The sequence below is a fragment of the Paenibacillus glycanilyticus genome, assembly GCF_051200795.1.
In the GTDB taxonomy this organism is placed as follows: domain Bacteria; phylum Bacillota; class Bacilli; order Paenibacillales; family Paenibacillaceae; genus Pristimantibacillus; species Pristimantibacillus glycanilyticus.
Window position 1 is genome coordinate 2,832,898 of the sequence record NZ_CP195155.1, and the last position, 109,603, is coordinate 2,942,500.

At 50.8% G+C, this 109,603-nt stretch carries 101 protein-coding genes and 1 riboswitch (2 of these 102 running past the window's edge); of the genes, 90 read left to right on the forward strand and 11 right to left on the reverse strand.

Annotated elements, in window-relative coordinates; all coding sequences use genetic code 11:
- Positions 1 to 320: the 5' portion of a transcriptional repressor LexA gene (gene lexA / locus ACR9FF_RS12970; protein ID WP_127491293.1), read on the reverse strand. The gene continues 301 nt to the left of window position 1, outside the view; only the first 320 of its 621 coding nucleotides appear in the window; the start codon lies at positions 318 to 320; its stop codon lies off the left edge, out of view.
- 317 nt (positions 321 to 637) lie between these two features.
- On the opposite strand from lexA, the gene ACR9FF_RS12975 reads away from it, so the two are divergent.
- The 4 genes from ACR9FF_RS12975 to ACR9FF_RS12990 all read left to right on the forward strand — a co-directional run bounded on the left by ACR9FF_RS12975 (position 638) and on the right by ACR9FF_RS12990 (position 2,597).
- Positions 638 to 853: a LysM peptidoglycan-binding domain-containing protein gene (locus ACR9FF_RS12975; protein ID WP_164775355.1), complete on the forward strand. Its 216-nt coding sequence runs from the start codon at positions 638 to 640 to the stop codon at positions 851 to 853.
- 151 nt (positions 854 to 1,004) lie between these two features.
- Positions 1,005 to 1,193, forward strand: coding sequence for a DUF896 domain-containing protein (locus ACR9FF_RS12980; RefSeq protein ID WP_015844221.1), 189 nt, complete (start codon positions 1,005 to 1,007; stop codon positions 1,191 to 1,193).
- A 78-nt stretch (positions 1,194 to 1,271) separates the two neighbouring features.
- Positions 1,272 to 1,781 (forward strand): hypothetical protein, encoded by a 510-nt coding sequence (locus tag ACR9FF_RS12985; RefSeq protein WP_127491289.1) that lies wholly within the window; start codon positions 1,272 to 1,274, stop codon positions 1,779 to 1,781.
- A gap of 27 nt (positions 1,782 to 1,808) precedes the next feature.
- Positions 1,809 to 2,597, forward strand: a complete 789-nt coding sequence (locus ACR9FF_RS12990) for an HAD family hydrolase (RefSeq protein ID WP_127491287.1) — start codon at positions 1,809 to 1,811, stop codon at positions 2,595 to 2,597.
- A gap of 175 nt (positions 2,598 to 2,772) precedes the next feature.
- On the opposite strand, the gene ACR9FF_RS12995 is transcribed toward ACR9FF_RS12990, so the two are convergent.
- Entirely contained in the window at positions 2,773 to 3,312 is a 540-nt protein-coding gene (locus ACR9FF_RS12995) for a 1,2-dihydroxy-3-keto-5-methylthiopentene dioxygenase (protein ID WP_127491285.1), read from the reverse strand.
- 146 nt (positions 3,313 to 3,458) lie between these two features.
- Between ACR9FF_RS12995 and metH the strand changes: the two genes are divergently transcribed.
- The 18 genes from metH (at position 3,459) to ACR9FF_RS13085 (ending at position 26,115) form a co-directional block, all read left to right on the forward strand.
- Positions 3,459 to 6,905: a methionine synthase gene (gene metH, locus ACR9FF_RS13000; protein WP_435171528.1), complete on the forward strand. Its 3,447-nt coding sequence runs from the start codon at positions 3,459 to 3,461 to the stop codon at positions 6,903 to 6,905.
- A gap of 101 nt (positions 6,906 to 7,006) precedes the next feature.
- Positions 7,007 to 7,936 carry a ribonuclease Z gene (gene rnz / locus ACR9FF_RS13005; protein ID WP_435171530.1) on the forward strand — a complete coding sequence of 310 codons (930 nt, stop codon included), beginning with the start codon at positions 7,007 to 7,009 and terminating at the stop codon, positions 7,934 to 7,936.
- Between the two features lie 99 nt (positions 7,937 to 8,035).
- Positions 8,036 to 9,007 (forward strand): metal-dependent hydrolase, encoded by a 972-nt coding sequence (locus ACR9FF_RS13010; protein WP_435171532.1) that lies wholly within the window; start codon positions 8,036 to 8,038, stop codon positions 9,005 to 9,007.
- A 131-nt stretch (positions 9,008 to 9,138) separates the two neighbouring features.
- On the forward strand, positions 9,139 to 11,388 hold the full coding sequence (locus ACR9FF_RS13015) for a DEAD/DEAH box helicase (RefSeq protein WP_127491277.1): 2,250 nt from the start codon (positions 9,139 to 9,141) through the stop codon (positions 11,386 to 11,388).
- Between the two features lie 39 nt (positions 11,389 to 11,427).
- The gene (locus tag ACR9FF_RS13020) at positions 11,428 to 12,732 is read left to right on the forward strand and encodes a ribonuclease H-like domain-containing protein (RefSeq protein WP_435171535.1); all 1,305 of its coding nucleotides are present in this window, start codon (positions 11,428 to 11,430) and stop codon (positions 12,730 to 12,732) included.
- A complete protein-coding gene (locus ACR9FF_RS13025) occupies positions 12,729 to 13,541 on the forward strand; it encodes a TIGR01457 family HAD-type hydrolase (RefSeq protein ID WP_435171537.1) in 813 nt (270 codons plus the stop codon). Before ACR9FF_RS13020 ends, ACR9FF_RS13025 begins: the two co-directional genes overlap by 4 nt.
- Before the next feature lie 39 nt (positions 13,542 to 13,580).
- Positions 13,581 to 14,396: a DNA-formamidopyrimidine glycosylase gene (gene mutM / locus ACR9FF_RS13030; protein ID WP_201003330.1), complete on the forward strand. Its 816-nt coding sequence runs from the start codon at positions 13,581 to 13,583 to the stop codon at positions 14,394 to 14,396.
- Positions 14,397 to 14,400: 4 nt separating this feature from the next.
- The gene (locus ACR9FF_RS13035) at positions 14,401 to 15,231 is read left to right on the forward strand and encodes a deoxyribonuclease IV (protein WP_435171539.1); all 831 of its coding nucleotides are present in this window, start codon (positions 14,401 to 14,403) and stop codon (positions 15,229 to 15,231) included.
- A 3-nt stretch (positions 15,232 to 15,234) separates the two neighbouring features.
- Positions 15,235 to 15,570 carry a cyclic-phosphate processing receiver domain-containing protein gene (locus ACR9FF_RS13040; RefSeq protein ID WP_127491266.1) on the forward strand — a complete coding sequence of 112 codons (336 nt, stop codon included), beginning with the start codon at positions 15,235 to 15,237 and terminating at the stop codon, positions 15,568 to 15,570.
- A gap of 54 nt (positions 15,571 to 15,624) precedes the next feature.
- A complete protein-coding gene (locus ACR9FF_RS13045) occupies positions 15,625 to 16,644 on the forward strand; it encodes an SAM-dependent methyltransferase (RefSeq protein ID WP_174806522.1) in 1,020 nt (339 codons plus the stop codon).
- A 124-nt stretch (positions 16,645 to 16,768) separates the two neighbouring features.
- Positions 16,769 to 18,376 (forward strand): serine/threonine-protein kinase, encoded by a 1,608-nt coding sequence (locus ACR9FF_RS13050; protein ID WP_435171542.1) that lies wholly within the window; start codon positions 16,769 to 16,771, stop codon positions 18,374 to 18,376.
- 78 nt (positions 18,377 to 18,454) lie between these two features.
- The gene (locus tag ACR9FF_RS13055; RefSeq protein WP_015844236.1) at positions 18,455 to 19,153 is read left to right on the forward strand and encodes a response regulator transcription factor; all 699 of its coding nucleotides are present in this window, start codon (positions 18,455 to 18,457) and stop codon (positions 19,151 to 19,153) included.
- Positions 19,150 to 20,505, forward strand: a complete 1,356-nt coding sequence (locus ACR9FF_RS13060; protein ID WP_127491260.1) for a HAMP domain-containing sensor histidine kinase — start codon at positions 19,150 to 19,152, stop codon at positions 20,503 to 20,505. Before ACR9FF_RS13055 ends, ACR9FF_RS13060 begins: the two co-directional genes overlap by 4 nt.
- A 22-nt stretch (positions 20,506 to 20,527) precedes the next feature.
- A complete protein-coding gene (locus tag ACR9FF_RS13065) occupies positions 20,528 to 21,388 on the forward strand; it encodes a carbon-nitrogen hydrolase family protein (protein WP_435171545.1) in 861 nt (286 codons plus the stop codon).
- Between the two features lie 27 nt (positions 21,389 to 21,415).
- Entirely contained in the window at positions 21,416 to 22,075 is a 660-nt protein-coding gene (locus ACR9FF_RS13070; protein ID WP_435171547.1) for a GNAT family N-acetyltransferase, read from the forward strand.
- Between the two features lie 213 nt (positions 22,076 to 22,288).
- A complete protein-coding gene (locus tag ACR9FF_RS13075; protein WP_435171549.1) occupies positions 22,289 to 22,960 on the forward strand; it encodes a GNAT family N-acetyltransferase in 672 nt (223 codons plus the stop codon).
- Entirely contained in the window at positions 22,957 to 23,739 is a 783-nt protein-coding gene (locus tag ACR9FF_RS13080; RefSeq protein ID WP_435171551.1) for an MBL fold metallo-hydrolase, read from the forward strand. Before ACR9FF_RS13075 ends, ACR9FF_RS13080 begins: the two co-directional genes overlap by 4 nt.
- Before the next feature lie 420 nt (positions 23,740 to 24,159).
- Positions 24,160 to 26,115: an endonuclease MutS2 gene (locus ACR9FF_RS13085; protein ID WP_435171553.1), complete on the forward strand. Its 1,956-nt coding sequence runs from the start codon at positions 24,160 to 24,162 to the stop codon at positions 26,113 to 26,115.
- Positions 26,116 to 26,129: 14 nt separating this feature from the next.
- Here the strand turns inward: ACR9FF_RS13085 and ACR9FF_RS13090 are convergent, their stop codons facing one another.
- Positions 26,130 to 26,771 (reverse strand): thiamine diphosphokinase, encoded by a 642-nt coding sequence (locus ACR9FF_RS13090; protein ID WP_435171555.1) that lies wholly within the window; start codon positions 26,769 to 26,771, stop codon positions 26,130 to 26,132.
- Positions 26,772 to 26,984: 213 nt separating this feature from the next.
- Between ACR9FF_RS13090 and ACR9FF_RS13095 the strand changes: the two genes are divergently transcribed.
- A complete protein-coding gene (locus ACR9FF_RS13095; RefSeq protein ID WP_127491246.1) occupies positions 26,985 to 27,608 on the forward strand; it encodes a trimeric intracellular cation channel family protein in 624 nt (207 codons plus the stop codon).
- Complete coding sequence (locus ACR9FF_RS13100) at positions 27,605 to 28,078, forward strand: low molecular weight protein-tyrosine-phosphatase (protein ID WP_127491244.1); 474 nt, start codon at positions 27,605 to 27,607, stop codon at positions 28,076 to 28,078. The genes ACR9FF_RS13095 and ACR9FF_RS13100 overlap by 4 nt, the downstream gene beginning before the upstream one ends.
- 66 nt (positions 28,079 to 28,144) lie before the next feature.
- On the opposite strand, the gene ACR9FF_RS13105 is transcribed toward ACR9FF_RS13100, so the two are convergent.
- The gene (locus ACR9FF_RS13105) at positions 28,145 to 28,882 is read right to left on the reverse strand and encodes an alpha/beta hydrolase (RefSeq protein ID WP_201003311.1); all 738 of its coding nucleotides are present in this window, start codon (positions 28,880 to 28,882) and stop codon (positions 28,145 to 28,147) included.
- Positions 28,883 to 29,174: 292 nt separating this feature from the next.
- Between ACR9FF_RS13105 and pdhA the strand changes: the two genes are divergently transcribed.
- From pdhA to ACR9FF_RS13160, 11 genes are all read left to right on the forward strand, one after another.
- On the forward strand, positions 29,175 to 30,254 hold the full coding sequence (gene pdhA, locus ACR9FF_RS13110) for a pyruvate dehydrogenase (acetyl-transferring) E1 component subunit alpha (protein WP_127491240.1): 1,080 nt from the start codon (positions 29,175 to 29,177) through the stop codon (positions 30,252 to 30,254).
- A 58-nt stretch (positions 30,255 to 30,312) separates the two neighbouring features.
- Positions 30,313 to 31,290, forward strand: coding sequence for an alpha-ketoacid dehydrogenase subunit beta (locus ACR9FF_RS13115; protein WP_127491238.1), 978 nt, complete (start codon positions 30,313 to 30,315; stop codon positions 31,288 to 31,290).
- Between the two features lie 193 nt (positions 31,291 to 31,483).
- Positions 31,484 to 32,785 carry a dihydrolipoamide acetyltransferase family protein gene (locus tag ACR9FF_RS13120; RefSeq protein WP_435171559.1) on the forward strand — a complete coding sequence of 434 codons (1,302 nt, stop codon included), beginning with the start codon at positions 31,484 to 31,486 and terminating at the stop codon, positions 32,783 to 32,785.
- A gap of 5 nt (positions 32,786 to 32,790) precedes the next feature.
- Positions 32,791 to 34,206, forward strand: a complete 1,416-nt coding sequence (gene lpdA / locus ACR9FF_RS13125; RefSeq protein WP_201003307.1) for a dihydrolipoyl dehydrogenase — start codon at positions 32,791 to 32,793, stop codon at positions 34,204 to 34,206.
- 110 nt (positions 34,207 to 34,316) lie between these two features.
- Positions 34,317 to 34,802 (forward strand): acyl-CoA thioesterase, encoded by a 486-nt coding sequence (locus ACR9FF_RS13130; RefSeq protein ID WP_127491232.1) that lies wholly within the window; start codon positions 34,317 to 34,319, stop codon positions 34,800 to 34,802.
- 157 nt (positions 34,803 to 34,959) lie between these two features.
- Entirely contained in the window at positions 34,960 to 35,922 is a 963-nt protein-coding gene (locus ACR9FF_RS13135) for a thymidylate synthase (protein ID WP_127491230.1), read from the forward strand.
- A 17-nt stretch (positions 35,923 to 35,939) separates the two neighbouring features.
- Positions 35,940 to 36,431: a dihydrofolate reductase gene (locus ACR9FF_RS13140; RefSeq protein ID WP_435171562.1), complete on the forward strand. Its 492-nt coding sequence runs from the start codon at positions 35,940 to 35,942 to the stop codon at positions 36,429 to 36,431.
- Between the two features lie 219 nt (positions 36,432 to 36,650).
- Entirely contained in the window at positions 36,651 to 38,141 is a 1,491-nt protein-coding gene (locus ACR9FF_RS13145; protein ID WP_127491226.1) for a glutamate synthase subunit beta, read from the forward strand.
- Between the two features lie 185 nt (positions 38,142 to 38,326).
- On the forward strand, positions 38,327 to 38,647 hold the full coding sequence (locus ACR9FF_RS13150) for a hypothetical protein (RefSeq protein ID WP_248762495.1): 321 nt from the start codon (positions 38,327 to 38,329) through the stop codon (positions 38,645 to 38,647).
- Positions 38,648 to 38,698: 51 nt separating this feature from the next.
- Complete coding sequence (locus tag ACR9FF_RS13155) at positions 38,699 to 39,820, forward strand: hypothetical protein (RefSeq protein WP_435171564.1); 1,122 nt, start codon at positions 38,699 to 38,701, stop codon at positions 39,818 to 39,820.
- Positions 39,821 to 39,837: 17 nt separating this feature from the next.
- On the forward strand, positions 39,838 to 42,162 hold the full coding sequence (locus ACR9FF_RS13160) for a DNA topoisomerase 3 (RefSeq protein WP_435171566.1): 2,325 nt from the start codon (positions 39,838 to 39,840) through the stop codon (positions 42,160 to 42,162).
- Between the two features lie 79 nt (positions 42,163 to 42,241).
- Here the strand turns inward: ACR9FF_RS13160 and ACR9FF_RS13165 are convergent, their stop codons facing one another.
- Positions 42,242 to 42,985, reverse strand: a complete 744-nt coding sequence (locus ACR9FF_RS13165; protein WP_201003293.1) for an HAD family hydrolase — start codon at positions 42,983 to 42,985, stop codon at positions 42,242 to 42,244.
- A gap of 140 nt (positions 42,986 to 43,125) precedes the next feature.
- On the opposite strand from ACR9FF_RS13165, the gene ACR9FF_RS13170 reads away from it, so the two are divergent.
- Complete coding sequence (locus ACR9FF_RS13170; RefSeq protein WP_015844260.1) at positions 43,126 to 43,263, forward strand: hypothetical protein; 138 nt, start codon at positions 43,126 to 43,128, stop codon at positions 43,261 to 43,263.
- A gap of 74 nt (positions 43,264 to 43,337) precedes the next feature.
- Here ACR9FF_RS13170 and ACR9FF_RS13175 read toward each other — a convergent pair whose 3' ends face one another.
- Positions 43,338 to 43,562 (reverse strand): hypothetical protein, encoded by a 225-nt coding sequence (locus ACR9FF_RS13175; protein WP_015844261.1) that lies wholly within the window; start codon positions 43,560 to 43,562, stop codon positions 43,338 to 43,340.
- A gap of 161 nt (positions 43,563 to 43,723) precedes the next feature.
- Between ACR9FF_RS13175 and ACR9FF_RS13180 the strand changes: the two genes are divergently transcribed.
- From ACR9FF_RS13180 to ACR9FF_RS13235, 12 genes are all read left to right on the forward strand, one after another.
- Complete coding sequence (locus ACR9FF_RS13180) at positions 43,724 to 44,449, forward strand: phosphonate ABC transporter ATP-binding protein (protein WP_127491216.1); 726 nt, start codon at positions 43,724 to 43,726, stop codon at positions 44,447 to 44,449.
- Positions 44,446 to 44,952: a GNAT family N-acetyltransferase gene (locus ACR9FF_RS13185; protein WP_435171570.1), complete on the forward strand. Its 507-nt coding sequence runs from the start codon at positions 44,446 to 44,448 to the stop codon at positions 44,950 to 44,952. The genes ACR9FF_RS13180 and ACR9FF_RS13185 overlap by 4 nt, the downstream gene beginning before the upstream one ends.
- A 16-nt stretch (positions 44,953 to 44,968) precedes the next feature.
- Positions 44,969 to 45,580, forward strand: a complete 612-nt coding sequence (locus tag ACR9FF_RS13190) for a DUF3298 and DUF4163 domain-containing protein (protein ID WP_435171572.1) — start codon at positions 44,969 to 44,971, stop codon at positions 45,578 to 45,580.
- A gap of 50 nt (positions 45,581 to 45,630) precedes the next feature.
- A complete protein-coding gene (locus tag ACR9FF_RS13195) occupies positions 45,631 to 45,927 on the forward strand; it encodes a hypothetical protein (RefSeq protein WP_248762489.1) in 297 nt (98 codons plus the stop codon).
- Between the two features lie 122 nt (positions 45,928 to 46,049).
- The gene (locus ACR9FF_RS13200; RefSeq protein WP_435171574.1) at positions 46,050 to 47,681 is read left to right on the forward strand and encodes an amino acid permease; all 1,632 of its coding nucleotides are present in this window, start codon (positions 46,050 to 46,052) and stop codon (positions 47,679 to 47,681) included.
- A 297-nt stretch (positions 47,682 to 47,978) separates the two neighbouring features.
- Complete coding sequence (locus ACR9FF_RS13205; protein ID WP_435171576.1) at positions 47,979 to 48,668, forward strand: MOSC domain-containing protein; 690 nt, start codon at positions 47,979 to 47,981, stop codon at positions 48,666 to 48,668.
- Positions 48,665 to 49,666 carry a phosphotransferase gene (locus ACR9FF_RS13210; RefSeq protein ID WP_435171578.1) on the forward strand — a complete coding sequence of 334 codons (1,002 nt, stop codon included), beginning with the start codon at positions 48,665 to 48,667 and terminating at the stop codon, positions 49,664 to 49,666. The genes ACR9FF_RS13205 and ACR9FF_RS13210 overlap by 4 nt, the downstream gene beginning before the upstream one ends.
- Before the next feature lie 52 nt (positions 49,667 to 49,718).
- Positions 49,719 to 50,639 carry a polysaccharide deacetylase family protein gene (locus ACR9FF_RS13215; protein WP_317980518.1) on the forward strand — a complete coding sequence of 307 codons (921 nt, stop codon included), beginning with the start codon at positions 49,719 to 49,721 and terminating at the stop codon, positions 50,637 to 50,639.
- Between the two features lie 36 nt (positions 50,640 to 50,675).
- Positions 50,676 to 51,173 carry a YcxB family protein gene (locus tag ACR9FF_RS13220; RefSeq protein ID WP_435171581.1) on the forward strand — a complete coding sequence of 166 codons (498 nt, stop codon included), beginning with the start codon at positions 50,676 to 50,678 and terminating at the stop codon, positions 51,171 to 51,173.
- A gap of 21 nt (positions 51,174 to 51,194) precedes the next feature.
- Complete coding sequence (locus ACR9FF_RS13225) at positions 51,195 to 52,154, forward strand: AAA family ATPase (RefSeq protein WP_435171583.1); 960 nt, start codon at positions 51,195 to 51,197, stop codon at positions 52,152 to 52,154.
- 11 nt (positions 52,155 to 52,165) lie between these two features.
- Positions 52,166 to 53,272, forward strand: coding sequence for a DUF58 domain-containing protein (locus tag ACR9FF_RS13230; RefSeq protein WP_435171585.1), 1,107 nt, complete (start codon positions 52,166 to 52,168; stop codon positions 53,270 to 53,272).
- The gene (locus ACR9FF_RS13235) at positions 53,269 to 54,600 is read left to right on the forward strand and encodes a DUF4129 domain-containing protein (protein WP_435171587.1); all 1,332 of its coding nucleotides are present in this window, start codon (positions 53,269 to 53,271) and stop codon (positions 54,598 to 54,600) included. The genes ACR9FF_RS13230 and ACR9FF_RS13235 overlap by 4 nt, the downstream gene beginning before the upstream one ends.
- On the opposite strand, the gene ACR9FF_RS13240 is transcribed toward ACR9FF_RS13235, so the two are convergent.
- A complete protein-coding gene (locus ACR9FF_RS13240) occupies positions 54,601 to 55,578 on the reverse strand; it encodes a YpdA family putative bacillithiol disulfide reductase (protein WP_435171589.1) in 978 nt (325 codons plus the stop codon).
- Between the two features lie 180 nt (positions 55,579 to 55,758).
- Here ACR9FF_RS13240 and ACR9FF_RS13245 point away from each other — a divergent pair, with 180 nt between their 5' ends.
- The 3 genes from ACR9FF_RS13245 (at position 55,759) to ACR9FF_RS13255 (ending at position 60,175) form a co-directional block, all read left to right on the forward strand.
- Positions 55,759 to 56,292 carry a hypothetical protein gene (locus ACR9FF_RS13245; protein ID WP_015844274.1) on the forward strand — a complete coding sequence of 178 codons (534 nt, stop codon included), beginning with the start codon at positions 55,759 to 55,761 and terminating at the stop codon, positions 56,290 to 56,292.
- A 310-nt stretch (positions 56,293 to 56,602) separates the two neighbouring features.
- Positions 56,603 to 58,348, forward strand: coding sequence for an ABC transporter ATP-binding protein (locus tag ACR9FF_RS13250; RefSeq protein ID WP_435171591.1), 1,746 nt, complete (start codon positions 56,603 to 56,605; stop codon positions 58,346 to 58,348).
- An 18-nt stretch (positions 58,349 to 58,366) separates the two neighbouring features.
- Complete coding sequence (locus ACR9FF_RS13255) at positions 58,367 to 60,175, forward strand: ABC transporter ATP-binding protein (protein WP_127491187.1); 1,809 nt, start codon at positions 58,367 to 58,369, stop codon at positions 60,173 to 60,175.
- A gap of 2 nt (positions 60,176 to 60,177) precedes the next feature.
- On the opposite strand, the gene xerS is transcribed toward ACR9FF_RS13255, so the two are convergent.
- Positions 60,178 to 61,275 (reverse strand): tyrosine recombinase XerS, encoded by a 1,098-nt coding sequence (xerS, locus tag ACR9FF_RS13260; RefSeq protein WP_127491185.1) that lies wholly within the window; start codon positions 61,273 to 61,275, stop codon positions 60,178 to 60,180.
- A 232-nt stretch (positions 61,276 to 61,507) separates the two neighbouring features.
- Between xerS and ACR9FF_RS13265 the strand changes: the two genes are divergently transcribed.
- The 15 genes from ACR9FF_RS13265 (at position 61,508) to ACR9FF_RS13335 (ending at position 79,189) form a co-directional block, all read left to right on the forward strand.
- Positions 61,508 to 62,173 carry a cell wall hydrolase gene (locus ACR9FF_RS13265; RefSeq protein ID WP_127491183.1) on the forward strand — a complete coding sequence of 222 codons (666 nt, stop codon included), beginning with the start codon at positions 61,508 to 61,510 and terminating at the stop codon, positions 62,171 to 62,173.
- A gap of 217 nt (positions 62,174 to 62,390) precedes the next feature.
- Positions 62,391 to 63,065 (forward strand): ribose-5-phosphate isomerase RpiA, encoded by a 675-nt coding sequence (gene rpiA / locus ACR9FF_RS13270; protein ID WP_435171594.1) that lies wholly within the window; start codon positions 62,391 to 62,393, stop codon positions 63,063 to 63,065.
- Positions 63,066 to 63,096: 31 nt separating this feature from the next.
- Positions 63,097 to 63,849: a metallophosphoesterase family protein gene (locus ACR9FF_RS13275; protein ID WP_435171596.1), complete on the forward strand. Its 753-nt coding sequence runs from the start codon at positions 63,097 to 63,099 to the stop codon at positions 63,847 to 63,849.
- A gap of 95 nt (positions 63,850 to 63,944) precedes the next feature.
- Positions 63,945 to 64,123, forward strand: a riboswitch (cobalamin riboswitch).
- A gap of 157 nt (positions 64,124 to 64,280) precedes the next feature.
- Positions 64,281 to 68,813, forward strand: coding sequence for an S-layer homology domain-containing protein (locus ACR9FF_RS13280; protein WP_435171598.1), 4,533 nt, complete (start codon positions 64,281 to 64,283; stop codon positions 68,811 to 68,813).
- Positions 68,814 to 68,882: 69 nt separating this feature from the next.
- Complete coding sequence (locus ACR9FF_RS13285; RefSeq protein ID WP_435171600.1) at positions 68,883 to 69,866, forward strand: DUF4430 domain-containing protein; 984 nt, start codon at positions 68,883 to 68,885, stop codon at positions 69,864 to 69,866.
- Positions 69,863 to 70,756: an energy-coupling factor transporter transmembrane component T gene (locus ACR9FF_RS13290; RefSeq protein WP_435171602.1), complete on the forward strand. Its 894-nt coding sequence runs from the start codon at positions 69,863 to 69,865 to the stop codon at positions 70,754 to 70,756. The genes ACR9FF_RS13285 and ACR9FF_RS13290 overlap by 4 nt, the downstream gene beginning before the upstream one ends.
- A complete protein-coding gene (locus ACR9FF_RS13295; RefSeq protein ID WP_435171604.1) occupies positions 70,729 to 72,420 on the forward strand; it encodes an ABC transporter ATP-binding protein in 1,692 nt (563 codons plus the stop codon). The genes ACR9FF_RS13290 and ACR9FF_RS13295 overlap by 28 nt, the downstream gene beginning before the upstream one ends.
- A complete protein-coding gene (locus ACR9FF_RS13300) occupies positions 72,402 to 73,133 on the forward strand; it encodes an ECF transporter S component (RefSeq protein ID WP_435171606.1) in 732 nt (243 codons plus the stop codon). The genes ACR9FF_RS13295 and ACR9FF_RS13300 overlap by 19 nt, the downstream gene beginning before the upstream one ends.
- Before the next feature lie 62 nt (positions 73,134 to 73,195).
- The gene (locus tag ACR9FF_RS13305; protein WP_435171608.1) at positions 73,196 to 73,669 is read left to right on the forward strand and encodes a GNAT family N-acetyltransferase; all 474 of its coding nucleotides are present in this window, start codon (positions 73,196 to 73,198) and stop codon (positions 73,667 to 73,669) included.
- A gap of 21 nt (positions 73,670 to 73,690) precedes the next feature.
- Complete coding sequence (locus ACR9FF_RS13310; protein WP_435171610.1) at positions 73,691 to 74,305, forward strand: LysE family translocator; 615 nt, start codon at positions 73,691 to 73,693, stop codon at positions 74,303 to 74,305.
- Positions 74,306 to 74,412: 107 nt separating this feature from the next.
- Positions 74,413 to 74,946 (forward strand): YceI family protein, encoded by a 534-nt coding sequence (locus tag ACR9FF_RS13315; RefSeq protein ID WP_127491163.1) that lies wholly within the window; start codon positions 74,413 to 74,415, stop codon positions 74,944 to 74,946.
- Positions 74,947 to 75,096: 150 nt separating this feature from the next.
- A complete protein-coding gene (locus tag ACR9FF_RS13320; protein WP_085982415.1) occupies positions 75,097 to 75,321 on the forward strand; it encodes a cold-inducible protein YdjO-related protein in 225 nt (74 codons plus the stop codon).
- Between the two features lie 79 nt (positions 75,322 to 75,400).
- On the forward strand, positions 75,401 to 77,356 hold the full coding sequence (locus ACR9FF_RS13325) for an ATP-dependent DNA helicase (RefSeq protein ID WP_435171612.1): 1,956 nt from the start codon (positions 75,401 to 75,403) through the stop codon (positions 77,354 to 77,356).
- 97 nt (positions 77,357 to 77,453) lie between these two features.
- On the forward strand, positions 77,454 to 77,909 hold the full coding sequence (locus ACR9FF_RS13330) for a GNAT family N-acetyltransferase (protein ID WP_317980505.1): 456 nt from the start codon (positions 77,454 to 77,456) through the stop codon (positions 77,907 to 77,909).
- Between the two features lie 118 nt (positions 77,910 to 78,027).
- Positions 78,028 to 79,189 (forward strand): IS3 family transposase gene (locus ACR9FF_RS13335; RefSeq protein ID WP_435171615.1). Its coding sequence is split into 2 segments (ribosomal slippage): positions 78,028 to 78,296 and positions 78,295 to 79,189, totalling 1,164 coding nucleotides; the frame shifts between segments, so codons are not numbered across the junction.
- A 61-nt stretch (positions 79,190 to 79,250) separates the two neighbouring features.
- Here the strand turns inward: ACR9FF_RS13335 and ACR9FF_RS13340 are convergent.
- Positions 79,251 to 80,129: a LysR family transcriptional regulator gene (locus ACR9FF_RS13340; RefSeq protein WP_127491154.1), complete on the reverse strand. Its 879-nt coding sequence runs from the start codon at positions 80,127 to 80,129 to the stop codon at positions 79,251 to 79,253.
- A gap of 124 nt (positions 80,130 to 80,253) precedes the next feature.
- Between ACR9FF_RS13340 and zwf the strand changes: the two genes are divergently transcribed.
- Genes zwf through fsa form a run of 3 tightly spaced genes read left to right on the forward strand, consistent with a single transcriptional unit; the run spans position 80,254 to position 84,428 of the window.
- Positions 80,254 to 81,765: a glucose-6-phosphate dehydrogenase gene (gene zwf / locus ACR9FF_RS13345; protein ID WP_435171617.1), complete on the forward strand. Its 1,512-nt coding sequence runs from the start codon at positions 80,254 to 80,256 to the stop codon at positions 81,763 to 81,765.
- Positions 81,743 to 83,734, forward strand: a complete 1,992-nt coding sequence (gene tkt / locus ACR9FF_RS13350; protein WP_435171619.1) for a transketolase — start codon at positions 81,743 to 81,745, stop codon at positions 83,732 to 83,734. Before zwf ends, tkt begins: the two co-directional genes overlap by 23 nt.
- Positions 83,735 to 83,759: 25 nt before the next feature.
- Complete coding sequence (gene fsa / locus ACR9FF_RS13355) at positions 83,760 to 84,428, forward strand: fructose-6-phosphate aldolase (protein WP_127491148.1); 669 nt, start codon at positions 83,760 to 83,762, stop codon at positions 84,426 to 84,428.
- A 68-nt stretch (positions 84,429 to 84,496) separates the two neighbouring features.
- Here fsa and ACR9FF_RS13360 read toward each other — a convergent pair whose 3' ends face one another.
- Entirely contained in the window at positions 84,497 to 85,114 is a 618-nt protein-coding gene (locus ACR9FF_RS13360; RefSeq protein ID WP_435171621.1) for an NUDIX hydrolase, read from the reverse strand.
- Between the two features lie 115 nt (positions 85,115 to 85,229).
- On the opposite strand from ACR9FF_RS13360, the gene chrA reads away from it, so the two are divergent.
- From chrA to ACR9FF_RS13415, 11 genes are all read left to right on the forward strand, one after another.
- Positions 85,230 to 86,402, forward strand: a complete 1,173-nt coding sequence (chrA, locus tag ACR9FF_RS13365) for a chromate efflux transporter (protein WP_435171623.1) — start codon at positions 85,230 to 85,232, stop codon at positions 86,400 to 86,402.
- A 29-nt stretch (positions 86,403 to 86,431) separates the two neighbouring features.
- The gene (locus tag ACR9FF_RS13370; protein ID WP_435171625.1) at positions 86,432 to 86,896 is read left to right on the forward strand and encodes a hypothetical protein; all 465 of its coding nucleotides are present in this window, start codon (positions 86,432 to 86,434) and stop codon (positions 86,894 to 86,896) included.
- Between the two features lie 127 nt (positions 86,897 to 87,023).
- Positions 87,024 to 87,449 (forward strand): GNAT family N-acetyltransferase, encoded by a 426-nt coding sequence (locus ACR9FF_RS13375; protein WP_127491142.1) that lies wholly within the window; start codon positions 87,024 to 87,026, stop codon positions 87,447 to 87,449.
- A gap of 15 nt (positions 87,450 to 87,464) precedes the next feature.
- Positions 87,465 to 88,586 carry a phosphotransferase gene (locus tag ACR9FF_RS13380; protein ID WP_435171627.1) on the forward strand — a complete coding sequence of 374 codons (1,122 nt, stop codon included), beginning with the start codon at positions 87,465 to 87,467 and terminating at the stop codon, positions 88,584 to 88,586.
- Positions 88,587 to 88,817: 231 nt separating this feature from the next.
- Positions 88,818 to 90,407, forward strand: coding sequence for an argininosuccinate lyase (argH, locus tag ACR9FF_RS13385; RefSeq protein WP_435171629.1), 1,590 nt, complete (start codon positions 88,818 to 88,820; stop codon positions 90,405 to 90,407).
- A complete protein-coding gene (locus ACR9FF_RS13390; protein ID WP_435171631.1) occupies positions 90,400 to 91,350 on the forward strand; it encodes an amidohydrolase family protein in 951 nt (316 codons plus the stop codon). The genes argH and ACR9FF_RS13390 overlap by 8 nt, the downstream gene beginning before the upstream one ends.
- Positions 91,347 to 92,720 carry an extracellular solute-binding protein gene (locus ACR9FF_RS13395; protein WP_248760489.1) on the forward strand — a complete coding sequence of 458 codons (1,374 nt, stop codon included), beginning with the start codon at positions 91,347 to 91,349 and terminating at the stop codon, positions 92,718 to 92,720. The genes ACR9FF_RS13390 and ACR9FF_RS13395 overlap by 4 nt, the downstream gene beginning before the upstream one ends.
- A 63-nt stretch (positions 92,721 to 92,783) precedes the next feature.
- A complete protein-coding gene (locus ACR9FF_RS13400) occupies positions 92,784 to 93,719 on the forward strand; it encodes a carbohydrate ABC transporter permease (protein ID WP_236013272.1) in 936 nt (311 codons plus the stop codon).
- Positions 93,720 to 93,739: 20 nt separating this feature from the next.
- Positions 93,740 to 94,615, forward strand: a complete 876-nt coding sequence (locus ACR9FF_RS13405) for a carbohydrate ABC transporter permease (protein WP_435171634.1) — start codon at positions 93,740 to 93,742, stop codon at positions 94,613 to 94,615.
- A 15-nt stretch (positions 94,616 to 94,630) separates the two neighbouring features.
- Entirely contained in the window at positions 94,631 to 95,776 is a 1,146-nt protein-coding gene (gene solA, locus ACR9FF_RS13410; protein ID WP_435171636.1) for an N-methyl-L-tryptophan oxidase, read from the forward strand.
- A gap of 41 nt (positions 95,777 to 95,817) precedes the next feature.
- The gene (locus ACR9FF_RS13415; protein WP_435171638.1) at positions 95,818 to 96,474 is read left to right on the forward strand and encodes an SDR family NAD(P)-dependent oxidoreductase; all 657 of its coding nucleotides are present in this window, start codon (positions 95,818 to 95,820) and stop codon (positions 96,472 to 96,474) included.
- Positions 96,475 to 96,638: 164 nt separating this feature from the next.
- Here ACR9FF_RS13415 and ACR9FF_RS13420 read toward each other — a convergent pair whose 3' ends face one another.
- Positions 96,639 to 97,700 carry a LacI family DNA-binding transcriptional regulator gene (locus ACR9FF_RS13420; protein ID WP_236013271.1) on the reverse strand — a complete coding sequence of 354 codons (1,062 nt, stop codon included), beginning with the start codon at positions 97,698 to 97,700 and terminating at the stop codon, positions 96,639 to 96,641.
- Between the two features lie 279 nt (positions 97,701 to 97,979).
- Between ACR9FF_RS13420 and ACR9FF_RS13425 the strand changes: the two genes are divergently transcribed.
- From ACR9FF_RS13425 to ACR9FF_RS13470, 10 genes are all read left to right on the forward strand, one after another.
- On the forward strand, positions 97,980 to 98,966 hold the full coding sequence (locus ACR9FF_RS13425; protein ID WP_435171641.1) for an ROK family protein: 987 nt from the start codon (positions 97,980 to 97,982) through the stop codon (positions 98,964 to 98,966).
- A complete protein-coding gene (locus ACR9FF_RS13430; RefSeq protein ID WP_435171643.1) occupies positions 98,963 to 101,386 on the forward strand; it encodes a glycoside hydrolase family 9 protein in 2,424 nt (807 codons plus the stop codon). The genes ACR9FF_RS13425 and ACR9FF_RS13430 overlap by 4 nt, the downstream gene beginning before the upstream one ends.
- A 6-nt stretch (positions 101,387 to 101,392) precedes the next feature.
- Entirely contained in the window at positions 101,393 to 102,991 is a 1,599-nt protein-coding gene (gene nagZ / locus ACR9FF_RS13435; protein ID WP_435171645.1) for a beta-N-acetylhexosaminidase, read from the forward strand.
- Between the two features lie 34 nt (positions 102,992 to 103,025).
- Complete coding sequence (locus ACR9FF_RS13440; protein WP_317980489.1) at positions 103,026 to 103,994, forward strand: ABC transporter permease; 969 nt, start codon at positions 103,026 to 103,028, stop codon at positions 103,992 to 103,994.
- Between the two features lie 19 nt (positions 103,995 to 104,013).
- Entirely contained in the window at positions 104,014 to 104,895 is an 882-nt protein-coding gene (locus ACR9FF_RS13445; protein ID WP_201003214.1) for a carbohydrate ABC transporter permease, read from the forward strand.
- An 80-nt stretch (positions 104,896 to 104,975) separates the two neighbouring features.
- On the forward strand, positions 104,976 to 106,613 hold the full coding sequence (locus tag ACR9FF_RS13450) for an extracellular solute-binding protein (RefSeq protein WP_435172098.1): 1,638 nt from the start codon (positions 104,976 to 104,978) through the stop codon (positions 106,611 to 106,613).
- A gap of 37 nt (positions 106,614 to 106,650) precedes the next feature.
- Positions 106,651 to 107,289, forward strand: coding sequence for a ThuA domain-containing protein (locus ACR9FF_RS13455; RefSeq protein ID WP_435171648.1), 639 nt, complete (start codon positions 106,651 to 106,653; stop codon positions 107,287 to 107,289).
- Positions 107,290 to 107,391: 102 nt separating this feature from the next.
- Complete coding sequence (locus ACR9FF_RS13460) at positions 107,392 to 108,378, forward strand: zinc-dependent alcohol dehydrogenase (RefSeq protein WP_127491113.1); 987 nt, start codon at positions 107,392 to 107,394, stop codon at positions 108,376 to 108,378.
- 36 nt (positions 108,379 to 108,414) lie between these two features.
- Positions 108,415 to 109,152 (forward strand): 6-phosphogluconolactonase, encoded by a 738-nt coding sequence (locus ACR9FF_RS13465; protein ID WP_201003208.1) that lies wholly within the window; start codon positions 108,415 to 108,417, stop codon positions 109,150 to 109,152.
- Positions 109,153 to 109,192: 40 nt separating this feature from the next.
- On the forward strand, positions 109,193 to 109,603 hold the 5' portion of the coding sequence (locus ACR9FF_RS13470; RefSeq protein WP_435171651.1) for a sugar phosphate isomerase/epimerase family protein. 375 nt of this gene lie beyond the right edge of the window; only the first 411 of its 786 coding nucleotides appear in the window; the start codon lies at positions 109,193 to 109,195; its stop codon lies off the right edge, out of view.

The window sequence follows — 109,603 nt, forward strand, 5'->3', positions numbered from 1 at the left end:
AAGTACTCTTCAATATTCTCAGTCGCCGTAATCGGCACGCCTGCCGTTACTTTGCCGACGATTGGCACTTGAGCCACAGCGGGGAGGATAATGCCGTCAACACCGTCTTGATCCAAAATTTCGATCGCCCGAGGTTTCGTTGGATCTCGTCTGATCAGGCCTTTCTTCTCTAGCCGATCCAGATGGCCGTGAACGGTGGAGCTTGACGCCAGGCCAACCGCTTCGCCGATTTCGCGAACAGAAGGCGGGTATCCTTTGTCCCGAACCTCATTCTTAATAAATTCAAGAATCGACTGTTGGCGGTTCGAAATCTTAGACACGTGAATCACTCCAATGTAATATTTGTAGAAAATTATAGCATAGAACCGGAGTTCGTACAAACATAAGTTCTTAAAAACAAAAGTTCGCATTTTTTTATTGACTGCAAACATTTGTTCGTGTTATTCTAAGAACACAAGAAAACAGAACAAACGTTCGGGGAGCGATAATAATGATCATGAATCCGTCTTTTTATAAAAGTATCCATAAGGAAAAAACCGCTAAATCGTTCAAATCGCGGGGTCATCACGTTCAACGTCATGCTTTTAAACTTATTGTGTGTGCTGCAGTGTTCGTTCTTCTTTTTACAAGCTTCCTTATGATGCGTACGAATGCATCGTCCGATCATATTCAAGAGGCTGCAGCGAATGAGCAAACGGTTATCGTAACGACGGGGGATACGCTGTGGGGGATTGCAGATCGTTTTTCCGAGGGCTCCAAGGACATAAGACAATACATATACAAGATTAAGGAACGCAACCAGTTAAGCTCGGTTGAGCTTCGGCCAGGACAGGTATTAATTATTCCTCAATAGGCCATATAATCGGAAGGACAGGCTATTCGGACACAGGATGTTCGAAATTGCCTGTCCTTTTGTTATTCTTCTATCATTGCCTTGACAATTGCTCGCGTTAAAAGTCAAAATAGGTAAGAAGGATGAGTAATAAGCAAATGAGGTGAAGGCAGTGGAAGAAGTCATCGCGCGTATTAACGAATTATCCCGTAAAAATAAAACGGTAGGTTTGACCGAAGAGGAAATTGCGGAACGTGCCGTATTGCGCCAGAAATATTTGGAGAATTTCAAAAGGAATTTCCGCCAGCAGTTGGATTCGATCGAGATTGTAGACGGCGATCCTAACGATGTTGCTCATTAATTAAGTCATACAACTATATAACTAGCGTTGGCGCCGTTCCATGAACGGCGTCTGCAATATACAATGGGAGGAATAAGCTTGTCACGCACGTGGGAGCGCAAAGTGCGCAAAAATACGAACCAAATCAACAAAGCGCGTAAAAAGCACGGAGCATCGCAGATTGGCACTTCATCGAAACCCAAGGTAGACCGGTTTACCGGCCGCAACTACATATTCCCGATTGTGCTCATTTTGTTGATCAGCATGTATACGGTATTCGTTACGACGGATCCTTCCTTTGAGCCTACGTCTATGTTCTGGGTAACGATCGGCTGCTACATTTTCCTGGCGCTTATTTTCTTCTTGCGCCGTCCTTACATTTCAATCGGCAAGGATTATATCCAGACCCGTAAAATGACGGGGGACAAGCAGCTGCACGTATCCAACATTAAAGGGATCAGCGTTCAAAACGGTGCGGTCGTGATCATGCAGCAAAAAGGCGCAAACTGGGTATTCTCGCGGCTGCTTAACCGTTACCCAACGGATGAGATCGGCAGCAGACTGCAGGATTTCGCCAAAACACACAATTTGCCTTTCGAACAAAAATAGAAAAAGAGTAGGAGAGTTATGCGAATTATGGGGAAGCAAGCGGTACTATTTGATCTTGACGATACGTTGTTGTGGGATGACCGCAGCGTAAAAGAAGCATTTGAAGCAACATGCCAAGCCGGTGCGGAAGCTGCTGGCGTTGATCCGGAGCAGCTTGAAGAAGCCGTACGCAAAGAAGCGCGAGCTCTTTATGAATCCTATGAGACGTTCCCGTTCACGAAGATGATCGGTATTAACCCGTTTGAAGGACTCTGGGCGAATTTCCGCGAAGGCGAGCAGGAAGAGTTCCGCAAGCTGGAGCAGCTTGCGCCGGGCTACCGCAAGGAAGCTTGGACTCGCGGCTTGCGCGCGCTTGGCGTTGATAACGAAGAGCTTGGCGCTAAGCTGGCAGAGCAGTTCCCAGCGGAACGCCGCAAACGTCCTTTTGTCTATGACGAAACGTTCCGCGTGCTGGATGCGCTTAAAGGAAAGTATAAGCTGCTCCTGCTGACAAACGGTTCTCCGGATCTGCAGCGCGAGAAGCTTGCCGGCGTTCCTGAGCTGACTCCTTACTTCGATCACATCATTATCTCGGGCGAGTACGGTGAAGGCAAGCCTGCCGCTTCCATCTTCCGTCATGCGATGGAACGGCTCGGAATCGAGCCGGATCATGGCATTATGGTTGGCGACAAGCTGACTACCGATATTCTCGGTGCGAATACGGTTGGCATGACATCCGTATGGGTGAACCGTCACGGTGCTGTGCGCAATGACGAAATCATTCCTTCGCATGAGATTGCTCATTTGGAAGAACTGCTGCTGCTTCTCGAGCAATAATGGACAAGACAAAGCCCCTCGCCATCGGAAGATGGAACGAGGGGCTTTTTTGTTTCCACAATAGAATTAAAATTTTCAAGACCATTTCAGTTGTTGAAACTAAAATTCTATTTAGCGATAATACCAACCTTTAACCGCGGTCACTCATCATCGAGTGACTACGAAAAAGGTTTTCTCACTTAACGAAAGCAGGATCTTCGAATGGATGCGCAATCCAGCCTTCTGTTTCAATGAACAGGCGTACGGCCACGATTTGGCGGTTATCCATCAACGTGAAGAAATGAGGGATTCTTTCCGGAACGGAGATCACGTCGCCGGCTTCGAGTTCAACGTCGAAGTAACCGACTTCTTCGGTGCCTTTGATAACGAAGATGCCTTTGCCGGCTGTAATCGCGCGAACTTCATCTTCTGTATGTGTATGAACGGATTCGAATTTCTTCAGCAGTTCATCAAGGTTTGGAGTTGCATCGGATAAAGTAATGATGTCCCAAGTTTTGTAACCGCGGCGAGCGGCAAGATCCGTAATTTCAGCATTGAAAGTGGACAGAACTTCTGCTTTCTCTTCATCGGAGAGAACAAATCTCTCTTTGAGGTGCGCAGGGAGTTTAGTTGCATCCCAATGTTCGTAAAGAACTTCTTGTTTGTCTAAAAATTCACGAACGTTCTGTTCACCAGAAATACGTTCATTAGTATTGCGAATGCGGATTTCAGCCATTCTCAATCCCTCTTTCCCTATAGAAATTAACTGATAAGTCCAATTATATAGCAAATGTAGTCAAATGTCGATGGACTGCCTTTTCAGAGTGCGGCTATTCTGTTACACTGTTTGTTAATGATTTTCGGAGGAAGGGTGTACGAAATTTGTTGAAACCGACCATACAAGAATTGATGCAGCAGCGGATACTCATCCTGGACGGAGCGATGGGAACAATGATTCAGCAGGCGGATTTGACTGCTGATGATTTTGGCGGAGAAGAGCTTGACGGCTGTAATGAAATGCTCGTATTAACGCGTCCGGATGTTATTTCGATGATCCATGAGAAGTATCTGGAAGCCGGCGCCGATATTTTGGAAACCAACACGTTTGGCGCGACTAGCGTCGTATTGGCGGAATATGACATTCCGGAAAAAGCCCGCGAAATTAACCTTGCTGCCGCCAAGCTGGCAAGAGACGCGGCGGATAAATTCTCGACACCTGACCGCCCTCGGTATGTAGCCGGCGCTTTGGGACCAACTACAAAAACTTTGTCCGTAACCGGCGGAGTTACCTTTGACGAGCTTGTAGACAGCTATTATGAACAAACGGTTGCCTTAATCGAAGGCGACGTAGACGCTATCCTTCTGGAGACATCGCAGGATACCTTGAACGTTAAAGCGGGAAGCATCGGGATCCGCAAGGCATTTGCGGCCATGAACCGCGAGCTTCCGATAATGATTTCGGGTACGATTGAGCCGATGGGCACGACGCTTGCCGGTCAATCCATTGAATCCTTCTACATTTCCCTGGAACATCTGAAACCGATTTCGATCGGACTGAACTGCGCAACGGGACCGGAATTCATGCGCGACCATATCCGCTCGCTGAGCGAAATTGCCGATGCGGCTGTCAGCTGTTATCCTAACGCGGGCCTGCCGGATGAGAACGGTCATTACCATGAATCACCCGAATCTCTTGCGCGAAAAATGTCGGCATTTGCCGAGCAGGGCTGGCTTAACATTGCGGGCGGCTGCTGCGGCACAACTCCGGCGCACATTAAAGCTTTGCATGATACGATGGCGAATTACGCGCCGCGTACGCAGTACGGTACTCATCCGGCGGCTGTGTCCGGTATCGATACGGTGTTTATCGAAGACGATAACCGTCCGATTATGATTGGCGAACGGACTAATATTTCCGGATCCCGGAAGTTCAAACGGTTGATTAAAGAAGGCAAGTTCGACGAGGCTTCGGAAATCGCGCGTTCCCAGGTTAAAGGCGGAGCTCATATTATCGATATCAACCTGCAGGATACGGACATTGACGAAGCCTATGCGGTACATGAGTTCCTGCCGCAGGTCGTAAAGAAGATTAAAGTGCCGTTAATGCTCGATTCGACGTATGACCATATCATCGAGCTTGGTCTGAAGTATTCGCAAGGCAAAGCCATCATCAACTCGATTAACCTGGAAGACGGCGAATCGAAGTTCGAGAAGATCCTGCCGCTCATTCATCAATACGGTGCCGCGGTTGTCATGATCCTGATCGATGAACGCGGACAGGCGGTCTCCCGCGAAGCGAAGATGGAAGTGGCTGAACGTTCTTATAATCTCCTTGTTAATAAATACGGCATGAATCCGGAAGATATCATTTTCGACCCGAACATGTTCCCGGTTGGCTCCGGCGACCCGCAATATATCGGATCCGCTGTTGAGACGATTGAAGGCATCCGGATGATTAAGGAGAAGTTCCCGAAAGCTAAGACGATTCTGGGTCTGAGCAACATCTCGTTTGGTCTGCCTGACGCGGGCCGCGAGGTACTGAACTCGGTCTACCTGTACCACTGTACGAAAGCCGGTCTTGATTATGCGATCGTAAATACGGAAAAACTGGAGCGGTATGCTTCCATTCCGGAGGAAGAGCGCAAGCTGGCGGAAGATCTGATCTATAACACGAACGACGATACGCTTGCTGCGTTCGTTGCGGCATTCCGCGAGAAGAAAGTCGTGAAGAAGGAGAAGGTATCGAATCTTTCTCTGGAGGAGCGTCTTGCTTCTTACATCGTGGAAGGCACGAAGGAAGGACTTATTCCCGACCTTGACGAAGCGCTCAAGAAATATACGGCGCTCGAAGTAATCAACGGTCCGTTGATGCGCGGGATGGAAGAAGTAGGGCGCCTGTTCAACAATAACGAGCTCATCGTAGCGGAGGTGCTGCAAAGCGCCGAGGTTATGAAGGCATCGGTAGCCCATCTGGAACAGTTCATGGAAAAGAATGAAACCTCCGTGAAGGGCAAAATCATTCTGGCTACGGTAAAAGGCGATGTGCATGACATCGGCAAAAACCTTGTCGAGATTATTTTGTCGAACAACGGTTACAAAATTATCAACCTGGGCATCAAAGTACCGCCTGAACAGCTGATTGAAGCGCAGCGCAAGGAAAATGCCGACATTATCGGTCTATCCGGTCTGCTCGTCAAATCCGCTCAACAGATGGTCGTAACCGCACAGGATATGCGTAACGCGGGTATTTCCGCTCCAATCATGGTTGGAGGCGCAGCACTTACGCGTAAATTCACGAAGACAAGAATCGGCCCCGAATACGACGGCTTGACGTTGTATGCGAAGGATGCGATGGACGGTCTGGATCTTGCGAACAAGCTGATGGATAAAGAGCATCGAGGCAAAATGGAAGAGGAATTGCGGATTTACAAGGAATCCGGCGGCGATGTGGAAGAGGAGAAAAAACCTCAGCCGCAGCTAACCCGGGTTGAACGCTCGAAAATCTCCGTGGATGCGCCGGTCTATATCCCGCCGGATACGGACAGACATATTTTGCGGGACGTTCCGATTCCGCATATCATTCCTTACGTGAACATGCAAATGCTGCTTGGTCATCACCTGGGGCTGAAGGGCAACGTGGATAACCTTCTCCAGGAAGGCAACGAGAAGGCCGTGCAATTGAAAGAAACCGTTGACGGGATTTTGCAGGAAGGCACAACAAACGGTATTATTAAGGCACATGGCATGTACCGTTTCTTCCCGGCGCAATCGTCCGGCAATGATATCATCATCTATGATCCTCAGGATCATACGAAGGAGATCAAGCGGTTTACGTTCCCGCGCCAGCAGGTAGAGCCATTCCTTTGCCTGGCGGATTATCTGAAGCCGGTGGATAGCGGCGTAATGGACTATGTCGGTTTCCTTGTCGTTACAGCCGGTCAAGGCGTACGCGAGCTGGCAAACGAGTGGAAGGAAAAAGGCGATTATCTTCGCTCGCATGCCTTGCAATCGGTAGCCCTGGAGGTAGCCGAGGCGATGGCGGAACGCGTCCATCATATGATGCGCGATATTTGGGGGTACCCGGATCCGGCGACAATGACGATGAAGCAGCGCTTTGGCGCCCGTTATCAAGGCATTCGCGTATCCTTCGGTTATCCGGCATGTCCGAACCTGGAAGATCAAGGACCGCTGTTCGAGCTGATGAAGCCGGAAGATATCGGCGTGGAATTGACGGAAGGCTTCATGATGGAGCCGGAAGCATCCGTATCCGCGATGGTATTCGCCCATCCGGAAGCGCAATATTTCAACGTTGAAAAAGTAGAACGATAGATGCAAGCTAAGCCTCCGTAAGCAATGGCTGGTTGACCAACCAGCCCCGGCTAGCGGGGGCTTTCATCCTATTCATATGGTGATCTGGAGGTGGCAGCACAATGGAAATATGGTTTCTTGGAACAGGCGCAGGCCGCCCGATGAAGCATCGGAACGTAACGTCCATCGCGCTCAGGCTGCCGGATCCGGACTGTTCGTTATGGATGTTTGACGCTGGCGAAGGGACTCAGCATCAGTTGATGCATACGCCGCTTAAGCTTAACAAGCTTGAGGCGCTGTTCGTTACCCATCTGCATGGCGATCATACATACGGGATTCCTGGGCTGCTCAGCACCCGGTCCTACGTTGGAGGCAACGGTCCGCTCCAGCTGTTCGGTCCTCCGGGTATCCGCGAGATGATTGAGACAGCGCTTACGCTTAGCAGTACCCGAATTGATTACGAAATTACCTACCATGAAGTGTCCGAAGGAATTGTCTATAAAACCGAGCGTTACACGGTTGAAGCACTGCCGCTGGAGCACCGCGTTCCTTGCTTTGGCTACCGCATTACCGAATGCGAAAGCCCGGGCAAGCTGAATGTCGAGCGGCTGCATCAGTTGGGCGTCCCGGCAGGTCCGTTGTTTGGGCGGATTAAAAAAGGGGAAGATATTACGCTGCCTGACGGAACGCTCGTCCGAGCGGCAGACGTAGCGGGAAAACCGCAATGCGGCCGGATTATTACCATTGCAGGCGATACTAAGCCTTGCGACAATGCTTTAAGACTGGCTCAAAATGCGGATCTGCTCGTGCATGAAGCCACCTTTGCGGCCGGTCAGGAAGAGAAAGCCCATTTGTACGGGCATTCTACAACCGTGGAAGCGGCAACTACCGCGCGTAACGCCAATGCCAAAAAGCTGATCATGACGCATTTCAGCACAAGGTTTGTCGATGAGGATCTTGCGGGCCTTGAAGAGGAAGCAAGGACGATTTTCCCGGAATCCTATGCCGCCCACGACCTGTATCACACCGAAATTCCCCGTCCCAAAGAGTAGCGAGCCAGCTCCTTACAAAATCAACACGGTTCGAAAATAATCCCGTAACGGTCCCGTATTATGCTGGTACTAAATCTGCGGCTAAGGAGATGAGGTCAGGTGGATACGGGAAGTCATTTGCTGTTTGGCGCAACACTTGGCGGTCTTGCCATGCTGGATCCGGTTATTTCGGTTCATCCGGAGATCGGGTATGCGGTTCTGGCCGGTACGGTGCTGGGCAGCCATGCGCCGGATTTTGACGTATTTGCAAGGTTGAAGGGGCAAGCCGCCTATATTAGGAATCATCGGGGGATTACGCATTCCGTGCCGGCTCCGCTTGTCTGGGCTGCCGGGATTGGCGGAGCATTCGCATGGCTGTTCGGCGTGCTGGATCATGTCCTTTTGGTCATGTTATGGACGCTTGCCGCGGTATGCTTCCATATTGCTCTAGATCTGTTCAACACGTATGGCGTCCAATGCCTGAGGCCGTTCTCCAGGAAATGGTGGCATTTGGATGCCCTTTGCCTGTTTGATCCGTATTTGTTCGGAGCTCATGCGATCGGATTGCTCTTCTGGATAGTTGGCATCTTCCCGCCGGGACCAATGTTTGCCGGTATTTACGCCGCAACCATTCTCTACATCGCCATACGTCTGCGGCTGCGCTGGCGGATCAAAAGAAGGCTTAAGCTCCAGCTTGGCAGGGTCACGGCCATCACGCTTGTACCAAGCATGTCGGGCAGGAGCTGGCAATTTACCGCCGACTGCGGGGATTGCTATCGCACGGGCACCGTAACCGGCAGCCGGATCCGTCTGGAATCCACGGTGGTCAAATATAAGCCAAGCGAGCATGTTCCGGCCGTAAAGGCCGCACTGGAGGCCGACGGGGTAAAAGCCTTTCTAGGTTTTGCCGACCAGGTTCATTTGCAGGTGGAGGAAAAACAGGACGGCTACGAGGTATCGTGGAAAGACGTACGGTTCTGGCGGGACAATCAAATGGCATTTGGCGTTGATGTTCAACTGGACCGGAATATGAAGGTGCTTGGCCATCATGTCGGCTGGAGCAAGCGTTCCTGGGAATCGCCTCATGTATAATCCATAATCATGACCCGCCTCTTACGGGAGGCGGGTTTTTTATTTGCCGCCAAAATATGTCTTCCTTGAATCCTCTAGCCAATCGAACAAATATTCGCTAAACTGTTGGTATCAAGGGGTGACGAACGTTTATGTTCAAGAAGAAAACTTTGCCTGAATTAATTGAGGAATTACGCTCAAATGAAAATATAGTGAATTGGCATGAAATGGAGCCGCAGGAGGCCAAAACAACGCCTTTCGACGACAGCGTGGATCCGCGAATCCGGGAGGCACTGCAAAAACGAGGCATCTCGGAGCTGTACACCCATCAGGGAACGGCTTTCCGGCTTGCATCCAAAGGAGAAAACATCGTTGCGGTTACGCCAACGGCATCCGGCAAGACGTTATGCTACAACCTGCCCGTTCTGCAGGCGATTGCCAAGGACGATACAAGCCGCGCGTTGTATTTGTTTCCGACCAAAGCGCTCGCGCAGGACCAGAAGAGCGAGCTGAACGAGATCATAAGCGAGATGGGCATCGACATCAAGAGCTATACCTACGACGGCGATACTTCGCCTACGATCCGCCAGATCGTCCGCAAGGCCGGCCATATCGTTATAACGAATCCCGACATGCTTCATTCCGCCATCCTGCCGCATCACACCAAATGGGTCAGTCTGTTCGAGAATTTGAAATATATCGTCATTGACGAGCTGCATACCTACCGCGGCGTATTTGGGAGCCATGTGGCCAATGTCATTCGCAGGCTGAAGCGTATCTGCAAGTTTTACGGGAGCAATCCGACCTTTATTTGCACATCCGCAACTATTGCGAACCCGAAAGAGTTGGCGGAGCAGTTAACCGGCAGCCCGATGCGGCTAATTGACGATAACGGAGCGCCGAGGGGCAGGAAGCATTTCGTTTTTTACAACCCTCCGATCGTTAACGTGCCTCTGAACATCCGGAAAAGCGCCACCGTTGAAGTGAATCATCTGGCGAGGGAATTCCTGAAGAACAAGATTCAGACGATCGTATTTGCGCGCAGCCGCGTAAGGGTGGAGATTATTCTCAGTCATATCCAAGAGCTGGTCAAAAATGAAATCGGCACGAAGTCGATCAGGGGATACCGGGGCGGCTACCTGCCGAAGCAGCGGAGGGAGATCGAGAAGGGTCTCAGGGAAGGTGAGATTCTGGGAGTCGTGAGCACCAATGCCCTGGAGCTTGGCGTGGATATCGGGCAGCTTCAAGTCTGCGTGATGACCGGATACCCGGGCAGCGTCGCGAGTACCTGGCAGCAGGCGGGACGGGCAGGAAGAAGGCATGGCGAAGCGCTTATTCTGATGGTGGCCAGCTCCACGCCAATCGATCAGTATATCGTCCAGAATCCGGAATACTTCTTCGACCGCAATCCGGAATCCGCGCGGATTAATCCGGAGAATTTGATTATTCTCGTCGATCATGTCCGCTGCGCGGCATACGAGCTACCATTCAAGAATACGGAGGAATTCGGTCCGCTTGAAATCAGCGAGATTCTCGAATACCTTCAAGAGGAACGCGTGCTGCACAGAAGCGGCGACACCTTTTATTGGGCTAACCAGGCTTTTCCCGCAAGCGAGATCAGCCTGCGTTCCGCATCTCAGGAAAATGTCGTGATCGTTGATCAGACGAGCGTGGCCGATGTCCGTATTATTGGCGAGATGGACCGGTTCAGCGCGATGACGCTTCTTCATGACGAAGCTATTTACCTGCACGAAGGAGTGCAATATCAGGTTGAGAAGCTGGACTGGGACCACAAGAAGGCCTACGTCCGCGAAGTGGATGTCGAGTACTATACGGACGCCAATCTTGCGGTGAATCTGAAGGTTCTGGAGATCGACAAGTCCAGAATCTCCGGCAGCGGCGCCGTTCATCAAGGGGATGTGGCGGTTACGATGATCCCGACGATTTTCAAGAAAATCAAGCTTACCACTTTCGAAAATATCGGATCCGGACCTATTCATCTGCCTGAGCAGGAGCTTCATACCCGAGCAACCTGGCTTGAACTGAAGGATACCGATCCGGAGCTCGGAACCAAGGTGTTGGAGCAGCTGCTGCTTGGCATCGCCAACGTCATTCAGCACATCGTGCCGGTAATGGTGATGTGCGACCGGAGCGACGTTCATGTTACTTCCCAGATCAAGGCCGCCCATACGGGTCTGCCGACGATCTTTATATACGACCATTATCCGGGCGGTATCGGGCTGGCCGACGACGTGTACAAACGGTTTGACGATGTGAAGCAGGCCGCCGCCAATCTAATCAAAAAATGCTCATGCAAGGATGGATGTCCATCATGTATCGGAAACGAAATCGAAGGAATCAACGGGAAGCAGAAAAGCGTTCAGCTATTATCCCTGTTATAAATCTGCATGTTGATCTAGTAAAAGGAGGAGGAACGGGAAATGAGCAGTCTTCGCGATAAAATGAACCGGCTTCGCGGAAGCAGCAGCCCGGCTTCTTCTTCCGAAGAAGCCGCAGCGGCCGTGCAAGCACCGGAGCCGCCGCCTGCGGCGGATACGGATCATCTGGAAACCTTGTCGGAAGAATGGTCATCCATGGGAGTGAAGCTGCTTCATAATGAAGCGGGCAGTTTTCTGATGAGAAGGCTTGTATACCCTGCCGGTCACCAGCATGGCATTCATTGCTTGGGCGAGCTGCCCTCCGCTTCTGCCGGATTGAGGGCATTCCATGAGGTCCCGATTGACGCCGAACAGCTATTGTATCTCGACCTTGAGACGACGGGGCTTGGCGTTGGCACAGGCAACGTGCCGTTTATGGTTGGCTTGGCCTATTGGTCGGGCTCCGAGTTGATCGTGGAGCAAGCGGTGATCCGCCACCCCGCCGAGGAGCGGGCGATGCTATTTTACCTCAACGGCAAATTAGGCGGCTACCGCTATCTGGTGAGCTATAACGGCAAAACCTTCGACTGGCCGGTTATGCAGACCCGGTTCATTTTGCACGGATACAACCGGAAGCTGTGGGAGCCGCTTCATCTTGATTTTCTGCATCCCTCCCGCAGCATATGGAAGAACACGCTCGCGTCGCTGCGGTTAAGCCATGTGGAAGAGGAACGGCTCGGAATCGAGCGGATCGACGACGTACCCGGCTCTCTTGCGCCGCAGCTCTACTTTCAATTTCTCGCCGACGGCGATCCGGAGCCGCTGCGAGGCGTCTATCAGCATAATGAGATTGATATGCTGTCGCTGGTATGCTTGTCCATCCGATTCGGCCATCTGTTGAACGGGAACACGGAGGGCGGTTATCAGCTGCCGATGCCGGCTGAGTCGGAGGAGCTTATCCGTACCGGCTTATGGCTGGAGAAGATGGGACATGCCGGCCGGGCGGAGCTTATGTTCGAAGCCGCGTTAAGCTGTGAACGCACCGCAGCCGCCACTTTGAACATGCTGGCTGCAAGAGACAAGAAAGCTGGCAATTGGCAGCGAGCTGTGTTATTGTGGCAGAAGGCTGTTATACAGTCGGTCCAGCATGGATCGGCTGGCTTGAGTGCAAGCATTGAACTGGCTATGTATTACGAGCATAAGCTGAAGGACTACGATTCAGCTTTATCATATGTGTCAGAAGCATTGGAATTGGCGCTTATCGATCCTCTCGGGAGAAGGGACGCGAAGCGCCGCGCCGAAATAGAGGGCCTTCGCAAGAGGAGAGAGCGGCTTCTGCGCAAGACGGGAAGGAAGCTTGCGGAATGAACGAACAATCAGCGCCGATGAAGGGCTTGCTCCTTGATCTGGACGGGACTTTATATCATGGCACCCAGCGTATTGACGGTGCGGACGAGCTTATCCGGCAGCTTCGGGAATGGAAGCTGCCTTACCGGTTCGTAACGAATAATTCGACCGTATCCCCGGAAACCGTTGCAGAGCGGCTTCGCGGAATGGGGATCGACGCCGAGCCGCGCGACGTATGCACTTCCGCGCAGGCTGCGGCGCAATACATAGCAAACCAAAAACCCGGCGCCTCTGTGCTGGTTATCGGCGAAAGCGGGCTCATTGAAGCCGTGGAAGCATCGGGCTTGCGGATTACCGAAGAGCAGCCGGATTTTGTCCTGCAGGGTCTGGACCGGCAGCTGTCGTACGAACAGTTGACAAGAGCGGTTAGATCGATACTTCAGGGAGCCGAATTTGTGTTGACCAACCCGGATCTGCTGCTTCCCGGAGAAGGCGGCTTATTTCCCGGCGCCGGATCGATAGGCGCCATGCTTACGGCGGCTGGCGGCAAGGAGCCTACGCTAATCGGCAAGCCGTCGAAGATTCTAATGGACTATTCCCTGCGCCAGATTGGTTTGTCCGCGGAAGAGACTTGGGTCATCGGCGATAACCTGGCAACGGATATTGCGGCCGGCCATGCTTCGGGCTGTGGAACGGTACTTGTGCTAACCGGATTAACGACGAAGGATAATCTGGACTATTACGCAGAACGCGCAGGCTGCAGGCCTCACGTCGTCTGCGACGATTTGCATAAGCTGGTATCGTATATTTCGTCCTCAATCGGGATATAAGAGAAAGCAATAGAGCGGACAGGAAGGAAGAGAGCTTGCATGCCGGAACTACCGGAAATGGAACATTACCGATTACGATTGTCGGAGCTGATTATCGGCTCGCCCATTACGGGTACGGAAGTTACCCGCGACAAATCGATTAATATTAACGCCGGGCAATTCGAAGCGGAATTGGTTGGCCGGACGATATGGTTTGTGGAACGCAGAGGCAAACACCTGTTATTCCACCTCGATAACGGCAAGCGTCTCGTGCTTCATCTGATGCTTGGAGGGACGCTCTTTTTCGGCAGCGACGAAGAACGTCCTGACCGCACGGTACAGGTAACGATCCGCTTTGCGACGGGCAATTTGTATTTTATCGGTCTGCGGCTCGGTTACTTGCATTTTATGTCCGTGAAGGAAGCGGATGCGAAGCTCTCCGAGCTTGGGCCGGATCCGTTCGATAAAAGATTGACGCTTGAACGTTTCAAAGCACGCTTCGATAAGAAGAGAGGCGCGCTCAAAACGGCGCTTGTGGACCAGCATGTGTTGTCTGGGATCGGCAACTGCTATGCGGACGAAATTGCTTTCGCGGCAAAAATTCGCCCGGATGCAAAAATTCCTTCCTTGACAGACGAAACATGGGAACGAGTCTATAATTCGATGCATATCGTGTTAAAGGAAGCGATTTCAAAAGGTGGCTACATGGAGCAGCCGTTAACGGCCGGGGATACGATTACCGGCGGATTCAACGATCACTGTCAGGTGTATGATCGCGGGGGAGAGCCATGCTTTGTCTGCGGCACCGCTATCGAGCAGTTCGAGATCTCGTCGCGCAAAGCTTTCGTCTGCCCGGTCTGCCAGAAGGAACAGTAGAGCGATGTACATCGGCCGCCATCTCAGTATAAAAGAAGGTTATGCCTCCGCCGCCAAAGCCGCCTATTCGGGCGGCATTAGTGCTCTTCAGTATTTTCCGAAAAACCCTCGCAGCCTTGGAATCAAGGCTTTCGACCGGAGAGAGGCCGAGCGCTGCGCGGAACTGTGCAGGCAGTACGATATACGGACCATCGCTCATTCCCCTTATCCGACGAATCTTGCTTCGGAGCGGGAGGATGTCCGTCAGCGTACCGTTGAATCGCTGCTTAACGATCTGGATATTGCAAACAGCTGCGGCTCGATTGGCGTTGTCGTTCATTTTGGCGTGTATAAAGGGAAGGAACCGCTTGCCGGTTACCAATCGATTATTCAATCGCTGAATGAAGTGACTAGCCGTTGGAACGGGGATGCCAAGCTGCTGATTGAGATTCAATCGGGCGAGCATACGTTTATGGGGACGACCATCGAGGAGCTGGCCCAAATCCGGGGATTATGCGAGGAGCCTGCAAAGCTGGCCTTTTGCCTGGATACCTGCCACATGTTTGCGAGCGGTTTATGGCATGGGGAGACGGATGCGGAGTGGCTGAAGAAAGCCGGCTCATTAGGCGTACTGGAGCATGTCGCGGCTGTGCATTTCAATGACTCGATGTTCGCGGCTGGCGCTCGGCGAGATCGGCATGCGGCGCTTGGAAGCGGTCATATCGGCGAGGAAGGAATGAAATGGCTGATGTCCGTTCCCGCGCTTGCTAATGTTCCTTTTATACTGGAAACGCCTTCAGACGAAGACGGTACTTATGGAAGGCAATTAAACCTGATGCGCGAATGGGGGACATGAATAATGATACATGTATATCTGGATGACTATCGCCCTTGTCCGAAAGGCTTCGTGCTCGCCCGGAATGCGGAGGAATGCAAGCTTCTGATTGATTCCGAAGCCATAGATATCTTGTCGCTGGACTATGATCTCGGCTGGAACGAGCCGACGGGTTACGAGGTCGTCCGTCATATGGTGGAATCGGCCCGTTATCCGAAAAAAGTCTATCTGCATACTTCCAGCACGGCGGGAAGAATGCACATGTATCATATGCTGTCGACCCATGCGCCGATCGAGATGAAAATTATGAACGGGCCAATGCCGGACTCGCTGCTTGACGAAATTGCAGCCGGCAGTTGATCATAGATGCTTGTTTGGTTTGGTTTGGTTTGGTGTAACAACGGAGGTGTTGAAGTGAGCCGATGGATTGGTACGGCTAATCAGGGGTATTCTCCCTATGCAATTGAAGAGCTTCGGCGGCTACTAGACGGCGTTAAAGTAACGCAGCTTGCCGCCGGAGAAACTTTTTTATTCGACAGCGAGCGGTCTGCGGATGACGTTGCCGCGGCTGTGGCGGCGGACAAGCCGATTTTCCTGAGACATCTTCAGCCTGTTGACCGTACGGTGGAGATCAAAGGGAATGCGGATGATTTGCAGGAGCTGTCGGAGACGATAAGACGTTCTCGTCTGTTGTTCGAGGACAAGCAGGTGGCTATCCATGTCCGCCGCTCGAACAAGACGGCGTTCCCGTATTCCGCTTCGGACACAAAGGCTGTGCTGGATGCGGTATTGGAGGAGCTGGATGCCGAACCCGTCGTTCAGAATCCGGATCTTATCATTGCCATTTATGCCGCGGCAAGCGAGCTGTATGTCGGCTTTGGCCGGCCGGAGGACATGTTGTCCGACTGGCCTGGGGGAGCGATACGCTTCCAACGGGAGGAAGGACAAATCTCGCGCGCCAAATTCAAGCTTCTTGAGGCGGAGCGGGAATTTGGACTTGATTATTCCAAGTTCCGGAACGCGGTGGATATTGGAGCGGCTCCGGGCGGCTGGACATCCTTACTGCTTGAACGAGGTTTGCGGGTAACGGCGATTGATCCGGGAGAGATGCACCCGTCGCTGGCCGGACATCCCGCATTGACTTACCTCAAACGTAATGCATCGGAGGTCAAGTTCAAGCCGGGCTCCTTTGACCTGCTTGTCTGCGATATGAGCTGGAGCCCTATGCAGATGTGCCGTCTGGTGCTGGATTTGGAAGAGACGCTAGCCCCGCATGCCACGGCTATTATTACGATAAAGCTGATGCACAAAAAGCCGCTTCAGACCATTCGCGAGGTCAAGGAGCGCTTTTCGACCGCATTTATCATTAAACGCGCCAAGCAGTTATTCCATAACCGCGAGGAGATTACGTTATACTTGGAAAAGAAGCAGTAAGCGTGATATAACGGAATAGAAGAGGGAAAGCATCCCGGTTTGAACAGGAGTCCAATTGGACTTTTGTTTCAAGCCGGGATTTTTTTGTAATTAATCATGTTTTTATCATAAGGGGGTTGTTATCATGCAAAATGAAGGCAGGCTGAATCATCTCGAATCCGGGACGGTGATCGGAGAGCGGTACGTGCTGGTAGGTAAGCTTGGCAGCGGGGGGATGGGGGATGTGTACGCAGCCGAGGATTTGAAGCTCCAAGGGAAACTGCGGGCAATCAAAGTGACGGATTCGGACCGTGCTTCAGAAGAAGCTAGAATGCTGATGCGCCTCAGTCATCCGAATCTGCCTCATATTATGGACAGCTTCACGTTAACGGGCTATGGAGCTGAAGCCATCGTTATGGACTATATCCATGGATTGACTCTTGGAGAGCTGTTCGACCGGCATAAACGGCAGCTATCTTTCGGGGAAGTATTAAGGCTTGCGCTGCCGATTTGCTCGGCGCTTGTATACTTGCATAGCCAATTTCCACCAATCATCCATCGCGATCTGAAGCCATCCAATATTATGGTTGAAAATAACGGACATGTTCGGCTGATCGATTTCGGAATCGCCAAATCGAAAACCGTCCTGCAGACGCAGTCGACAATGAAGCTGGGAACGCCGGGCTTTGCGGCCCCCGAGCAGCATCTGGGACGGAGCGAGGTTCGGACCGACATCTACGGGTTTGGAGCTTTGCTCTATTACTTGCTCAGCGAAGGGAGCTACGCAAATGATGCAGGCATGGTGAACCGGAGCAGCAGCTTTATCCGGGGATTACGGACGGATGTACCAAGCCGGTTCGCGGATTTGCTGTGGAGAATGGTACAGCCTCGTGTCGAGGATCGGTACAATTCGATGGCTGAGGTCGAGAGGGAGCTTCATGCTTTTGCCGGCATTGCCTCAAATACAGAGACTCCTGTACGATTCGCCAGAATTTTTAATGCGCAAGGAGGCAATCCGGAAGGCTGCCGTACGTTGAAGATTGCCGTCGTTCCGGTCTCATCCGGAGCAGGAGCAACGTTTGTGGCGATCACCCTGGCTAAGCTGCTTGCGGCTGGCGGAATCCCTTGCGCTGCCGCGGAATTTCCATCCGAACGGCCTGAATGGGCGGCATTGCTGCGAAGTAATATGAGTGGACGAGATCAACGGGAAGACAGGTATTACAGCTGGAACGAGCAAGGGGTATGGTGGCATGCCCAGAAGCGTCCGGCTACCCAAGACTATAGAGATGAAATGGATAAGCTCAGGCTGCGTTTGAGAGAGAAGGAGATTGCCGTATCCGTTGCCGATGTATCCGGCGGCGCGTTAAGCTGGCGCAAGGAATGGCTGCTTGATTCGGACCTTGTACTCGTTGTTGCCGATCCTTATCCTTCGAGGTGGAAGGCGGATCACATTCTGGAGCTGGAGCAAATGAGCAAAAAGCTTGAAGCTCGCGGCGCTTCCCTAAAGTGGATCGCCAACAAGGATGCCAAATTTTCGGGCAGGAGCGAATGGATCGGAATGCTGCCCGAACTTCCGGTTGCCGCTGTTCCGCTGCTGCCGGCAGCCGAGTGGCTGGATGCGATATGGCGCGGAAAATGGGCCACGGATATAAAAGGGATGGGCAAGGCACTGGAGAAGGCTTATAAGCCGTTGCTTGATTTTATCTCGCAAGAAACGCAAAGGAATGTTGCTCATGTCAGGTTTGGGCGCTGACCTTGCTTGCAATTGAAATAAACCTTCTTTATGATGAATACGAGTCCATAGCATATTTAGAAGCAGGTGACGTTCGCAATGAATGAACGAGTTCTGGTAGTTGAAGACGAGGCGGGTATTTCCCGCATTTTACAGCTTGAATTAGAGCATGAAGGATATACGGTCGGTACAGCAGCCGACGGACGGACAGGTTATGAAATGGCCTCAACGGGCGAATGGGAGCTGGTATTGCTCGATGTGATGCTTCCCGAATTGAACGGTATCGAGGTGCTTCGCCGTCTGCGGCAGGCCGGCAACCCGGTTCCCGTTATTTTGCTGACGGCAAGAGATACGGTACCTGATAAGGTCAGCGGATTTGAGCATGGCGCAAATGACTATATTACAAAGCCGTTTGCGATGGAGGAGCTGCTTGCCCGCGTCCGCAACATTTTGCGTATCTTCCAGCAGTACCCGAAGGAATCCGAAGGCTCCGACCTGATCAAGGTTGGGGATTTGACGATCGAGCTGCGTACACGCAAGGTATACCGCAAGGAAATCGTAATTGAGCTTACGCCGCGCGAGTTCGAGCTTCTTGTCTATCTGGTCGAGAACAAGAACGAAGAAAAGTCGCGGGAAGACATTTTATCGGAAGTGTGGGGTTACGATTTTATCGGGGAAACCAACCTGGTAGACGTCTATATCCGGTACTTGCGCCAAAAGCTGGATAAGGGCTACCGTCACAAGCTGATTCATACCGTAAGGGGCGTCGGCTATATGATTAAGGAGCCTGACGCATGACGCTTCGCAAACGGTTCACGCTTTTTACGATTTTCTGGCTCATCTTTATTCTCATTCTCTTTAATATTTTTGTTTATTTCTATGTAATCAAGATTACGACGGAAAGCGAACAGCGCGTAATTGGGAATAAAGTGAATCTGATGCTGGAAAATCCGAAGATACAGGATGGCAAAGGGATCTATGATCCCGATCTTCTAAGCGAATATTACAATGTCAATGAAATGATACGAATTATTAGGCCGGATAACAAAATCGTCAATATTACCGGTTCGGATCCCGTTCTTCTCAACCTTCCGGCGTCTTTCCAGGGCCATCACGATACCGGGATGATCAAGAAAGGCAGCGAGCGCATCATGTACATGCGCGTGCCGATCTATGACGGGCCAAACGTGGTAGCAATGCTGGAAATCAACCGGGTGCTGAATGAACTGGACGATTATTTGCAAATCCTTGTCGCAGCCTTGTCGGTAACAAGTGCCGGGGCCATTCTGTTCGCCATCTTCGGGACGTATTGGTTCACCTCGCGGCTCACTTCGCCGATGCAGCAGATGATCAATACGATGCGCGAGATCGACAGAAGCGGCAAGCTGCGTAAAATCGAGCCTTCCAGTCACGAGGAATCGGCAGAGCTGCAGCAGCTGGTGCGTGCGTTTAACCAGATGATCGACCGGCTTGACCGAACGTTCGCGCGGCAGAAGCAGTTTGTCGCCGATGCCTCCCACGAGCTGAAAACCCCTCTTACGGTAATTAGCAGCTACGCGGGTATGCTGAAGCGCTGGGGGCGCGATGACGCGAGCATTCGTGACGAGGCTATCGAAGCCATCGATAAAGAAGCAAGCCGGCTGCAGACCTTGACGAAGTCCATGCTGATGCTGGCGGAAGCCGAGCAGGAGGATTGGCTGAATCAAGAAATGTTCGACGTGGTGCTGGTTGTCGAAGAGCTGGCGGTTATGCTCCAGACCACCTTCCAACGGCCGATACGGGTGAAGGCTTTGTCGAGATCCATCCGAATGTACGGGGATAAGGACAAAATCCAGCAGCTGCTTGTCATCCTGCTGGACAATGCGATTAAATACAGTAAAGATCCGATCGATGTTTCCCTCAGCGTGGCGAAAAATATCGTGAAGATTGAAGTAAAGGATAAGGGGATCGGCATTCCTGAAAATGAGATTCCGCATATGTTCGAGCGTTTCTACCGCGTGGACGGGGCAAGAAGCCGCGCGACCGGCGGAGCCGGACTTGGGCTGTCGATTGCCAAGCGTATCGTGGATCTGCATGAAGGCAAGATTGACGTATTCAGCCTGCCGGATCTAGGGACAACCATTACGCTTCAGTTCAAACAAAGAAAGTAAGGGAGTAAAGGGGAGAGGTTCGTTGAAATACCGGGTTGCCTCTGTGCAATATAAGCTTGAAGACATTGATTCTTTTGAAGAATTTGCAGCGCAGGTGACGCATTATGTTCGCAATGCATCGGAGTACGGAACCGAGATTATTTTGTTCCCGGAGTTTCTGACTACTCAGCTGTTATCGATTGGCGACGATACGGGCAAGGCTTTGCCGATTGACCGTCTGCCTGAATTTACGGAGCAGTATGAAAGCTTGTTCCGGTCTCTTGCTGCCGAATACAACATGCATATCGTTGGCGGGACGCATGTGATTGATGCCGGTGACGGCAAGCGCCAGAACACGGCTCATCTGTTCCATCCAGGCGGGAAGATTGACCGTCAGGCGAAAATTCACCTTACGCCTACCGAAGTCAGCGAATGGAATATGTCGCCGGGCGACGGTCTGCAGGTGTTCGAGACGCCGTTTGGCACCATCGCTATGCTGACCTGCTATGATATCGAATTTCCGGAGATCGTCCGGATGGCGCGCGCTAAAGGCGCTGACGTTATTTTCTGCCCATCCTGCACGGATGACCGTCATGGCTTCTACCGCGTCCGGTACTGCTGCCATGCAAGAGCGGTGGAGAATCAGGTGTACATCGTAACGACCGGTACGGTAGGGGCATTGCGCAAGGTAGACTTTATGCGCGCGAACTACGGTCAGGCCGCGGTGATCACGCCAAACGATATACCGTTCCCGCCTGCTGGGATTTTGAGCGAAGGCGTCATTAACGACGACATGCTAATCGTAGCGGATCTTGACCTGAAGCTGCTGGAAGATGTTCGTAATGCCGGTTCCGTAACGACCTGGAGAGACCGTCGTACGGATCTGTATACGGACTGGGCATAAGCTGCGGCGGCGGAAGGAGGGCTTGAAATGCGCAAGCAATTATATGTCATTCATGACGGAGTTCCAACGGAAGCTATAATACGTTCGTATACGAAGGAAGATTTCCAAGGCTTGATTGCGGTGCAGAGCGAATGCTTCCCGCCTCCTTATCCGGAGGAGCTATGGTGGAGCGAGGAGCAGCTGAATGAGCATATTACCCGTTTCCCGGAAGGCGCATTGTGCTGCGAAATCGGCGGCAAAGTGATCGGATCCATGACCGGTCTTATCGTGGATATGAATCAATATCATGAATCTCACAGCTGGGAGCAGATTACGGACAGCGGTTATATCCGCAACCACAATCCCGAAGGGGATACGTTATACGTTGCGGACATTTGCGTTATTCCCGCCTACCGCAAAGCGGGTATCGGCAAATGGCTGCTTCAGTCCATGTACGAGACCGTTGTGCATCTGCGGCTTAAGCGCCTGCTGGGAGCCGGCAGAATGCCGGGCTACCATAAGTACGCGGCGGAAGAGACCCCGGAGCAATACCTGGGCAAGGTGATGACGGGGATCTACAAGGATCCGGTCATTACGTTCCTTCTGCGCTGCGGCCGCACGCCGGTCGGAATTGCGTCCGACTATCTGGACGACGAAGAGTCCTGTAATTACGCGGCTCTGATGGAATGGCGCAATCCTTTTCTCTAGGTTAGTGCCATTATTTTTTCGACTTCGAATTTTATAGTCCGTGCAGGCACGGAGAGAAAGCTTGGAGCTATCGGAGCATAGCGTCCGCCTTTGTTTTTAATTTTCAACCTAAAAGAATATACAATTCGAGAAAATTAAAAACAACAGCGGCCGAAAGCCCAAGCTTTCTCATAGTGCCAGCCCACGGCTATCCATAGTGAGAGGAGAATAATCATGCAATACCACCGTATTACATCCATCAACGATCCTTACTTCGCATCGCTTCACGCGCTGCTCAAACGCATTTTCCCGCCTGAAGAGGTATTGGCTTACGAGCTATGGAAAGAACCGCTTGAAGATCCAGGCATTCATGTCTATGTCGCAGTAGACAACGGCGAAGTGGTGGGATCGACCGAATACCGCTATTATCCCGAGCTTCGCGTTGCGATGACCGACTTTACGATTATCGGCGTGGCGAATAAGGGGATCGGCCGTTTCCTGATGCGGAGCCGCGAGAAGGACCTGGCGAGACTTGCTTGCGAATCCGGCACGGCTCCAATCGGCATGTTTGCCGAAATCTATAACCCATACGAGAGAGGCGAGCATGAATTCGGCGGTGTAACGCCGATGAATCCGTTCGTCCGCCGCGAGGTTTTATCGCATATCGGTTATAAAATGATTAATTTCCCTTACGTACATCCGTCTTGGGAGCATAACGGGGAAGCAGTTGAAGGTCTTAATCTATGCTTCCTGCCGGCCGATGAAGAATTAGCTGCAATTCCTGCAGCCCTTGTTGTTCAATTCCTCGAGATCTACTACTCGGCATTGCCTAACAAGCCCCAGCAGTGGCTTGATATGGTGGAAGGGCTTCGCGGACGCGATCAACTCGAGCTGCTGCCGATATGATCACCATTACGTTCCGCGGAACGGGAGATGCAATGGGGGTGCCCCGCGTCTACTGCGACTGCGAGATTTGCGGGGAGGCGCGTACAGGCGGCGTCAACCGCCGGTACCGCTCCCTTGTCCAGCTTGACTCGCCAGACTTTGGTACAATGATGATCGACTGCGGACCGGATTGGGGCAGACAAATGGAAGCTGCGGGGCTCCGGTTCGTGAACCGCATTCTTATCACGCATGCCCATTTCGACCATATCGGCGGATTGCCCGAATGGGCGGACGCCTGCCGGTGGTTAGGGGTAAAAGGGGAAGCATACGCCCCTGCCGAGGTTATCGCGGAGATCCTGCAGCGTTTTCCTTGGCTGGGTCGGAACATGTCTTTTATACCGATTGATCAGCCTTGCACCTTCGGCAGCTGGGAGGTATCCGCCTGGAAAGTGAATCACGGGAAGAATGGATACGCCTATGCGTTCCGGTTTGACCAGAAGGATTCGGGGATGGCATGGGCATACTGCTCCGATTCCATCGGACTGACAGGCGAGCAGCAGAAGCCGCTTTACGGACTCGATCTGTTGGTGCTCGGCACTAGTTTTTACAAAGAGAACTTCCTATACGAATCGCGGTCGGTGTATGATGTGACGGAGGCGCTTGAGCTCCTTCCCGTGTGGGAACCCAAGAGGACTTTGTTTACGCATATGTCGCATGATATTGATCTGAGAAAATCGTACCCTCTGCCTGACTTTGCGGAGTTTGCGTTAACCGGTATGGAAGTTTCTGTAGGTAAATAGATTGACAAATGGTAATCCGTTAGCGTACATTGTGTGTATAGCTAACGGATTTAGCTATTTCATAGCTTTTTTGCTTATTCCGAAAGGGGAAATTTTAATGTTTGCTGGTGTTCTTAACTCTTAATTGGATAAATCGGTCTTGTTAGATGAGTTTGAACGGCTTGCGGATGCAAAATTTGCATCATTACGCATGCTTCTTCTGCGACGTCTTTTGACAAGGACCGGTGCCATGAGTTAAGGACATGAGGATTTCCGCCTGAATGCTATTCGGCAGCGGCCAATCACCCGTGCTCTTGCAGCACGGTTTTTTTGTGCGCTGCGGAGCCTATGACGGGATAGGTGCAGCCGATACAGGGACGGAACGCTTCTGCGTTCTGTTCCTTTTTTTATACCCAAAAACAGATAAAGGAGCATCTAAACATGAACGAGGCTGTATTTAAAAGACTGGAATATGACAAATTGAAAGACAAAATGATCGGCTACACCGTTTCCCCCGCAGGTCGCCTTTTGGCGGAGCGGCACGTCCCGAGCACCAATCCGAAACAAATCCGGGCATGGCTGAACGAGACGGAGGAAGCTGCGGCTTTGCTGGCGAGCGGAGCAAGCGTTCCGCTCTCGGCCATGGACGGAATAGATCCGTTCCTGGCCTTGCTTGGCAAAGGAAGGATCTATACGGAAACGGAGCTTGACCAGCTGCTCGCATGGCTTGTTTCCATCGGGCAGATGAAGCGTTACATGAACAATAAACGAATGATCGCCCCAACGATTGCGGCTTATGCCGATTCGATGAATGACTGTCCGAATCTCAGGCAGGAGCTCGACCGTTGTATCCGGTACGGCCGGTTGACGGATCAAGCCAGTCCCGATCTCGGGACCATCCGCCGCCATCTCATCGTGATTGAGGACCGCATTCACAAGAAGCTGGAAGCTTCGCTCTCCAAATACAAATCGGCGCTTCAGGATCCGATTATCAGCAAGCGAAGAGGAAGATCCGTTATATCCGTCAAACGGGAGCATCGGAAGCTGGTACCTGGTACCGTATGGGATGAGTCCGCAAGCGGCCAGACCTTGTTTATTGAACCGATTGACGTTGCGGAGCTGCAGCAGGAGTGGCAGGAATGGTCGGCGGAGGAGGAGCGGGAACGGACGATTATTTTGTCCAGATTGTCGGACGAAGCGGAGCAGTATAAATATGAGCTGCTGCAAAACCGCGAAGCGATGGCGTCGTTTGATTTCATGCTGGCTAGAGGCAAGCTCTCGCTGTCCTATGACGGCCAGCCCGTGACGCTTAGCGAAGAACCGGTCATTAAGCTTGTAGAAGCCCGTCATCCGCTTCTTGGAGGTCACGCCGAACCGATTAACGTCGAGCTGGGTATCGGTTGGAAGCAGCTTATTATTACCGGGCCTAACACAGGGGGCAAAACGGTAGCGCTGAAGACTATTGGCCTGCTGGCGTTGCTTGTGCAATCCGGTCTGCTTGTGCCGGCTTCCCCGCAGAGCCGGTTTGGCGTCTTCCGCCATATTATGGCCGACGTAGGAGACGGACAAAGTCTGGAGCAGTCGCTCAGCACATTTTCTTCGCATATCGCCGTACTGAAGGAGATGCTTCGTTCTGCCGATGAGCGGACGATTATTCTTCTGGATGAGCTCGCTGCGGGTACGGATCCCGGCGAGGGGATCGCCTTATCCATTGCGGTGCTGGAAGAGCTGCTGAAACGCGGAGCTTTAACGGGGGCAACAACGCATTTTAACGAGATTAAGAAATTTGCTTCCAGAACGCGCGGCTGCATGAATGCCAGAATGGCCTTTGATTCCGAAACGCTGCGTCCTCTGTACCGGTTGGAGATTGGGGAAGCGGGCGAGAGCCATGCTTTTGCGATTGCGAGAAGGTTCGGTCTTCCCGAGCATGTGATGCAGCGGGCCGAGAAGCTTGCGGAGGGAAGAGTGGAGATTCGATTGGATGAATCGGCCGATGAAGAAGGTCATGACGAGGAGACGACAATTGTTGAACGTCATGCTCTGCCGAAACAGGCAGAGCAGCCGGACGTGACGAACAACTCTAAGGAAAAATCATCTGCTCCAGTCTACGCCACGGGAGACGCCGTATGGATCTATCCGCTGAAACGTGCCGGGATTGTGTTTCAACCCGCTGACGAGCGGGGAGAAGTAATCGTTCAGGTGCAGGGGAAAAAGATGTCCTTCAACCGAAAACGGATTAAACCGTACATCAGCAAAGAGAAGCTGTATCCAGGAGCAGATTATGATATGGATATCGTATTCGATACGAAGGAAAACCGGAAGAAGCGCAAGCTGATGGGCCGCAAGTATGTAGAGGGCTTAACGATCGAGACGAAGCCTGACGTAACCGGGGAATGACAGGCTTCGCCCCGTTAATCTTTACTCTGGATAACTAATAATGTACCTGTGCGGACGGTCAAGGTGCCGGCGGGCTCCGCAAGAATATTGCTAATGCCGAGGGATTGGCCGATCCGCAGCGTTGCTTCGTGCAGCGGATAGACGAATCCGCGCAGCGTAATCCCGGTTACCTCTTCGGACAGCGGGAGGAGCGAGATATGACTGTATTCGCTTTGATGCAGCTCGGTAGTTCCTTCCACTGCAAGGGAAATCGTATTATGCTCATCGGTAATGGATGCCGGAATGCCTTGGTCGATTGCAAGCTTCAATAGGTGGACATTCGCAAGGGAATGGTCAAACCGGCTCCCCAATGCCCCGAGCATTTGAATCTCGGCAGGAGATTGCTCAAGCGCGTAACGAAAGGCAAGCTCGGTATCCGTGTAATCCTTGTCTATCGGGTCGTACGTGATCGTTTCCCGGCTGACGGAACGGATAAGCTCAAGTTCCTCGGGAGTCACGGAATCGAAATCGCCAAGCGCGAGATCCGGCGTGTATCCGTGCTGTACGAGGAACAAAGCGCCGCGGTCAGCTCCTATTAACCGATCGCCTGGACGGATATAGGGACGGACCCACTCGCCTAAACGGCCTCCCGTACAGATCATTATCCGGTTGTTCATCGTTAATCTTCCTTTCTGCCAGCATAGTGCTGAAGCCAGTATAATGCGAAGCCGGGGCATAAAACTAGGTTTTTGAGAAAAAAGAAAGAAGAAGTGGCAAAAGTAGCAATTGTCAAACCGGATATCCGCGGCTAAAATGATGAAGGACATACCGACAGGAGTGGCGGAGCATGCGCGAATGGACGGTCATCATGGAAGCGGAGGAGTTTGGAGTTGGACATCTTTGGCGTTTTCAGTATTATCGGTACGGTTGCCTTTGCGGTCAGCGGCGCGATCGTTGCCATGGAGGAAGAATATGACATTCTGGGCGTATTCGTGCTGGGGCTTGTGACCGCGTTTGGGGGCGGGGTTATTCGGAATCTGCTCATCGGCCGGCCGGTTACAACGTTATGGAACCAGGGGAGCTTGCTGGAAATTGCGGTTATTGCCATGACGATTGCGTTTCTGCTGCCTGTATCCTGGATTAACAAATGGAAAAAAAGCGAAGCGTTCTTTGATGCCATCGGCTTATCCGCATTTGCTATTCAAGGTGCATTGTACGCTACGGAAATGAACCATCCGATCAGCGCTGTTCTAGTGGCCGCGATGCTGACCGGGATCGGGGGCGGCATTATCCGCGATGTGCTGGCAGGCAGGAAGCCGCTTGTGCTGAAGGATGAAATCTATGCGGTATGGGCGATGCTCGCAGGCCTGGCAGTAGGCGAAGGCTGGTTCCATACGACCATACAGCTATTATTCCTCTTTGTTATCGTTATCGTGTTCCGCATGTTGTCGGTTTATTATAAGTGGAGACTGCCCCGCAGATCGCTTAAACAGAAGGAGGGTGGCATTATATGAATAACGCGCGCGTATTGTTTGTTTGCCTCGGCAACATTTGCCGCTCGCCCATGGCGGAAGCCGTATTCCGCAGCCTGGTAGAGAAGAGAAGGCTGACGGACGTCATCGAGATTGATTCCGCGGGAACGGGGGATTGGCATATCGGAAAGCCTCCCCATGAAGGAACGCGCAAGCAGCTTGATCTTCACGGCATTTCCTATGCCGGGATGAAAGCGAGACAATTCACCGCCCAGGACAAAACATTCGATTATATCGTCTGCATGGATACGAAAAATGAAGCGGATGTACGCCGTATCATCGGAGACGCGTCGCATTCGGCGAAAATCTTCAAGTTTATGGACATGCTGCCCCAAGCGGCTGAGGACGATGTGCCGGACCCGTATTACACAGGCAACTTCGATTATGTGTACGAGCTTGTAACCGAGGGCTGCGAACGGCTTCTCGATCGGATCGTTAACGACCTGAAATAAGTACAGCGGCAATTAGAAAAGGCCTTCCCTTGTCAGAAGACAACCGGGAAGGCCTTTTCTTCGATATTATTCCACTTCGATAAAATGCATCAGGCCGGCAGGCAGCTCCTGCTGCCAGAAGCCCCACTGATGGCCGCCGTCTTTTTCGGCATAGGTGACCTTCGCGCCACGAGCTTCCAGAAGGGAACGTGCCGTCCGGTTGATGGCGAGGAAATCGAAGATGCCGTGGCCGGTATCGTAAGCGGTCTCTTGGAAGCCGGCAATCATGTAGATCTCCAGCCAAGATAGGTCCTTTTGAGCTTCCATAATTTCACGGGAACGGTCATAATAAGCACCGGATAGCGACAAAATGCGCGTGAACAGCTCAGGATAAGTCAAAGCGAGGTGGAAGGAAATCGTTCCGCCCAAGGAGTCGCCGGCTAGCAGGCGGTGCTCGGGAGCGGTACGTACGGGATATTTACCTTCAATAAATGGAATCAGCTCTTGCCCGAAGAACCGGACATAAGCTTCATGACGGTCGCCGCCAGGCGAGTATTCCGCTGTTCGGTACGTTTTGTCGACATCTACGCCAACGATAATAAAAGGTTCAACGCCCTCATCGAGAATGATGCGGTTTGCCGTTGTGGCAATCCGGCCGAAATTGAAAAAGTCTTCGCCGTCCTGGCAGTACACGACCGGGTAGCTCAGCACCTCGTTATAACCGGGCGGCAAATAGACGCGCAAGCTGCGTTCGCCTTCGGGCAAGTAGCTGCTTTTTACAATTTCTTTAACTACGGTACGCTTTAAATATCGTTCATCAGTCATATGTGAATCCCCCTGAATGGAATGGTTGGCATGTGGGTAAACAATAGTAAGGTAATGAGAATCTGCCCGTTCTCCTGTCATGGTCTGGTATTGAACCTTGATTGTATTATGCTGTTATACAGAAAAAACGAATCTGTTACATATACAATTCATCAGTAAAATCGGCCAGATTAGCGAAAAACAACGGTTTTTTTGTTTTTTTCTTTGACCATATTCGGCAAACAGGTGTATTATGATTCTATAACAGAGAGCTCCGATTTTCAAATATTAATGATCGAGGTGAGCGTTCAAAATGAGCAAAGTGCTTAACAAACTGCCATATGAAGTTCAAACGGAACCTGTAAAACCAATATCCGTGTTGTCGCTCGATGGCGACGTGGTTAACCCGGAATATATGCCGGACCTGACTGACGAACAATTGAAAGAAATTATGTACCGTATGGTATTCACCCGTACTTGGGATGAGCGCGCTGTAAATCTTGGCCGTCAAGGCCGTCTCGGCTTCTATGCTCCGGTATCCGGTCAAGAAGCTTCCATGATCGGCAGCGAATACGCGCTTAATAAAGACGATTTCATTTGCCCGGGCTACCGCGATATTCCGCAGCTTGTATGGCATGGCTTGCCTATGTACCAAGGTTTCTTGTACTCCCGCGGTCATCAGCATGGCGGTCAAATTCCTGAAGATGTACACGTACTTATGCCGCAAATCATCATCGGCGCACAAGTGCTTCATGCAGCCGGCGTAGCAATGGCATTCAAGAAACGCGGCGAGAAACGCGTAGCGATTACTTATACGGGTGACGGCGGTTCTTCTGAAGGCGACTTCTACGAGTCTATGAACTTTGCTGGAGTATTCAAGCTCCCGGTTATCTATGTTGTTCAAAACAACCGTTATGCCATCACAACTCCTTACGAGAAGCAAACAGCTGCTCTGTCGGTTGCTCATAAATCGGTTGCTGCCGGTATTAAAGGCGTTCAAATCGATGGCATGGACGTTCTTGCTGTTATTAAAGCAGTATCCGAAGCAGCTGAGCGCGGCCGCAACGGTGAAGGCGCAACTCTGATCGAGATGCTGACTTACCGTTTCCGTCCGCATTCCCTGTCTGACGATGCAACGAAATACCGTACGAAAGAAGAAGAAGCGGAATGGGGCCTTAAGGATCCTCTTATTCGTTTCGGCAAGTTCCTGGAGAAGAAAGGCCTCTGGACGGAAGAAGATACAAACCGTGTGAAAGAGGAAGCGAAAGCGGCTGTTAACGAGAACATCAAGAAAGCCGAAGCAACTGAGAAAATGACAGTTGGCGGCTTGATTGACTCCATGTTCGAAACAACGCCTCAGCACCTGGAAGAGCAAAAGGCTGATTTTCAATAATACCCTTGCCTGACGATGGGATTTTGCATGAGCAAAAATGAAGGAGGATCTGACGATCATGGCTCAAATGAATATGTTGGAAGCAATCCGCGACGCTATGCGTGTGGAGCTTAAACGTGATGAGAACGTACTTATCTTCGGTGAGGACGTTGGTAAAGTTGGCGGTGTATTCCGCGTAACGGAAGGTTTGCAAGAAGAATTCGGCGAGGAGCGCGTATTCGATACGCCTCTTGCCGAGTCCGCAATCGGCGGTCTGGCAGTGGGTATGGGGATTCAAGGCTTCCGCCCGGTTGCCGAAATTCAGTTCGTTGGTTTCATCTATGAAGCAATGGACCAAATGTTTATTCAAGCAGCTCGCATGCGTTACCGTTCCGGCGGACGCTACAACTCGCCAATCGTATTCCGTACGCCGTTTGGCGGCGGCGTTAAAGCTGCGGAACTTCATACAGACTCCCTGGAAGGTCTTGCTGTTCAGACTCCGGGTATTAAAGTTGTTATTCCATCCAATCCTTATGATGCAAAAGGTCTCATGATTGCCGCAATCCGCGACAATGACCCTGTATTCTTCATGGAGCACCTTAACCTGTACCGTGCATTCCGCGCTGAAGTGCCGGAAGGCGAATACACGGTTGAGATCGGTAAAGCAAACGTTGTCCGCGAAGGTTCCGACGTAACGATCATCGCTTACGGCATGATGGTTCACACAGCCGTGAAAGCGGCGGACGAGCTGGCGAAGAACGGCGTAAACGCGGAAATTATCGACCTGCGTTCCCTGGTACCGCTCGATATCGACACAATCGTGGCTTCGATTAAGAAAACAAACCGCGCAATCGTTGTTCAAGAAGCGCAAAAAACGTCCGGCGTAGCTGCGGAAGTTATTGCTCAAATCAACGAAAAAGCGATTCTGCACCTCGAAGCTCCAGTGCTTCGTGTTGCCGGTCCGGATACGGTGTATCCTTTCGCGCAAATCGAAGATACATGGCTGCCAACTCCAGCCCGTATCGTAGATGCGGTTAATAAAGTGCTGAGCTTCTAATGCTGATCATCCTAACGGATGATGGATATACATGCCCGCTTAACGGCGGGCAAAGCCGTCATTAAGCGGCAAACGCATTGAATGCTTACTAGGCAAGAATTACCGTTTAGTAAGCGCTAATTCTTTAAGCTCATGCTTACGAGGCAAGAATTACCGCAAAGTAAGCGCTAATTCTTTTAAGGAGGATACTACAGTGGCGAAATTTGAATACAAATTTCCTGAGCTTGGCGAAGGCTTGCACGAAGGCGAAATCGTAAAAGTGCACATTAAAGTCGGCGACAAAGTAACGGATGACGATATCATCATGGAAGTACAAAACGATAAGGCAGTTGTAGAAGTGCCTTGTCCGGTTAACGGTACTGTACTCGAAGTACGCATGAAAGACGGCCAGGTTTGCCATGTTGGCGAAGTTGTGGCAATCATTGATGCGGAAGGTGATGTTCCAGAGCAAGATACTCCGGCAGCTGAAGCTCCAGCGGCGGCGGCTCCAGCGGCAGCACCGGCTGCGCCTGCAGCAACACCAGCGGCAGCTCCTGCTGCACCGGCGGAAGCTCCAAAAGCAACCGGCGGTCTGGTTCTGGCTACGCCAAGCGTTCGCAAATTTGCCCGTGAGCAAGGCGTTGACCTGACGACGGTTACCGGCACTGGCAAAAACGGCCGCATTACTCGCGAAGACGTTACAAACGGCGGCGGTGCAGCACCAGCGGCAGCAGCACCGGCAGCTGAAGCGGCGGCTCCTGCAGCAGCAGAAGCGCCAGCAGCTAAACCGGCAGCAGCGGCAGTTGACGCTTACCGTCCGGAAGAACGCGTACCGTTCAAAGGCATCCGCAAAGCAATCGCTAACGCGATGGTTAAATCGGTATACACCGCTCCTCACGTAACAATCATGGACGAAGTTGACGTTACCGAACTGGTTGCATTGCGCGCGAAATACAAGCCATATGCAGAGAAAAAAGGTTCCAAGCTGACTTACCTGCCATTCATCGTGAAGGCACTCGTTGCGGCTTGCCGTCAATTCCCGATCATGAACGCTACGCTGGATGAAGCTAGCCAAGAGATCGTCTACAAAAAGTACTACAACATCGGTATCGCGACAGATACGGACAACGGCCTGATCGTTCCTGTTATCGAAGACGCTGACCGTAAAAATATTTTCATGGTTGCCGACAAAATCCGCGACCTGGCTGCAAAAGGCCGCGAAGGCAAGCTTACTGCCGCCGAGCTTAAAGGCAGCACCATTTCGATTTCCAACATCGGTTCCGCTGGCGGTATGTTCTTTACTCCGGTAATCAACTTCCCTGAAGTTGCTATCCTGGGTACTGGCCGTATTTCCGAGAAGCCGGTTGTGCGCAACGGCGAAATCGTGGCAGCTCCTGTAATGGCTCTGTCGCTGAGCTTCGACCATCGTCTCATCGACGGTGCAACGGCTCAAAACTTTATGAATTACATTAAACAACTTCTGGGTCAACCAGAATTATTCATCATGGAGGTGTAACTACAATGGTAGTAGGAGATCCATCATTAGATATTGATACTCTAGTCATCGGTGCAGGTCCAGGCGGATATGTTGCGGCAATCCGCGCAGCGCAGCTTGGTCAAAGCGTTCTTGTTGTCGAGAAGGAGAATGTAGGCGGCGTTTGCTTGAACGTGGGCTGTATCCCTTCGAAAGCTCTGATCTCGGCATCGCATCAATACGAGTCCATCAGCCATGCATCCGCGTTCGGCATCACTGCCGGCGACGTGAAAGTGGAATGGAACAAAGTGCAAGAGTTCAAAAACGGTATCGTTAAAAAACTGACCGGCGGCGTTGCATCGCTTCTGAAAGCGAACAAAGTGCAATATTTCAACGGCGAAGTTATGTTCATCAACGAGAACGAAGCACGTGTCTTCAACGATCAAGAAGCACCGCGCTACCGTTTCAAAAACTGCATCATCGCTACAGGCTCCCGTCCAATCGAGCTGAAAGCATTCCCGTTCAGCGGCCGCATCGTGTCGTCGACAGGCGCTTTGTCGCTGCCTGAAATTCCGAAAAGCATCATCGTGATCGGCGGCGGCTACATCGGCATCGAGCTTGGCCAAATGTACTCCAAGTTCGGTACGAAAGTAACCATTATCGAAGGCGGAGACGCAATTCTTCCAGGCTTCGATAAAGATATGGGTTCGATCGTTGCTAAGAAACTTAAAGGCACTAACGTGGATATCGTTACCGGCGCAATGGCTCAAGGCGCTGAGCAAACCGATAAAGACGTTACGCTGACTTACAAAGTTGGCGACAAAGAAGAGAAAGTTACCGCAGACTACCTGCTCGTTACCGTTGGCCGTCGTCCTAACACTGACGGAGACCTGGGTCTTGAGCTGGCTGGCGTTAAAGTCGGCGAGCGCGGTCTGGTTGAAGTTGACGCGCAATGCCGTACAAGCAACCCGCACATCTACGCTATCGGCGACATCATCGCTGGTCCTGCGCTTGCTCACAAAGCCATGTACGAAGGCCGCATCGCGGCAGAAGCAATCTCCGGTCTGCCTAGCGTTATCGATTACAAATGCGTGCCGGCCGTATGCTTCTCCGATCCGGAATGCGCAGCAGTTGGTCTTTCCGAGAAAGAAGCAAAAGACAAAGGCCACAAAACAAAAGTGGGCAAATTCCCATTCGCAATCAACGGCCGCGCAATGTCGCTTAACGCGACTGAAGGCTTCGTGAAGCTCGTTTCCGATGCTGACACTGGTCTTGTACTGGGCGCGCAAATCATCGGTCTGGAAGCTTCCAACATGATTGCTGAGCTTGCTCTGGCTATCGAGATGGGTGCTACTCTCGAAGATATCGCCTTGACTATCCATGCGCATCCAACACTGGGTGAGATCGTTCTGGACGCTGCTGAAGTAGCGCTTGGACATCCAATCCACACGGTTGCTAAATAATATCCGATCTTCGTTATTTGAGATTTAGTGAGAGAGGTTCCGCGGCTTGAACAGCATGCGGGCCTCTTTTTGCATATTATAACTGTACATAACGCGAGGAGCGAAAGCTTATGGAAAAGCCGGCTAGTGCATCCAGAACGGTCATGACGCAGATCATTTTTCCGCTGGATACGAATCATCACGATACGATGTTTGGCGGCAAGGTTATGGAATATATGGACAAGGCGGCCGCGATTGCCGCGATGCGGCATGCCCGGATGCAGGTGGTGACTGCTTCGACGGACAGCCTTGATTTTGTAGCGCCGATTAGAGTAGGTGAAGTAATCGAGGTGGAAGCTTACGTAAGCTGGACGAACAATTCCTCCATGGAAGTGTGCGTGACCGTTCAATCGGAGAACCTGTATACGGCCGAGCGGACCACAACGGTTACGGCGTTCTTTACTTTTGTGGCGCTTGATGACAAAGGCAAGCCCGCAATGGTGCCCAAAGTCTATCCGGAGACCGAAGAGGAAATCCGTATGTTTGCAACCGCCCCGGAGCGGCATGAGCTGCGGATGAAACGAAAACGGGAGCGCCAGCAACCGGCGAAAACGTGAAGACAAACCTATGCGAAAAATGTTAAACTAGTGAGAAAACCTCTATCGAGGCAATTCGAAAATGAACGACCGCGTTTAGTTTTCGAAAAACCTTGGATCGGCCCTGCATGCGGGAGAAGGATGTTGTGCCGATCAATGACAAGGAGTTGATATAAAAATGACTGTTCAAACAAGTGAAACGGAATATTTGCAATTGCTGCGGCATGTGCTGGAGAACGGCGTTAAGAAAGAGGATCGGACGGGCACCGGAACGATCTCGACTTTTGGTTACCAGATGCGGTTTGACCTTGCCAAGGGCTTTCCGATTCTGACGACGAAGAGAGTGCCGTTCAAGCTGATTGTCAGCGAATTGCTGTGGTTTATTAAAGGTGACAGCAATATCCGGTATTTGCTGAAGCATAATAACCATATTTGGGATGAGTGGGCGTTTAAGAGATGGGTGGAGAGCACCGACTACAATGGCCCGGACATGACGGACTTTGGCCTTCGTTCGCAGACGGATGAGGCTTTTAACGCCTTGTACAAGGAGCAGATGGACAAATTCACGAATCTTGTGCTAACCGACGATGCTTTTGCCGAGAAATACGGCGATCTTGGCAACGTATACGGCAAGCAATGGCGTGAATGGCGCACGACGCAAGGAGAGACGATAGATCAGCTCAAGGGAATTATCGATACGATCAAGAAAAACCCGGATTCCCGCCGCTTGATCGTATCGGCCTGGAACCCCGAGGACGTGCCGTCGATGGCGCTTCCTCCTTGCCACACGATGTTCCAGTTCTATGTGATCAACGGCAAGCTGAGCTGCCAGCTGTATCAGCGGAGCGGCGATATTTTCCTCGGTATCCCGTTTAATATCGCAAGCTATGCTCTGCTTACGCATCTGATTGCTCAAGAGTGCGGGCTTGAGGTTGGCGAGTTTATTCATACGCTTGGCGATGCGCACATCTATTTGAACCACCTGGAACAAATCGACATACAGCTGCAGCGGGACATGCGGGAGCTGCCGGTGCTTGCGATAAATCCGGATGTGAGTTCGATTTTCGACGCGGAGGTTGAAGATATCAAGCTCGAGAACTATCAGCCGCATCCTACTATTAAGGCTCCGGTAGCCGTATAAGAAAGCAGGAAAACACGATGTCGATTACGATGATCGCAGCAATGGACCGTGGCCGTACAATCGGGATCGGGAATAGGCTGCCATGGCGGCTTCCGGCCGAGATGGCTTACTTTACGCGCCATACGACGGGGAAAACGGTTGTTATGGGCCGCAAGACGTTTGAATCGCTGCCCAAGCCGCTGAAGGACCGGACAAACGTTGTTATAACCAGACAACAGGATTACGCGAAAGAGGGCTGCGAGGTTGTTCATTCCGTGCAGGAAGCCATTGACCGCTACGGAGACGGGGAATTGATGGTAATCGGCGGAGCGGATATTTATGCACAGTTTCTTCCATTCGCGGACAAAATCCTGCTCACGGAAGTAGAAACCGATATTGAAGGCGGCGACGCGTTTTTCCCTGCGCTTACCGAAGACGAGTGGGAGCGCGTGGATGCGGAGAAGGTGGAAAGCGACGAGCGCAATGCGTTCTCCTTCACTTTCCAAACATTTGCCCGCCGAAAAGCATAAAATAAAGAAAAACGCATAAATGACGAACGTTGTGTTAATAAGTGCAAATGATTGTGCGGATAATCCATTAACGACAGAAAATAAGAATGATAGGCTTTTTTATACGATAATCGCGTAGGCAATGAAGTTTTTTGTTGAAATATTTAAAGATTCCCGATATAGTTTTAAGAGAATAATTATACAGGCTTTTCGGGAATATTGGATGGAGGAAATTCGCACATGTCTACACCTACAGGATTTATGCAGTATCAACGTGAATTGCCGGCTGATCGGGATCCTATCGAACGGATCAAGGATTGGAATGAATTTCATAAGCATTTGTCGGATGAACAGCTGCGTACGCAAGGCGCTCGCTGTATGGATTGCGGAACTCCATATTGCCATACAGGCATGGAACTTGCAGGTTCGGCATCCGGCTGCCCGGTAAACAACCTGATTCCGGAATGGAATAACCTGATTTACCGTGGATTGTGGCGTGAGGCGCTTGACCGCTTGCACAAAACAAACAACTTCCCTGAATTTACCGGCCGCGTATGCCCGGCTCCATGCGAGGGCTCTTGTACAGTTGGCTTGATCGGGGACCCCGTAACGATTAAGACCATTGAACATGCTATTATCGAGCGCGGTTTTGAAGAGGGATGGGTTGTTGCACAACCTCCTAAAGTACGCACCGGTAAAAAAGTAGCCGTTGTAGGCTCCGGCCCGGCTGGTCTTGCGGCAGCTGCCCAATTGAATAAAGCAGGCCATAAAGTTACGGTATACGAGCGCGCTGACCGTCTCGGCGGACTTCTCACTTACGGCATTCCTACGATGAAGCTTGAGAAGCATGTTGTAGACCGCCGCATCAACCTGATGAGAGAAGAAGGCATTGACTTCGTAACGAATACGGAAATCGGCAAAGATATTTCGAGAGACGAGCTTTTGAAAGAGTTCGACGCGGTTATTATGTGCGGCGGCGCAACAAAAGCACGCGATGTTGAAATGGAAGGCCGCGAGCTGAACGGCATCCACATGGCGATGGATTACCTGAACGGAACAATCAAGAGCTACCTGGATTCGAACCTGGAAGACGGCAATTACATCTCCGCTAAAGATAAAGACGTTATCGTTATCGGCGGCGGCGATACAGGTACGGACTGCGTGGCAACGGCATTGCGTCATGGTTGTAAATCGGTTACGCAATTCGGTACGGTAGCGAAAGCTCCGCTGGAACGCGATATCGTAAACAACCCTTGGCCGCAATTCCCGAACGTGTACACGCTTGATTACGCTCAAGAGGAAGCAAAAGCCCTCTACGGCGAAGATCCTCGTGCATTCTCCGTACTGACGAAGAAATTCGTTGGCGACGAAAACGGCAACCTGAAAGAGCTGCACACGGTACAAATCGAGCGTACGGTTGACGAAGAAACCGGCCGCAGAATTTATAAAGACATCCCGGGCACAGAGAAAGTATGGCCGGCTGATCTTGTCTTTATCGCAGTAGGCTTTGAAGGACCGGAGAAAACGCTGATCGATTCGTTCGGCCTTGAGCAAGACCGCCGTTCGAACGTGAAAGCGACTTATGGCAAATACAAAACCAACGTTGATAAAGTATTCGCAGCAGGCGATATGCGCCGCGGACAAAGCCTTGTCGTATGGGCGATCAACGAAGGCCGCGAGGCAGCTCGCGAAGTGGATAAATATTTGATGGGATCGTCGATGCTGCCTTAAGGTTTAAGGAGCCCGAGATAACAATCGATAACAGGAAGCGCCTCCGGGCGCTTTTCTTGTCGAATAGGGATTAATACCTATTTACTTATGAGGTGAGCAATTCTTACCAAGCTTCAGCTTTGGAGTATACTTTACATCGAATGGTAGAATAAGGCTGTTGCCAGATTGTCTAGGAGGCGGCGGGATTGATTAAATACGGATTGGACAAAGTGACGGAGCTGCGATTCAAATCGATGACGGCAGCAATAGAGCGCAGAGACAATCAATGGGTGGATATCGTGCTGCGGTTTGACGTGACCGAGGAGACTCCCGTGCCGGATGACCTAATCGATTTCAGCGGGCTCGTCATTTGCACATTAGGCGGCGCCATCGCGCAAATCGTCCCGCAGGACGAGGATATAGACTGCGAATATCAGTTTACGGCGTTCGAGAAAGAGCAGATCAAAGCCTTTATTGAAAGCGAAGAAATTCAGCGGCGCATTGCAAATCTGTCCTCCCCAATATAAAGAAAATTGTGGTAAAATCGGTTAGAGATGACGTAAAGGGGAGAGTTCGTCATGCCGGCCGAGGAAGCCTTTGTATTAACCCCGATTGATGTACGCAAAATCAGACAGTATGTTCAACATAAGTACGAGGCGATGCCGCAGGATAAGAGGGCAGAGATTGTTGCCGATGCGGTTACTCGCATTATTCAAAAGCAGCTTCCGCCTTTTGAGGACAAGCTGAAGCGGGAAGTGACGGCAAGGCTAATCCGGACAACCGTGCTGGAGAGGCAAATGCCGGTCCGCGCGGACGATATTTTCGAAGCATGCCTTTCCCTTGACCTGGCTGATTCCGACGTTGTTACGCCGCTTCATAAATGGGTGGAGGAGCAAAGCGGCACGCAGTTGGAATGGGATTTATTCCGAATCCAGCTGGACAAGCTTGCGAAGAACGGGAAGTCGGAGACATCCGCTTCATGGGAGCAGTTAAAGGAATGGCTGGGATCCGAGTACCGGTTGGAAGGGAAAAAGGATGCGGTTACCGAGCTGGCCGAGGTTATTCCGTTCCATCAGCTTAATCCGGCTCTGAAGCCGTACCGGCGACAGCAGACGTTGGTTTATTCGCTTTTATCCGTCATGCTGGTGAGCGCTTCGCTCCTGTACGGCTGGTCGCTGCTCAGGCCTTCTCCTAACAAGCTGCAGCCTCCGGTTACGCTGCAATCCTACGAGAAAGTGATGCCGGCTGTAGCGGGCAACGAGCTTCCGGACGAGCTGCGGTATACCGATGTGAATAAGGAAAGTCTTGTCGACTATTTGAACAGCAGAGATTCCCTTCTGGCGGAACAGCCTTACTTGGATGCCATCATCGACGCGGCAAAAACATTCGATATACATCCCCTCTTTTTATTCGCGATTACCGGTCAGGAGCAAGCTTTTGTACCGAAGTCGAATAAACAGGCGATGAAGATCGCCAACAATCCGTTCAATGTTTTTTATAGCTGGAAAGACTACAATACGACCATTCACGATTCGGCGAGAATTGCCTCCCAGACCGTATTGAAATGGAGCAAAAACCGGCCGGAGGGCAAGGACCCGATCGCCTGGATCAATCGCAAATACGCGGAGGATCAGAATTGGGCAAGTGGCGTGAGTAAAATTTTTGCATCGATGAAAAGCAAAATAGAACGAACAAGCTAGATATGAGAGGCGATTAATTGAAGACATTAATTATTGCGGAAAAGCCCGACATGGGGCGGACGATCGCTGCGGTTGTTGAGCCGAAGGCGGCGAATAAGCGGACGTACCTGGAAGGCGACCGTTATATTATAACTTGGGCGATCGGTCATCTGGTCACGCTTGCAGAGCCAGACCAGTATGACGCGCGCTATAAAAGATGGAACGATCAGGATTTGCCGATTATTCCGGATAAGTTCAAGCTGTGGCCAAATGCCCGGACGAAGGATCAGCTCAAGACGATCGGAGAGCTTGCGAAGCGATGCGGCCGTCTCGTGAATGCGTGTGACGCCGGGCGCGAGGGACAGCTTATTTTTCATCTGATCCGGCAATATTTGAAGCTTCCCCAGCCGACAGACCGTCTGTGGATCTCGGATTTGACGCCTGAGACGATCCGAAAGGGCTTTGACTCCCTACGAAGCGATGAGGACTACGCCCCGCTTACAAGGGCAGCCAGGGCGCGCAGCGAGGCGGACTGGCTGATCGGGATGAATGCCTCCCGCGCATTTACAATCCGCCATAAGGCTTTGCTCTCGGTTGGCAGGGTGCAGACGCCGGTCCTGGCGCTGCTGTATGACCGGCACAAAGAGATCACGGCCTTCAAGTCGGATATGTATTATGTCGTAAAGGCATTATTCGACCAGAACGGCTTTCAATATTCAGGGATATGGCAGGGGGATCGGATTACGGATAAAGCGAAGGCGGAAGCGCTGGCCGCCAAGACGCAAGGGAAGACTGGCATTATTAATGATTACCAGACGGCGGAGAGCAAGGAATATCCGTTCCGTCTTCATGATTTGACCCTTCTGCAGCGGGAAGCGAACGGCCGCTACGGCTATTCGGCGAAGAAGACGCTGGATATTGCGCAAGCTTTGTACGAAAAGCATAAGGCCATTACTTATCCGCGTACGAACTCCAATTACGTAACCGAAGAGAATTTGCCCGTCATGCATAAGGTGCTGACGATGCTGCAGGGGTCCGATTCTTACCGCGAGCTCGCAAACGGCGCGGACCGTGGCCGGGTGCATAAGGGAAATAAGGCGGTATGCAATCCGTCGAAGGTCGAGGATCACCATGCCATAATGCCAACGCCCAAGCGACCTTCCGGCTTAAGCCCGGAGGAGCAGAATATTTACGATATGATCGTCCGGCGCTTCCTGTCGCAGTATTATCCTCCCGCGGTGTATAAGAACCACACGGTTCTGACCGAGGTAGAAAGCGAGATTTTCCGGACAAAGGCGAAGGAGCTGCTCGAGCTTGGCTGGAAGGTTGTTCTGCAGGATCAGGGACAAGCCGCCAAGAAGACCAGCAAGAAGAAAGCAAGCGATAAGGATGAGGCCGAGAGCGATGAGGAAGAGCTGCTCACCGATAAACCGTTCGCGATTGATCCTCGGCAAGGCGTCAAATGCGTAAAATCCGAATCGCTCGAGAAAACGACCCAACCGCCAAAGGCTTATACCGAAGGCACATTGCTGAAAGCGATGGAAAGCGCCGGGAAATCGATGGAGGACGACGAGCTGCGCGAGGCGATGAAGGATACGGGACTGGGCACGCCTGCCACCCGAGCCGCGACAATCGAACGGCTGAAGCAGGTCGGTTACGTGGATTTAACCGGCAAGAAGCTGGAGATTTCATCCAAAGGCTGCGCGGCTATCGAGTTGATTCGCGGGGCTGGCGTAGATTTGCTGGCATCGCCGGAAATGACCGGACGATGGGAGCAACGCTTGCACCAGATCTCGCGCGGAGAGGCGTCCGATGACCAGTTTATATTGAAGGTGAAGCAATTTGCCGCCATGATCGTCGATAAGGTGCGCCAGCAGCGACCGGCGGCGCCGGGAACGTTCGAGGAACGGGAGAACGGCGGCAAGCGAGGAGCAGCGGGTTCCGGTTCCAAGCGGGGCAGCCGTACTTCGAAGAGTTCCGGCGGAAGCCGGACATCTTCATCCAGGTCGGCATCCTCGGCTTCCGCAACCGCAACGGCCGCACCTAAGTCTGCAACTGCAACACGGACATCCGCAAGTCCTTCCGCCCGCGAGCCAATCGCGGCATGCCCGAGAGCAGGCTGCAGCGGCCAAATTATTGAAGGGAAACGCGGCTTCGGCTGCAGCGCCTTCCGTGATGGCTGTACGTTTGTGATCTGGAAGGAGCAGCAGGGCAAGACGATCTCGATTCCGATGGTTCGTTCCCTACTGGAAAAAGGAGCAACAAGCCAGCTTACCTTCAAACGTCAGGATGGCAGCAGCACGAAAGCCAAGCTGGTGTTGACGGACCGGGATAAAGGCACGGTCTCCGTTCAAGGCGTATAACCTTTAGATTAATCGTTCAACGGAAAAAGGAGTAAGGCGGCCAATTGTCGCTTTACTCCTTTTGTTTATGTCATTAAGCTTAAGGCTGCTTGCGACTCACGTAGTCATGAATCGCCGGAGGAACCTCGAGCAGGTTACTCAGGGTGAAAAAGGCTCCCTTCGGCTCTACCTCGATATTAATGACATTGTACTGCCATTCGGATTCCGTTCTCATATGGATGGCGTGGATGCCTGCCGTAAGTGCGGGTACAACATCGGTTCGAATCGAGTTGCCGATCATCCAGGTCAAGTGGCGGTCATGACCGCCTTCAGCCAAGATCTGCTCAAGAGCTTCGCTGTTCTTATGCCGGCGAATGTATACTCTCGTATCGAAATACCGCTCCAGCTTCATTTGCTCAATCTTACGGCGCTGAATCGTAATTTCCCCTCCGGTATAGAGATGAAGGGTATGACCTTCTCCAGCCAGCTTATCAAGCGTAGCTTCCATATTCGGATAGGGCTCGGTCTCATGCTCATATACGCTTAAGCCAAGCTTCCACAGAAAGTCCTGCTCCGTCTTGGACTTTTTGCGGCCTGTCAGGTCGCAGTAATAATGGTATGTATCAATAAAAGACTGCGGGAAATGCTCGCTCTTGAATCCGAGCACCGCTACGCCCGCAATATCGATCTCCGTCTGTTTATTGCGCACGGCATCCGCGCTTACCCCTTCATAACCCGCAAACCACGTTGTCATCGCGTCCACAAACTGTTCGATCACAAAGTAGAAATATTTGTTGCAGTGAATGAGGGTGTCGTCTAGGTCAAAGAAAAGGTTTTGCTTCATTTAAAGCACGGCTCCTTTGGTGAAGTTCATCGTATGAACAATCTACCTTATTCGAAGCCTTACGTCAACGAAGCCCAAAGCGATGTTTAATTCGCGCGATTTATGCTAATCATTCTCATAAAGGCAGGGAGGTGATGAGCATGCCATTCAATAAAGCCGACAAAACGCAAAACCGTCAAAACCAATCGAGTTTTAAATCGGAAGCCATTGGCCTTAAGTTGAACAAACTCGCAAACCGTCCTCCAAGCATGAATGGAATTAATAAACAGCTGCCGTAAAGCAACGCAGGCGGAATCCAGGGGCATATTATTCCAGCGCCCTGTATTCCGCCTGTTTTAAATGTTTAGCGACATTAAGCATATTTCTGCTGTGCAGCGATCAATTTATTCTTAATAAAGGCGATACGCCTCCGTACATAGAAGTCCATGCTGTCACCCTTCAAATCATTTGGCGAGATCACCTCCTCTGCACGATTATCAATAATCGTTAAAGTTCCGTCCGTGTAAAATTTAAACGTCAGGTCACGGCGCGGCCATCCTTTCTCTAAATAACGAAAGTTCTCGCAGCTTTTATTCATGGTGATTCAGCCTCCTTCAAAATGATTGTGGGATAACAATTAGGGAACGTTTGTTCTGTTTTTATTATAGCAAACATTTGTTCGTGTGGAAACTGTTTTTTGTTTCTCGTAAACTAGATTCATAGAATGGCGAAGCGTTTACAAAAAAGGGGCATGGACTTATGTTGAGAATATCGAATCTTAGAGTACAAATTCCAGGTGGACCAACGATCTTGAAAAATATCAGCTTTGAAGTCCAGTCTGGCCAATTTATCGCGATAAAGGGAGCCAGCGGCAGCGGCAAGTCGATGCTGCTCAAAAGCTTGGCGCTGCAGACCAAGTGGAGCGGAGGCAGCTATTTCTTTGAAGGGGAAGACATTTTCAAGCAAGGGCTGGCGGGCAGGCTGAAAATCAAGCGTGCGGTTGCTTATCTGGAGGAGAAGCCCGTTCTGTACCAGAACAAGACAGGGCTTAAAAACGTGAGCATCGGTGCGGTTGCGCAGACGCCTGCTTGGCGCCGATGGACGGGCATGCTGCGAAACGACGATTACATGGGCGCAATGGATACGATCGAAAAGCTGGGACTGCTGGATAAAGCCCATCAAAAGGCAAGCACAATGAGCGGCGGCGAGCGCCAGCGTATTGCGATGGCCCGGGCATTGGTGCATGGTGCGAAGGTGATTGCAGCGGACGAGCCGGTAGCGGGGCTTGATCCGCATACGGCGGACCGCGTGTTGTCCGATTTGAAGCGGCTGACTACGGAACAGGGCGTTACGGTCATTGCCGTGCTTGATCAAGGAGATTGGGCGGAACGGTTTGCGGACCGGATCATCGGTTTGAATAACGGAGAGCTTGTGCTCGACGTAAAAGGCAGAAGATTGACCGAACGGGAGAAAATGATGCTGTGATTGAGCTTCGTTTAATCACAGAAAAAGAACTGGAAGAAGCGCTTCGGCTGGAGCAGCAATGCTACGTTCCGGAAGCGGCTGCAACCAGGGAAGGGTTCCGGTACCGGCTTGAGCATTACCCGGCTTATTTCTGGTCGGCCTGGTCCGGAGGCAAGCTGCTCGGCATTACGAACGGAATCCGGACTTCGGCCTGGTCATGCGGGGACGAGATGAAGGGAGAGCAGCAGGATGAGGAGGAAGGCGATAACTTCTGCATCCTGACCGTTGCCGTTGCGGAGGAGGCAAGACGACAGGGAGTTGGAGCCATGCTGCTCGAGCGCCTTGTCTCAACCTGCGACAGGGCCGGACACCATGCGATTATCCTGATGTGCGAACGGCATCTGATCCCCTTTTACGAGAGAGCGGGGTTTGCATATGTTGGGGAAGCGGCATCGTCGCACGGCGGTATTGAATGGCATGAAATGAGACGTACCCCGCATATAATGGAGCATCTGACCAAATAGGTAGGTGTCTTCGAATATGGCTTTTCAGTCTCCAGTCATTGTCCAATCGGCAAGAGCGGCATTCCCGAAAGCGGAGCTTTGGATCCCGCATGTAAGCGGAGGATCAAACGAGAATGCAATCAAGCGAATCAATGAATCCATCCGGAAAGCGGCACAGCAGCTGGTAGACGAGCAGGGCTCGCTTGATGATCCGCGGGCTGAAATGAGCGGGTATTACGAGGTGAAGACGAATGAGAGGGATATTCTCAGCCTGTCGTTATTCAACTATGCTTATTCGGGGGGCAGCCACGGCCTTACGCTGCAGGTCTCGCTGACCTTTCGCGTGTCAACCGGACACGCCTACAGCCTTCCTCAGCTGTTCAAGCCTGGCAGTGCCTATGTTCAACGCATATCCGAAATGGTCAGCGAACAGATTAAGGAACGCGACATTAGCACGCTGGAGCCATTCGTATCGATCCGGCCCGATCAAGACTACTATATCGCAGACCGGTCGATTGTCATTTATTTTGCTTTATACGAGTTAACGCCTTATGCTTACGGGTTTCCGTATTTTCCGATCTCGGCCTACGATCTTCAGGATATTGTGAACGAGAATGGTCCACTTGGCGCTATGGTGCCGAATAATTAGGAGAGCACAGGACATGCCGGGCGGTGAAGAACAAAGGAGCTGATCCGTGGATGGACAGGAAAAAATGGCTCGGTGCGATTGCTCATCTGCTGCTCGGAATTGTATTTCCTTATGTGCTGATCGGCGGAATCGTTCTTGTCTACGGATTTATGGCGCCGTCAACAGGCTCCCAGAAGGCTTACGGCACTGCCATCGTTCTGATTTATGCCCTTCTAATCCTCGGGGTGAATCTATGGAGTTTGAGACGGCTGGATTATCGGTCAAAATGGCGCTGGCTCGTTATTCATACGCTGTGCTGGGCAACAGGGGCGATTGCATCGTTTGCGATGCTTCGGTTCACGGAGTAATAAACTTCCATAAGGCTGGCTGACAACCGGCATATCCAAAAGGCTGCCCTACGCGGGCAGCCTTTTGGCGCCCTGACATGACCAAACGCCCTTCCTCATACATTATCGTAGGGAGGGGTTCAATGATGCTGGCGGTATGGATCGGATTGCTGCTGTTTGCGATTGTTTGCGGCTGCGCTTTAATGTTGACGGCGAAGGCGCAGCGCAGTGTTAGGGCTTCGAGGCATATTAGCATGACGGCTTATGGCACGTACGCCCAAGCGCAGCAGGATAAGCATGACCTGAATCTGTTCGGGCTTGCCCAGCAGCTTCGGAGGCGTCTTGGAGCGGCTGCATCATTTGGGCTGTCGTTTCAATCTCTTGGCCTGATCGGGGCTGCCTTTCTGTTTGCGGGACCGGCCTTGCAGAAGGGAGGGCCCTCCGTTGTCAGCATCGGACTGCCCGTACTCGCCTTGTTCGGCATTCTGGTCAGCGCTTCGCTAGCGGAGTTGTCCTCGGCCGTGCCCACGGCGGGCGGCGTCTACCATTGGGCTTCCGCGCTTGGTACCCGAAGATGGGGCTGGTACGCAGCCTGGTTTCAACTCGCCGGACATCTCGCCATGATGGCGCTCATGAATGGCGCCTGCGCTTTTATACTCGATAAACTATTATCCGTATGGCTTGACTATCACTCTTCCTGGTGGACGACGGGAATGTTGCTGTGTTTCGTTACCGTCGTTCAAGCTGCGGTTAATCATTGGGGAACGGGGCGGACGGGAGCTTTGCAGGAAGCCGGGATCATGCTTCACGCGGTTGTTCTGGCCGCGGTAATCGGCGGAATCTTTATTGCGTTCGGGCGAAGCGTTTACTCGCCAGCGCTTTTATATACGTTCCAAAACGCAAGCCTGGATGGGCATGTTACGCCGTGGGCGTTTATCGTTGGAGTGCTTGTGCTGCAGAAGCTGTTTCTCGGGATGGATGGAGCCGCGCAAGGATCGGAGGAAACAGGCGATCCGCGAATTCGGGTGCCTTGGTCAATCTACTTGTCATCGGTCTATACGATGATCGCGGGCTTCGTCCTGTTAATGTGTCTGACCCTTGTTCTGCCGGCTATCGTCGGAACAGCCTTATTCAGCAGCGGCGACAGCCTGTTTGCCGCCGCGGCGCTTGACGGCTGGCAAGGGAATTCGCTCGTTTTGCTCGTCATTGCCGCAGCCATATGGGGCAGCGGGAACAGCGAGATGCTGGTCTGCTCGCGTGCAATCTTTTGTCTTGCCAGGGATCAGGCGCTTCCTTTCAACAGAGTGTTGTCCCATGTATCGCGCGGGCGGCAATCGCCGCTTCCGGCGATCGGAACGGCTGCTCTTCTGTCGGTTGTTTTATTTGGCGCGGGCAGGCTGGCGGATGGGGGAGAGGCTGGCATCCCAAGCTTGCTTGGCTTCGCGGTGTTATGCCTGCAACTGGCGTATATGATTCCGATCTGGATTAAGATCGGGCTGCATGGCAGACACCGGCTGCTGGACGATGCGCCATGGCATCTTGGATCCTACGGTTCAATCGTTGACCGCGCCGCATTCGTCTGGCTGTTATTATCCGGAGCGGTGTCTGTCTTTGCGCTTGGCGTATGGGGAGCGGTCGGAACGGGAGTATGGTTGATCCTCGTGACGGTCATGGACCGAAGATACCGCAAGCAGCATCTGGCAAAGCTTCAGAGTCGCTTGAAACGGCCAAAAGGGGAAATCATCCGAATTGAGCGAAAATTCCATCTTCATTAAAAAGGGGGATTGGATTCCGGGAAATGAGGAAATAACAACCGTTTTTATTTCCCGGGGAAGCGCATAATCTTACACAAAGAAAACGTTTTCGACACCGCGGGCTCGAATGTTACAAACGGTGTCGAAGAGTAGTCTTGGAAGACTATTCGAATACGGCTGAAAAGCCCGTATTTATACCTGTTTTCGGCTGCTTAACGCTATTAATAATAGAGAGCCAAAAGATGTTTTTGCCATCTTCTCCCTTATCAGATTATAATAGTGGAAGGATAGAAATGGACAGGAGGCCATCAGAAGCAAATGTCTCGGGAAATAATAAACAGCCGCATTGTCTCTCTGAATGTAGGAACGCCGGTAGAGGCGATGCATGGAAGCAAGCCCATTCAAACAGGTATTTACAAGACAGCCTCGAGAAGCAGGCATTATTTAGGCAAGACCGGGTTAACGGGCGACGGTCAGGCGGATCTGGTTAACCACGGCGGTCCGGATAAAGCGGTATGCGTCTACTTCGAGCGTCATTTCCCGTATTGGGAAGAGTGGCTGGGCGATAAGCTGAGCTACGGCGCTTTCGGCGAGAACTGGACGGTGTCCGATTGGACGGAGCATGATTTGTGCATCGGAGACGTCGTTCAAGCCGGAGAGGTGGTTGTGCAGGTAAGCCAGCCAAGGCAGCCTTGCTTTAAGCTTGGGATCCGTCATCAGCGGCCGGAGCTCGCCGCGCAGGTTCAGCAAACCGGATACACCGGATTTTATTTCCGCGTGCTGAAGGAAGGCGAGGTTGGGGCTGGCGAGAACTTGAAGGTACTGGAACGGCATCCGGCAGCCATCACGCTGGCCGAGGCTAACCGCGTTATGTACAAAGGCAAGGCAGACTTGGAAGGAATGTCGGCACTGCTTGCGGTTGAGGAATTGTCCGATAGCTGGAAGCAGACCCTATCCGGACGCATTGAAAGGCTGCAGCAAGAGACGCGGGGAGGCCATTCGGATTGAAAGATACCGAGATCGCCGCGCTGATTGAGCAGTACCGGTTCGATGGGAAATGGACGGTTGTACCTGGAGAGAGCGGGATGAATAACACAACAAGGATGATCAAGGCGGGCGACGATCGGTACGTTCTTCGCGTGTATAACAATCACCGGGACAGAAACATTGTAACGCTTGAGCATGAAGTGCTCTTTGCCCTTTACCGGCAGCAACCGGGCTTCAACGTTCCCGTACCCGTGGAGAATCGCTCAGGAGATACGATTTCCGTTCTGCAAGACGGTGCATTAGCCGCATTATACCGGTATATTCCGGGAGAACGGCCGACCGTCGAGCGAAAGGCGCATATCCACTCCCTTGGCGAGACGGCCGCCAGGGTCTCAAAGGCGCTTCGCGGCATGACGATTTCGCTTAAGCCGATCTATGATCCGTATTATTTGCTGGAAGAAACCTATTCCTCCTTGATCCATCATGAGCTTCCCGCCATTATGCAGTCTTCCGAACAATTCATTGCCAGAGCGGACAAAGCCGCGGCAATCGTAAACCAGGTTAAAGACTTGTCCGGAAGGTTAACGGCCGTAAAAGAGCTTCCCCATCAATGGATTCATGGCGATCTTAACTTTAGCAACACGGTGGCGGACGGCGAATCTATCGTTGGCGTGCTTGATTTCGAGTTTTGTACGGTAGATGTCAGGGCGATGGAGCTTGTTGTGGCACAGATCGATTTTTTCAAAGGCGAAGATTCGGAAATATGGGAACGGCTTCGGTTATTCTGCAAAGGCTACGGAAGGATTGACAAGCTTACGCCTGCCGAGGTGGAGGAACTGCCGCTTCTTATCAAGCTGAGAATGCTTGATGTGTTTCTTCACTTTGCGGTCCGCTATAAAGAAGGTTTGGATGATACGTCGTTAGTTGCAGGCTTTATCGACCAGACGTACCGGATTTGCGATTGGGTGGACCGGAATGAAGAGCAGCTGCTGGCATTGTTCAGGCATGAGCTTTTGTAGGAGGTTAACCCGATTCCTTAATGTTGCTAATTAGAGAGAGGATGTGCCCGAGATGAACGTTGCAGCATCGCTTGGATATGGCAGCCAGGAACGATTGTTAATTATTAACGCGGATGATTACGGACTGTGTCAGTCAACCAATAAAGGAATACAGCAGCTGCTTCAGGAACAGGCGGTAAGCTCGGCAACCCTAATGATGCCGTGCAAGTCCTCTCGCGAAGCGGCTCTTTGGAGTGCCAATCATCCGCAATTCGATGTGGGCATCCATTTTACGTTTACAAGCGAATGGGATTCTTACCGTTGGGGGCCGGTTCTCAAAGGCAGTGATACGCAGTCGCTGGTAACCGCCGAAGGGTATTTCCCGAAAGATTGCAGAAGCTTCGAGCTTCAGGCTGAACCTCAGCAGGTGAAGAAGGAAATGATTGCCCAGATCGAAGCCGCGCTTCAATTGGGAATGAATCCTACGCATGCCGATAACCATATGGGAAGCTTGTACGGGCTGGAGACGGGCAAGAACTTTCTGAAGGAAGTATTCGAGGTATGCGCGGCTTACGGACTGCCGTTTCGGATGCCCCGAAAGGTGGCAGCCGCGAATGGTCAGATGGTTCCGCCCGAGCTGGAGGAGCAGGCCCGTCAGCTTGGTTTGCTGGCTCATGCCATGGGAGTCGTCGTGCTTGATTATCTGATAGGGCTTCCGTTTCCGCTTAAAGCGGGAGATACTTTCGATAACGTAAAAGCGGACCTGAAGCAGCAGTTGAAGCAGCTGCAGCCAGGCGTATCCGAACTCATATTCCATCCGTCCCTCGTGACCGATGAGCTTCTGGCTTTCCACGGCCAGCCCGAGAAGCGGGGTATGGAGTTCCAATTGTTCCGCGACCCGGATGTCCAGCAGACATTGCGGTCGGAAGGCATTCGCCTGATCCGCTGGAGAGATTTGCAGCAGCTTCAAAGCACGGTATACGGAAGGCCGTAACATAGAAACGGGAAATGTTTTAATGGGGGAAAATTTTTGGAAACCATACGCTTTCATTATGGCCAGCATGCCGCTAGAGCGATGAAAAGTTTATATTTTCAAACCTTACGAATTCGACTGACGTGGGTTTTCGAAGTTTTATTGGTTATAACTTGTTTTTCGCTTGCCGTCGTTACGAATTCTAAGCTGCTGGCGGTTATTGCGGCTGCGGTCGTTGTAGTAGCACTATTAAACTATGTAACCCAATGCATTGTTCATCCAAGGAGAATCGTTAAAGACAGAAAGCTTAACGGAGAGTTCGAATACAGCTTTAATTCCGATCATCTTAAATTAACGGTGACGGATGGTACATCCAATGTGAATTGGAGTCACTTCGCGAAGGTCTGGGAGAACGAACACTATTATTTTCTATTCCATAATAAGAGGCAGTACTGGATTATCCCGAAAGAATCGTTCCGTAATAGCGAGCAGGAACAAGTATTCCGTCGAATCGTTCAAAGTCATCATCCCATAACAACGGGAGTCATCCGATAACCGGACAAAGGAGACGCACTTATGTCATTTCAATCGATTAACCAATTAGCGGAGAGACTGAAGTCAAATATCGGCCAGGTTATTGTTGGAAAAGAAAGCGTTACCGAATTGTTATTTATCGCCTTAATTACTTCAGGCCATGTTCTGCTCGAGGATGTGCCCGGCACGGGGAAAACGCTGCTCGCCAAGTCGCTGGCGCAATCGCTGAAGCTTCAATTCCGCCGGGTACAGTTCACGCCGGACCTGCTGCCTTCCGATTTGAGCGGGATCCAATACTACAATCAGAAAGAGGGCGGCTTCGAGTTTCGTCCGGGGCCGCTCTTTACGAATCTGCTGCTTGCCGACGAGATCAACCGCGCAACTCCGCGGACGCAATCCAGCCTTCTCGAATGCATGGAAGAGCGGCAGATTAGCGTTGACGGAGAGACGAAACGTCTGGACAAGCCGTTTATGGTCATCGCTACGCAAAACCCGGTAGAGCATCAGGGCACGTTCCCGCTGCCGGAAGCGCAGCTTGACCGGTTCCTTTTCAAGATCCAGATGGGTTATCCGACTACGGAGGAAGCGATTCAAATCCTGAAACGCTTTAATAATGCTGATCCGTTATCGCAATTGGATGCGGTTGCAGCCGCTTCCGATATTGCGGAAGCCCAGCGTCATTATGCGGAAGTCCGCATAGAAGACGAAGTGCTGCATTATCTGCTGCAGCTGATCGAACGGACCCGCACGCGTGACGATATCCTTGTAGGCGTAAGCCCGCGCGGCAGCCAGGCGCTTCTAAGAGCTTCGCAGGTTCATGCGATTCTGCGCGGCCGCGATTACGTGACGCCGGATGACGTGAAGGCGATGGCGAAGCCGGTTCTTGCGCATCGTCTGTCTCTAAGGGGAATGCAGAGGTCTCATAAGCATGCGGAAGACATCATTGAAGATATTATCCGGCAAACCGCGGTGCCTGCGGAAGCTGGAATCGGCTCCCGATAGGGGGTCAGCCGATGATTATATTCTGGGTAGCGTTTGCGGCAATTATCGTCTTTTTCCTGCAGGCCAAAATCTTTCATAAGTATGCCTTGCGTCAAATCGGGTATGAACGTCAATTTCAAAAAAGGGTAAGCTACCGAGGCGAAACGATCGAGCTGGTCGAGCAGTTGACCAATGCCAAGTGGCTGCCCGTTCCCTGGATGCGGGTCGAATCCCAGTTGTCCTCGGATTTAAGGTTCCACCGTCAGGATAATCTGGAAGTGAGCAGCGGAAAGCTGCTGCAAAATCATAAAAGCTTTTTCACCCTCATGCCTTATACGAAAATTACGAGAAGACACCGCATTGTATGCCGGAAGCGGGGCTGGTATAAGCTTCAGTCGGTTACCATGACGGCAGGCGATCTGCTGGGCTTTCTGCATCAGACGAAGCAAATTGCGTTAAATGGCGAGTTAATCGTCTATCCGACGCCGGCAGAGGTGCCGGTTCATGAGCTGCCCTCCCATAGCTGGCAAGGGGAGCTGTCGGTTAGACGCTGGATTGTCGAGGATCCGTTTGTCGTGATGGGGACCCGCGAATACCGTTCCGGGGATACGTACAAAATGGTCAATTGGAAAGCAACGGCCAGAACCGGCAATCTTCAGGTTCATCAATACGACTATACGGCGGATCGCAGGCTGATGGTCTATCTGAATGCGGAAGACAACGAAAGCATGTGGCGTTCCATTAATGACGAAGAGTTGATTGAGCGCGGAATCGAATGGGCGGCCGGTGCGGCCCAGGCGGTTATACAAGGCGGAATGGAAGCGGGCTTTTGCACGAATATGCCCATTATCGGGGAGTTTGGAAGCACGTTCGTTGAACCCCGCAGCGGCGGAGGGCATCTGACTGATATTTTCGAGGTCATGGCAAAGCTTGAGCTTGTCCGGACGGAGCCATTTGCCGATCTGTTAACGCGAGAAGCGGACAGCGGTTACTCCCAGCGCGATGTGCTTGTGATCTCCAGCTTCTGGAACGATCAGCTTGAGCTTCAGGCGGACAGGCTGCGCCGCAACGGGAATGCGGTTGTTCATTGGAAGCTGACTCCCAATCCGGTTAAAGAGCAGGCAGGTGAGGCAGGATGAACCAATCGAAAAAGCATCAGCCAATGCTGCATTTGCTTCAAGGGAGCATCGAAACGTTATTCGCCTTGCCTATATGGTTTGTCGCGCTTTTCTATACGTCAACCGATGCGTTTACGGCGTTATGGCTTTTAACCGTTCCGTTTATTTATATGGCTGGCGCGTCGTGGATCGGGAAGCTGAAAAATAACAGAAGAATATACCGGATGTTATTGGGGATTCTGCTTGGCGCGCTTCATGCGGGCGTTATCTATGCCGTGTTAATGGCATTTCAGGCGGATTTGCCGGGGGCAGCAGCTATTCTTCCGGTACTGCTTGGAGCCTTTACGGCTGTTAGAGGAATGGGAGCAAGCACAAAAAGCTGGCAGGTTATTTTTCCGAATAATCTTATGTTTGTCAGCATCATTTTGTACACGATACTAACGATAGTTGCTTATCTTCAGGAAAAGCTGCAGCCGTATTTTACGTTTCTGACCTTTTGCGGCATTGTTGCTCTTATTCTAATGCTTTACATCGTTAATGAACGATTATTGTCCTATGAGACGCAATCCGGAGGAGCTATTCAATCCTCAACGACCAAAGTGTTCAAACGGCAAAATCGGTTTATGCTGACGATTGTAGCCGTGCTATTGCTTATAGCCGGATTGTTCCGCCAGCTGCAGTCTTCCATTGAATCGTTTTTCCATGCGGTAATGAATAAAATATTGGGTTGGATGAACGGTTCGGGCGAACCGATTGAAGAAACGCCTTCCGATACGCAGCCGCCTCCAAGCGGACTGCCTCCCGCAGAGGCGCATGATCCGCCGGCTTGGCTGGAAAGATTGGAGCTGGTTGCGAAATACATTGGGATCGCGCTGCTCATCATCGGTGTCGCCGTTCTCTTGTTCTTTATCGGCCGCAAGCTATATCGGCTCTTAAGCAAGGTGTTGGGTAGAATCTGGGAACGGGCAGCCGACAGCAAGGAAGGCGCCGTTGGTTACACGGATGAGGTTGAGAGTCTGGTTGACCGGACCAAATGGAGCGTAAGGCTAGGCAAATCTAACCGGAAGAAGGAAGCACGCTGGGAAGAGCTGTCGACAGCCGGGGAGCGAATCCGTTATCTGTACCGGAGATACGTTGCGGCAGCGGTAGGCCGGGGATATGATTATAAGCCTCACTACACGGTTAGAGAAACGACGTCGGATATTGGAGCCTGGAGCAGCAAATCCGTCTCGCAGGCAGACGCCGATAAGCTTGCCAGCCTTTATGACGAGGTGCGTTATGGCGGGCAGGAGCCAAAAGAAGAACTCGTCCAATCCCTTAAGAAGAAATTGGACGAGCAGCGTAAATAATTAACGAAGCGAAACAATATGTTCGGCAATCTTGTTGCCGTGGAAGCGGCCGGATTCTATGAAGATTTCATTCGCTTCATGCTTGGAGGCAACGACGCCGGCCAGATACAGGCCGGGTACGTTTGTCTCCATTGTTGTTTCATCAAAGTACGGGAAGCCTTCTTCCTCGATGCGTACACCGGAGCTCGTCAAGAATTCGCGGTCGGGATGGAACCCGGTAAGGGCCAGCACAAAATCATTGGCCACCGGATGACGCCCTTCAGGAGATTCAACGATAACATGACGTTTATCGATCTCAACAACCCGTGATTCAAATAACATGCGAATGATGCCGTTATTGACTTTGGCTTCAAACCCGGGCCGTACCCAAGGTTTAATGCTCGAGGAGTAGCCTGCGCCGCGGTAAATGACCGTTACTTTTGCCCCAACCCGTTCCAGCTCGAGCGCTGCGTCGATAGCGGAGTTACTGCCGCCGATAATCGCGACCTCCATGCCGGTATAAGGATGAGCTTCGCGAAAGAAGTGAGTGACTTTATCCATCTCTTCGCCGGGGATGCCGAGATAATTCGGATGATCGAAATAGCCGGTCGCGACAACGACGTAACGGGCTTCATATTGTTTTTCTTCCCCGTAGCGGTCTGCGCTGGTTAAACGGAACAGCCCGTTGTCCTGCCGATCAACCCGGAGAACCGTTTCGTAAGCATTCACGCGCAAGTTGTTGCGGAGCGCGGCAGTCCGGTAATAATTGATCGCCTCAAGCCGTGAAGGCTTATCATTAGGCGTCGTAAACGGGATCTCTCCGATTTCCAGCCGTTCCGGCGTACTGAAGAAATGCATGTATGTAGGATACATGGAAATGGAATGGGCGATATTGCTTTTTTCGATAATGACGGGATGAAGTCCGATCCTCTCAAGCTCAATGGCAGCGGCAAGGCCGCATGGACCGGCTCCGATAATAATGGCTTGTTCTTTGATCATTTGTAGTGGAACCTCCTTAAACGAAAAAAGAGTATGACTGATTAATCATGTCTGTAAACATTACCCTTCATTGTACAGCTACCCGCGGATTTTATGCAAATTTGGCGAATGGCTATCTTGTACAGGGGAGGTATTATTGTATAATAATGTGGAACCGTGGTTAGAGAAGGAGGGGCAACTATGCGACGGCGATTTGTTATAGAAGCGGTTATGGTGGCAACGTATGGACATCTCCTAATTCCGAGCCGTCCGATTGATTACGTCGTGCCTTATTCATCTATTCTTGAATTGTACGATATGAGAGACGGGGCAGAGCCGGTAATGGATGATCCGGAGGATGACGCGCATGTAAAGAGCAAAATTGGCGAGCTCATTACCTTTTTCGAGGATCCGCTCAACCGGAAAAAAATCGAACGCGCCATGCAGGTGCCATGGCGGGAAAGCTCTCCGCTAATCTTAAACGACAGGATTCAGTTCACGATTGTACATGCCGTAGATAATGCGCATTATGGCGAATACTTCGATCCGATCGAGACAGAGCTGCTTCTGACCAGCTCGAAGCTGCAAATTCCGCTCTTGTCCGATCAATTCGAATTTCAAGATAAGCTGCTCGAAGCAAGAGTGCCTGTCCAGGTATACGATATCGAAGATTTCGAGTTTGCGGTAGAAGAAGGCATTTCCATTAAGGATACGAGTCAGTTCGGCGATTCCTGAAAAATTAATGGCGATTCGACAAAATCAGCTATTGCAAGAGAGAGAGTCCGTCTGTTACGATACGAACAGATTACACGAAATACAAATCTGAAGGGAAAGGGGTGTCCGGTATGCGGAATCAACAACAGGCAATGATTGTTCTGGTTCGTTTTTTCCATGCATGCCGTACAGGCCGCCTTCGCGATGCGACGCCAATAAGCGGGTAACAATCTGTTTAATGGCGTTTACATCTTTGCAGGGATCCCGAGCCTAATTGCGGCTTGGGGTCTTTTTTTGTTTTTTTCAGGCGAGAGGGGAGGCATACAAGACAGTGAAAGTATTATTGCGGGTGTTAGCGTACGTTAGACCAAGCGCGAAATGGGCGGCAGCAGCCATAGTCGTTATGCTGTTCGCTACGATCTTCGACCTCGTTGCGCCGTGGATATTGCGGGAGATCTTTGACGAAGGCATCAAAAAGGAAAATGTATCGCTTATTTTATGGCTAACCTTGCTCTTGATCGGGGTTCAGGCGTTAAAGAGCGCCGGGATGTTCGTGCAGGGCTATTCCCAGGAGCTTGTCGGGCAAAACGTTGTGTTTAAGCTTAGAGAGCAGCTTTACGCACAGCTGCAGCGGTTATCCTTCTCGTACTACGACAAGGCGCAGACCGGACAGCTGATGTCGCGAATGACCGGCGATATCGAAGCCGTCAAAAACTTTGTTGGTTTTGGCGCAATGGGCTTGCTGACCGGTTTATTGACCTTTGTGGGAACGATGATTTTTATGCTATGGATGAATTGGAAGGTGACCTTGATTAGCACGGTTACGATTCCGATTATCCTGCTTATTTTATGGTGGTTCAGCAATAAGGTTGGTCCTGCCTGGTCCAGTATCCGGGAGCAGACCGGCCGGCTGACGACAACTCTTCAGGAAAACATAGCGGGCATCCGAGTTGTGAAATCGTTTGCGACGGAAGCGGTCGAGCAGCAAAAGTTCGCCGAGCGGAACAAACAAAACTTTGATACCAATATGGACCGCGCAAAATTGGAAGCGAAAGCATTCCCGCTGATGGGATTGTTTGGCGGATTAACCTTTGTTCTGATGATCTGGCTGGGAGCGGTATACGTGGCTCGCGGAGAGATGACGCTGGGGACTTTTATGGCTTTCCAATGGTATACGTGGGGAATCATCTGGCCGCTCAACATGCTGGGCTGGCAGATCAATATTATGCAGCAGGCAATCAAGGCGGCTCCGCGCGTATTCGAAGTTCTTGATACGCCTAGCGATATTGTAACGCCGGAGAACGGAGTCCAAACCGATCGCATGCGAGGGCAGGTCTCTTTCCGCAATGTAAGCTTCTACTTTAATGACCAGGATCAATCGAAGGATCAACCGATTCTGAGCGGCATTTCCTTTGAGGTCGAGCAGGGTGAAGTCATTGCCGTATTAGGCGCAACCGGCTCGGGGAAAAGCAGCCTGATTGCGCTGCTGTCCAGGTTCTACGACGTTTCTTCCGGCACGGTACAGATCGACGGGATTGATGTTCGCGATTACGACTTGGACGGTCTGCGCCGCAGCGTGGGTATCGTACCGCAGGAGACATTTCTGTTCTCGGCTTCTATTCGGGACAACATAGCATACGGCTATCCGGATGCAACAATGGAGCAAATCGAGCACGCGGCTCAAAAAGCGCAAATCCATGATTTTATCACAACCATGCCTCACGGATACGATACCTTGATTGGCGAGCGGGGCGTTGGACTATCTGGTGGCCAGAGACAAAGGGTAGCTCTTGCGAGAGCGATTCTGATGAATCCTCCGATTCTGGTCCTCGACGAAGCAACAGCCAGCGTGGATACGGCAACGGAGTCAGCCATCCACGAAGCGCTGCTTGAAGTCATGAAAGGCAGAACAACATTCATTATTGCGCAGCGTTTGTCCTCGATTCAGCATGCCGACCGCATTCTCGTATTGGAACAAGGTCGACTGATCGAGCAGGGAACCCATAAACAATTAAGCGAGCGGAACGGATTCTTCCGTCAGCTGTTTGAACGACAGAAGCTCGCGGCAGGACGCTAACGGACGGGAGGGGAATACATGAGTCAAGTGGAATGGGATGACGACAGCGAGATTGAAGAGAAACCCTTTAATCCCGCCTATATGAAGAGGCTTCTTGGCTATTTAAAGCCATATCGCAAGACGCTTACCCTCATTATAGGCGTTGTCCTTGTCAATATGATTTTAAGCCTGGCAGAGCCTTTGCTGCTTGGATATTTGATCGACGATGGCATTACAAAAGGGGATTTTACCGCTATTCATCTGTTCGGTATTACCTTGCTAGGCATCAAGCTGATCGGCTGGGGCTGCGGCTGGGTACATACCAAATACATTAACTTTACCGGCCAGCGCATCTTGTACGATCTTCGCCAGCAGCTGTTTAATCATCTGCAGAAGCTGTCCTTCCGCTTCTTCGACGGACGTCCGGCAGGAAAAATTATGTCCCGCATTACGAATGATACAAACGCCATTGGCGAATTGATTAACGGCGGTTTGATAACAACCGTTATGGAAGTAACGCATCTGGTCGGAATCGTGGCGATTCTGCTCTGGATGGACTGGAAGCTGGCTCTTCTGTCCTTCATTATGATGCCGCTTCTGTATCTTATCGTAAATAGGCTGCGTCCGAGAATCGAAGGGGCATGGACCCGTTCGCGCAAGACGATGTCGGCCATTAACGGACATTTGAACGAAACGATTCAAGGCATCCGCGTTGTTCAGGCGTTCTCGCGCCAGCATAAGAACAGCGCAAGGTTCGAAGGGATCAACTTCCGGAACAAGCAGGCCTTCATGCGCGCCATTATGCTGGAGTCAACCGTATATCCGCTGGTCGAACTGGTGGGAATGATCGGTACTTGCATCGTCGTATGGTTCGGAGCCAAACAAGTCATGGACGGTGCGCTTACGATCGGTTTCGTCATGGCCTTCATCAATTATTTATGGCGCTTCTGGGGACCGCTCAGCGCATTGTCCAAGGTGTACAGCCAAGTGCTGTCGGCGATGGCTTCCGCGGAACGGATCTTTGAAATTCTGGATACCGATGCCGAGGTAACCGATGCTGCCGACGCGCGCCGCATGCCGGCGATCCAAGGCGAAGTGGCGTTCGAGAACGTATCGTTCCGCTATGAAGAATCCAAGCCGGATGTTCTTCATGGCGTAAGTTTCCGGGTTCGTCCAGGGCAGCGCGTTGCGCTGGTTGGACCAACGGGAGCGGGGAAAAGTACAATCGTTAATCTGCTTATGCGGTTCTATGATGCAACCGGCGGCAAGGTTACGATTGACGGAATGGATGTCAAAGACGTTACGCTGGAATCTCTGCGCAGACAAATGGGAATCGTACTCCAGGATTCGTTTATTTTCTCGGGAACAATCGAACAGAACCTTCGGTATGGCAATGACGGGGCAACGAGGGAGCAAATGATTCAAGCCTCGGAAAGCGTGCGACTGGACCGTGTCGTTGCGTCCATGAATGAGGGCTATGATACCGAAGTAGAGGAGCGGGGGTCAAAGCTGTCGGTTGGTCAGCGGCAATTGCTTGCGTTCGGAAGGGTGCTGCTATCCGATCCGCGGATCCTTATTCTGGATGAGGCCACTTCAAGCGTAGATACCGAAACGGAGCAGCATATCCAGGAAGCACTGGAGACTTTGCTGAACGGGCGCACCGCCTTTATTATCGCGCACCGTCTCTCGACGGTACGCGACGCGGATCTTATTCTTGTTGTCCAGGACGGACGAATCGCGGAGCAAGGCTCGCATAATGAATTGATGAAGCATGGCGGTCTGTACGCGAAGCTGGTGAATACGCAGCTTAACATGCAGGAGGCCGTGTTAACGCAAGTCGAAGCTTAATTTTAATTCGCGGCTTCGCTTGCTTGTTTAATCCGGTCGATCGCTTCTGCCATCGTTTTATCCGTAAGGTGGGCGTAGATTTGGGTCGTCTCGGGAGAGGCGTGCCCAAGCTGCTCCTGGGTCATATAAATATCGTTACGCAGGTAATAATCGGTTGCGAACGAATGGCGAAGCTTATGTACGCTTAAGTAAGGCTTGCCGAATCGCTTCGCATATTTGATTACCATTTCCTGAATGGCGCGTTTAGTCATTCGAGAGCCTTCTTTTTTGCCGTTAGCAATGGCAAGGAAGAGGGCTTTTTCGCGTTTAGGCGCTTTGTAATGAGAGTCCCTCATTTGCAAATAAGCCGTTAAATCATCAACCGCCTCCTGGCGGAAATAGACGGGAGTCTTGAACGTGTCGTCATTCTTGCCTTTTCGGTATACATAGGCGAGCTTCTTTTTCACGTCAATGTCATCGGTATTGAGATTGACGATTTCGGAGACGCGAAGGCCGGAATGAAGAATGAGACTGATAATACAGCTGTCTCTGGTTCGATTCAATTGATAGGAATATAACGCCTGCTTGTTCTCCGCAACATCCTTCTCGTAATCGGCATGAATATAGGCCAGAAATTCGTGAATTTCTTCTTCCTGCAGCAGCTTGCCTTCCAGCTTGGCCGCCGTGTCTTTTGGCTTATGCGTCCGCTTGATCGAGACCTTGGCCATCACGTTCCGCTTCAGCAGCGGATAGAACTCCTCATCCTCGGCGATCTGGCTCAAGTAATGAAAGAGCGACCTTAGAGACGACAGCTTGCGCGTAATGGTCGTTCTGGTATTGCTATGGTTCGGATTGGTGGCAAGGAACATCCGAAAGGAATCAATGCTATCCATATGCAGTCGTTCAAGCTCGATAAGCTGGACATCCTTCACCTTTTCCGCGCTCGATAATCCTTCCGCAATCAGCCATCCCATAAACGTCTCGTAATCTCTGACATACTCCAGCAATGAAGAGGGAGAGAGGTCGGGAAGCTTATAGTTGATAAATTTCTCCACATACCAGGGCATCATCGGAACACGCCGGTCGAGCTCCTGCCGATCCTTGATTTTGATCACATTCAATGCTGTTCACCTCGCTTCAAATCTTCCTATATTGTACCAATTCAAGCGATAGGGGACAATCGGAACGATCCAAGCGTAAGGAAAAAGTTAGCTTAGCAAATAAATGTAATTAATGTATTTGGGTTACTATAATTTTTTTTGTATGTTAAACTCGTTAAAAACCTGCCGTTGCATAACAAAATTATTCCAATTAATGATTTATACAAATATTAATAAAATGAGAGGAGTATTAATGTTGATTAATAATCAAATTTATAAATATAGTATTTCCATTATTCTAGCATTTATGATGACGGTCGCCATGCCGCTTCAGGCTGCGAAAGCAGCGGCGCCCGCTACGCTCAGCTATGGCAGCTACGGTCCGGATGTGCCGGATTTGCAGTTCCGTCTGAAGACGATGGGCTATTTTGATAATACGGCGATTACGACGTTTTACGGCAAAATGACAGAAGAGGCCGTTCGTAAATTCCAAGCGGATTACGGACTTAAACCGGATGGTGTAGCGGAGGAAAAAACCTGGACCGAGCTGAAAAAGGTCTCCGCAAATCAGGAAGAGCTTGATCTTCTGGCACGTATCGTTTATGCGGAAGCGCGCGGAGAGTCCTACAAGGGCCAGGTTGCCGTTGCGGCGGTTGTATTAAATCGTCTTGATGCTGACGGCTTCCCGAAAACCATTAAAGGCGTCATCGAGCAATCCGGCGCATTTACGGCGGTAGATGACGGCCAATACAAGTTGAAGCCGGATTCTACAGCCTACAAAGCCGCGCTTGATGCGCTTGGCGGCAACGATCCTTCGCAAGGCGCTTTGTATTATTTTAATCCGAAGACGGCTACGTCGAAGTGGATTTGGTCCCGCAAGCAAATTGTTCACATCGGCAATCATATCTTCGCGGTATAAGATTGTTAAGAAGGGCTGTGTACAAAGCTTGCCCGATATCGGCATGGTTTATTTCAAGAAATAATGCGTAAAGGCACATTCCCGCTCTTATCGAGCAGGGATGTGCCTTTTATTTAATAAAGAATATAAACCTGCCCTATATTTCCTAACATTCATTGCTTTGTTATACTAAATATTAAATCCTTTGCACAAATTCTAAATAAAATAAGGTGATCTCATGGAATCGAAACGTATTGCAGCAGAAAAAGCAGTTGAACTCGTCAAAGACGGGATGAAAGTAGGACTTGGAACGGGCTCTACCGCCTATTGGGCGATTCAAGCAATTGGCCGCCGGGTGAAAGAAGAAGGGTTATCGATCCAAGCGGTCGCGACTTCGGTTCAATCCGAGCAGCTGGCGAAAGAACTTGGCATTCCGATGATGCCGTTTGCCGCTGTCGACGTGCTTGATTTGACGATTGACGGGGCGGATGAAGTAGATCCTGCCCTGCACTTAATCAAAGGCGGAGGCGGCGCTCTGCTCCGCGAGAAGATTGTAGCGGCTGCAAGCAAGCAGCTGATTATTATCGTGGACGAGAGCAAGGACGTGAAGCAGCTCGGCAAATTCCCGCTCCCGGTCGAAATCGTTCCTTTTGCGTTCGAGCTGACGGTGAAGAAGCTTCGCAAGCTGGGCTGCGAACCGAAGCTTCGCAAGAATGGCGATGAGCTGTATGTGACCGATAACGGCAACTATATTGCGGATTGTGAGTTTGGGGCTATTGCGGATCCGGAAGCGCTTCATGATGACCTGAACCGGATTCCCGGCGTTGTGGACAACGGATTGTTTATCCATATGGCAAGCCTTGTTATCGTAGGCTCCGCAGACGGTTCGATCCGGAGCATCACGAAGGAATAAGCCGGCCTAACGAGCAGGAAGGGTGGAGAGCATGAACAAGAGGTTTGCGTTAATAACGGATATCCATGGCAATATGCCTGCGTTAAAAGCGGCCCTTCATGAGATCGACACTTTGCAACAGATCGACTCCATCTATTGCTTGGGGGACATGATCGGTATCGGACCGGATACGAATGAAGTGCTTCATGCGCTTTTCTCCAGGAAGGATGTATCTTTTGTGTCCGGCAATCACGATGAAGCCGTGCTCGCGATTATAAAGGGTGAAGCTTATCCGGAAAGCCATTACCATTCGGAACGGCATCATAGGTGGATTGCGGAAAGAATGGACAAGTCGTTTGTCCCGCTGCTGGAACGATTGCCTCGCATGATTCGGACCGAAGCTTACGGCAGAAGGATGCTTTTTACCCATTATCATATTGCGCCGGACAAGTTTAACGATCCGATTAGCAAAGATCCGTTTAGCCCAATCGTTGAGCCAAGCCTGTCCAATCTGGAAAAGCTGTTCAATGGTTGCGAAGACGCATTGATCGGATTCGGGCATCATCATCCGGTACATTATTTCGTCAGCAAGAGACAAACGTTTGTGAATCCCGGTTCCCTTGGCTGCAACAATAAGCCCACTGCCAGATACGCGATCGTTACGGTGAGCGAGCAGGGTTTTGAGGTGCAATTGCAGGAGGCGGAATATGATAATTCGGCATTCCTTGCTTCCTACGAAAAGCTGGATGTACCCGACCGGGAGTTTATTTTGCGAGTCTTTCACGGGGATCAGCTGAGAGAATAGGCCTATAGAATTGAAAAATTTAGCATGACAAAACGAAAAATATTCGTTATGATGAGCAAGCAAATTGAATACGAGATAAGTATCAGGTGCCAATGATACCTTCCGCCGGTTAAGGCGATGGTATTGGATTGGTTAAAAGGGAAGTTGGGTGAGAATCCCACGCGGTCCCGCCGCTGTAAGAGACGAGTTTATGCGCATATCCACTGGGCAACCGGGAAGGGTGCATAGGCATTGACGCTCGAGCCAGAATACCTGCCTGATTCTTTTTTACACCGCAATTCTACGAGCGATAGGAGGGTGTTCATTATGCATGCTTATTTTGACATGTTTACTTGACCAAGCCCTTCAACTTTCACGAGTTGGAGGGTTTTTTGCTGTGTGGATAGGTAGTTATGCAAGAGAATGAGAGAGTTATAGAAAGGGAGCTTGTAATGAAAAAAAATAAATGGTTAGTGTGGTTGCTTGTTATTGCGGTAACTTTATCCGTTGCGGCAACGCCAGCCCGTATGTCTTATGCCGACCCGGCAGATACGCCGGAAGGTTACGTCACGCTAGATGTGGAGAAATTTACACTTGGACAGGGCTATATTAAAGAACCCGTGAAAGTGCCTTTTTATGAAGGGGACAATGGGGCTGCCTTGGTCGACCGTCTTCTTGGGGAAGAGAATTACAAGCATACGGGATCGATCGATAGCGCTTTTTATTTATCCAAAGTAAAAGATAACGATTCCAGGCCGGTTGAGCTTCCGGCTTACCTTACAAAGATGCTGGAAGACAATCATGCGGTGCTTGGCGGCAAAGTGGATGAGAATTGGCTTGGAGAGTTTGACTACACCAATATGTCCGGTTGGATGTTTGCCGTAAATAATGCGTTCCCTCCCGTTGGCTTCTCAAATTATGAGCCGCAAAACGGCGATGTCATCCGTGTTCAATTTACCGTATACGGATACGGAACGGACCTTGGCAGCGAATGGGGAGAAATCCGACTTGCCAACAAGGATGGATTAACGGAAGCGGTAGCTGAAATTAACAGCTCACCTGTCAAACAGGAATTGCTGAATGATGAGAAGATTGGTCCAGCGTACGAACATGCATATGCAACATTACAAAATATTGAAAGTACGCAAGAGGAAGTTAATTCAGCTTTGACAGAATTGGCAGGAGCTCAGGATACAACTCCTCCTTCCATCACGGTTAATGGATTTGTTAACAATCAGGTCGTAACGGCACAACAGCTCCCGTTCTCGGTATCGGTTACGGATAACGTTCAGCAGACAATCGACCCTGAAGTGAAGCTGAACGGGAACCTGCTGCAACCCTCCAGCGGACAATATACGGCTGATCTTGTATCTGGCTTGAATACGATTGTTATCAAAGCGGCTGACGGTGCGGGTAACCAGGCAACGCAGACCTATACGGTTACATACAAGGCAAGTGCAGCAGGTACAGTCAGCCAATACGTTGACCGCAATCTGGCTTATCTATTATCAACGGTAAGCAATCCCGTCTTCGGAACGTTAAACGGCGAGTGGTCAGTCCTAACCTTGGCACGCGGCAACTACCAAGTGCCGGATGGCTACTATGACGCTTATTACAAAAAGGTCGTAGCGGCTGTTCAGGATAAACAAAATGTTTTGGATCCAAATAAATATACCGAGCACTCCAGAGTTATCCTGGCGCTGACTTCGATCGGCAAAGATGTAACGGATGTCGGTGGATACAATCAACTCGAGAAGCTGGCAGATTTCAATAAAATTATTGCTCAAGGCATAAACGGACCTACCTTTGCCTTGCTGGCACTGGACAGCCACAATTACGCTATTCCTGTCGTAGCAGGAGTAGAAGTTCAGTCCACAAGAGCCAATCTTATTCAATACATGGTTGATAAGGAGATTAAGAAAGGTACCGAAAATGCAGGCGGATGGGGCTTTGGCAGCTTTGTTGATGTGGACCTGACTGCTATGGCGCTTCAAGCTTTGGCTCCTTATTACAACAGCAATCCTGATGTCAAATCGGCAGCCGACCGTGCGGTCGCTTGGCTGTCTAAGTCGCAAAGCAGCAATGACGGCGGTTATTCCTCAAGCGAGAGCATTGCGCAAGTCATTGTTGCTCTTAGCGCATTAGGGATCGATTCCAACTCGGATCCTCGCTTTGTGAAGAACGGCCATTCCCTGATTGATGCATTCTTACTTTATGCTTTGCCTGATGGCGGTTTCCGTCATACCAAGACGGGGGGCGTCAACGGAATGGCGACCGATCAAGGGACTTATGCCTTGGTTGCTTATGACCGTTTCCTGAAACAGAAGAAATCGCTTTATGATATGACGGATGTCACGCTATCTACCGAACAACCGGCTAATCCCGGTGACCTGACGCTCCCAGCAGGCAATACGCCGCAAGTAGCGGTTCCGGATGATTCGGCTGATTACCGAATTCCGGTTACGTCGGCAGACAGCGGCAAACAAATAGGGATCTCTATTCCTGCCGGTAAAACATCCGATGTAAAGCTTAGTCTACCACTTATTACCGTTCTGCCGCAGATTGAAGCAGTAAAAGGAAATAATTCCATCCTGATTCCGCAAGATACGCAAGTGACATCCGGGGATTCAGCAGGTATTCATTTACTTACTACGTTAAATACTTCCGATTCCGCCTTGCAAAATCAAATTAAGACCATAGTTGCAAGCGGTAAAAAACTGGATCAAGTTGCAGTTGCCTTTTCGATGGGCGGAAGCTCGCGCGTGCAATTCAATCAGTTCGTTACCTTGACGCTTAAAGGGATGAGCGGCAAAAGCGCTGCGTTTATCGAGGGCGGCGTTGCCACTTCGATTGCGAAATTCGCCAGCGATGCGCTCGGCCAAGCAAGCGGCAAGAATGAATACGCGTACGATAACGGCTCTGATCTGATTATCAAGACGAATCATTTTACGGATTATGTTGCTTTCGCTGAAAGCACGATTGTTGTAGACGGAGGAGGAAGCAATCCTCCGCCAACGAAGTACGTAACCTTATCCGTTGACAAATTGACGATTAACAAAGGTTATACCGTTGCAAATACAAAGATCGAACTGCGTACGGGAGATACCGCCTGGAGTTTGCTTAAGCGTGTTCTCGATAGCAAAGGTTTGATTTACGAATACGTCTTTACTCCGAAATACAACAGTGTTTATGTTCAGTCCATAGCAGGTGACGGTGAATTTGACCATGGCATCGGAAGCGGCTGGATGTACAACGTCAATGGCGTTTACCCGAACTATGGCGCAAGTCTTTATGAGCTAAAAGACGGGGATAAGCTGCAATGGCGTTACACAACGGATCTAGGTATCGATCTTGGAGTTAATCCGGATGATTGGGAAACGCCGGGTGAGAACGGCAACAACAGTGGAGACGACGGAAATACGGATTCAGGAACGGATGGTACAGGCGGTTCCGGTGAAACAGGCACGACTCCGAAATCGGAACTGGAAAAGCTCTATTCCGATGCTTCCCAAATCTCTTCTTGGGCAAAGCAAGCGGTTGAGCTAGCTTCCGAAAAAAGCTTTGTTCAAGGCAGCGGCGGTAAGTTCCATCCGCAAGATTCGGTTACGAGAGCAGAGTTCGCAAAAATGCTCGTATCCATTCTAGCTCTGCCAACAACCGCGCCTGCGGCCGGTTTTACGGATGTAGCCTCGAAAGACTGGTTCGCGCCGTATGTCAATGCGGTTGCCCAAGCCGGTTATATGAACGGCTATCAGCAGCATTTTAATCCGAACGCAAGAATAACGCGCGAAGAAATGGCCGTGACGATTGTCCGGGCACTTGGCATGAAAGCGGCACAATCGCAAACCGCAATCAAAGATTTGCAGGCAGCATCGTTATGGGCACAGTCTGATATCGCAACCATCGTAGAAGCAGGCTTGATGACGGGATCGTCCGGCAAATTTGATCCGCAAGCCAAGGTTACCCGCGAAATGGCAGCCGTTGTGGCGATGCGATCTTACGATTATAAACAGGCAGGCAACGCCGGCAGCAGTCCGGTTGACGCAAAGCAGCTGGAAGTTCAGGGTCACCTCAAGACAACGGCTGCCTTCCTGCAAAAGACAGTAACCGATCCGGTGATTGCGAGCGTAGGCGGGGAATGGACGGTTCTGGGACTGGCGCGTTCCGGCATGCCCGTACCCGACTCCTATTATGCCAACTATTATGCCAACGTAGAACAGACGGTAAAAGAAAAAGAAGGCAAGCTTCATTCGGTGAAGTACACGGAATACGATCGCGTTATTCTGGCTTTAACAGCCATCGGAAAAGACATCCATCATGTAGCCGGTTATGATCTGACAAAACCTTTGGCGGACTACGAGACCGTAATTAAGCAGGGAATTAACGGACCAATCTTTGCGCTGATTGCACTGGACAGCAAAGGCTACTCCATTCCGGCAGACTCCAGTGTAAAAACACAGACTACCAAAGAGCTCTTGATTGATTTCATCCTTAATCGAGAGATTGCCGGAGGAGGCTGGGCGCTTGGCGAGAAGCCGAGTGAAGCGGACCCGGATATAACGGCAATGGTGCTGCAGGCCTTTGCGCCATACTATAACGCTAATCCAACCGTGAAGGCAGCCGTTGACCGCGGAATAACATGGCTTTCCAATGCACAACAAGCCGATGGCGGTTACGCTAGCGGCGGGGCGGTTAACTCGGAGAGCTCCGCACAAGTCGTTGTCGCATTGACCGCGCTTGGCATTGATCCGCAAACCGATTCCCGTTTTGTGAAAAACGGCCGTAATGTACTGGACGCATTGCTTGGCTACTCGGCAACGGGCGGCGGATTTTATCATGTTAAATCCGGCGGCACTGGTAATGGCGGAGCCCAGCCTGGCGAAGTGGATCTGATGGCAACGGATCAGGCATTTTACGCGCTGGTCGCTTACGACAGGTTCAAAAGCGGAGTTACCCGTCTCTATGACATGACAGACGTGAAATAAGCTTGGCCTCAGCAAGGGCATTCGAATGCCCTTGCTTCGTTATTTCTTCATAAAGAGGTGGGAATTAGAGTGAACAAGAAAAAATGGTTGTCCGCGCTGCTCATCATCGGTGTATTGGCGATTGCCTACTTCTGGGGAGGGAATTACGCAAAGAACCCAACCTCGGAGAGCGCGGCTGCGACCTCGCCGGCAGCTGCGGAAGAGTTTGCATCAACACCATTGCCTAGTAACGCCGCAAACCAAACGCAAGCTGGACCGGAAGAAGATCCGTTAAAGCAAGCGGAACCCGATAACCCTTCGGCAAACGCAACCTCTTCCGAGGAGCCGGCAGCTACGGGACTAGAGCAGTCTCCATCGACTGAAAAGCCGCCTGCTTCGAATTCGGGCAGCGGTCCTGCGGCGGAGACCGTTAAGCCGGCAGGTGAACCTAAACCTTCGCCAACTCCTTCGGAATCGGCTAAACCCGCCGGCAACGGGAAGGGGTCTGAGAAGGGGGCAGAAGCGACTCCGGCAACAAAACCTCCGGCTGCTTCGCCTGAAGAGACGAAGGATAAATATCAGACGGATCCGGTTCCATCGGGGAAGCCAAAGCCGGTTGAGTGGCAGGATGCAAAGATCGACAAGAAGAAGCCGCTCACCGTTACGCTGTCGGTGTCCGCCGCAACGATATTAAACAATCTGGACAGCTTTAACAAAGATAAACTTGAAGTTTTACCGAAGGACGGCGTTATTTATCCGAAGCAGAAAGTTACCTTTTATGAAGGCGAGTCGGTCTTTGACGTCCTTCTCCGGGAAATGAAGAAGAACAAGATTCATATGGAGTTTGAGATGACTCCGATTTATAACAGCAACTATGTCGAAGGTATCCATAATATTTACGAATTCGACTGCGGGGAGCTTAGCGGTTGGATGTATAAAGTGAACGGCTGGTTTCCTAACTATGGAGCGAGTAGGTACGCCTTGAAAGACGGCGATGTTGTGGAGTGGGTATACACTTGCGATCTTGGGCGCGATGTCGGCGGCTATTCCGCGGGAGCAGGGGTTAAGTCATGAACCGGAGCGGATTTGCCGGTTATCATCCATTAATAAATTTTATTTATTTTACGGCTGTATTGCTTTTTGGCATGTTCTTCATGCATCCCGTTATGCAAGGCATCGCGTTGGTTAGCGCCTCTGTTTATTCCATTCTGCTGAGAGGCAAGGGAGCGGTGCGGTTCCAGCTGGTTTTTATGCTTCCGTTGCTGCTTTTTACTGCATTTATAAACCCGGCTTTTAACCATGCGGGCGTTACGATCCTTTTTTATTTAAAAAGCGGTAACCCGGTTACGCTCGAATCCATCCTGTACGGGATTTCATCCGCTTGTATGTTTGTGACCATCTTAATCTGGTTCTCCTGCTACAACGCGGTTATGACATCGGATAAATTTATTTACTTATTCGGCAAGCTGATTCCGGCCATGTCCCTCATCTTATCAATGGTGTTAAGATTTGTGCCTAGATATAAGGAACAGATCAAGCGGATTTCTTATGCACAGAGAGGTATCGGCAAAGACGTATCGCAAGGGAACATCATTCAGAGAGCCAGGAACGGACTGAAGCTCTTATCAATTATGACAACCTGGGCGCTGGAAAATGCAATTGAGACGGCTGATTCGATGAAATCGAGAGGATACGGGCTGCCTGGCCGTACCAGCTATTCCCTTTATAGGTTTGATAACCGGGATAAAGGATTTATGGCCGTTATGCTCAGCCTGATCGTCATGATCTTGATTGGCGAAGCGAACGGGTTAAATTCGATGAGGTTTTTTCCTTCTATTAAAGCAGCGGCTATTACACCGTTTAGCTTTCTGATCTATGCGGCTTATTTGAGCTTGTGTATGCTGCCGGTTATTCAACATACGATGGAGGCAATCAAGTGGAGATCTATAACATCCAAAATGTAAGCTTTACGTTTCCGCTGCAGGAAAGGGAGGCTTTGCATGCTATACATTTAACGGTTCAAAGCGGCGAGTTTGTCACGATTGGCGGGAAATCCGGCAGCGGAAAAAGCACTTTGCTGCGTCAACTCAAGCCAGTCCTGACTCCTCATGGGAAGCGGGACGGCAGTATCGCTTTCCGCGGTGAGCCCATTCAAGAACTGGACCAGCGTTCGCAAGCTTCCGAAATCGGCTTTGTCCAACAAAATCCCGATAATGGCGTTGTTACCGATAAAGTATGGCATGAGCTGGCTTTTGGACTCGAGAGCTTGGGCTTTGATCAACAGACTATTCGGCTTCGCGTAGCGGAGATGGCCAGCTTTTTCGGAATCCAGACCTGGTTTCATAAGCCGGTTTCGGAGCTGTCAGGCGGTCAGAAGCAGCTGCTTAATCTTGCCTCCATTATGGCCATGCATCCGTCGGTGCTGCTTCTAGACGAACCAACTTCACAGCTTGATCCGATTGCCGCAGCCGATTTTATCGAAACCTTGCGTAAAATCAACCAGGAGCTTGGTACGACCATTATAATGACCGAGCATCGGCTCGAAGAAGTGCTTCCGGTATCGGATCGGTTCATTGTCATGGATGACGGCGGGATTATTGTAGATGAGCATCCCCGTAAAGTAGGGGAGGCCTTGTGGCAGAAGAATCATCCGATGTTTACAGCTATGCCGTCGCCTGCGCAGATTTATGCCGGAGTAGCAAACGACTCTTCTTATCCGGTTACTGTAAAGGAAGGCCGTCTGTGGTTAGACAGCTACATCAAGGGAAAACCGCTCATCCGCGAAACAGCACCAATTACTGGGGGATCTGTTGTTCCTGCTTCTTCATCAGCAGCCAAACACTCAGCCATCCGATTCAAGGAAGTATGGTTCAAATACGAGAAAAATGGCCCTGATATTATTAAAGACTTGTCTTTTGAAGTGAAGGAAGGACAATTCTATTGTTTAGTTGGCGGTAACGGAACGGGGAAGACGACCGCTCTATCTCTGGCCGGAGGGCTCTATCAGCCCTATCGCGGCAAGGTCTATATCGGAGGGGAAAATGTAACATCGATGAAGGCTGCAGAGCTGTATCGGAACAATCTGGCTTACCTTCCGCAAAATCCGCAGCATCTGTTCGTGAAGAAGACGGTTGAGCAGGATTTATTCGAAATGCTGTCCGATTCCGCAATGACGAAGGAGGAGAAGGCAAGCAAAGTTCAGTCGGTATGCGAGTTTCTTGAGCTGCAACCGTTCCTAGCCAAACATCCGTATGATCTCAGCGGAGGGGAGCAGCAAAGAGCGGCATTAGCGAAGGTATTGCTGCTTGAGCCCCGGATCCTTCTATTGGATGAGCCTACGAAAGGGCTCGACAGTTTTTTCAAGGCTAAGCTTGCTTCCTATTTGAAGCAGCTGAATGCAGCCGGTGTTACGATTATGATGGTCTCCCATGATATCGAATTTTGCGCCAAATATGCGGATGTATGCGCCATGTTCTTTGATGGCGGCATCACATCAAGCGGGCCGGCGAAGAACTTCTTCGCAGGGAACAGCTTCTATACGACAGCCGCGAACCGGATGGCGCGTCATGTCTGGCGAAATGCGGTAACGGCAGAGGATGTGATTGAGCTATGCAGGAACAAGGGATAGAAAAAGCACGAAGCCGGTTCGGCAGGCGAACGCTAATAGCCGCAATTCTTATCGTTATTGTGATCCCGGCAACCATTTTGCTTGGAGTATTTGCCCTGGATGACCGAAAATATTATTTTATAAGTCTGCTGATTATTCTCTATACGATGCTTCCGTTTGTTATGGTGTTCGAACGGAGGAAGCCGCAAGCCCGGGAGCTAATCATTATTGCCGTATTAGCTGCCATTTCCGTAGCGGGCAGAGCAGCTTTTTTTATGCTCCCTCAATTTAAGCCGGTCGTCGCTATTGTCATTATTGCAGGCGTGAGCCTTGGTCCGGAAGCAGGGTTTCTCGTCGGGGCGGCTTCGGGCTTTGTCTCGAACTTCTTCTTCGGGCAAGGGCCTTGGACCCCCTGGCAGATGTTTTGCTTCGGCATCATTGGTTTCATTGCGGGCCTCCTGTTCAGGAAGGGCTGGCTTAGGACGGATAAGCTTACGTTATGTTTATTTGGCGGACTAGCGACTTTCGTCGTATACGGAGGAATCATTAATATCGGCTCGATGCTGATGTTTACGCCTTCTATTTCTAGAGAAGCTTTGATCGCAACCTATGCCTCAGGATTCTGGTTTGATATCATCCATGCTGCGGCAACCGTCATTTTTCTATTTATACTTGCTAAGCCGATGCTGGAAAAGCTGGAGAGGATAAAGGTGAAGTATGGCTTATATGAGTAATGAATTAGAAAAAAACAATGCTATAATAGGAATGCTTTGGGATTATTAAAGGGGGTATTGTCTTGCTTACGTTTCGCGACAGCACGCAAGAAGATTTTAAGAGAATTGCCGCTTTTCCTGCCAATGCCTCGGAAGCCTTTTATATGTTTCCGAAAGGAACGTTTCCGATCGATCCGGAACAGCTATACGAGGTGTCGTTAACCAGAAGAGTGCCAACGGTAATTGAATATAACGGCGAGCCGGCCGGGTACTCCAATTTATACGATATAGATGAAGGCAACAGCGGATGGCTCGGCAATGTGATCATCAGCTCGCAATTCCGCCGTATTGGGGCGGCCAGGTTCTTAATCCAAACGATGCTGAATCGGGCTAAAGAGGAGCTTGGACTACGGGAATTGAATTTGATCTGCCATAGCACGAACACAAAAGCTCTGCTTATGTATAATCAATTCGGGTTTAAACCATACGACTTAAAAGTGTTAAAGAATGAGGAAGACATTGAGATTGCAGGAATTCTAATGAAGATAACCCTGTAAAACAAGAGAGGAACAGTCATCATGAGTATGTGGAGCGGGGTCCTTGTAGGATTGTCAATTGCAGCACCGGTTGGGCCGATTGGCGTGTTATGCATGAAAAGAACGATCAACCAGGGCCGTTGGTATGGCGTTTTGTCCGGGCTAGGAGCGGCTTCCGCGGATGCCGTATACGGGCTCATTGCGGCCGTTGGATTTACGGCATTAACGAATGTACTGGTTGACCAGCGCATGTGGATCCAATTAATTGGGGGATTGTTTCTATGTTACTTAGGTTATCAATCGGTCCGGGCCTTACCGAACAGCGGGAAAGAGCTTCAATTAAATAACGGACTGGTGAGAGCTTATTTGACAACATTCCTTCTGACTTTAACCAACCCGATGACGATCTTATCGTTTGCAGCTATCTTTGCGGGCATCCAGCATTCCGCGCAAGCAACAACAGGGGACTCGCTCCTGCTAGTGTTAGGAATCTTCCTTGGTTCCGTCTTGTGGTGGCTTCTGCTCGCCGGTCTGGTAGGAATAATCCGGACGGCTCTGAACGCGAAGGCTATGCGATGGATTAACGTTCTATCCGGCATTGTATTGCTTGTATTCGGAGTATGGTCCTTGGTGTCGGCAATTCGCTTGGAAGGATAGGAAAGCATTGACAATGGGTTATTTTTCCGATAACATCGTTATTAGGCATATTTTATTAATTTAATAAAAATTAGTAAGTTAATAATGATGACTCGGAGGGAACATTCATGGCAAATTCGAAATGGGCAGTAGACTTCACGCACAGCAGCGTAGATTTCACCATTAAGCACATGATGATCGCAAAGGTTAAAGGCACCTTCCACAAATTTGAGGCAGAGATCGATGCCGATCCTGCAGATCTGACGACGGCGGCTATCAGCTTCGCGGTTGATCTGAGCAGCATTGATACACGCAACGCGGATCGTGACAATCATTTGCGTACCGGCGACTTTTTCGATATTGCCCAGTTCCCTGAATTGACGTTTAAATCTACCAACATCGTGAAGACCGATGATGATGAATATGAAGTGACAGGTGATGTCAGCCTTCATGGCGTCACTCGTTCGGAAACCTTCTCCGTTACCTTTGAAGGGGCAGGCAAAGATCCGTGGGGGAACGAGAAGGCCGGCTTCAGCGGCAAAGGCTCCATTAAGCGCAGCGATTACGGATTGACCTATAATGCGGCACTGGAAACAGGCGGCGTATTGATTGGCGACGAAGTGAAGATTTCCATTGAAATTGAAGTAGGAAAACAAGCGTAAATTTGCCTGAATATTGATGAATAATTCACCCCATCCAGGGGTGAATTTTTTCTTTTGAAAAAACAGCCTAGCCCCTTTGACTTAGGAGCTATGGAAGTGATATATTAATCGAAGTTTGTTTTTACGCGTTAAGGAAAGGATGCAAAAAAAGTGGCTACAAGCGAAGACATCACGAAACCAAAACTAATACCGACCAAAATTTTGAAATGCAAAAATCCAGATTGCAAAGCATGGATTCGGGATGAAATGGCTGCCGAAGAACAATTGTGTCCAATGTGCAAGGGACCGATGGGACGAAGCATGAAGCACTTGCCGGCTCTTCAGAAGAAAGCAAAGCCGAAGCCGCGCAAGCCAAAGTCGGAATTTGACTTTTAGTACTTAATTTACGGGGGAATAGCCAAACGGCTGCGTTAGGGAACGCAGCCGTTTGTGCTTTGTGGAGGAAGGAATATAAGTGAGCAATCATTATCCATTTGAGTTTGATCCCAAGCTGCCATTCATTCAGCAGGCAAGCGACTGGATTGCGGATGTCTTTTATGAACAGCTGCCGGAAGCGGGCTTTGAGGTTCGCGATGAGCAGATCTATATGGCCTTTCAGCTTGAAAGGGCTTATGCCGAGAAGCAGACGATATTTGCGGAAGCGGGAGTCGGTACGGGGAAAACCCTTGCTTATCTGCTCTATGCCATTAGCTACGCCCGTTACACCAGAAAGCCGGCTATCATCGCATGCGCCGACGAATCCCTGATCGAGCAGCTAGTAAAGCCGGAAGGGGATATCGCCAAGCTGGCCCAATACCTGGAGTTTACGATTGATGCCCGACTCGGGAAATCGCCCGATCAATATATTTGTTTGAATAAACTCGACGATGCGAGAGCGGCTTTTGATGAGGACGCGGAGGTTTTCGATGAGATTTTCCGAGAGTTGCCTCCATTTGTCCATAAGCCGGAGACGATGCAAAGCTTTCATCCCTACGGCAACCGCAAAGACTACCCGTCACTAAACGACGGACAATGGTCCAAGCTGGGCTGGGATGTTTTCCAGGATTGTCTGGTTTGCAACCGGAGACATCGCTGCGGTCAGACCTTATCCCGCGATCACTACCGGAAAGCTGCCGATCTGATCATATGCTCGCATGACTTCTACATGGAACATGTATGGACTTACGAGGCACGCAAGCGCGAAGGTCAGCTTCCGCTCCTGCCCGAGCATAGCTCGGTCGTCTTTGACGAAGGACATCTTCTCGAGACCGCGGCTCAGAAGGCGTTAACGTACAAGCTGAACCATGCGGTATTCGAGAGCATTATTACGCGACTTCTTCAGGATGAGATTCGGGAAACGCTCGCGCTCGCGGTGGAGGATGCGATTGTCCAAAGCGATCATTTATTCGCGCTTATCGCTCGCAACAGCAAGGCTGTACCGGCTTCCAGCCGGAAGGAAGTGCTCTGGAGCCCGGAGCTGGTCCGCGAGGTGAACCGTCTGCAGGACATGCTAGCTTCCATTGAGGAAGAGCTTGTGTTCGAAAGCGGCTTGTTTACGATCGATGATTACCAGCTCAAAATTGTGGAAGAGCATATCGAAATGATTCAATTTGCCTTGTCTCTGTTCAAGCGCGAAGAGAAGCCGATCAGTTGGGCTTCGGAGGATAAGGACGGTCTTACTCTAGTAATCATGCCAAGATGGGTCAAGGAAGTGCTTAAGGAGCAGGTGTTCTCGAAGAAAATGCCTATCGTCTTCTCTTCGGCAACCTTGTCCGTCGGAGGAGCATTTGATTATATCAAAGAAAGCTTGGGGATTGAGCAGGCGTTATCCTTCTCGGTACCTTCCCCATACGAATATGAGGAACAGATGCAGGTGCATATGCCTGGCGGATCGGAGACCGAGCTGAGCTGGACGGATAAGATGAAAGCTGCCGTGAAGCTCTTGGAGCAAAAAGGCGGACGTACGTTATTCCTGTTCCCTTCCACGGAGGAGCTGGAACTTTTCCGTAAGGAAGCGGATAACATTGGCCTTACGGACAGCTACCGGTTCTTATTCGAGGGTTCGGCTGAAATCAGCCATCTCATTGCCGAATTCCAGAATGACGAGACAAGCGTGCTCTGCGCGGTCACTTTGTGGGAAGGACTGGACATACCGGGCCCATCCTTGTCGCAGGTGATCCTGTGGTCGCTGCCGTTCCCTCCTAATGATCCGGTCTTTGAAGCGAGGCGCAGCGATTCCGCGAATCCGTTTGCTGATGTAGACATGCCGTACATGCTCCTGCGGCTAAGGCAGGGCATTGGCCGCCTAATCCGCGCCCGCGATGACCGGGGGACGATTGTTATTTTCGGCCGGGAGCTGAATGATGAGTCTGTCCGCAAACAGGTGATGCATGTATTGCCTGACGGTGTTAAGATTGAGCATTTAGCTTAAAATGAAATGGTTGAAGCCAAGAAGAGCCTGGTGCTTTTCTTGGTTTTTGTATATTACAATAGAATTTATAAGTTTTAGTTAGGAGAGGAAAATGACAATGATTCAATTCATAAGAGTCGCTGCTGACCATGCTGATTTCCGCGAGTTGATTAAGTTGCTCGATAAGGATCTTTGGAGTCGATACCCGGACACGCAGCAGTTTTTTGATGAGCATAATCAAGTCAAGCTGGATGCAAATGCCGTCGTGGCTTACCTGAATGACGTACCGGTTGGCTGCGGCTGTTACAGGGAAGCCGGAGACGAGCATACCATTGAGATCAAGCGCATGTTTGTCAAGGAGGAAGCAAGGGGTAGAGGAATCGCTCAGCGAATCGTGAAAGAGCTGGAGCTATGGGCATCCGAGGAAGGGAAGCGGGATGCGCTCCTCGAGACGGGGACGGGACAGCCGGAAGCGATTTCGTTGTACAAGAAATTAGGCTATGTCCAGGTTGCCAACTATGGGCCTTATGTCGGCAGCGAAGAAAGCGTATGTATGGGGAAAAAGCTGAGTTAATAAAAGGCGGATACAAAGAGCCAAGAACCATCGTTGGTATTATCCCCTCACGGTAGACAACAAGAAAAAGACATCTGTTAAGATGAACTTACTAGTTGTTTGCCGGAGGGGATTTTTCATGGGGAAAACAGGTCGTACGAACAAAAGTTATCCTGAAGATTTAAAACTAGAAGCAGTGAGGCTGGTTACGGAGGACAACTTGGCGTACCGTGAGGTCGCGAAGCGTCTGGGAATACAAAACAAAACGCAGGTTGAGGTATGGGTCAAACGACATCGGGCAGGACAGCCCTTCGTACAAGAAGCTACGCGAAAGGGTAAACCGAAGACTAAGTTTAGCAGCGTAGAGGAAGAAATGGCTTACCTAAGAGCGGAGATTGAGTACTTAAAAAGCGGTATCCAAATCTACACGGGGAGTGACTAGCAAAGCCATTCGTTTTGAGATCATTGAGGGAATGCGGCAAAAGTATCCGTTGCGTTGGCTTCTGAAATTTGCCGAGGTATCACGAGCAGGCTATTACAAGTGGCGGAAAAGGGTATCCGATCCAACCGCTCGTATACAGGAAGAGCGACTTCTAGAGAGGCATATCATGGCGATCCACCGACTACACCCTTACTTTGGTTACTTACGCATGAAAGTCGCCTTGAAACGCGAAGGACTGCATGTGAACCATAAACGTGTTTATCGGCTCATGAAGAAACTGGACATCCGCTCGGTGATCCGAAAGAAGCGGCGCTTCTTCGGAAAGCAGGTATCTGTTGTTTATCCCAATCGGTTGGAACGCCTGTTTTCTGCAGAGGCGCCACTGCTTAAACTCGTTACGGACATTACCTATATCCGGGTAGGAGAGCAATTTGCATACCTTTCAGCTATTCTGGATCTCTACAACAATGAGATTGTTGCCTGGCAGTTGGCCGAACGAAACGACCTTGCACTTGTTACCAAAACAGTCGACGCCCTAAGCGAGAGAGCAGATCTCACCGGTGTTCTCCTGCACTCCGATCAAGGATTCCAGTACACCTCTAACGCATATAACCGCAAACTTGAGAAGCTCGGGGTCATTGGCAGCCACTCTAGACGTGGAAACTGCTATGATAATGCCTGCATCGAGTCGTTCTTTTCACATCTTAAAACGGAAAAGATTTATCTTGTTCGTCCGCAAACGATGTCTGAATTGGAACAAGCGGTCGAAGAATACGTTTCGTTCTACAACAACGAACGCTTCCAGAAGAAGCTAAACGACCGTTCCCCGGTGGAATACCGTGAAACGGTCGCAGCATAGAGTTGTCTTTTTATAGATGTCTACTTGACGGGGTTATGACCACGTTCTTGGCTCTTTCTTATTATTTTATCTGTTCGATAAACCGCTTGGCTGCGCTGGACAGCGGCATATTCCGCATGTTCATCATTCCGATGTGGGATGGAGGAAGCGGAATGTCGAGCTGGATCTCGAACAAGGAGCCTTCCGCAAGCTCTTTCGCGACAAACTCGCGGGTAACATAAGAGATCCCGAGACCTCTGCGCGCGAACTCGATCAGTAGATCGACGCTGCCGACCTCAATTTCCGGCTTGATCGTGTAACCGTAGCTCTGGAAAATCTCCGTGATCGTCATACGAGCCCGGCTGTTGCGGGAGAATAGAATGATGGGATACTGAAGCAGGGTGTTTAGGGACAAGACCCTGTTTTTCAGATCGTTATAAACCGCCCCGGCCACAAAGCAGTCCTGAAGCTGAAAGCTTTCCTTGACTTCAAGCTGGGGATCCACGATGGGCATGCGGACAACTCCAAGATCTATTTTGCCCTCTTTCAGAAAAGTAATCACTTCCGGCGTCGTGCCGTGGTTCAAATGCAGCTTGATGCCGGGATATTTCTTGATGAAATCCTCCAGGTAAGGGAGCAGATAATGTTTAAACAAGGAATCACTGCCGCCAATTCGCAGCTCGCCGTTGTCCAAATTTTTAAGCGCAATCATTTTCTCTTCGGCCATGTTGATCAAGATCTGGGACTGCTCGATATAGGAGTACAAAATCGTGCCTTCCTGGGTTAGGGCAACTCCCTTGGAATTGCGGAAAAACAGCGTCAGACCAAAGCTTTCCTCGAGTTGCTTGATCGCATGGCTAACGCTTGGCTGAGTAAGGTAGAGTACTTTTGCAGCCTGGGTCAAACTGCCCGTTTTGGCAGCCCAATAAAACACTTTGTATAGTTCATAGTTATTAGTCATAGACGTGGTCGATAGCTCCTGTAAAATATATTAATTACTTGTATGGCTCCTAATCGTATTATAGTGGAATTACAGAAAAATAAAACAGAAGCTTTTCAAAAGTTCTGTTGGAGGGAGAGCAACCATGGAACCAGTAACGTTTGTTTTATTTGGTGCTACCGGCGATTTAGCCAAAAGAAAAATATATCCTGCCCTATACAATTTATTCGTTGACGGAAAGCTTCCGGAGGCTTTTTCCCTTATTGGTCTAGGGAGACGGGATTGGAGCGACGAGTTCTTCCAATCGAATATCGAACAGTCTCTCCGCCAGTTCTCAAGACGCGAGATTCAAGATCAGGCTTTAATGCAATCCTTCATTCGCAAATTCCGCTATACGGTGCTCGATATCGGCCGTACGGATGATTATAAGAAATTGCTTGGCATTATCGAGGAGCGTGAACGTGCGCTTCAGCTTCCGCCCAACCGGATGTTCTATTTATCGGTAGGTCCGGAGTACTTCACGACCATCGCTTCGAATATTGCGGAGAGCGGTCTTGGCTCGGCTGCAGGCTGGAAACGCCTGGTCATCGAAAAGCCGTTCGGCCATGATCTGCAATCGGCCCGCGATCTGAACGAGCAGCTCGGCAAATCTTTTGCCGAAGAAGAAATTTTCCGAATTGATCACTATCTGGGCAAACCAATGGTTCAGAACCTTGAAGTTCTGGAATCCGCTAACCCGATCATCCAAGCTCTGTGGAGCAACCGATATATAGCAAATGTACAAATCACGGCAAGCGAAACGGTTGGTGTCGAAGAACGCGCGGGGTATTACGATCATGTAGGCGCCGTTAGAGACATGTTCCAGAACCATATGCTTCAAATGCTGATGATGCTCGCGATTCATCTGCCGCATAACAGCTCGCCGGGGGATGTAAGGAAGCACAAGAAACAGGTTATGGAAGCCCTGATTCCTTTGTCGAAATCGGAGGTAAGCGCGAATGTCATTCGCGGACAATATACTTCCGGTTCGATCGGAGGCAATCCGGTAAAAGGCTACCGCTCCGAGCCCGGCATTGGCGCCGGCTCCATGAACGACACTTACATTGCGGCGAAGCTGCAAGTGGATGATTACTTCTGGCGCGGAGTACCGTTCTATATCCGGACCGGTAAAAGGCTAAGCGAGAAATCAACCCGCATTGTGGTGGAGTTCAAGGAAGCATTGCATCAAGCATCAACGGTTGCGCTTGGCGGAGCGCCTAATCTTCTTCTGATTGAGATCAACCCTAACGAAGGTATTATGCTTCAGCTCAATACGAAGGAGAACGGCGAATTGAAGCCGGTTCAGATCCAGCTGCATGAGAGCAGCAAGGATATTCCCGAGGCTTACGAGAACCTGATCTTCGATGCGCTTGTCGGAAATCCGACCTTCTTCGCGCATTGGGATGAGGTGGAGCTTGCCTGGGCTTGGGTGCAGCCGATTCTGGATGCATTCCAGGAGAATCTGGTTCCGCTCGCATCTTATGAAGCGGGCTCCAATGGACCGGCGGAAGCTGATGCTTTGCTAGCCGAAGACGGCTTCCATTGGTGGTTTGATTCGAAGGAAAATACAGAAACGAAACGGAAGGATGAAGAGTATGCTTACCAAACTGGACATTGATCAATTATCCATCGATACGATCCGTACTTTGTCGATCGATGCAATCAACGCCGCGAATTCCGGTCATCCGGGGCTGCCGATGGGGGCGGCTCCAATGGCATACGCGCTGTGGGGCAAGCATTTGTCCCATAACCCTGAGAATGCCAAATGGTTCAATCGCGACCGCTTTGTTTTATCGGCTGGTCATGGCTCCGCCTTGCTGTACAGTCTTTTGCATTTGACGGGATACCAAGTTTCCATCGAGGATTTGAAGCAATTCCGCAAGCTGAACAGCAAGACGCCTGGACATCCTGAATTTGGTCATACGGACGGCGTTGACGCGACAACGGGGCCTCTTGGTCAAGGGATCGCGAACGCGGTTGGCATGGCGATGGCCGAAGCGCATCTGGCTGCGAAATACAATCAGGAAGGCTTCCCGGTTGTTGATCATTATACGTATGCTCTTGTTGGAGACGGCTGCTTGATGGAAGGTATTTCCTATGAGGCAATGTCGATGGCAGGACACATGAAGCTGGGCAAACTAGTCGTACTGTACGATTCGAATGATATTTCCCTCGACGGTGAGCTTAATCTGTCATTTGGGGAAAATGTTCGCAAGAGAGCGGAATCTGCTGGTTGGGAATACTTGCGCGTAGAGGATGGAAATGATCTTGCCGCTATTTCCGAAGCGCTTGAGAAAGCGAAGCAAAACGATTCCCAACCAACAATCATCGAGGTTCGTACGATCATTGGTTACGGCAGTAAAGCTGCGGGTACTAATAAAGTACACGGCAATCCGCTTGGCAAGGAAGAAGCGGTGGCTACAAAAGCGGTTTACGGCTGGAAGTATGAAGAGGAGTTTACGGTACCGGAGGAAGTAAAAGCTCATTTTGCCGAATTGAAAGGGCAAGGTGCTGCGAAAGAAGCGGCTTGGAACGAGCTGGTTGCTTCGTACACGGCTCAATATCCGGAGCAAGGCAGCGAGTTTGGTCAAGTACTGAATGGCACCTTTAAGCTCGATGCGGCTGACATTCTGACTTTCGACACCTCGAAATCCATCTCGACTCGCGTGGCGAGCGGCGAAGCGATTAATCATTTTGTGAAAATCGTTCCTTCGATCTTTGGCGGCAGCGCCGACCTGTCCCATTCGACGATGACGGATATCCGTGGTGAAGGCAAGTTTGCGGTTGACTCCTACGCTGGACGCAACGTTTACTTCGGCGTACGCGAGCATGCAATGGGTGCGGCAGGCAACGGTATGGCGCTTCATGGCGGCGTAAAGCCTTTCGTTAGTACGTTCTTTGTCTTCAGCGATTATCTGCGTCCGTCCATTCGCCTTGCCGCGCTGCAGAAGCTGCCTGTCACTTACGTGTTCACGCATGACTCCATCGCGGTTGGGGAAGATGGTCCAACTCATGAGCCTGTCGAGCAGCTAGCGGCACTCCGCACGATCCCTGGTCTGACGGTTATCCGTCCTTCCGATGCGAACGAGACGGCTAGCGCATGGGCTTACGCGTTGCAGCAGCAGGATGGTCCGGTAGCCCTGATCCTGAGCAGACAGAACCTGCCGATCTACGAAGAAACAAAAGCTAATGTGGAAGACGTGGCAAAAGGCGCCTACGTCCTGACGGAGACAAACAGTCAGCCTGATGTCATCCTGATTGGTACAGGCTCCGAGGTATCCCTTGCCGTTGACGCGAAGAAAGAGCTCGAGAAAGAGAATATTTCGGTTCGCGTTGTGGCTATGCCTAGCCGTGAGCTATTCGATCGCCAGTCCGAAGCGTACAAGCAAAGCGTACTTCCCGATGCGGTAACGAAACGGATTACGATTGAAGCAGGCATCTCGCTTGGCTGGGACCGTTATGCCGGCAAAGAGGGCAAAATAATGTCCATCGATACGTTTGGCGCTTCCGGCCCTGGAACTGCTGTTATGGAATACTTTGGATTCAGCACGAAAAACGTAGTAAAATTAGCTAAAGAATTTAACTAATAATATTATTCGGAGGTTGTTAATAATGAAATTATTCATCGATACAGCAAACTTGGAAGATATTAAGAAAGCCTACAAAATTGGCGTATTGTCCGGCGTAACGACAAACCCGTCGCTAGTTGCCAAAGAAGGTGTTAAGTTCGAAGACCGTATTGCTGAAATTTTGCGCGAAGTGCCTGAAGTTGAATCGGTATCTGCCGAAGTAACGCCGGATGCCCTGACAGCGGAAGAGATGATTGCGCAAGCTGACGAACTCATCAAAATTAACAACTACGATAAAAATATTACAATCAAGCTGCCTATGACTTTGGCTGGTCTTGAAGCTTGCCGTTACCTGACGAAAAAAGGGGTTAAAACAAACGTAACCTTGATCTTCACTGTTAACCAAGCGCTTCTTGCCGCACGCGCAGGCGCGACTTACGTATCGCCTTTCCTTGGCCGCCTGGACGATATCTCCGAAGATGGCGTTCAACTGGTTGCAAAAGTTGCTGAACTGTTCCGCGTTCATAACCTGGATGCGCAAATTATCGCGGCATCTGTCCGTCACCCTGACCACGTAACCCGCGTAGCGATGGCTGGCGCACACATTGCAACGGTTCCGTTCTCGGTAATCGAGCAAATCTCGAAGCATCCGTTGACGGATCAAGGCATGGACAAATTTGCGGCAGACTGGAAAAAAACGACTCAACAGTAATCCATACAAAAGGAAACACGCCGATCCCGGGGATCGGCGTGTTTTTCATTTCATGGGTAGAGAAACGGTTAATCGACGATAACTTCTTTATTCGGGTTGTGGAGATAATCGAACATTAGTTGGACCTGTTCAAGCGTATTCCGTTCGATAGAGAGCTCAGGCAGCTCGTCAATGCCGAAGAAACCGACATCGCTGGTTTCCACGCCTGCCGCGGCTGCGCCGCCAATGATCTCGCAAAGAATAAACATTTTATAGACATGATAGGGACTTGGCGGATGGTTATGAAATTTCTTGTCGAGTACGGCGAGCAGTCGAATGGCAGCGGTATCGAAACCGGCTTCCTCCTGCGTTTCTTTTACGGCGATTTCCTTAGGGGAATAACCAATGTCGCTCCAGCCGCCGGGCATAGACCAACCGCCGTCTATTTTTTCCTTGACTAATAGGATTTTGTTATCCCGGAACACGACCGCACGGATATCGGTTTTTGGCGTGGTATACCCATTATCGCTTGCGAAAGCAAGGGCGATTTGCTCATGGCTGACGGACGTATATTCGGCCAATATTTCAATGCTCATCTGACGCAATGCTTCATAACGCTCAATATCATAAACGTCTTTTGCGTATGTTAAACCGGTTTGCGCTATAGCTTGCATTTGTTTAGCCCACTCTAACCATTTTGGTTCCATTTCGGGAAAACCCACTTTCTATTTATAGTTTTTACGTTAAAAAATTGTAAATGAGATTAACGGCTTGCCATTATACTTATATAATAAGTGAAAAACCTGGAGAGGAACAATCGACTTGAAGCCTTTATTAGAAGTATTGGTCGTTTCTTTTAAGCTTGGATGCACTTCATTTGGCGGTCCTACCGCGCATCTTGGATATTTTCACAATGAATACGTAAAGCGCCGGCGCTGGATGGATGAGCGCAGTTATGCCGATCTTGTTGCCTTAGCTCAGTTCCTTCCCGGTCCTGCGAGCAGCCAGGTTGGGATTGGGATAGGCATCTTGCGGGCAGGATGGCCTGGAGGAGTAGCTGCGTGGATCGGGTTTACGATGCCTTCGGTTATCCTTCTTATCTTGTTTGCTTTGCTTATGCAAGGTTTCGATATCGGAAATTCCGGCTGGATTCACGGACTCAAAATTGTAGCGGTTGCAATCGTTGCCCAAGCGGTATTAAGCATGGGGCAAAAGCTTGCTCCGGATCGAAACCGGGCAACTCTGGCTATTTTGGCTGCGGCTATCACTTTATTATGGCAGACTGCCATAAGCCAGATTCTTATCCTCCTGGCGGCCGGAGGAATCGGTTATCTATTGTATAGACAAGCCCAAGGAACGGAAGCTAGCGCTACAGTATCGGTGCCCATCGGCAGAAGGGCAGGAATGCTCTGCCTGGGGCTTTTTCTAGGTATGCTCATAGGTTTGCCCATTATAAGGCAGCTCGTTGGCGGAGAGGGATTGCTCTCCTTGTTCGAGAGCTTCTATCGCTCGGGTTCGCTCGTCTTTGGCGGCGGTCATGTGGTACTGCCGTTGCTGGAGCGGGAAGTGGTACCGACGGGTTGGATGAGCAAAGCAGATTTCCTGGCCGGATACGGTGCAGCGCAAGCGGTTCCCGGACCGCTGTTTACAATAGCGGCATACCTCGGTGCGATGATAAGCGGCGTAAAGGGAGCGTTAGTGGCAACGGTAGCGATTTTCCTGCCTGCTTTTCTGCTTATGGCAGGAGCACTGCCGTTCTGGAGTATCCTTCGGCACAATGCGAAGGTGCAAGGCGCACTGGTAGGCATTAATGCGGCCGTAGTAGGTATCTTGCTTGCAGCGCTCTACAATCCGTTATGGATTACGGCCGTGCAGGAGCCGCAGGATTTTGTGCTTGCCTTATTGCTGTTCGGAATGCTTGTCTACTGGAAGCTGCCGCCTTGGCTGGTTGTCCTTGTAGGGCTGGCGGGAGGATGGCTGCTGGGGTATATTTGATAGAGCTGGTTGGTTTGGAGTGGAGTACAATGAATATTAATAAATTTGAAGTTAAAAAGATGAAAAGTAAATACTGTGTCGATGAACACTATTGCTTCGTTGTGGATGGTGCTTCGTTGGACTACTTATTAAATGAACAATATCCTGATAAGAATTTAATCGGGCTGGTTCCGACAATTCCGGATTGGATGAGTATGCCTGCTGAAAAGGCATTTGTTCTGAGCCGCTATCATTCATCAGATCCGGTTGTGCTGCTTCTCGTGCTCATGTGTCCCGATGATTGCGATTTATGGTGTACATTGCTAGTTGCTGAGGTTGAAAAACAGGGCCGTTTCGTGAAATGGAATCGGATTGGTTATGATCAAAGTGAGAGTGATGAACGAATTGAATCCTATGAATACATTGGGAACCGGGTGAATTGGCTCGAGAAGATTCCGCCGTTTATTTTCAAGCAGGAAGAGTATGAGACGGAAATTAAGAAATTATTGCTTTAATTAGTGTGTAACCCCATTCAAAAAGTTGAGTGGGGTTATTTTTTTCTTTAACATAAAAAGGATATTGCCTAACCTTTGACGAACGTACATTCTGATTGGATGACTTATGGGATGAGGGGGAACGTCCATGTTCGATACTACAATTTCTTTTGGAAATGAAGAAGAAAGCACCTACATTAGAAACAAACTAATCGAGTTTAACGCAAAACACGTTCCGGAATATTTAAGTTCGCGCTATGAAGAGATCAACTTAACGTTGAAGGACGAGAACGGCAGCATTGTTGGAGGGATGTTGTCCACCCTTTGCTGGAATTGGATTGAAGTCGAAATCCTGTGGATTGACGATAATCAGAGAGGCAAGGGATACGGGGCGCAACTGTTGAATCAGATCGAGCAGATTGCTAGAGAGAAGAGCTGCACGTTTATTAAGCTAAACACGTTCAGTTTTCAAGCTCCTTTATTTTATCTCCGGCATGGTTATGTTCAGGTTGCCGTTTTTGAAGAAGCGCCTATCGGTAGCAATCATTATTACTTTAAGAAAACGATTGTATAGGATAGGAGAATTCGAATGAGTGTGCAAAATATAGCTGGAGAATTGGATAAGGAACGGCTTCTTCAACTGTCTAAGGCCTGTATCGGATTTGAGTTTGGCGTTATTACAGAATGGACCTGCAAATCGATTGGTCAGGAAAACAAAAACTTCGTAACGGACGGAGTTTATCGCATAACGGGAACAAGCAAAAACAATGGTGGTGAACGCCGCTCATGGTCCTTTATTCTAAAAATCGTTATTCCTGATCCAAAACGGAATGACCCTGCACATTATAACTATTGGCGGCGAGAAAGCTTAGTATATGGTTCAAATTTACTTGAGCATGTCCCATCGAATCTATTAACCCCCAAGTGTTATGCCATTGACAATAAAGATAACGGATACATTTGGCTGTGGATGGAAGATGTAGGACAGGAAGTGCGACCATGGAAGCGGGAGGATTATGGCTATGTAACGGAAAAGCTTGGCGAGATTCAAGCCGAGTATCTGCTTGGAAAGCTGCTTCCGGAATTCGAATGGTTGAATCGGCATTGGATGCGTTCGTGGTTGCATGAATGCGAAAAATACCGCTATGAGCCTGATCCGGATACCAGAGAGATTTTGCTCTCGGATAAAAGAGTGGCTTCCATATTGGACCAATATCATCAATTTGAACCATGGATCAAGGATTGGCTGGCTGCACTCGAGCAGATTCCGAAAACATTTTCCCATCAGGATTTTTATGAACAGAACATCCTGCTTCATGATGCACGCCAGCGGGAAGGAAAACTAACTTTGATAGATTGGCAATTCGCAAGTATTTCAGGGGCTGGTGAAGATCTAGGACGGTTCTTGGGTTTAGGCCTGAGTCGTGGCCAGGTACCGGTTGATCGGTTTAAGGAGTATCGAGATTTATTTATTTCTTCTTATATAAGCGGGCTAAGAAAAGCAGGATGGCAGGGGGATGAAGAGCTGGTCCGTTTTGGCTATCTTGCTGCATTTTCTTTACGCTCAGTTTGGGAGGTTCCGAAGATGCTTAAGAAGCTGGTAGAGAATCCTGACTCGCCAGAGAGCAAAAAACTGATGAGCATTACGGAACTGCAGATGGAAACCGCCATGGAGGCAGAAGGAATACGCGGCAGATTAATATTTTGCTAAGTGGATCCCCTCAGCGCAAATCGACGCCGGGTAGAACGTCATATAAATATTCCATATTCTATAATAGGAATTTTTGATAAGGCTAGCGATTGACACCTTGAGAGACTCAGTGCTACGATGTGATAAATTAAATAATGACAATTGGAATTGTCGGATTTATACTCTACCAGATAACTGGAGACCTCATCCCTTGCGGGAAGAAGGTCTCTTTTTTGTTTGGAAGACAGGATCATGCAGATTGGAGTGAAGCTAATGCCGGATGCGCGACAAAGACAACGGGAGGAGGGAGATACCTTCCCTGGCAGAACTTACGCGGAGGTCGTTCTCGAACCAGCGTACGAACAGGCCAAGAAGGAATTGTTAGGACCGATGATCGCGGTCAGCAAGGCGCACCTCATTATGCTCGAAGAGCAGGGGCTCGTCGCCGAAGAGGACGCTGCGGTCATTGCCCAGGCACTACAGAATCTCGATCTGAAGAAACTGGAGAACGGCCATTATACCGGCGAGTTTGAGGATTTATTCTTCGAAGTGGAACATGAACTCGAGCATTTAGGCGGAGAGACGACAGGTCATTTGCATCTCGCCCGCAGCCGCAATGACATGGGAATCGCGATCTATCGCATTGTCCTAAGGGCTAAGCTGCTGACCCTCATCGCCTCCGGGCTTGAGCTGCAGGAGCGGCTCATTGATTTCGCGGAGGAACATGCAGAGACGTTAATGATCGGCTATACGCATACGCAGCAAGCGCAGCCGACAACCGTCGGGCATTATATCGCAGCGGTATCGGATTCGTTATCCCGGGATGTCCGTCGTTTGCGGGCTGCCTATGCCAACTGCAACCGAAGCAGCTTGGGCGCTGCCGCGCTCACGACGACAGGCTTTGCGATCAGCCGGGAGCGGACCGCAGAGCTTCTTGGCTTCGACGAGACGATCGCGAATGCGTACGATGCGGTCAGCGGGACGGATTACGTCCTCGAGATCGCTTCATCCGTGTCAATAGCCGCCGTGAACCTTGGACGCTTTGTTCAGGAGCTTCTGCTCTGGGGAACTCAAGAATTTGCAGCCATCAGGGTGGCCGCGCCTTATGTCCAGATTAGCTCGATCATGCCGCAGAAGCGAAATCCGGTGTCGGTTGAGCATCTTCGGTCGCTGCTGTCGAGCTGCGTCGGAGATGCGAACACTGTACTGAGCATGATTCATAACACGCCGTTCGGAGACATCGTAGATACCGAGGACGATCTTCAGCCTTACGCCTGGCGAAGTTTGCGTACGTTAGACTCGGCTTACCGGCTTCTGGCTCGTATCATCGAGACGCTTGAAGTCGATAGGGGAGTTTTGCGTCAAAGAGCGGAGATGAGTTATGCGACAGTTACCGAGCTCGCTGATACGCTGGTACGCAAGGAAGGACTGGGGTTCCGCACGGCGCATGCCATCGTAGCTGAATTCGTACATACGGCGGTTTCCGCCGGCCTATCCGTGAAGGAGCTTACGGTAGCTGGACTTGACGAAGCCGCCAGGAGCATCACCGGAAGGCCGATGTCATTGACTTCTGAAGATCTGCGGCAGGCTCTCGATCCGGAGCATTTCGTCCGGATTCGTTCGGTTCCCGGTGGACCGAGTCCCGGAGAACTGAGGAGAGCGCTTGCGGTACAAACTTCCGCACGCAAACAAGCGGAAGAGTGGGCTGAACGGACAAGAGACTTCATCGACTCGAAGCTCAAGATACTGGATCAGATGCTGACCGAGCGGCACTGCCGCCCGTATCATCCCCTGGGGAATGTCGCTGATCTATCGGCTAAAGGAGGAAGGAACGGTGTTTAGAACCGGATTTCAAGTATTCGATATTCACGGGCACTTGCCTTACAACTACCCGAAATCATTCGAGAAGCATGACCGAATTACCCGGTATGGCAGCGAGCGTTCCGAACGGATGCGACTGACCTGGGACCTAAGGACAGAGGAAGCCGATCCCGAAAGCGCGAGCCGCCCGCTCGTCGAGCGATGGAAGGATGAACTCGACCGCTACGGGATCGGGGGACTTAACTTTCTGACTGCTTGGACGAACGAAGAACTTGCGCAACAGATCGCCGTTTATCCGGATCTCTTCACTGGATTCGCTTCTCACCCGATTGAGCGTCCCGATGCCGCTGTAGAACTGAAACGCGCCGTAGATAAGCTTGGTCTTCGAGGCTACAAGCTATTCGGTCCGCTCACGCCGATCTCGTTCGATGACGATTCGCTAATACCGGTGTGGAAGCTGCTCGCCGATCGCGGTTTGCCTATCCTTATTCACTTCGGCCTTCTCGGACACGCGGGTGGGATCGTTTCTCATCCGAACATCAGTCCGCTCGCCATTTTCAATGTCGCCCGCCGGTATCCCGACATTCCGTTTATCATTCCACACTTCGGCTGCGGCTACTTTCAGGAGCTGCTCCATCTGTGCTGGAGCTGTCCGAACGTCTACGTCGACACTTCCGGTTCGAATCAATGGATCCGTTGGATGCCATACGAGTTGACGCTCGAGACGTTGTTCCGAAAGACCTATGAGTTAATCGGACCGGAGCGTATTATCTACGGCTCCGACTCGATGGGTTTCCCAAGAGGTTACAATTACCGCTATCTGCAGGATCAAACCCGCGTTGCGCGCGACCTTCGCTTCTCCGATCCCGAGATCGAAGCAATTTTCGGCAACAATGCGAGAAAGCTGCTTCGATTGGAGCCGTCCGTCCCCCTAAACGATACCAAGGAGTTGACCCGTTCATGAACCGTATCCATAACATCGCCAAGCCGTTATCCCTGCTCGCAGCCGTTTCCTTGCTTCTGACCGCCTGCGGAGGGAATAACTCCGATAATGCCGGATCATCCTCATCTTCATCCTCTCCGTCTGTGGCCTCGGCTTCTCCAACCGAAACGACTACTGCCTCCGGCGATTCGCAGGAGAAGGTGACAATCGAATATTGGCAGTATGAATACCCGTCCAAAGTCGCGCTCATCGACGAGTTGATCAAACAATTCGAAGAGCAGAACCCGGGCATTACCGTCAAGCAAACGAACTTCCCGTACGATCAATATAACGAGAAGGTCGCGACGCTCGTTCCGGCGGGCAAAGGACCTGACGTCATCAATCTATACTATGGCTGGCTGCCGAAGTATGTCTCCTCCGGCTTCCTGCAGCCGCTGCCCGAATCCGACTTCCCGGCGGCGGAAATTGAGAGCAAGTATTACCCGTTCGTGGATGCCGCGAAGATCGACGGTTCTTACTGGGCGATCCCGACCGCCGTTCGCACGCTTGCCGTGTTCTACAACAAGGATCTGTTCGCGAAGGCGAATATCGCAGAGCCCCCGGCTACGTGGGAGGAACTGGTCGAGGACAGCTTAAAGCTGACGGAGAAGGATTCCAACGGGCAATTTGTCGTCGAAGGATTGGCTTGGGAACCAGGAGCGCAGCTTCACCACTGGTACCGCGACGGGCTGCTTCCTCAAGCCGGAGGCCAGGACCTCAGCGAAGACCGTCGCAAGATTCTGTGGGCGGACACGCCGGCAGGTCTGGAGGCGTTCCAGTACCTAATCGATTTCGCGGTCAAACACAAGGTCGGAACGACCGGCGTCTTCACCGACGATGTTACAGCCTTCAAGACGGGGCACGCCGCTATCAACATCGACGGATCATTCCGTCTCGGCTCCTTGGCTACGGACGCTCCGGACCTAAATTACGGAATTGCACCGTTGCCGTCCTATAAGAACAAGTCTGCGCCCTCCTCGTATTGGGCAAACGCGATTTCGGCCGGGGTCACAGGCGCGAAGCTTGACGCCTCGATCAAGTTTCTGAAGTTTCTGACGAGCAAAGAAGTCCAAGAACAATGGGTGGATAAGGTTGGCGAGCTTCCGGCTCAGAAGGAGGTCGCCACGCAGGACAAATACCTGAATGATGAGAAGCTTGGTCCGTTCATCCGACAGCTCGACAACAGCAAGGCACACTTTTTCATCGACGAGACGGGAGAAAGGACGTTGTTCGTCGACGCGGCGAACGAAGTTCTTCTCAACAACGTACCCGCCGAGAAGGCGTTCAAAGATCTCGTCGCCAAGACGCAGAAGCTCTATGACGACTATTGGGCCAAGGTTGACAAGAAGTAAGAAGAGAAGGGCGCCGGGGGTAATCCGGCGCCTGCTTGCCTATGAAGGAGGAGGGATGACCGAGTGATCACGAACACGACACAACGACGTGCGGCCGAAGGGAGTAAGCCTTTGTCGCTGCGATTAAACTATCGTGCTCAGCGCTACCTATTCATCTATCTGATGCTGGGCATACCGGTGCTTTATTTTCTGCTGACCCGGTTGTATCCTATCTTGTATTCTTTCAACATCAGCTTCCGCGAGTGGGATGTTCTCTCTCCGGAGAAGCCCTTCATCGGATGGGCCAATTATTCAAGCCTGTTAGAAGATGAGGCGTTTCGCAAATCGCTCAAGAATACGTTCTTATATGTTGTTGTGGGCATTCCCGGACAGCTGGCTGCCGGGCTGTTCGTAGCGCTGCTGCTGCAGAACGTGAAGCGGCTGCGCGGCTTCTTCCGGACGGTTTACTTCATCCCGTATATCACGAGCATCGTTGCGGTTAGCTGGATATTCCGCTGGCTTCTCATGCCGAACGGATGGATCAACGGCCAACTGCTAAGCCTGGGCCTTCCCGCGCAGCCGTTCCTCCAATCCCCAGACCAAGCGCCATATGTTATCGCCTTGTCTATGATCTGGCAGAGCGTCGGCTTCCAGATGTTAATCTTCTTGACCGGCTTGGAAGGCATTCCGAAGATGTATCACGAAGCCGCTCATATAGACGGAGCTAACGCCTGGCACAGGTTCCGATATATCACGGTGCCGCTGCTTAATCCCATTATTCTGTTCTCGGCCGTCATCGCCGGCATCTCCTATCTGCAGTCGTTCGCGCATATCGTCAGCATGACCCAGGACGGAGGCCCGCTTAACTCGACTCGAACGCTCGTTTATCATATCTACAAACTAGCGTTCAAGAGTTTCGACATGGGGAGCGCTTCGGCAGCGACAGTCGTACTGTTCGTCATCATTCTTGCGTTTACGCTTTTACAGTTAAAGATATTAAATCGCAAGTTTGACTACTGAGAGGAGGACTCTAACTCTATATGAATCCGAACACGAAACAAGTTCGATCACCCGTTGACAGGCGGTTTAACCGCTCTTACGCGAACGGAGCTTGGTTGCTTCTTCGTTATCTGCTTCTGTTTGCGGGAGTTGCCGTAACGCTGTTCCCGTTCCTGTGGATGGCAGCCTCCTCGTTCAAGGAGCCCAAAGACTTATTTGATCTAAGCCTGATCCCGTCGCCAGCCACTTGGAGCAACTTCGGAGATTTGTTCGTCAAAGCGCCTTTTGGCCGGTGGTTCGCGAACACGGCGGGCGTCGCTGTCGTATCGACGGTGTCGGTACTGGTCTTCGATACGATGGTGGGATATGTGCTGGCTAAATTCATTTTTCCAGGGAGGAGCGTCATTTTCGTTTTTATTATCAGCACGCTGATGGTCCCTACCGAGATGCTCATCATACCCTGGTACTTGCTCGCGTCGAAGCTAGGCTTGTCGGATACTTACGCCGGATTGCTGCTGCCTGGCCTCATCTCCGCGTTTGGGATCTTCCTGATGCGCCAGTTTATGGAGTCGCTGCCTTCGGAACTTCTCGACGCGGCGCGCATCGACGGATTGAACGAGTGGAGGGTGTTCTCCTCCATAGCGCTTCCGCTGATGAAGCCAGCACTAGCGACGCTGGCGATCCTAAGCTTCATCTCGGGCTGGAACCAATTTATCTGGCCGTTCATCGTGCTGCAGACGGAGAACAAATACACGCTCCCGGTAGGAATGGTCTATTTCTCTAGCGAGCTTAAAGACAACAGTGGCTGGATTCTGATCATGACCGCCGCTACCGTCTCTGTGCTTCCATTTATTACGATTTTCTTGATTTTCCAGAAAAGAATCATTCAAGGCATCGCTTTAAGCGGGATGAAGTGAAGGAGGGGCAACTGTATGAGCCCAAATTTGAAAAAATATGACGTTATCGTGGTAGGCGCCGGTTCGATGGGAATAAGCGCGGGATACGAGCTGGCCCGTCGAGGAGCTGAAACGCTGCTGATCGATGCTTTCGACCCGCCGCATGGGGAAGGGAGCCATCATGGAGAGCCGAGGCTCATTCGGCATGCGTACAGCGGAGGCTCCGCTTACATCAGCCTTGCTATCCGAGCCGACGAGAAATGGCTGCAGATGGAGGAAGCTACCGGGCTGAAGCTGCTTGAGAGAGCGGGCGTGTTGAACATAGCGGATACGGACGTCTATGATTTTCGGGAGCGTCAGAACGATGCCGAAAGTCAAGGAGTGACGGTGGAATGGCTGACCGGGGAGCAAATCCGAAAGCGATGGCCTAACGTGAAGGTATCTGATAACTTCCGCGGAATGTATGAACCGTACGCAGGATACTTATACAGCGAAAAAGCCGTTGCGGCCTACAAACAAGAGGCGTTACGAGCCGGCGCGCAATTCATCGCAAACACCTTCGTTACGGGACTTCGGACGGAAAAGGACGGAAGCGTGACAGTACATACGAAAGGAGGAAGCTATCAGGCCGAACGAGTGATCCTAAGCGCGGGCGCCTGGTTCAAGATGCTTCAGCCGTTCCTGTTCCTTCCGATTCATTCCGTTCGCAAAGTCGTCGGATGGTTCGAAACGGTTGACTCGACATTCGACAGCAGCGTCTTTCCTGGATTTACGATCGGCACGAAGAACGGCGGCTTCTACGGGTTCCCGAGCATAGACGGCGCAGGCGTTAAGATCGGGCGCCACGATGGCGGCGTTCCGTGGGAGCCGGGCAAAACGCTCGCTCCGTTCGGAGCCTATCCGGAAGATGAAGAGGATCTTAGGCAAGCTTTGGAGTCTTATTTGCCGGGCGCGACAGGCAAGCTGCTTAGAGGCGCGGTATGCAAGTACGAATTGACGCCGGACGAAGACTTTATCATCGACCACCATCCGCTCTACAAGAACGTTGTCATTGCCGGAGGTTTCTCGGGCCACGGGTTCAAGTTCGCCAGCGCGATCGGCGAGGTCTTGGCAGACTTGGCTCTGAACGGGAGAACCTCTTGGGATATCTCTCCGTTTCGCCTATCCCGTTTTGCCAGTTAAGAGTTAGAATCGTAAAACTTAAACGCAGAGGAGTGTTTTATTTGAGCAAATCCCTTCTAGTGATTATAGGTGCTGGTCCGGGTGTTAGCGCAGCCGTCGCACGTAAATTCGGTGCTAATTCGTTCAAGATCGTTCTCGTTGCACGTAATCAAACTTCGCTCGATGCACTGGCCAGAGAGCTCAGAGACCAATCTATCGAAGTATTTACCGTCTCGGCGGATGCTTCGAAATCGGAGTCGGTCGCCCAAGCTTTCGGGGTCATTCGCGAGCAATACGGCACGCCGGATGTCCTGCTCTACAATGCGGCTGTCATCTCAAGAGCGACGGTGTCCGCTTTGGAAGAGGAACAATTGATCGAGGATTTCAAAGTGAATGTCGTGGGCGCCCTCACGAGCGTCAAACAAGTTGTGCCGGATTTCGTTAAGCGGAAGGATGGGGCGATTCTTATTACGGGAGGAGGCTTGGCTCTCTATCCGAACGCAGATTACTCCTCATTGTCCATCGGCAAGGCAGGTGTCCGTTCGCTTGCCTATTCATTAGCACAGGAGTTAAAGCCTCATAACGTTTATGTAGGAACCGTCACTATCGGCGGTTATGTATCCAAGGGGACCTTCTACGATCCGGACGATATCGCGGAGAGGTATTGGCAATTGTATCAGGCTCGCGACGAAGTGGAATATATCGTCGCAGAATCTTGATCGATAACGATAAGGGTGAAGGAGCATGGCGATCTCGCTATGCTCCTTTGTTCTGTTCAACGTGCAATAGGACAGCGATGCGTCGCCGGTTAGACGCGTTACGCTTTACCCATTTTTCGCTGCCGTGCCGTTGGGGGAGGCAGAGCTTCCTCGGCATGCGGTCATTACCGCCGTGTAGCCCCGCACGACTCCCTAATAATTAGCTCTGGCATGTGATTAATACTGATTGCTTCTTCCGAGCCGTTGATCGCGCTAATCAGCTGCATAACCGCCATGCGGCCGAGATACTCGTTATGCAGGTCCATGGACGTCAGGCGCGGGATGCTGTAATCACTGTGAGGGAATTGGTCGCAGCTTGCAATAGCGATATCGGAAGGACAATCCAGGCCACGGTCCTTCATGGCGCGGATTGCGCCAAGCGCAACCATATCATTAATCGCTATTATAGCGGTCGGCAACTTGCCGCTATTCTGATCCAGCAATTGGTTCATCGCCGAATAACCGTCAGGCGCATAATAATCCGACGTTACGATGTATGAGTCGTTCACATCATGATGATAAGCTTTCATGGTTTGTTTGAAAGCTTCGATGCGGGAGGACGTAATGCGTATTCCCGGCTCGCCTCCGACAAATCCGATCCGCTCATGCCCGAGCGCGATAAAATGATTCACGATTGAAGTCACGCCCTGCCTTGAATTGCGTTCTACGAACAAACACTCGCATCCGTCAATTCGGGAGCCGACGATTACGACTGGCACTGACTTGTGAAGCTGATTCAAGGCATGGATGAAGTTCACCGGTACGTCATCCTTATCGATCTGACCGCCTAGAATAAGGACGCCGTCTACTTGCTTCTCCAGAATAATCTTAAAATAGTCTTCTTCACTGAGAGGCGTATCATATTTATCGGGGTTGCGGGCAAACATCGTATTGAATAGAATCGTTGCGTACATATTTTTTAACGCGAAGCTTTCGATTTGCAAGAACAAAGAGGCGAAGTAAGGGTTAGTGATATCCGGGAGGATAACGCCGATATTTTTCGTCTTATGATTGACCATGCCTCTTGCAAAAACACTGGGAGTGTAATTGTATTCATCGATAATTTGTTGAATCAACGCGCGCTTCTTCGGCGAAACGGAAGGGCTGTTGTTAAGCACGCGTGATACGGTGGATACGGAAACGCCGCATTTATCGGCAATTTCGGTAATGGTAATCTTACTTTTCAAAGGGGCACATCCTTTTGCAACCGGCATTTGGATAGATTCTAACCCAGTCGTTTTCATTTAGCAAGAACAAATTTGGTATCGTTACCATAAAAATTTTCATTTATTGTGCTGACATATATTAATAATCGTTTTGACAGCTAAAACTCGAAAAATCCTGAAAATTTATGGAAAAATTCGTGTTGACATGTCATTTACCAGTCTGTTACATTGGCTGTGTAAAGAAATTGTGACGTCCAAATTTGGTAACGTTACCAAATATAAAGTCAGGGGTTGTTAGCTTTGGACAGAGAGATTCCATCTTCCATTCTTGCAGTAGATCTTGGCGGAACGAAAATGTTATTGGGAGAGATAACACCCGAAGGAAACATTCTCCGTTCAAAGCTTTATCCAAGCGACACGACATCTCAAGAGGCCGCTATGGAACAAATCATTCAAGCTGTTGAGGACTACATGCACACCGTCCCTTTCGTGGCGAAGCGTCAGCTGGGCATCGGAATCGCTGTTGTTGGACGGGTGGATCAGAAGCGGGGCATCTGGCATGAAATTGAACCGGGAAAATCGCAATTGACGGATGTCAAAGCAATCATGGAATCTCGGTTCCGGCTGCCCTGCGGCGTGGACAATGATGTCGCCTGCGCCACGCGATCTGAACAGAGGTTTGGTTGGGGGACAGAGTCCGATCATTTTATTTACCTTAATGTCGGTACCGGAATAGCCGCAGGCTTTGTCACAAACGGGAGGTATGTCAAAGGCTCCCACTTCAACGCAGGAGAGATCGGACATACGGTTGTGGCTTCGGATTCGGATGTGTTATGCGGATGCGGAAGATTGGGCTGCGTAGAGCGGATAGCCTCCGGGCTTGGCATGCATGAGCGGGTAATGGCGCTGCACCAACGCTATCCGGGAACCTCGATCAAGATCAAGGAAGGCGAGCGCGTAACTGCGCAGGAGATTCTACAGGCTGCGGAAGCAGGCGATAAGCTGGGATTCGACGTTAGTGAGGCAGCTGCGAAAGCACTTTCTTCCCTTATCATGAATCTCGTTCGCGTCAGCGATCCGGACACAATCGTCGTTGGCGGAGGGCTGGCAGGCAGCACTTATTTATGGAACAGGGTTAAACAACATTTGAATCCCCGAACTATGCGGTTTGTAACGAATGGGATTGTTACGACTAAGCAAAATACACCGGATGCCTCGCTTATTGGAGCAGCCTTGGTAGGGCTGGAGGCTTGGGAGACAATCGGTAAAAGAGATGAGGTGCAATGATGGAGTCGTTTATGAAGGATGTCAAACAATCCGGCTATATTCATCGTCCGCTGCCATTGCGTAAGGAGCACTCTCTAGAGGAAGAGCAGAGTCGCCAATCGGTACTTGAGGAACGTTTGCTATACAAAGCTGGCCAGTTATTCACCGGTATGCTGGAATGGAAGCACCGCGGAGTCGGAGAGCTAGGCTGTACGCCAGGAGGTTTAGCTGTTCTCGGCTCGCCGACGCGTATGCCCCATTGGCCGGAAGGCGCACCTGCTGACGGGGATTATGTCAATTTCGGCACAGCATGGATGGCTGCAAGCTTCCAAGGCGAGAACTGGGACCAATACAATCGAATCACAGTGGAGTTGTTGCCTGATTTTCCAGGTGTTCCGAATGCTTATGTTATGATCTCATTCCGCAACGAGGGAGTTATTCCGATTCCGGATATTTACCACCGCGAAGGGGTTCACGGCGTGAATCTGAACAATGGCGAATGGAATACGGTTCATCTCAATATAGAGGCGCTGCCAAGAGATGCGATTACGGAGCTGTCGATCAGCTATTTCCTGAACGGCAAGGAACGGGTGACCGGCGACCGGATGTCTCTTCAAATAAGGCTGGTGAAGCTGGAGAGTGTGACGGGGCACGAAGTATCCAAAGGCTGGCTGCCGAAACCGGGCGAGTTCATCTATTCTCACAGCGGCTATCATCGCTCGGGCAGCAAGACGGCGCTCGCCGTTCAGCTCCCTGAGAACGCTTACCAGCTAAGGGATGTCAATACCGGAGGAGTCGTATACAGCGGCGCGACGGAGAAGTTGAACAGCAGTTTGGGTTCTTTCGACGTTATGGATTTTTCAGCCTTCAATACTCAGGGCCGCTATTATCTTCAATCCGGCGAAACCGTCTCGGGCGCTTTTACGATTGGGGATGCGGAAGAGGTGTGGCACGACTCGATCTGGAAATCGCTGAACTTTATTTTTTGCGAACGGTGCGGTTATCCTGTTCCCGGCATTCACGGCAGCTGCCATGCCGATGTCATTGCTAAGCATGAGGATACTGTCATTTCCTTTAATGGCGGCTGGCATGACGCAGGCGATGTATCGCAGCAGCTGATCCAGACGGCTGAGGTGACATTCGCTTTGTTTGAAATGGCGGAGAAGGTCAAGCTGCGTAACGAAGATCTATATCTCAGGCTGCTGGAGGAGGGCGAGTGGGGATTAGACTTTATGCTGAAGACGCGTTTCGGCGACGGGTACAGAGCGACCAGCGCCGGCATTACCCGCTGGACGGATGGAAGAATCGGCAACATGGATGATGCTGAGGCTCGCGTCCACAAACAAGCCTACGTGAACTTCTACTGTGCAGGAATGGAAGCGTATATGCACAGGCAGCTCATGGAGCAGCCAAGCATATCGGCGCATCTGCTCCGTATCGCCCAGGAAGATTTTCAATATGCGCTGGAGCAATTCGAACAGCATGGCTTCGACGAGAAGCCGATCTTCTGGGAGCACACGTATCAGACCTCGGAAAGCCTGTATATGGCGACAGCCTCGTGGGCGGCATCTATGTTATATGAAGCAACGGGAAATACACGATATGCGGACAAAGCAGCGGAATTTATTGCATACGTTCTCGAATGCCAGGAACAAGAGGGGATCCGGCTTGACGAAGGCACAATACTTGCGGGTTTTTTCTATCGTCACCCGGATAAGCGGGTTGTGCAGCATTTCAATCATCAGGCACGGGAGCATTTGTACCTAATGGCGCTCGCAGCTGTTCACAAGACCCAACCCTCGCATCCTGATGCGGAAAAATGGCTGGAAGCTATCCGATTGTACGGGGCTTATGTAAAGTCGCTGGCGGTGTACACCTTGCCTTATCCGATGCTGGCAAGCGGGGTATATCACACGGAAGAGCATCTTGATGAGCGAAGCTTCGGCTACCAGCATCTGTTGACCGACCATCGTGCCACAGAAGATTACATCGAACAGCTGAAGAATGGCGTGAAGCTGAATGACAGCTATTATTTAAAACGCTTTCCCGTATGGTTCTCGTTTAAAGGCAACAATGCGATCATCATGTCCGCCGGCAAAGCGGCTTCCATTGCGGGACTTTACCTCAATGACCGTAAGCTCTTGGATATCGCGGAAGGCCAGCTGCATTGGATCGTCGGCAAAAATCCGTTTGGCCAGTCGCTTATGTACGGCGAGGGCTACCGTTATGCGCAGCAGTATGCCGTTCTGGGCGGCGAAATGACGGGAGAGATTCCGGTTGGCGTTCAAACCTTCGGCAATGAAGATGAGCCGTATTGGCCGCAATTCAACAATGCTACTTACAAGGAAGTATGGACGGGTAATGCAGGCAAATGGCTGTCGATTGTTGCGGACCTCTATGAAATGGATTTCAAAAACAAAGCGTTTCGATGGGAGGGCTAATCCGAAATGATTAATGAATGGTTAAAGAGTATGAGTCTGGAGCAAAAGATCGGGCAATTGTTTATGTGCGGCTTTGACGGCACTGAGCCTAACGAGTCGATTCTCCAGCTCCTTCGCGATTACCATATTGGCGGCGTGAATTTCTTCCGGCGCAATCTTCTGTCTCCCGAACAGGCATCGGAATTAACGGCTAGTCTTCAAAGAGAATCTGCTATTCCGCTGCTCATCTCGCTCGATCAAGAAGGGGGGATGGTGTCAGGCATTGAGCAGGGAATCACGCTTATGCCCGGCAATATGGCGCTTGGCGCAGCGGGAGACGAAGCGGCAGTGTACAACGCAGCCCTTTTCTCTGGAACGGAGCTTCGAGCGATGGGGCTGAATATGAATTTCGCTCCTTGTATCGACGTGAATAACAATCCGCTCAACCCGGTTATTGGTGTACGTTCTTATGGCGAAAATCCGGAGCTGGTCGGCAGGATGGGGTCTGCAGCGGTAAAGGGATATCAGACCGCCGGCATCACAGCTACGGTCAAGCATTTTCCTGGACATGGCGATACAAGTACCGATTCGCATCATGAGCTGCCATTGGTTGCTCACGACCGGAAACGGCTGCATGAGGTGGAGCTTGTGCCTTTTAAAAGGGCGATCGCGTCAGGCGTTGACGCCATCATGACGGCGCATGTGATCTTCCCGGCTTATGAGTCCCGGCCTATTCCAGCGACCTTATCGCATCCGATTCTGACAGGACTTCTTCGCGGGGAGCTGGGCTTTGAAGGCGTTATTACGACGGATTGCCTGGAGATGAACGCTGTCTCGCAAGGGGTTGGCGTCGGAGAAGGTGCGGTCATGGCTATTGAAGCGGGAGCTGATCTCGTGCTCATCAGCCATCAGATCCACTTGCAGGTAGAAGGACTCAAGGCGGTTATTAAGGCGGTAAGAGAAGGCAGGATTAGTGAATCCCGCATCAACGAATCGGTTGTCCGGCTGCTGAATCTGAAGGAAAAACGCGGCTTATTCACGCAACAGCCTTCTTCTCCGGGATTGATTCGTCAATTGGTGGGAGCCCAGGAGCACCGGGCGGCTGCGCAAAGCATCAGCGAAAGAAGCATTACGATTGTACGAAACAATAATCAGATCCCGCTTAACAAAGAAGTAGCAACCTACATTATATGGCCGAATATGCGTCCCGTCTCGGAAACGGCAGAACCGCCAGGGGAAGAAACGACGCTTGGCAGATTGCTCGGCGGATGGCTCGAAGCAAGTATAGAGCATATCATCTCCGTTAATCCGGTTGAAGAGGAGATCGCTAAAGTGCTGTCGGACAGCCAAGGCTATCGACAGATCATCGTCGGCACCTACAATGCTGTTTTCTCGGAAGGACAGCAGCGTATAGTGACATCCCTGGCAGCTAGAGAAGGCGTGCAGTTAACGGTCGTGTCGCTACGTATGCCGTATGACCTGAATGTGTTTCCGGAGGTTCGAGGATATATCGCATGCTACGAGAATAAACCGCTGACGATCAGATCGCTGGCCAAAGTGTTGACCGGAGAGATTCAGGCGTGCGGCAAGCTGCCAGTTACATTGCAGACGACATTCGAACATTAAACATTAATAGATGACAACTGTTGGAGGGGTGCGCATGGATGCTCACGCAACAACGTCAGTCAAGCTAGAGAAGCAGCGCAATAAGAAAAGCAGAGTATACACGCTTGCGCAGAAATTCATGGCGCAAAGATATTTGCAGGCGATGGCACTCGTCGGAATCGCCTGGATGATTATTTTCAGCTATGTTCCGTTGTACGGTCTGATCATAGCTTTCAAGGAATACGACATTACCCGGTCGATCAGCGAATCGCCATGGGTCGGATTAGCCCAGTTTAAGGAATTCCTGACAGATGACAGCCTGCCCTACGTGCTTAAGAACACGCTGGCGATGAGCGCGCTCAAGCTTCTAATCGGATTTCCGATTCCGATTCTATTCGCTTTATTTGTTAACGAATTACGCTCGCTGCGTTATAAAAAAATCGTGCAAACCATCTCCTACCTGCCGCATTTCTTATCCTGGGTCATCCTGGGCGGCATCTTGACTACTTGGCTGGCGGACGTTGGTATTGTCAACGACTTATTGATGGCTCTGCATCTCATCAAAGAACCGATCAGCTACCTGGCCGAGCCAGGTTACTTCTGGACGATCATCGTCAGCTCTGACATTTGGAAGGAGCTGGGCTGGAACGCCATCATTTATTTGGCAGCTATCGCCAGCGTATCGCCGGATTTGTACGAAGCGGCCACGATGGATGGCGCGAGCCGTTTCCAGAAGATGTTTCTCATAACTCTCCCGATGATTAAAGGCACCATTGCCATTTTATTTATTCTAGCCGTAAGCGGCATTCTGTCCTCGAACTTCGATCAGGTCTTTATTCTAAAAAACCAGCTAAACGAAAGCGCAAGCAATGTCATCGACACCTACGTCTATCAGGTGGGGATATCGGAAGGGCGTTACTCCTACTCCACGGCGGTTGGCTTGTTCAAATCGATCATCGCCTTCCTTCTCCTCTTGTCCGCGAACTATGTGACGAAAAAGCTAAACGATACTTCGCTTTTATAACCGGAAAAGGGATGATCCGATGCTGAAAAACCGAACTACCGCAGAAAAGCTGTTTGACTGGGGCAATATAGCGCTCATGCTGGTCATTTGCTTTCTCACGATTTATCCGATTTGGTACGTTATCGTAAACTCGTTCAACGAGGGCCAGGACGCGATGCGCGGCGGCATCTACTGGCTTCCGAGGGTATTCAGCCTCGACAATTACAAGACCGTCTTCCAGAACAAAGGCCTGATGACGGCCATGGGCATTACCGTGGCAAAGACGGTAGTCGGCACCGCGCTCCATGTGTTTTTCACGGCGATGGTCGCTTATGCCTTCTCCCGCAAGGAGCTGGTGGGCAGAACGCTCTATATGTATATCGGCACAGTGACACTCTTCTTCAGCGGCGGGCTGATTCCTTATTATTTGCTGATCCGCGACCTGGGGCTGCTCGACAGCTTTTGGGTATATATCTTCCCGGCAATGTTCAGCTTTTTCGATCTGATTATTTTCCTTGCGTTTTTCCGGGAATTGCCCGAAGGGCTGGAGGAAGCGGCGAGAATCGACGGGGCGAATGACTTCAAAATCTTTTACCGCATTATTATTCCATGCTCGATGCCCGTCATTGCTACGATCTCGCTGTTCCACGGCGTGTACCAATGGAATGATTATTTCACTGCTGTCATCTTTACGAATAATCCGGACCTTCAGCCGATTCAAACTTTCCTCTACCGTATCGTCGCCTTATCCGGCTCGAACCAAATCGCTTCGATGGTGCCGGACAATGTTGTCCGCAAAGTGACGTCGCAGTCCGTAAAACTCGCCACGATGGTCGTTGCTACGCTGCCGATCGTCATCGTTTACCCGTTTTTGCAAAAGTATTTCGTTAAAGGCTTTATGATTGGTTCCATTAAAGGTTGATTGGAGCATTCACAAGCTTTGGTTTTCACAACAAAGACCATATAAGAACAAATACGAGAGGGGTAATCATTTTGAGGAAAATGCGTAAGGCATTAACGGTAGTGACGCTGGTCGGCCTGCTCGGCACAACGGCAGCTTGTTCGTCCGCAAACGACAATAAGCCTGCGACAGCGAATAAGGGGACGGAGCCGCCGGCTGCGGTGGAGACAACAAAGCTCGATCCAAACGCACCTGGCTGGAAAACGGACACGAAGCCAATCAAGTTCGACTGGTATGTTAATTTCTCATGGTTTACAAGCAAGTGGGGCGAAGATAATACGTCGAAGTACATTACGAAGAAAACAGGTGTCGATCTGAATCTGATTGTCCCGGCCGGCAATGAGAATGAAAAAATGAATACGATGATCGCTTCCGGTAATCTTCCGGATTTCATTACGCTTGACGTTGGCGATCCGAACGTACAGAAGCTGATCGACAGCGGACTTGTGCTTCCATTAAATAAGCTGGCGGATGAATATGATCCGTACTTGTACACCGTTGCCGATCCGGACAAAATCTCATGGTTTACCCAAGAAGACGGCAATTTTTACGGTTATCCGAACTCATCGTCTTCTCCTAACGATTACAAGAAATACGGCGAGCAGTATACATCGAACCAAACGTTCCTGGTCCGTAAAGATATGTACGAAGCGCTCGGCAAGCCCGAGATGAGAACGCCGGAAGGGTTCCTGAACGCCTTGAAGGCGGCGAAGGAGAAATTCCCGGAAGTAAACGGCCAGCCGCTCATCCCGCTAGCTTTCCATGAATTTGGAGACAACGGCAACTATTCGCTGGAAGATTTCCTGCAGAACTTCCTGGCGATTCCGCAGCAGAAGGACGGCAAGCTGTACGACCGTTCGACCGACCCGGAGTATCTCAAATGGCTGAAGGTATTCCGCAAGGCTAATGAAATGGACTTACTCTCCAAGGACATCTTTATCGACAAACGACCGCAAATGGATGAGAAGGAAGTGCAAGGCCGTTACTTCGCCATGCTGTACCAGATCGCGGACGTAGGCGTACAGAACGCTGCCGTCTACAAGACGGATCCGGATAAAATCTACATCCCGATCGATGGTCCGGCTAACGCCAATCTCGATCAGCCGACATTATCCGGTCCAGGCATCTCCGGCTGGACGATTACGCTTATTTCAAAAAATGTAAAAGATAAAAAACGCGCTATCGAGTTTATGAGCTATATGATCAGTGAAGAGGGACAAAAGGATTTCTGTCTGGGCGAAAAAGGCGTTACCTACGATACGATCGACGGCAAGGACCAGTTCCTCGAAAGTTACCTGACGGCGACGGACGGGGCCAAATACGGCGCGGAATATACGTATTGGATGATGATGGACACGAACATGTGGCTGGGATGGGCGCCGCCTACGCAAGAGCCTTATTTGTCTACTGGCCAGTGGACGAAAGGAAAGACGTATAACTTCTCAGAGTTTACGCAGCTGACGCCGGGCGGTACTTCACCGGAAGGCGTGATCTGGACCAAAATCCAGCAGCTATGGGGCAAAACGCTGCCGAAGCTGCTTATGTCGAAAAGCGATGAGGACTTTGACCAGCTCTACAATAAGTTTCTTAAAGACCGTGACAATCTGGGGTATGACAAGGTACGAACTTACATGCAGACGAAATATGAGGAAAACCTGAAGAAGCTGAACAAAGCGTAACGGATATTCAACAATCAGTGTGAGAGGGGAAGCGGCAGTGAAAAAAACGGTATGCATCATTCGCGATGACATGTACCATCCCAAGGAATTAATCGATCCTCAAATGGAAAAAGTGTTTGATCGCGAGGTTTGGAATGTCGTGTTGAGCAATCGTCTGCGCGATGTAATCGAATCTAGCGATTCGGTTGATCTACTTGTTATGTTTACGGTAGGTCGACCGGACGGTGAAGGGGATATTACCTTTGATGAGCAAGAGCGGGTCATTTCGCGCGTGAAAGATGGCATGGGTATCTTGTTCGTGCACGCTGGTCTTGTGCTAATTGAAGAAGACAGTCCATTCTATAAGACTCTAAACTCCGGGCGGTTCATCGGCCATTCCCATAATCATGTTCCGGTGGAAAATGTGCCGATCCGTAATGTGGCTCATCCTATATTGGATGGCGTTGAACCGTTTACGGTAATGGATGAGCATTATTACTGCCAGGTTAATATTGGGCGCACCGATATGCTGATGCTCAGTACATCGGAGGCGGTTACGGCGGCAGGAGGGTGGGCGCATTCCTATGGGAAAGGGAAGGTTGTTGGACTTACTCCAGGCCATACCGAGGAAGCGCTTGGCAATCCGCAGATGATTCAACTGCTCAAAAATGCTTCAAACTGGGCAACAACGAACTAGTAAAAAGGCTGCCCCTCGTGATGACGAGGGGACAGCCCTATTTATAGTATGAGCAACGGAGATGGGAACTGACACTTCGCTTGAAATGGAGGAGACTGCAGCTTGAACGTTTACGAGAATGCCAGCGTACAGTTCGTGAAGCAAGGAAAGGCTGCTTTAGTTCAGGAGACTTTTCAGGAACGGTCTTTGGACGAAAAAGAAATTTTCGGTAAAACGTTAGTGTCGCTGATCTCTTCGGGCTCCGAGCGCGGAGGGTATATGGATTATTTCGGCGGCAGTCGCTACCCGATGGAGATTGGTTATGCCGTAGTCATGCAAGTGATTGACACGGGAAGCAAGGTGAAGCACGCGAAACCCGGAGATATCGTATTTGCGAGCGCTCCGCATCGTTTATACAATTTTGTCTCCGAGGATGACATTGTTCCAGTGCTGGAGGGTATGCTGCCCGAGGAGGCCGTACTATGTCGCATCCCGGCCGTGTCGATGACGGCTATGCTGAAGACACAGATCAAACCGGTTGAACCCGTGTTGGTGACGGGGCTTGGCATCGTTGGGCTGATGTGCGCACAGATGATGAAGCATTGCGGTTATACCGTATATGCTGTCGATCCTGGCGAGAAAAGGAGGCAGATCGCACGCGAGTGCGGGTTGCTCCATGTGTACGCTTCAATTAAGGATTGCCAAGCAGCAGGCAGGTTCGGTCTGGCCATGGAATGCTCCGGTGCGGAGCAAGCAGCGCTTGACGCACTGGACGTGCTTCGCAAGGGAGGGGAACTGTCGCTGATTGGCGTTCCTTGGTACAGGGGTACCGATACATGGGCGCATGACATATTTCTGAAAGTGTTTTACGGATTTATTACAATGACTTCCGGCTGGGAATGGAGCATTCCGCGGCATTCGTCTGAATTTATGCCTGGCAGCAACTATGGCAATTTTGCGGTCGGTATGGAGTGGATCAAAAACGGCGCTCTAAAGGTGGACGGCATTTATGAACTGGTCGATCCAGCGCGCTGTGACGATGCTTATCAGTCACTTGTAAACAAGACTTATACGAAGACGTGTACGATTTTTGATTGGAGATCGATGTAGAAGAACTTATAACAATAAACAATTGGAGAGATAAGCATGAAAATTACGGTTGAGAAGGACGAAAGAGCGTTCGATATCGCCGCCGCTTGGCGAATTGTAACGCAGATGCTAAAGAAACCTGAAGCGGTAATTGGTTTATCCACAGGGCAGACGACAGGAGGCATGCATGCCGTCGTATCGGAGCTATACGAGAAGTATCCGTTTGATGTATCCCGCGTCACTATATTCAACGTCGACGAGTTGACTAACCTCGATCGGAGTTATTCAGGCAGCTGCTATTCGATGATCTATGAGCAGCTTGTTAAAAACCTTGGCATTCCAGAGAAAAACTTCATTATGCCGCCTACGATGTCTGACGATTTTGAACGGGAATGCCGTTTGTTCGAGGACGCTCTTGCTTCTCGCGGGGGCGTCGACCTGCAAATGCTCGGAATCGGCTTCAATGGCCATGTTGGCATTAATCAGCCGGGAACCCCGTTCGAGAGCACGACCTGGGTATCGCCGATGGACCCGATCTTCGAAGCGCGCGTCCGCAAAGAAACGGGCGTCGGCCCAGAGCATCCGCTGGGCGGATTGACGCTTGGTATTAAAAACATTATGCATACCCGTCATCTCGTACTTGTCGCAAAAGGAAAGCATAAGGCTGACATTATTGAGCAGGCGCTGTTTGGGCCTGTTAATTCGGATATGCCGGCATCCATTGTTCAGCTTCATCCGAATTGTGAAGTACTGCTCGACGCGGACGCCGCATCAGCCATTATCCACCGTTTATAGGGATAGCCGATGATGACGGAAAAGGATGGAGGAGATGGAAATGAAGTTTGCACTGGCGATGTATACGGTCTACGAGGAGATGAAGCGGGATCTGGATGCTACGCTTGGCGCAGTTCGTGAGATGGGCTACGAAGGTATTGAAATGTATGGAGAGACTTTATGGCCTGCTTCCGTGGTTAAGGAACTCATCGCAAAGCATGGACTGGAGTTATGCGGTTGGCATGTGGAGTGGAGGCTGCTGCAGCTTGATACACTGGAGAATACGATTCGCTATCATGCAGAGCTCGGCAATCCGAACATCATTATCCCATGTCTCGGAGGCCCATGGAACGTAGGGCATATGCCGGAAGACAACCATGCGGCGACTTGGCTTCGTTACGCGGAGCAAATGAATGAGCTTGCAGACCGATTAGAAATGGAAGGGATGCGGCTTGGCTATCATACGCATGCG

Bases quoted from the DNA above. Each gene is read 5' to 3' on its own strand.
- ACR9FF_RS12975 (WP_164775355.1), top strand. From the start codon at position 638: ATGATGCGTACGAATGCATCGTCCGATCATATTCAAGAGGCTGCAGCG.
- ACR9FF_RS12990 (WP_127491287.1), top strand. From the start codon at position 1,809: ATGGGGAAGCAAGCGGTACTATTTGATCTTGACGATACGTTGTTGTGG.
- ACR9FF_RS12995 (WP_127491285.1), bottom strand. From the start codon at position 3,312: ATGGCTGAAATCCGCATTCGCAATACTAATGAACGTATTTCTGGTGAA.
- rnz (WP_435171530.1), top strand. From the start codon at position 7,007: ATGGAAATATGGTTTCTTGGAACAGGCGCAGGCCGCCCGATGAAGCAT.
- ACR9FF_RS13015 (WP_127491277.1), top strand. From the start codon at position 9,139: ATGTTCAAGAAGAAAACTTTGCCTGAATTAATTGAGGAATTACGCTCA.
- ACR9FF_RS13020 (WP_435171535.1), top strand. From the start codon at position 11,428: ATGAGCAGTCTTCGCGATAAAATGAACCGGCTTCGCGGAAGCAGCAGC.
- ACR9FF_RS13025 (WP_435171537.1), top strand. From the start codon at position 12,729: ATGAACGAACAATCAGCGCCGATGAAGGGCTTGCTCCTTGATCTGGAC.
- mutM (WP_201003330.1), top strand. From the start codon at position 13,581: ATGCCGGAACTACCGGAAATGGAACATTACCGATTACGATTGTCGGAG.
- ACR9FF_RS13035 (WP_435171539.1), top strand. From the start codon at position 14,401: ATGTACATCGGCCGCCATCTCAGTATAAAAGAAGGTTATGCCTCCGCC.
- ACR9FF_RS13040 (WP_127491266.1), top strand. From the start codon at position 15,235: ATGATACATGTATATCTGGATGACTATCGCCCTTGTCCGAAAGGCTTC.
- ACR9FF_RS13050 (WP_435171542.1), top strand. From the start codon at position 16,769: ATGCAAAATGAAGGCAGGCTGAATCATCTCGAATCCGGGACGGTGATC.
- ACR9FF_RS13055 (WP_015844236.1), top strand. From the start codon at position 18,455: ATGAATGAACGAGTTCTGGTAGTTGAAGACGAGGCGGGTATTTCCCGC.
- ACR9FF_RS13060 (WP_127491260.1), top strand. From the start codon at position 19,150: ATGACGCTTCGCAAACGGTTCACGCTTTTTACGATTTTCTGGCTCATC.
- ACR9FF_RS13070 (WP_435171547.1), top strand. From the start codon at position 21,416: ATGCGCAAGCAATTATATGTCATTCATGACGGAGTTCCAACGGAAGCT.
- ACR9FF_RS13075 (WP_435171549.1), top strand. From the start codon at position 22,289: ATGCAATACCACCGTATTACATCCATCAACGATCCTTACTTCGCATCG.
- ACR9FF_RS13080 (WP_435171551.1), top strand. From the start codon at position 22,957: ATGATCACCATTACGTTCCGCGGAACGGGAGATGCAATGGGGGTGCCC.
- ACR9FF_RS13085 (WP_435171553.1), top strand. From the start codon at position 24,160: ATGAACGAGGCTGTATTTAAAAGACTGGAATATGACAAATTGAAAGAC.
- ACR9FF_RS13090 (WP_435171555.1), bottom strand. From the start codon at position 26,771: ATGAACAACCGGATAATGATCTGTACGGGAGGCCGTTTAGGCGAGTGG.
- ACR9FF_RS13100 (WP_127491244.1), top strand. From the start codon at position 27,605: ATGAATAACGCGCGCGTATTGTTTGTTTGCCTCGGCAACATTTGCCGC.
- ACR9FF_RS13105 (WP_201003311.1), bottom strand. From the start codon at position 28,882: ATGACTGATGAACGATATTTAAAGCGTACCGTAGTTAAAGAAATTGTA.
- pdhA (WP_127491240.1), top strand. From the start codon at position 29,175: ATGAGCAAAGTGCTTAACAAACTGCCATATGAAGTTCAAACGGAACCT.
- ACR9FF_RS13115 (WP_127491238.1), top strand. From the start codon at position 30,313: ATGGCTCAAATGAATATGTTGGAAGCAATCCGCGACGCTATGCGTGTG.
- lpdA (WP_201003307.1), top strand. From the start codon at position 32,791: ATGGTAGTAGGAGATCCATCATTAGATATTGATACTCTAGTCATCGGT.
- ACR9FF_RS13130 (WP_127491232.1), top strand. From the start codon at position 34,317: ATGGAAAAGCCGGCTAGTGCATCCAGAACGGTCATGACGCAGATCATT.
- ACR9FF_RS13135 (WP_127491230.1), top strand. From the start codon at position 34,960: ATGACTGTTCAAACAAGTGAAACGGAATATTTGCAATTGCTGCGGCAT.
- ACR9FF_RS13140 (WP_435171562.1), top strand. From the start codon at position 35,940: ATGTCGATTACGATGATCGCAGCAATGGACCGTGGCCGTACAATCGGG.
- ACR9FF_RS13145 (WP_127491226.1), top strand. From the start codon at position 36,651: ATGTCTACACCTACAGGATTTATGCAGTATCAACGTGAATTGCCGGCT.
- ACR9FF_RS13155 (WP_435171564.1), top strand. From the start codon at position 38,699: ATGCCGGCCGAGGAAGCCTTTGTATTAACCCCGATTGATGTACGCAAA.
- ACR9FF_RS13165 (WP_201003293.1), bottom strand. From the start codon at position 42,985: ATGAAGCAAAACCTTTTCTTTGACCTAGACGACACCCTCATTCACTGC.
- ACR9FF_RS13170 (WP_015844260.1), top strand. From the start codon at position 43,126: ATGCCATTCAATAAAGCCGACAAAACGCAAAACCGTCAAAACCAATCG.
- ACR9FF_RS13175 (WP_015844261.1), bottom strand. From the start codon at position 43,562: ATGAATAAAAGCTGCGAGAACTTTCGTTATTTAGAGAAAGGATGGCCG.
- ACR9FF_RS13180 (WP_127491216.1), top strand. From the start codon at position 43,724: ATGTTGAGAATATCGAATCTTAGAGTACAAATTCCAGGTGGACCAACG.
- ACR9FF_RS13190 (WP_435171572.1), top strand. From the start codon at position 44,969: ATGGCTTTTCAGTCTCCAGTCATTGTCCAATCGGCAAGAGCGGCATTC.
- ACR9FF_RS13195 (WP_248762489.1), top strand. From the start codon at position 45,631: ATGGACAGGAAAAAATGGCTCGGTGCGATTGCTCATCTGCTGCTCGGA.
- ACR9FF_RS13200 (WP_435171574.1), top strand. From the start codon at position 46,050: ATGATGCTGGCGGTATGGATCGGATTGCTGCTGTTTGCGATTGTTTGC.
- ACR9FF_RS13205 (WP_435171576.1), top strand. From the start codon at position 47,979: ATGTCTCGGGAAATAATAAACAGCCGCATTGTCTCTCTGAATGTAGGA.
- ACR9FF_RS13215 (WP_317980518.1), top strand. From the start codon at position 49,719: ATGAACGTTGCAGCATCGCTTGGATATGGCAGCCAGGAACGATTGTTA.
- ACR9FF_RS13225 (WP_435171583.1), top strand. From the start codon at position 51,195: ATGTCATTTCAATCGATTAACCAATTAGCGGAGAGACTGAAGTCAAAT.
- ACR9FF_RS13230 (WP_435171585.1), top strand. From the start codon at position 52,166: ATGATTATATTCTGGGTAGCGTTTGCGGCAATTATCGTCTTTTTCCTG.
- ACR9FF_RS13235 (WP_435171587.1), top strand. From the start codon at position 53,269: ATGAACCAATCGAAAAAGCATCAGCCAATGCTGCATTTGCTTCAAGGG.
- ACR9FF_RS13240 (WP_435171589.1), bottom strand. From the start codon at position 55,578: ATGATCAAAGAACAAGCCATTATTATCGGAGCCGGTCCATGCGGCCTT.
- ACR9FF_RS13245 (WP_015844274.1), top strand. From the start codon at position 55,759: ATGCGACGGCGATTTGTTATAGAAGCGGTTATGGTGGCAACGTATGGA.
- ACR9FF_RS13255 (WP_127491187.1), top strand. From the start codon at position 58,367: ATGAGTCAAGTGGAATGGGATGACGACAGCGAGATTGAAGAGAAACCC.
- ACR9FF_RS13265 (WP_127491183.1), top strand. From the start codon at position 61,508: ATGTTGATTAATAATCAAATTTATAAATATAGTATTTCCATTATTCTA.
- rpiA (WP_435171594.1), top strand. From the start codon at position 62,391: ATGGAATCGAAACGTATTGCAGCAGAAAAAGCAGTTGAACTCGTCAAA.
- ACR9FF_RS13275 (WP_435171596.1), top strand. From the start codon at position 63,097: ATGAACAAGAGGTTTGCGTTAATAACGGATATCCATGGCAATATGCCT.
- ACR9FF_RS13280 (WP_435171598.1), top strand. From the start codon at position 64,281: ATGAAAAAAAATAAATGGTTAGTGTGGTTGCTTGTTATTGCGGTAACT.
- ACR9FF_RS13290 (WP_435171602.1), top strand. From the start codon at position 69,863: ATGAACCGGAGCGGATTTGCCGGTTATCATCCATTAATAAATTTTATT.
- ACR9FF_RS13300 (WP_435171606.1), top strand. From the start codon at position 72,402: ATGCAGGAACAAGGGATAGAAAAAGCACGAAGCCGGTTCGGCAGGCGA.
- ACR9FF_RS13310 (WP_435171610.1), top strand. From the start codon at position 73,691: ATGAGTATGTGGAGCGGGGTCCTTGTAGGATTGTCAATTGCAGCACCG.
- ACR9FF_RS13315 (WP_127491163.1), top strand. From the start codon at position 74,413: ATGGCAAATTCGAAATGGGCAGTAGACTTCACGCACAGCAGCGTAGAT.
- ACR9FF_RS13330 (WP_317980505.1), top strand. From the start codon at position 77,454: ATGATTCAATTCATAAGAGTCGCTGCTGACCATGCTGATTTCCGCGAG.
- ACR9FF_RS13340 (WP_127491154.1), bottom strand. From the start codon at position 80,129: ATGACTAATAACTATGAACTATACAAAGTGTTTTATTGGGCTGCCAAA.
- zwf (WP_435171617.1), top strand. From the start codon at position 80,254: ATGGAACCAGTAACGTTTGTTTTATTTGGTGCTACCGGCGATTTAGCC.
- tkt (WP_435171619.1), top strand. From the start codon at position 81,743: ATGCTTACCAAACTGGACATTGATCAATTATCCATCGATACGATCCGT.
- fsa (WP_127491148.1), top strand. From the start codon at position 83,760: ATGAAATTATTCATCGATACAGCAAACTTGGAAGATATTAAGAAAGCC.
- ACR9FF_RS13360 (WP_435171621.1), bottom strand. From the start codon at position 85,114: ATGGAACCAAAATGGTTAGAGTGGGCTAAACAAATGCAAGCTATAGCG.
- ACR9FF_RS13370 (WP_435171625.1), top strand. From the start codon at position 86,432: ATGAATATTAATAAATTTGAAGTTAAAAAGATGAAAAGTAAATACTGT.
- ACR9FF_RS13375 (WP_127491142.1), top strand. From the start codon at position 87,024: ATGTTCGATACTACAATTTCTTTTGGAAATGAAGAAGAAAGCACCTAC.
- ACR9FF_RS13380 (WP_435171627.1), top strand. From the start codon at position 87,465: ATGAGTGTGCAAAATATAGCTGGAGAATTGGATAAGGAACGGCTTCTT.
- argH (WP_435171629.1), top strand. From the start codon at position 88,818: ATGCAGATTGGAGTGAAGCTAATGCCGGATGCGCGACAAAGACAACGG.
- ACR9FF_RS13395 (WP_248760489.1), top strand. From the start codon at position 91,347: ATGAACCGTATCCATAACATCGCCAAGCCGTTATCCCTGCTCGCAGCC.
- ACR9FF_RS13405 (WP_435171634.1), top strand. From the start codon at position 93,740: ATGAATCCGAACACGAAACAAGTTCGATCACCCGTTGACAGGCGGTTT.
- solA (WP_435171636.1), top strand. From the start codon at position 94,631: ATGAGCCCAAATTTGAAAAAATATGACGTTATCGTGGTAGGCGCCGGT.
- ACR9FF_RS13430 (WP_435171643.1), top strand. From the start codon at position 98,963: ATGATGGAGTCGTTTATGAAGGATGTCAAACAATCCGGCTATATTCAT.
- nagZ (WP_435171645.1), top strand. From the start codon at position 101,393: ATGATTAATGAATGGTTAAAGAGTATGAGTCTGGAGCAAAAGATCGGG.
- ACR9FF_RS13440 (WP_317980489.1), top strand. From the start codon at position 103,026: ATGGATGCTCACGCAACAACGTCAGTCAAGCTAGAGAAGCAGCGCAAT.
- ACR9FF_RS13445 (WP_201003214.1), top strand. From the start codon at position 104,014: ATGCTGAAAAACCGAACTACCGCAGAAAAGCTGTTTGACTGGGGCAAT.
- ACR9FF_RS13450 (WP_435172098.1), top strand. From the start codon at position 104,976: ATGCGTAAGGCATTAACGGTAGTGACGCTGGTCGGCCTGCTCGGCACA.
- ACR9FF_RS13465 (WP_201003208.1), top strand. From the start codon at position 108,415: ATGAAAATTACGGTTGAGAAGGACGAAAGAGCGTTCGATATCGCCGCC.